This window comes from Caballeronia sp. SBC1 (assembly GCF_011493005.1).
Classification (GTDB): Bacteria; Pseudomonadota; Gammaproteobacteria; order Burkholderiales; family Burkholderiaceae; genus Caballeronia.
Genome location: NZ_CP049157.1, coordinates 1,201,812 through 1,317,154, shown reverse-complemented (window position 1 = coordinate 1,317,154; position 115,343 = coordinate 1,201,812). Strand labels below are relative to the sequence as shown.

General features: G+C 59.2%; 89 protein-coding genes, 6 pseudogenes and 1 riboswitch (2 of these 96 cut by a window edge). Of the genes and pseudogenes, 36 read left to right on the top strand and 59 right to left on the bottom strand.

Annotation, left to right across the window (positions count from 1 at the left end):
• The 4 genes from SBC1_RS23910 to metE (SBC1_RS23895) form a co-directional block, all read right to left on the bottom strand.
• On the bottom strand, positions 1–2,584 hold the 5' portion of the coding sequence (locus SBC1_RS23910; RefSeq protein ID WP_165094943.1) for an EAL domain-containing protein. 533 nt of this gene lie to the left of the window's left edge; 2,584 of the gene's 3,117 nt are visible here — the first part of the coding sequence; it begins with the start codon at positions 2,582–2,584; the stop codon falls past the left edge of the window.
• Positions 2,581–3,351: an ABC transporter substrate-binding protein gene (locus SBC1_RS23905; protein WP_241202210.1), complete on the bottom strand. Its 771-nt coding sequence runs from the start codon at positions 3,349–3,351 to the stop codon at positions 2,581–2,583. The genes SBC1_RS23910 and SBC1_RS23905 overlap by 4 nt, the downstream gene beginning before the upstream one ends.
• Before the next feature lie 749 nt (positions 3,352–4,100).
• On the bottom strand, positions 4,101–4,505 hold the full coding sequence (locus tag SBC1_RS23900) for an FKBP-type peptidyl-prolyl cis-trans isomerase (RefSeq protein WP_165094946.1): 405 nt from the start codon (positions 4,503–4,505) through the stop codon (positions 4,101–4,103).
• Between the two features lie 380 nt (positions 4,506–4,885).
• Positions 4,886–7,180, bottom strand: a complete 2,295-nt coding sequence (metE, locus tag SBC1_RS23895) for a 5-methyltetrahydropteroyltriglutamate--homocysteine S-methyltransferase (protein ID WP_165094950.1) — start codon at positions 7,178–7,180, stop codon at positions 4,886–4,888.
• A 154-nt stretch (positions 7,181–7,334) separates the two neighbouring features.
• Here metE (SBC1_RS23895) and SBC1_RS23890 point away from each other — a divergent pair, with 154 nt between their 5' ends.
• Complete coding sequence (locus SBC1_RS23890) at positions 7,335–7,559, top strand: DUF3717 domain-containing protein (protein ID WP_165094953.1); 225 nt, start codon at positions 7,335–7,337, stop codon at positions 7,557–7,559.
• Here SBC1_RS23890 and SBC1_RS23885 read toward each other — a convergent pair.
• From SBC1_RS23885 to metE (SBC1_RS23850), 8 genes are all read right to left on the bottom strand, one after another.
• Entirely contained in the window at positions 7,549–8,604 is a 1,056-nt protein-coding gene (locus tag SBC1_RS23885; protein WP_165094956.1) for a HoxN/HupN/NixA family nickel/cobalt transporter, read from the bottom strand. The genes SBC1_RS23890 and SBC1_RS23885 overlap by 11 nt on opposite strands.
• Before the next feature lie 35 nt (positions 8,605–8,639).
• Positions 8,640–8,789: riboswitch (cobalamin riboswitch) on the bottom strand.
• A gap of 59 nt (positions 8,790–8,848) precedes the next feature.
• Positions 8,849–9,541 carry an urea ABC transporter ATP-binding subunit UrtE gene (gene urtE / locus SBC1_RS23880; protein WP_097264650.1) on the bottom strand — a complete coding sequence of 231 codons (693 nt, stop codon included), beginning with the start codon at positions 9,539–9,541 and terminating at the stop codon, positions 8,849–8,851.
• Between the two features lie 24 nt (positions 9,542–9,565).
• Complete coding sequence (gene urtD, locus SBC1_RS23875; RefSeq protein ID WP_241202250.1) at positions 9,566–10,393, bottom strand: urea ABC transporter ATP-binding protein UrtD; 828 nt, start codon at positions 10,391–10,393, stop codon at positions 9,566–9,568.
• 59 nt (positions 10,394–10,452) lie between these two features.
• Positions 10,453–11,643, bottom strand: a complete 1,191-nt coding sequence (gene urtC, locus SBC1_RS23870; RefSeq protein WP_165989027.1) for an urea ABC transporter permease subunit UrtC — start codon at positions 11,641–11,643, stop codon at positions 10,453–10,455.
• Position 11,644: 1 nt separating this feature from the next.
• Positions 11,645–13,264: an urea ABC transporter permease subunit UrtB gene (gene urtB / locus SBC1_RS23865; RefSeq protein ID WP_165094962.1), complete on the bottom strand. Its 1,620-nt coding sequence runs from the start codon at positions 13,262–13,264 to the stop codon at positions 11,645–11,647.
• A 155-nt stretch (positions 13,265–13,419) separates the two neighbouring features.
• Positions 13,420–14,718 carry an urea ABC transporter substrate-binding protein gene (gene urtA / locus SBC1_RS23860; protein ID WP_165094967.1) on the bottom strand — a complete coding sequence of 433 codons (1,299 nt, stop codon included), beginning with the start codon at positions 14,716–14,718 and terminating at the stop codon, positions 13,420–13,422.
• 204 nt (positions 14,719–14,922) lie between these two features.
• Entirely contained in the window at positions 14,923–15,639 is a 717-nt protein-coding gene (locus SBC1_RS23855) for a GntR family transcriptional regulator (RefSeq protein WP_165101265.1), read from the bottom strand.
• A 409-nt stretch (positions 15,640–16,048) separates the two neighbouring features.
• Positions 16,049–18,328, bottom strand: coding sequence for a 5-methyltetrahydropteroyltriglutamate--homocysteine S-methyltransferase (gene metE / locus SBC1_RS23850; RefSeq protein WP_165094970.1), 2,280 nt, complete (start codon positions 18,326–18,328; stop codon positions 16,049–16,051).
• 104 nt (positions 18,329–18,432) lie between these two features.
• Here metE (SBC1_RS23850) and SBC1_RS23845 point away from each other — a divergent pair, with 104 nt between their 5' ends.
• Positions 18,433–19,350, top strand: coding sequence for a LysR family transcriptional regulator (locus SBC1_RS23845; protein WP_165094973.1), 918 nt, complete (start codon positions 18,433–18,435; stop codon positions 19,348–19,350).
• Positions 19,351–19,427: 77 nt separating this feature from the next.
• On the opposite strand, the gene SBC1_RS23840 is transcribed toward SBC1_RS23845, so the two are convergent.
• The 3 genes from SBC1_RS23840 to SBC1_RS23830 form a co-directional block, all read right to left on the bottom strand.
• Positions 19,428–20,837 (bottom strand): heavy metal sensor histidine kinase, encoded by a 1,410-nt coding sequence (locus SBC1_RS23840; RefSeq protein WP_165094976.1) that lies wholly within the window; start codon positions 20,835–20,837, stop codon positions 19,428–19,430.
• Positions 20,837–21,514, bottom strand: coding sequence for a heavy metal response regulator transcription factor (locus SBC1_RS23835; protein WP_165094979.1), 678 nt, complete (start codon positions 21,512–21,514; stop codon positions 20,837–20,839). Before SBC1_RS23835 ends, SBC1_RS23840 begins: the two co-directional genes overlap by 1 nt.
• A gap of 320 nt (positions 21,515–21,834) precedes the next feature.
• Entirely contained in the window at positions 21,835–22,188 is a 354-nt protein-coding gene (locus SBC1_RS23830; RefSeq protein WP_165094982.1) for a DUF4148 domain-containing protein, read from the bottom strand.
• A 418-nt stretch (positions 22,189–22,606) separates the two neighbouring features.
• Between SBC1_RS23830 and SBC1_RS23825 the strand changes: the two are divergent.
• Positions 22,607–23,197: pseudogene (locus tag SBC1_RS23825) on the top strand (zinc-binding dehydrogenase); the annotation flags it as partial.
• Positions 23,198–23,333: 136 nt separating this feature from the next.
• Here SBC1_RS23825 and argH read toward each other — a convergent pair.
• On the bottom strand, positions 23,334–24,842 hold the full coding sequence (gene argH / locus SBC1_RS23820) for an argininosuccinate lyase (RefSeq protein WP_165989064.1): 1,509 nt from the start codon (positions 24,840–24,842) through the stop codon (positions 23,334–23,336).
• Positions 24,843–25,072: 230 nt separating this feature from the next.
• Positions 25,073–26,488, bottom strand: a complete 1,416-nt coding sequence (locus SBC1_RS23815; protein WP_241202211.1) for a YfcC family protein — start codon at positions 26,486–26,488, stop codon at positions 25,073–25,075.
• Positions 26,489–27,051: 563 nt separating this feature from the next.
• Here SBC1_RS23815 and SBC1_RS23810 point away from each other — a divergent pair.
• The gene (locus SBC1_RS23810) at positions 27,052–27,960 is read left to right on the top strand and encodes a LysR substrate-binding domain-containing protein (RefSeq protein ID WP_165094994.1); all 909 of its coding nucleotides are present in this window, start codon (positions 27,052–27,054) and stop codon (positions 27,958–27,960) included.
• A gap of 43 nt (positions 27,961–28,003) precedes the next feature.
• On the opposite strand, the gene SBC1_RS23805 is transcribed toward SBC1_RS23810, so the two are convergent.
• Entirely contained in the window at positions 28,004–28,921 is a 918-nt protein-coding gene (locus SBC1_RS23805) for a DUF72 domain-containing protein (protein WP_165094997.1), read from the bottom strand.
• Positions 28,922–29,071: 150 nt separating this feature from the next.
• Here SBC1_RS23805 and imuA point away from each other — a divergent pair, with 150 nt between their 5' ends.
• From imuA to SBC1_RS23770, 7 genes are all read left to right on the top strand, one after another.
• Entirely contained in the window at positions 29,072–29,785 is a 714-nt protein-coding gene (imuA, locus tag SBC1_RS23800) for a translesion DNA synthesis-associated protein ImuA (protein WP_165095001.1), read from the top strand.
• A complete protein-coding gene (locus SBC1_RS23795) occupies positions 29,709–31,202 on the top strand; it encodes a DNA polymerase Y family protein (protein WP_165095004.1) in 1,494 nt (497 codons plus the stop codon). The genes imuA and SBC1_RS23795 overlap by 77 nt, the downstream gene beginning before the upstream one ends.
• Positions 31,203–31,208: 6 nt before the next feature.
• Positions 31,209–34,370, top strand: a complete 3,162-nt coding sequence (locus tag SBC1_RS23790) for an error-prone DNA polymerase (RefSeq protein ID WP_165095009.1) — start codon at positions 31,209–31,211, stop codon at positions 34,368–34,370.
• Between the two features lie 132 nt (positions 34,371–34,502).
• Complete coding sequence (locus SBC1_RS23785; protein ID WP_165095012.1) at positions 34,503–34,979, top strand: DUF2501 domain-containing protein; 477 nt, start codon at positions 34,503–34,505, stop codon at positions 34,977–34,979.
• A 171-nt stretch (positions 34,980–35,150) separates the two neighbouring features.
• Positions 35,151–35,531 (top strand): DUF1090 domain-containing protein, encoded by a 381-nt coding sequence (locus SBC1_RS23780; protein WP_165095017.1) that lies wholly within the window; start codon positions 35,151–35,153, stop codon positions 35,529–35,531.
• Between the two features lie 332 nt (positions 35,532–35,863).
• Positions 35,864–36,010, top strand: a complete 147-nt coding sequence (locus tag SBC1_RS23775; protein ID WP_165095021.1) for a hypothetical protein — start codon at positions 35,864–35,866, stop codon at positions 36,008–36,010.
• 245 nt (positions 36,011–36,255) lie between these two features.
• On the top strand, positions 36,256–37,827 hold the full coding sequence (locus SBC1_RS23770) for an RNA-directed DNA polymerase (RefSeq protein ID WP_165095025.1): 1,572 nt from the start codon (positions 36,256–36,258) through the stop codon (positions 37,825–37,827).
• A gap of 148 nt (positions 37,828–37,975) precedes the next feature.
• On the opposite strand, the gene SBC1_RS23765 is transcribed toward SBC1_RS23770, so the two are convergent.
• The 7 genes and pseudogenes from SBC1_RS23765 to SBC1_RS23735 form a co-directional block, all read right to left on the bottom strand.
• A complete protein-coding gene (locus tag SBC1_RS23765) occupies positions 37,976–38,968 on the bottom strand; it encodes a hypothetical protein (RefSeq protein WP_165095029.1) in 993 nt (330 codons plus the stop codon).
• Positions 38,969–39,513: 545 nt separating this feature from the next.
• A pseudogene (locus SBC1_RS23760) lies at positions 39,514–40,503 on the bottom strand (IS91 family transposase); the annotation flags it as partial.
• 104 nt (positions 40,504–40,607) lie between these two features.
• The gene (locus SBC1_RS23755) at positions 40,608–41,597 is read right to left on the bottom strand and encodes a tyrosine-type recombinase/integrase (RefSeq protein WP_165095034.1); all 990 of its coding nucleotides are present in this window, start codon (positions 41,595–41,597) and stop codon (positions 40,608–40,610) included.
• On the bottom strand, positions 41,594–42,502 hold the full coding sequence (locus tag SBC1_RS23750; protein ID WP_165095039.1) for a tyrosine-type recombinase/integrase: 909 nt from the start codon (positions 42,500–42,502) through the stop codon (positions 41,594–41,596). The genes SBC1_RS23755 and SBC1_RS23750 overlap by 4 nt, the downstream gene beginning before the upstream one ends.
• Positions 42,499–43,746: a site-specific integrase gene (locus SBC1_RS23745; RefSeq protein WP_241202212.1), complete on the bottom strand. Its 1,248-nt coding sequence runs from the start codon at positions 43,744–43,746 to the stop codon at positions 42,499–42,501. Before SBC1_RS23745 ends, SBC1_RS23750 begins: the two co-directional genes overlap by 4 nt.
• Before the next feature lie 171 nt (positions 43,747–43,917).
• Positions 43,918–44,109: pseudogene (locus SBC1_RS23740) on the bottom strand (transposase zinc-binding domain-containing protein); the annotation flags it as partial.
• Positions 44,110–44,118: 9 nt separating this feature from the next.
• Complete coding sequence (locus SBC1_RS23735) at positions 44,119–44,994, bottom strand: tyrosine-type recombinase/integrase (RefSeq protein WP_165095055.1); 876 nt, start codon at positions 44,992–44,994, stop codon at positions 44,119–44,121.
• A gap of 320 nt (positions 44,995–45,314) precedes the next feature.
• On the opposite strand from SBC1_RS23735, the pseudogene SBC1_RS40045 reads away from it, so the two are divergent.
• Positions 45,315–45,881, top strand: a pseudogene (locus SBC1_RS40045) (tyrosine-type recombinase/integrase).
• Between the two features lie 218 nt (positions 45,882–46,099).
• Here SBC1_RS40045 and SBC1_RS23725 read toward each other — a convergent pair.
• Both SBC1_RS23725 and SBC1_RS23720 read right to left on the bottom strand, forming a co-directional pair.
• On the bottom strand, positions 46,100–46,648 hold the full coding sequence (locus SBC1_RS23725) for a hypothetical protein (RefSeq protein ID WP_241202213.1): 549 nt from the start codon (positions 46,646–46,648) through the stop codon (positions 46,100–46,102).
• A gap of 612 nt (positions 46,649–47,260) precedes the next feature.
• Positions 47,261–48,175 (bottom strand): LysR family transcriptional regulator, encoded by a 915-nt coding sequence (locus tag SBC1_RS23720; RefSeq protein ID WP_165095058.1) that lies wholly within the window; start codon positions 48,173–48,175, stop codon positions 47,261–47,263.
• A 135-nt stretch (positions 48,176–48,310) separates the two neighbouring features.
• Here SBC1_RS23720 and SBC1_RS23715 point away from each other — a divergent pair, with 135 nt between their 5' ends.
• Together SBC1_RS23715 and SBC1_RS23710 are read left to right on the top strand one after the other, a co-directional pair.
• Complete coding sequence (locus SBC1_RS23715) at positions 48,311–49,474, top strand: M20 aminoacylase family protein (protein WP_165095061.1); 1,164 nt, start codon at positions 48,311–48,313, stop codon at positions 49,472–49,474.
• Positions 49,475–49,525: 51 nt separating this feature from the next.
• Positions 49,526–50,299: an ABC transporter substrate-binding protein gene (locus SBC1_RS23710; protein ID WP_165095065.1), complete on the top strand. Its 774-nt coding sequence runs from the start codon at positions 49,526–49,528 to the stop codon at positions 50,297–50,299.
• A 120-nt stretch (positions 50,300–50,419) separates the two neighbouring features.
• On the opposite strand, the gene SBC1_RS23705 is transcribed toward SBC1_RS23710, so the two are convergent.
• Genes SBC1_RS23705 through SBC1_RS23690 form a run of 4 tightly spaced genes read right to left on the bottom strand, consistent with a single transcriptional unit; the run spans position 50,420 to position 55,324 of the window.
• Positions 50,420–51,976 (bottom strand): TolC family protein, encoded by a 1,557-nt coding sequence (locus SBC1_RS23705; RefSeq protein WP_165095068.1) that lies wholly within the window; start codon positions 51,974–51,976, stop codon positions 50,420–50,422.
• Complete coding sequence (locus SBC1_RS23700) at positions 51,963–54,002, bottom strand: FUSC family protein (RefSeq protein ID WP_165095072.1); 2,040 nt, start codon at positions 54,000–54,002, stop codon at positions 51,963–51,965. The genes SBC1_RS23705 and SBC1_RS23700 overlap by 14 nt, the downstream gene beginning before the upstream one ends.
• The gene (gene mdtN / locus SBC1_RS23695; protein ID WP_165095076.1) at positions 53,983–55,035 is read right to left on the bottom strand and encodes a multidrug transporter subunit MdtN; all 1,053 of its coding nucleotides are present in this window, start codon (positions 55,033–55,035) and stop codon (positions 53,983–53,985) included. The genes SBC1_RS23700 and mdtN overlap by 20 nt, the downstream gene beginning before the upstream one ends.
• A gap of 1 nt (position 55,036) precedes the next feature.
• Entirely contained in the window at positions 55,037–55,324 is a 288-nt protein-coding gene (locus tag SBC1_RS23690; protein ID WP_165095079.1) for a hypothetical protein, read from the bottom strand.
• Positions 55,325–55,990: 666 nt separating this feature from the next.
• Between SBC1_RS23690 and SBC1_RS23685 the strand changes: the two genes are divergently transcribed.
• Positions 55,991–57,715, top strand: coding sequence for an alpha-keto acid decarboxylase family protein (locus SBC1_RS23685; RefSeq protein WP_165095082.1), 1,725 nt, complete (start codon positions 55,991–55,993; stop codon positions 57,713–57,715).
• Between the two features lie 311 nt (positions 57,716–58,026).
• Here the strand turns inward: SBC1_RS23685 and SBC1_RS23680 are convergent, their stop codons facing one another.
• Positions 58,027–58,377, bottom strand: a complete 351-nt coding sequence (locus SBC1_RS23680) for a DUF4148 domain-containing protein (RefSeq protein ID WP_165101284.1) — start codon at positions 58,375–58,377, stop codon at positions 58,027–58,029.
• 477 nt (positions 58,378–58,854) lie between these two features.
• Here SBC1_RS23680 and SBC1_RS23675 point away from each other — a divergent pair, with 477 nt between their 5' ends.
• From SBC1_RS23675 to mdcH, 8 genes are read left to right on the top strand one after another with little or no spacing between them, the layout of a single operon-like run.
• Positions 58,855–59,634 carry an alpha/beta hydrolase gene (locus SBC1_RS23675; protein WP_165095085.1) on the top strand — a complete coding sequence of 260 codons (780 nt, stop codon included), beginning with the start codon at positions 58,855–58,857 and terminating at the stop codon, positions 59,632–59,634.
• A gap of 40 nt (positions 59,635–59,674) precedes the next feature.
• Positions 59,675–61,321: a malonate decarboxylase subunit alpha gene (mdcA, locus tag SBC1_RS23670; RefSeq protein ID WP_165095088.1), complete on the top strand. Its 1,647-nt coding sequence runs from the start codon at positions 59,675–59,677 to the stop codon at positions 61,319–61,321.
• 13 nt (positions 61,322–61,334) lie between these two features.
• On the top strand, positions 61,335–61,649 hold the full coding sequence (gene mdcC, locus SBC1_RS23665; RefSeq protein WP_165095093.1) for a malonate decarboxylase acyl carrier protein: 315 nt from the start codon (positions 61,335–61,337) through the stop codon (positions 61,647–61,649).
• Positions 61,649–62,578, top strand: a complete 930-nt coding sequence (locus SBC1_RS23660) for a biotin-independent malonate decarboxylase subunit beta (RefSeq protein ID WP_165095096.1) — start codon at positions 61,649–61,651, stop codon at positions 62,576–62,578. Before mdcC ends, SBC1_RS23660 begins: the two co-directional genes overlap by 1 nt.
• On the top strand, positions 62,565–63,272 hold the full coding sequence (locus tag SBC1_RS23655) for a biotin-independent malonate decarboxylase subunit gamma (protein WP_165095099.1): 708 nt from the start codon (positions 62,565–62,567) through the stop codon (positions 63,270–63,272). The genes SBC1_RS23660 and SBC1_RS23655 overlap by 14 nt, the downstream gene beginning before the upstream one ends.
• The gene (mdcG, locus tag SBC1_RS23650; protein ID WP_165095102.1) at positions 63,256–63,942 is read left to right on the top strand and encodes a malonate decarboxylase holo-[acyl-carrier-protein] synthase; all 687 of its coding nucleotides are present in this window, start codon (positions 63,256–63,258) and stop codon (positions 63,940–63,942) included. The genes SBC1_RS23655 and mdcG overlap by 17 nt, the downstream gene beginning before the upstream one ends.
• A 1-nt stretch (position 63,943) precedes the next feature.
• On the top strand, positions 63,944–64,813 hold the full coding sequence (mdcB, locus tag SBC1_RS23645) for a triphosphoribosyl-dephospho-CoA synthase MdcB (RefSeq protein ID WP_165095106.1): 870 nt from the start codon (positions 63,944–63,946) through the stop codon (positions 64,811–64,813).
• 2 nt (positions 64,814–64,815) lie between these two features.
• Positions 64,816–65,748 (top strand): malonate decarboxylase subunit epsilon, encoded by a 933-nt coding sequence (gene mdcH / locus SBC1_RS23640; protein WP_165095110.1) that lies wholly within the window; start codon positions 64,816–64,818, stop codon positions 65,746–65,748.
• Positions 65,749–65,922: 174 nt separating this feature from the next.
• Here the strand turns inward: mdcH and SBC1_RS23635 are convergent, their stop codons facing one another.
• The 8 genes from SBC1_RS23635 to SBC1_RS23600 all read right to left on the bottom strand — a co-directional run bounded on the left by SBC1_RS23635 (position 65,923) and on the right by SBC1_RS23600 (position 73,397).
• Complete coding sequence (locus SBC1_RS23635) at positions 65,923–67,416, bottom strand: heavy metal sensor histidine kinase (RefSeq protein WP_165095114.1); 1,494 nt, start codon at positions 67,414–67,416, stop codon at positions 65,923–65,925.
• Complete coding sequence (locus SBC1_RS23630; RefSeq protein WP_165095119.1) at positions 67,413–68,090, bottom strand: heavy metal response regulator transcription factor; 678 nt, start codon at positions 68,088–68,090, stop codon at positions 67,413–67,415. The genes SBC1_RS23635 and SBC1_RS23630 overlap by 4 nt, the downstream gene beginning before the upstream one ends.
• Positions 68,091–68,609: 519 nt before the next feature.
• Positions 68,610–70,091, bottom strand: coding sequence for a CHASE2 domain-containing protein (locus SBC1_RS23625; protein WP_165095125.1), 1,482 nt, complete (start codon positions 70,089–70,091; stop codon positions 68,610–68,612).
• 38 nt (positions 70,092–70,129) lie between these two features.
• Positions 70,130–70,747 carry an OmpA family protein gene (locus tag SBC1_RS23620; protein WP_165095130.1) on the bottom strand — a complete coding sequence of 206 codons (618 nt, stop codon included), beginning with the start codon at positions 70,745–70,747 and terminating at the stop codon, positions 70,130–70,132.
• On the bottom strand, positions 70,744–71,226 hold the full coding sequence (locus SBC1_RS23615; RefSeq protein WP_165095133.1) for a FecR domain-containing protein: 483 nt from the start codon (positions 71,224–71,226) through the stop codon (positions 70,744–70,746). Before SBC1_RS23615 ends, SBC1_RS23620 begins: the two co-directional genes overlap by 4 nt.
• A gap of 299 nt (positions 71,227–71,525) precedes the next feature.
• Positions 71,526–72,362 (bottom strand): phytanoyl-CoA dioxygenase family protein, encoded by an 837-nt coding sequence (locus SBC1_RS23610; protein WP_165095136.1) that lies wholly within the window; start codon positions 72,360–72,362, stop codon positions 71,526–71,528.
• A 42-nt stretch (positions 72,363–72,404) separates the two neighbouring features.
• On the bottom strand, positions 72,405–73,181 hold the full coding sequence (locus SBC1_RS23605) for an ABC transporter substrate-binding protein (protein ID WP_165095139.1): 777 nt from the start codon (positions 73,179–73,181) through the stop codon (positions 72,405–72,407).
• Between the two features lie 54 nt (positions 73,182–73,235).
• Positions 73,236–73,397, bottom strand: coding sequence for a hypothetical protein (locus SBC1_RS23600; protein ID WP_165095142.1), 162 nt, complete (start codon positions 73,395–73,397; stop codon positions 73,236–73,238).
• 146 nt (positions 73,398–73,543) lie between these two features.
• Here SBC1_RS23600 and SBC1_RS23595 point away from each other — a divergent pair, with 146 nt between their 5' ends.
• On the top strand, positions 73,544–74,494 hold the full coding sequence (locus SBC1_RS23595; protein ID WP_165095145.1) for a LysR substrate-binding domain-containing protein: 951 nt from the start codon (positions 73,544–73,546) through the stop codon (positions 74,492–74,494).
• Between the two features lie 97 nt (positions 74,495–74,591).
• On the opposite strand, the gene SBC1_RS23590 is transcribed toward SBC1_RS23595, so the two are convergent.
• The 5 genes from SBC1_RS23590 to SBC1_RS40040 form a co-directional block, all read right to left on the bottom strand.
• Entirely contained in the window at positions 74,592–75,692 is a 1,101-nt protein-coding gene (locus tag SBC1_RS23590) for a porin (RefSeq protein WP_165095150.1), read from the bottom strand.
• A gap of 312 nt (positions 75,693–76,004) precedes the next feature.
• Positions 76,005–78,794: an Hsp70 family protein gene (locus SBC1_RS23585; RefSeq protein ID WP_165095155.1), complete on the bottom strand. Its 2,790-nt coding sequence runs from the start codon at positions 78,792–78,794 to the stop codon at positions 76,005–76,007.
• Positions 78,795–78,799: 5 nt separating this feature from the next.
• Positions 78,800–80,647, bottom strand: a complete 1,848-nt coding sequence (locus tag SBC1_RS23580; protein WP_165095159.1) for an Hsp70 family protein — start codon at positions 80,645–80,647, stop codon at positions 78,800–78,802.
• A 5-nt stretch (positions 80,648–80,652) separates the two neighbouring features.
• Positions 80,653–81,225, bottom strand: coding sequence for a DUF2760 domain-containing protein (locus SBC1_RS23575; protein ID WP_165095163.1), 573 nt, complete (start codon positions 81,223–81,225; stop codon positions 80,653–80,655).
• Between the two features lie 409 nt (positions 81,226–81,634).
• Entirely contained in the window at positions 81,635–81,895 is a 261-nt protein-coding gene (locus SBC1_RS40040; protein ID WP_165095166.1) for a hypothetical protein, read from the bottom strand.
• A 558-nt stretch (positions 81,896–82,453) separates the two neighbouring features.
• Between SBC1_RS40040 and SBC1_RS23565 the strand changes: the two genes are divergently transcribed.
• Together SBC1_RS23565 and SBC1_RS23560 are read left to right on the top strand one after the other, a co-directional pair.
• Complete coding sequence (locus tag SBC1_RS23565) at positions 82,454–83,695, top strand: ABC transporter substrate-binding protein (RefSeq protein WP_206366111.1); 1,242 nt, start codon at positions 82,454–82,456, stop codon at positions 83,693–83,695.
• The gene (locus SBC1_RS23560) at positions 83,692–86,658 is read left to right on the top strand and encodes an EAL domain-containing protein (protein ID WP_165095174.1); all 2,967 of its coding nucleotides are present in this window, start codon (positions 83,692–83,694) and stop codon (positions 86,656–86,658) included. Before SBC1_RS23565 ends, SBC1_RS23560 begins: the two co-directional genes overlap by 4 nt.
• 1,185 nt (positions 86,659–87,843) lie before the next feature.
• Here the strand turns inward: SBC1_RS23560 and SBC1_RS23555 are convergent.
• The 6 genes from SBC1_RS23555 to adh all read right to left on the bottom strand — a co-directional run bounded on the left by SBC1_RS23555 (position 87,844) and on the right by adh (position 97,722).
• Entirely contained in the window at positions 87,844–89,988 is a 2,145-nt protein-coding gene (locus SBC1_RS23555; RefSeq protein WP_165101287.1) for a bifunctional diguanylate cyclase/phosphodiesterase, read from the bottom strand.
• Positions 89,989–90,424: 436 nt separating this feature from the next.
• Entirely contained in the window at positions 90,425–92,227 is a 1,803-nt protein-coding gene (locus SBC1_RS23550; protein ID WP_165095177.1) for an NAD(P)/FAD-dependent oxidoreductase, read from the bottom strand.
• Positions 92,228–92,314: 87 nt separating this feature from the next.
• Positions 92,315–93,460 carry a sigma-54-dependent Fis family transcriptional regulator gene (locus tag SBC1_RS23545; protein WP_165095180.1) on the bottom strand — a complete coding sequence of 382 codons (1,146 nt, stop codon included), beginning with the start codon at positions 93,458–93,460 and terminating at the stop codon, positions 92,315–92,317.
• A gap of 183 nt (positions 93,461–93,643) precedes the next feature.
• Positions 93,644–95,551 (bottom strand): sigma-54-dependent Fis family transcriptional regulator, encoded by a 1,908-nt coding sequence (locus tag SBC1_RS23540; protein WP_165989063.1) that lies wholly within the window; start codon positions 95,549–95,551, stop codon positions 93,644–93,646.
• A gap of 183 nt (positions 95,552–95,734) precedes the next feature.
• The gene (locus tag SBC1_RS23535) at positions 95,735–96,127 is read right to left on the bottom strand and encodes a DUF779 domain-containing protein (protein WP_165095184.1); all 393 of its coding nucleotides are present in this window, start codon (positions 96,125–96,127) and stop codon (positions 95,735–95,737) included.
• 74 nt (positions 96,128–96,201) lie between these two features.
• A complete protein-coding gene (gene adh / locus SBC1_RS23530) occupies positions 96,202–97,722 on the bottom strand; it encodes an aldehyde dehydrogenase (RefSeq protein WP_165989025.1) in 1,521 nt (506 codons plus the stop codon).
• Between the two features lie 285 nt (positions 97,723–98,007).
• On the opposite strand from adh, the gene SBC1_RS23525 reads away from it, so the two are divergent.
• Positions 98,008–98,730 carry a haloacid dehalogenase type II gene (locus SBC1_RS23525; protein WP_165095188.1) on the top strand — a complete coding sequence of 241 codons (723 nt, stop codon included), beginning with the start codon at positions 98,008–98,010 and terminating at the stop codon, positions 98,728–98,730.
• 16 nt (positions 98,731–98,746) lie between these two features.
• Here SBC1_RS23525 and SBC1_RS23520 read toward each other — a convergent pair whose 3' ends face one another.
• The 5 genes from SBC1_RS23520 to SBC1_RS23500 all read right to left on the bottom strand — a co-directional run bounded on the left by SBC1_RS23520 (position 98,747) and on the right by SBC1_RS23500 (position 104,790).
• Complete coding sequence (locus SBC1_RS23520; protein ID WP_165095192.1) at positions 98,747–99,826, bottom strand: LacI family DNA-binding transcriptional regulator; 1,080 nt, start codon at positions 99,824–99,826, stop codon at positions 98,747–98,749.
• Between the two features lie 85 nt (positions 99,827–99,911).
• The gene (locus SBC1_RS23515; protein ID WP_370469657.1) at positions 99,912–101,183 is read right to left on the bottom strand and encodes an MFS transporter; all 1,272 of its coding nucleotides are present in this window, start codon (positions 101,181–101,183) and stop codon (positions 99,912–99,914) included.
• Positions 101,184–101,301: 118 nt separating this feature from the next.
• Positions 101,302–102,036, bottom strand: coding sequence for a ribonuclease activity regulator RraA (locus SBC1_RS23510; protein WP_165095199.1), 735 nt, complete (start codon positions 102,034–102,036; stop codon positions 101,302–101,304).
• A gap of 20 nt (positions 102,037–102,056) precedes the next feature.
• Entirely contained in the window at positions 102,057–103,850 is a 1,794-nt protein-coding gene (gene araD / locus SBC1_RS23505; protein ID WP_241202214.1) for an L-arabinonate dehydratase, read from the bottom strand.
• Positions 103,851–104,088: 238 nt separating this feature from the next.
• Positions 104,089–104,790, bottom strand: a complete 702-nt coding sequence (locus SBC1_RS23500) for a hypothetical protein (protein WP_165095205.1) — start codon at positions 104,788–104,790, stop codon at positions 104,089–104,091.
• Between the two features lie 206 nt (positions 104,791–104,996).
• Between SBC1_RS23500 and SBC1_RS23495 the strand changes: the two genes are divergently transcribed.
• On the top strand, positions 104,997–105,347 hold the full coding sequence (locus SBC1_RS23495) for a response regulator (RefSeq protein WP_165095208.1): 351 nt from the start codon (positions 104,997–104,999) through the stop codon (positions 105,345–105,347).
• A 1-nt stretch (position 105,348) separates the two neighbouring features.
• Here the strand turns inward: SBC1_RS23495 and SBC1_RS40035 are convergent, their stop codons facing one another.
• Positions 105,349–105,504: a hypothetical protein gene (locus SBC1_RS40035; RefSeq protein ID WP_243830301.1), complete on the bottom strand. Its 156-nt coding sequence runs from the start codon at positions 105,502–105,504 to the stop codon at positions 105,349–105,351.
• Positions 105,505–106,010: 506 nt separating this feature from the next.
• Here SBC1_RS40035 and SBC1_RS23485 point away from each other — a divergent pair.
• The 4 genes from SBC1_RS23485 to SBC1_RS23470 are packed head-to-tail and all read left to right on the top strand — an operon-like array spanning position 106,011 to position 109,577.
• Positions 106,011–107,084: a fatty acid desaturase family protein gene (locus SBC1_RS23485; RefSeq protein WP_165095211.1), complete on the top strand. Its 1,074-nt coding sequence runs from the start codon at positions 106,011–106,013 to the stop codon at positions 107,082–107,084.
• A 26-nt stretch (positions 107,085–107,110) separates the two neighbouring features.
• Positions 107,111–107,461 carry a non-heme iron oxygenase ferredoxin subunit gene (locus tag SBC1_RS23480; RefSeq protein WP_165095214.1) on the top strand — a complete coding sequence of 117 codons (351 nt, stop codon included), beginning with the start codon at positions 107,111–107,113 and terminating at the stop codon, positions 107,459–107,461.
• Positions 107,458–108,711 (top strand): NAD(P)/FAD-dependent oxidoreductase, encoded by a 1,254-nt coding sequence (locus SBC1_RS23475; RefSeq protein ID WP_165095217.1) that lies wholly within the window; start codon positions 107,458–107,460, stop codon positions 108,709–108,711. Before SBC1_RS23480 ends, SBC1_RS23475 begins: the two co-directional genes overlap by 4 nt.
• Positions 108,708–109,577: a sugar phosphate isomerase/epimerase gene (locus SBC1_RS23470; RefSeq protein ID WP_165095220.1), complete on the top strand. Its 870-nt coding sequence runs from the start codon at positions 108,708–108,710 to the stop codon at positions 109,575–109,577. The genes SBC1_RS23475 and SBC1_RS23470 overlap by 4 nt, the downstream gene beginning before the upstream one ends.
• Here SBC1_RS23470 and SBC1_RS23465 read toward each other — a convergent pair.
• Positions 109,567–110,607, bottom strand: a complete 1,041-nt coding sequence (locus tag SBC1_RS23465) for a LacI family DNA-binding transcriptional regulator (RefSeq protein ID WP_165095224.1) — start codon at positions 110,605–110,607, stop codon at positions 109,567–109,569. The genes SBC1_RS23470 and SBC1_RS23465 overlap by 11 nt on opposite strands.
• A gap of 197 nt (positions 110,608–110,804) precedes the next feature.
• Between SBC1_RS23465 and SBC1_RS23460 the strand changes: the two genes are divergently transcribed.
• From SBC1_RS23460 to SBC1_RS40030, 4 genes and pseudogenes are all read left to right on the top strand, one after another.
• On the top strand, positions 110,805–111,815 hold the full coding sequence (locus SBC1_RS23460; protein ID WP_165095227.1) for a sugar ABC transporter substrate-binding protein: 1,011 nt from the start codon (positions 110,805–110,807) through the stop codon (positions 111,813–111,815).
• A 9-nt stretch (positions 111,816–111,824) separates the two neighbouring features.
• Complete coding sequence (locus SBC1_RS23455) at positions 111,825–112,805, top strand: ABC transporter permease (RefSeq protein WP_165095230.1); 981 nt, start codon at positions 111,825–111,827, stop codon at positions 112,803–112,805.
• Between the two features lie 89 nt (positions 112,806–112,894).
• On the top strand, positions 112,895–113,611 hold the full coding sequence (locus SBC1_RS23450; protein ID WP_241202252.1) for an ATP-binding cassette domain-containing protein: 717 nt from the start codon (positions 112,895–112,897) through the stop codon (positions 113,609–113,611).
• A 27-nt stretch (positions 113,612–113,638) separates the two neighbouring features.
• Positions 113,639–113,746 (top strand): annotated as a pseudogene (locus SBC1_RS40030) (short-chain dehydrogenase); the annotation flags it as partial.
• A gap of 812 nt (positions 113,747–114,558) precedes the next feature.
• Here SBC1_RS40030 and SBC1_RS23440 read toward each other — a convergent pair.
• Positions 114,559–115,343, bottom strand: a pseudogene (locus SBC1_RS23440) (fibronectin type III domain-containing protein) (it continues 900 nt past the right edge of the window).

The following is a 115,343-nucleotide window of genomic DNA, read 5'->3' as shown; positions in this document are numbered from 1 at the left end:
TGTCCGGCCGCACGGCCCACAACGCAAGCTGAGTACACGCGTTTTCCAACACCCAGTTGCCCAACGCCAGGATCATCCCGGTCTCTTCAGCGAGGTGGATGAAATCGGCTGGCGGAACCATCCCGCGCTGAGGATGCTGCCAACGCACGAGTGCTTCGGCTCCGATGACCCGGTCGCCGTCGAGCACCTGCGCCTGGTAATGCAGCACGAATTGATCGCCTTCTATAGCCTTGCGCAAGCCCCCCTCGAGCGCTGCCCGTTCCACAACAACGGTCTGCATGGCCGGGTCGAAGAAACACATCGCGTTGCGCCCCAGTTCCTTGGACTTGTACATGGCGAGGTCGGCCTGTTTCAGCAACTCGTCGATAGGGGTCTCGTAGCCACTGAACACCGTCGCGCCAATGCTGGCCGTACTGCGGTAATCGATGTCGTCAAGCTGGTACGACTTGCCGAGAACATCAAGGATGATTTCGCCCATGCCTTCCGTTTGGCTGGCCGCTTCCTGCCAGGTTTCGTGGAGGCTTCCGAGCACCACGACGAACTCGTCGCCGCCTACCCGCGCCACGGTATCGCCGTCACGTACGCTGGCAGCCAGGCGCTGCGCCACTTGCTGCAGCAGCAGGTCGCCCTTGTCGTGGCCCAGGGTGTCGTTGAGCGTCTTGAAGTGATCCAGGTCGATGAACAGCAGCGCGCCGCACGCACCGCTTCGCGCGCTGACCGTGATGGCCTGCGTCAGGCGATCCAGTAGCAACGTGCGGTTGGGCAGACGCGTCAGGGCATCGAAGAAGGCGAGCTCCTTGATGCGTTCTTCCGCGATCTTCCGCTCGGTAATGTCGTGATGCGTGCCTACATAGTGGCTGACGATTCCACCTTCGCCGGTCACCGCCGAGATCGTCAGCCATTTCGGATAGACCTCGCCATTCTTGCGACGCCCCCAGATCTCGCCCTGCCAGCCGCCCACGCGGTGGATCGTTTCCCACATCTCGCTGAAAAAAGCGGCGTCGTGATGGTGTGAGCGCAGCATTCGCGGTGTCTGGCCCACTGCTTCTTCAGCGGTGTAACCCGTGCACTCGGTGAACGCCGAATTGACCCGCAGGATGGTGTTGTTCGCGTCGGTGACCATCATGGCTTCGAGCGAATCGAAGGCGACCGCCGCAATCCGCAGCTCGGCCTCAACCTGCTTGCGGTCCGTGATGTCGCGCCCGCTGGTCCGAAAACCCGCGAAAGCGCCTTTGGCGTCGGTGATCGGAACCCAGGAAACGGATAGCCAGACTAGCGTTCCGTCCTTGCGGACGCAGCGGAATTCGAGGTCGTCGCCGCGAGATCCCTGGAGCCCCCTCAGGAACTCGGGTGCAACGCGGGCCATATCATCGGGGTGGATCAGCGTGCCGGCGAAGTCAGTCATCGCCATGCATTCGTCGACGGTGTATCCGGTGTATTCCTCGACCGAGGGATTGATCCAGCGCGGTTTGCCATCCGGTCCCCACCAGACTTCCCAGTTGACCGTGCAGTCCGCGATGGCACGGAACTTCTCTTCGCTCTCGCGTAACTCGCGGGTCATATTGGAAGCCAGCCGCATCGCGCGGCCGCGGCCGGTGACCATCAGCCAGGCGAGTAGCGCCAGCAGCAGGCTTAAGCCCGTACCGGTGACAGCGATCAATGCTCCGGCGTTACGCCCGAAGCGGCCCTTGAAGTCGTCAAGGGTGCTCATCGAAAGCGTCCAGTTGTGCCCGGCGACCACCAGGTACTCATTGGCTGAAATGAGCGGAGGCCGGTGCTGCTCGCCGATGGCACGCGAGCGATACAGCAAGGCCGCGGCGGACGGCTCCACGCCGTCGTAGATGGCTAACGCGAGGCCGGGCAGCGGGTCGCCGTACAGGCTGGCGATGACATCGTGCATGCGAAACGACGCATACACCCAGCCGGCAAGATGCGCCCGGCGCTCGGCGACGCTGTCGTGCGGCTGGCCCCGGTCGTAGATCGGCAGGTACATGACGAAAGCGGGTTTTGCATCCGGCCCGGAGTCCACGCCCAGGCGAACTTTGCCGGAGACCGCCACCATGCCGGAATCGCGCGCCTTCTCCATTGCCTGCCGCCGCACAGGGTCGACCCAGGGATCCAGTCCGAGCGGGGCGCGGTTGCTGTTCGCAGACGGTTCGCGCTGGATGATTGGCGCGTAGTTTTCGCGCGAGCCCTGCGGCTGGATGGTATAGCCAGGAAAACCCAGCTGATGCATCGCAGCGATATGCGCGTCCCTGCGCGCCGCCGGCACCCACTCGATGACCCCGATGGTCTGGATGCCGGAAAAATTGGCGTCGAGATTGAGCGCGCCAACGTAGTCGCGGAAGTGGTCGCGATCCATCTGGCCGGTGGCGGCGAACAAGCCCTGCACGCCGCGCAGCATCTGCTCGTAAGTCGACATGCGCTGTTCGACGCGGCTGACCACGTCGCCCAGTGAAAATTCGAACTGGGAAAGCAATTCGTTGTGGGAAGCTTGCCGCTCGTGATCCCAGACTATCCACGTGACGCCAAGTGCGGCGGACAAGATCAGCAGGGGCAGCAATACCAGCCGAGCCCAGGTCACGGGGGTGCCTGGAAATCGACCATGGATCTGGCCAGGTCGGGTTTGAAGTACTTCTCGAAAATACGCAGCACGGTTCCGTCCGCGCGCATCTCGTTCACCAGCGCGCGCCACTTGTCCTGCTCGGCGGGCGAGAGCGCCTTCTTCGACATGATCAGGCCATGAGGTATGGCGGGATCGTTAAACTCGATGATGGTGGTGACATCGCGGATCTTCTTTTCGTCCAGCGCGGGGTAGTCGAAGGGCTCCATGATCATGCCCTGGATGCGCTGGTGGATCAGCGCCTCGTACAACGGCGCCAGGCCGCCCGCCTGGCTGACGCGGTTCTCAGCCGCGAGCGTATCGACCAGCTTGTTGGCGGAGTCGCTGTAGCGGAAGCTGCGGATCACGCCCAGTTGAAACTTGTCGCTACGCTCGAAATCGGCCAACTGGTGCATGCCCGCGTCTTTGCGCACCAGCAAATAGTATTTGTTGCTGAAGTACCAGGCGAATGAAGCGAAGTGGTTGCGCTCGGTGTTGGCAATACCGGACAAGCTGAAATCGAGCGCGCCGGATTCGATCAATTGCCAGATGCGCGCACGCGACATGAGGCTGACGGTGATCTGGCAGCCGCTGCGGCGGATCAGTTCATCGGCGAAATCCCGGTCGATGCCGGTGTCGGTATCGGCGGAATAAAGCAGGCCGTGGTCGTGCAGTGCAAGCGTGAAGGGACGGGAGCAATCGGGGCCTGCCGCGACCGCACGGCCGAGGCATGACATCACCAGTAGCATGCCGCCCAGAGTGTGTCGGATCACAGCGTCGCCATGGTGGTGGAAGTGACTAGAATACAGCCCTCTTTTTATTAACACCGGTCGCGAGGGCGTGTTTAGTGATTTTGACCCCTCGACAACGGGTTATGCAGCGAGACTCTTGCGAAACGCCTTTGCATGCCCTATCTGCCGCTCGGAAAAACGACAGGAAATTGCTTATTCCGGCAGTCCCGGCAGGTGACCAGTTTAGTAAAAAATGATAACGCCCATGAATTAATGTTACCGGACGCTTATTAAAACTGCAACTGAGGCGGCAATCGTTACGTGCTGCCGTACACCCCCCATTTCGTACTTTTCGTACTCCCCCACTACATGACATTGCGTGGCATTGAAGTCCGGCTCTGTAGAGCCGACTCTGACCTCTGGTTGCCGCTGGCATGCGCGCCGGCGCATATTCTAGTTCGTGCAAGTGACAGGTTCGCGTGTCCTGTTCACGCCGATAGTTTTTATTTCGCGCCCATCAATCATCTGATTAAAGATTGGCTGTCTGACCGGAAACACGCGGCAAAGCACAGCAAAACGTATAGGCGAGCAGGGTTTTCCATTGCAATGCAATTAAACGTTCACTGCATCTATAAATCTATTGGATGGCGTTACACAACAGTGCTATTGCGATAACAAAAGATATCGAACATCGCAATAGCACAGGACGCGCGATTCGCATGAATGCGTGTGAGCGAGTGCGCGTTGTATAGCCTCGAGTTGCGGCTTTAGTTGCCGATTTTCAGCAGCTCGACTTCAAAGGTCAGCGTGCTGTTCGGAGGAATCGGGCCTACGCCGCGATCGCCGTATGCGGTTGCCGGCGGGCACACGAGCTTGGCCTTGCCGCCAACCTTCATCTTCTGAAGGCCTTGCGTCCAGCACGGGACTACCTGTCCGAGCGGGAACGATGCCGGCTGCCCGCGCTTGTACGAGGAGTCGAATTCGGTGCCATTGGCGAGCGTGCCGCGATAGTTGACGGTCACGGTGTCGGCGGCGGTAGGCTGCGCGCCGGTGCCTTCCTTGATCTGCGTCACGGTGACGCCGGAAGGAAGCGTTTCAGTTGCGCCCGTAGCAGCATAAGCCGACGACGAAGCGATAAAAGCAAGAGTAAGCAGCAACGATACTTTTTTCATAAAGCGTCCAGAGCGTCCCGAAAGTGGGTGTGGTGAGTAAAGTACAAAATAGAGTACGAAGTCAACGAAGCCAAACCGAATACAGTAGCACGGACCGGCTACGGCATGGCAGAACCTCACTTCGAGACGATTCTTTACGGGTAAGCTCGGGTGGACTTCAGTGCCTGCCGCTTGCGGGCTTGTGTGCGCCAAGCGTGCCTTCTTCGCGTTTCGCCGCACGGGATTGGGAGCAGGATAGGGTCATGGTGGCAAGCGTCGCAGGCTGCCCCCTCAGGGGCCGCGGAACACTTTTTGGTAGCCACGGCAAGTCGATTAAAGTCACGAGCGGCAATGATGGTGGCCAAAGCCGCCGGCTAAGATACTCGCTCGATGACGAAAGCTCAGACCTCCGCTATTTCCTTATTTTTTGCGGTGATCGTCTCTCGCACGGCACGGGCCGCAAGAATCATGTTTGTCAGTGCCGCTTCTGTCTCGGGCCACGCGCGCGTTTTCAAACCGCAATCAGGGTTGGCCCATAGATGCTCCGCAGGAATGACTTCGCATGCTCGCTCAAGCAAGCGCTGCATTGTCTCCACGCTCGGCACCCTCGCGGAGTGTGAGTCATAGACGCCGGGCCCGATTCCGTTCGGGTAGGCGAACGCGCCGAAGCCGTCGAGCAGTTCGATTGAAGAGCGCGACGTCTCGATCGTGATCACGTCCGCATCCAGCGCCGCGATGGAGGGGAGAATGTCATTGAACTCCGAATAACACATATGGGTGTGAATCTGCGTAGCATCGGAGACACCGCTAGCAGAGATCTTGAAAGCCCGGGTTGCCCAGTCGAGGTAAGCCGGCCACTCGGCCTGGCGCAATGGCAAGCATTCACGGAACGCCGGCTCATCGATCTGGATGATGCGGATGCCGGCCTTTTCGAGGTCCGTTACTTCGTCGCGAATGGCCAACGCAAGCTGCAGCGCCGTTGTTTCGCGGGGTTGATCGTCACGGACAAAAGACCATTGGAGCATGGTCACCGGTCCCGTAAGAACGCCCTTCATCACGCGGTTGGTCAGGGATTGCGCGTAGCACGTGTTATCCACCGTCATGGGTTCAGGACGATAGATATCGCCGTAAATGATAGGCGGCTTGACGCAGCGCGAGCCGTAGTTCTGAACCCAGCCGTTCTCCGTCAGCGCATATCCCCACAGCTTCTCCGCGAAAAATTCGACCATGTCGTTACGTTCCGCTTCGCCATGCACGAGGACGTCGAGGCCGAGCTCCTCTTGTTTGCGCACTGCTGTTGCGATCTCCGCGCGCATGCGTTCCAGGTAATCGAGCGCGCCCAGTGCCCCGCGCCGATACGCCGCGCGCGCCTGACGAATCGCTATTGTCTGGGGAAACGAACCAATAGTCGTGGTCGGCAGGAGCGGCAGCCTGAGCGTATGCCGCTGCACTCGCTTGCGCTCGGCGAAAGGACTTTTTCGGCTTGCCATCGCGTGGGTGATGGCAGCGGTCCTTCGCTGAACGAGGGTGTTGATGATCGTGTCCGAATTGCGTCGCGTATCGAGCGCTGCGTTCGAGGCGGCGAGCGCAGATCCGGCTTCTGCCGAATCGCTTAGCGCGAGCGCAATGGCGGCAACCTCATCAAGCTTCTCGGTCGCGAACGCAAGCCACGACGTCAAGCGGTTATCGAGCCTTTGCTCCGAGGCAAGCGTGACCGGGACATGAAGCAGCGAACAGGACGGCGCAATCCATAAGTTATCCGAACATTCTTCGCTCAGGCTACGAAGTGAGTCGACGATTTCGCTGAGGTCTGCCCGCCAGATATTCCGGCCGTCGATCACCCCCACCGACAGCACTTTGTCCGCCGGTAGGGCCGCGCGCCACGCGTCCAGCTGTTCGGGCGCCCTGATCAGGTCGATATGGATACCCTGCACAGGCAGTTTCGCGACAAGCGGTGCGTGATGAGCGGCTGTGTCGAAATATGTGCCCAGCATGATCTTGCTGCCTGACTCGCCAAGCACATCGTAGGCCGCGTAAAAGGCCTCGAGCCATTCGTCATCCAGGTCAAGGCACAGTGCCGGTTCGTCCAGTTGAATCCATTCAATCCCGCGTTGCTTCAACTTGTCGAGAATGCGCATATAGCGAATCACGAGCTTCGGCAGAAGCGAAAGCCGGTCAAAGCCGGGAATGTGGCTCTTGGATAGCCACAGGTACGTGATCGGGCCAATGAGAACCGGCTTGACAGAATGATCCAGTGCTAACGCTTCGTCGATTTCGTCGAAGAACCAGTCGACGCCACCGTTGAATGTTGTGCCCGGCCCCAACTCCGGCACAAGGTAGTGGTAGTTGGTGTCGAACCACTTGGTCATCTCCATGGCGGGTTGCGTCTTGTTGCCCCGCGCCAGCTCGTAATATTGCGCAAGCGAAAGCGCCGACGGTTCGAATTCGAACCGCTCCGGCAACGCGCCCAACAGCGCGGTAAGGTTCAGCATCTGGTCGTAATAGGCGAAGTCGCCGACCGCTACGAAATCCAGCTTCGCCGATCGTTGCAACTCCCAATGGCGCGCACGCAACGCCTCTGCGACGCTACGCAAATGAGCATCGTCGCACTCCCCGCGCCAGAACGCCTCTTGCGCGAACTTGAGTTCCCGATGAGCGCCGATGCGCGGAAAACCATGAAGATGAGTGCGAGCCATAATGCGTCCTTAACCGAGTGGCCCACAGTCTGAATGCCGGCGTGTCATTCGACAAGCGACATGTTTTCATCTTTCTATTAGTTTTGTTCATGTGGGTGCAACGTGCGCGTACCGGCGTTACCCGTCCATTCACCCGAAGCTGCAGGGCAGACCTATGAGCGTATTCACTATTCTCGACGTCGAGCGCGCAATCAACTATTGGCGAGAACTGAAGCCGGCCGGTCAGGATGCGGCACTCTGCCGGGAAGCGCGCGTGCTCGCCGATGCTTATGGACAGATGATTTTTTCCCACGCTGACGCGATCGATACATCGTCGCTTAGCAGCGAGCAAATTCAGGCACTGACGAGTGCCCTGGATCAACGCGGTCCTAGCGGCTGACTTCCAGCTCGTCGAAGCGTTTTGCACGATAGATCAGGACCGACACGATCCAGCTAACGGCGAAAATGCCAATAATCACAAAGCCCAGCGTGCCGAAATTATCGTTCAAGGTACCTATGGCATCCCACACTGGACCTTGCAGTTTCAACTGATCTGCGAGCAGCCCAAGCGCTTCTATGCCGCCAATCACGACGGCCACGATGACGGACACCAGTGTGATGGTCATGTTGTAGTAGATTTTCCGGATCGGCTTCAGGTAAGCCCATCCGTAAGCGCCGAGCATCAGGTGACCGTCCAGCGTATCTATCAGGGACATGCCGGCACTGAACAGGACCGGGAACACCATGATCGCCCAGGGAGAAAGCCCTTGCGACGCCTGGGTTGCCGCTATGCCAAGCAAACCAATTTCAGTCGCCGTATCGAATCCCAGACCGAACAGGAAACCTAGCGGGTACATTTGCCAGCTTCGCGTGATCATGCGAAACAACGGGCGAAAGATGCGAGCCAGAAATCCGCGATCGGCCAGAAGCAGATCGAAATCGTCATCGACATAAGCACCGCCGCTCCTGACGTTGCGCCACGCCTTATAGATCGACCTCAGGATAATCAGGTTCATCAGGGCAATCGCGAACAGGAATAACGCCGACACCAACGTGCCGACAATTCCGCCGATTTCCTTGTAACGGTCGAACCGTCCCTGCATGGCCGACGTTGCAAGAGCCACCCCGGCAGAGGCGAGCACGACCACGGTCGAGTGCCCGAGAGAAAAGAAGAAGCCCACTGCAACGGGGCGTTTCTTCTCCTGCATGAGCTTGCGCGTGACATTGTCGATAGCGGCAATGTGGTCGGCATCCACCGCATGACGCAGCCCGAATCCGTAGGCCAGCATTGCAGTTCCGAGAAGTACCGGATGGTGGCGGAATGCCACCAGAGCCCAAACCCACGCAAGGACATTGATCGCAATCAATACCCCATAAATGCCGAAAAGCTTGCCCCGCACCTTAGTGCCTGAGTCGTTAAAAATTTGTACGAGTTGAGAAATCATCTGAGCAGCCCTCGGGAAGTCGCGTCCCGCTTGGAGTTGAAAAAGTCGAGGAAGGAGGTCTGACTCTTGGTTCGAAACGTTCGACAATCTAAACGCTTACAAACCAAATACAGTGGCGCGACCGTGCCGGGTTCTCACCGGCTTCTCACTTTCCCTTAACGAGGTAGTACGCTGCACGTTATATACCGCGCCTGTTGCAATGTCGATCAGTTCACGCGCGCTATTTACTACTCGCTCGTCAGACTTAAACCGCGATCAACTCCCGCACGCCATGCGCCTCCATGTCCGCGCCCTCACCGCCCGCGACAATCTCACCGCGGCTCATCACCCAGTAGCGGTCGGCAAGCTCGCGAGCGAAGTCGTAGTACTGTTCGACGAGCAGCACTGTCATGCCCATTTCATCAACGAGTTGCCGCAACGTGCGCCCGATATCCTGAATGATGGAGGGCTGGATGCCTTCAGTCGGTTCATCGAGGATCAGCAGTTGTGGTTCGCTCATCAGCGCCCGGCCGATCGCGAGCTGCTGTTGCTGGCCGCCCGACAGATCGCCGCCGCGTCTGCTTTTCATCTCCTTGAGCACCGGGAACAGTTCATAGATCCGGTCTGGTACCTTCGATGGCGCTTTACGGCTCGCCGCGCCCACCAGCAAGTTTTCTTCAACCGTGAGCCGGCCGAAGATATCCCGTCCTTGCGGTACGTAAGCCAGGCCGCTCGATACGCGCTTATAGGTGGGCATCGAAGAAATCTTCGCACCACGCCAGGAGATCGTGCCGCTTTTTGTGGGCACCACGCCCATCAGGCAGCGTAGCAACGTGGTCTTGCCCACGCCATTGCGGCCAAGCAATACCGTGAGTTTTCCATCGGGCACGGTCATCTTCACATCGCGCAGGATGTGGCTGCCGCCGTAGAACTGGTTGAGTGAATCGACTTCGAGCATTTCTAATTTCCCGTGGTGGCCCAATCAACGGCCGAGGTACGACTCGATCACTTTCTCGTTGCGCTTCACTTCGTCGAGCGTGCCGTGTGCAAGCACGCTGCCTTCGGCCATCACCGTCACGCGTCCCGTATCACCCGAGAGCGCTGCGACGAATTCCATGTCGTGCTCGACGACCATCATCGAACAGGTGCCGCGCAGCTTGTTGAGCAATTCCGCGAGCTGCATGGTTTCATGGTCCGTCATGCCGGCGGCGGGTTCATCGAGTAACAGAAGCGCTGGTTGCTGCATCAGCAACATGCCAATCTCCAGCCGCTGCTTCTGCCCGTGCGACAGCTCACCGGCAGAACGCGTGGCATCGGCTTCAAGATGGATCAGTTCCAGCGTCTCTTCAATCCTCGCTTGTGCTTCCCGATCCAGCTTTGACCTGAGCGACGCCAGCCACCCCTTGTCGGTTTTCATCGCGAGTTCGAGGTTTTCCCACACCGGATGGTTCTCGAACACGGTCGGCTTCTGGAACTTGCGTCCAATGCCCGTGCGCGCAATCACCGGCTCCGACATGCGCGTCAGGTCAAAGGTCTGGCCCAGAAAAACCTTGCCGGAATCGGGTCGTGTCTTGCCGGTAATCACGTCCATCATGGTGGTCTTACCCGCGCCGTTGGGTCCGATCACGCAGCGCAGTTCGCCCACCTCAATGGACAGCGTCAGCTTGTTCAGCGCGCGGAAACCATCGAAGCTGACGGTCACGTCTTCGAGATACAGGATAGTGCCGTGCGAGACATCGATCTCGCCCGGTTCCAGCACGTGGCCCAGACCCGTGATGCCGTTTTGATTACGTTCGTTGATTTCAGGCAGTGGCGGCAGGTCCACGATCAATGCGTTGTACGCGTTAGCTAATGGGATCGATAAGGCAGTCAATGTGAATGTCCTCCTGCTTTCTTCTTGCGCAGCGCGATATCGATAAGGCCCATGATTCCGTTCGGCAGCAGCAAGGGCACGAGCGTAAAGATCAGGCCCAGGAAGAACAGCCAGTATTCAGGGAAGTTCGCCGTAAAAAAACTCTTCGCACCATTCACCGCAAACGCGCCGATGATCGGCCCGATCAAGGTTCCCCGTCCGCCCACGGCCACCCAGATCGCCATCTCGATGGAGTTGCCCGGAGACATCTCGTTCGGGTTGATGATGCCCACTTGCGGCACGTATAACGCGCCTGCAATGCCACACAGAATGGCTGACACGGTCCAGATAAAAAGCTTGTATGCGAGCGGGCTATAGCCGAGGAACATCAACCGCGCTTCGCCATCGCGCACGCCTGTCACCACCCGCCCAAGCTTCGAAGTCACAATGGCACGCGCCGCGATAAACGCCAGGATCAGCACGCCGAGCGTCATGAGAAACAACACGGTCCGCGTACTTGCCGCTGTGATCGGATAGCCCGCGATACGCTTGAAATCGGTAAAGCCGTTGTTGCCGCCAAAGCCCGTTTCGTTGCGATAGAAGAGCAGCATCGCGGCGAAGGTCATCGCTTGGGTAATGATCGACAGATACACGCCTTTTACACGCGAGCGGAACGTGAAGAAGCCGAACACCCAGGCAAGCACGCCGGGCACAACAATCACCAGCAACAGCGCATACCAGAGGTGTTCGGTGCCTTGCCAGTACCAAGGCAGCTTGTGCCAGTCGAGGAACACCATGAAGTCGGGCAAGTCGCTTTGATAGTTGCCCTCACGGCCAATCGAACGCATCAGGTACATGCCCATCGCGTAGCCTCCAAGCGCAAAGAACAGCGCATGGCCGAGGCTCAGGATGCCGCAATAGCCCCACACAAGATCGAGCGCCAGCGCGCCGATCGCGTAGCACATGAGCTTGCCGACGAGCGTCATCGAATAGGCGCTCAGGTGGAACGTGCTCGACTCCGGCAGCACGAGCGCTGCGACCGGCACGCATATACCCATGGCGATGATGAACGCGATCAACGCAATCCAGCCGTTGCGGGGAAGGAGCGCCGCACGCGGCGGCAGGCCCAGCGCAAACCCTTCGCGTCTGGCTTGCTCATCGGGTTTTGGCACGACGTCGAGATTCGCGGAGACGTTTGGTGTATTCATCTCAAACCTCTGCGCTGCGGCCCTTCAGGGCAAACATGCCCTGAGGACGTTTCTGGATGAACAATACAATCAGCACGAGCACCGCGATCTTCGCGAGTACCGCCCCCCAGAAGGGTTCGATCGTCTTGCTGACAAGCCCAAGCCCAAAGCCGCCGATCACCGTTCCCGCCAGTTGCCCGACGCCGCCGAGCACGACCGTCATGAATGAATCGATGATGTAGCTCTGCCCCAGGTCCGGCCCAATATTGCCGATCTGCGAAAGCGCACAACCGCCCAGTCCTGCGATACCCGCACCGAACGCAAACGCATACGAATCCACGCGCGCGGTCTTCACGCCGACACACGCAGCCATCCGGCGGTTCTGCGTGACGGCACGCACGAACAGGCCGAGGCGCGTCTTGGTGAGCACGACCCACGCGAGCAACACGACGACCAGCGAGAAGCCAAGAATGGTCAAACGGTTGTAGGGGAGAATCAGGTTCTGCATGACGGAGACGCCACCGCTCATCCACGATGGATTCGTCACCTGCACGTTCTGCGCGCCGAAGATCGTGCGCGTCGCTTGAATCAGGATCAGGCTGATGCCGAACGTGGTCAGCAGCGTTTCGAGTGGACGGCCGTAGAGATGTTTCAACACGAGCCGTTCGAGCACGATACCCACCAAAGCCGCGGCGGCAAACGACACAGGCACGGCGAACAGCGGATACCAGTTGAATGCACCCGGTGCGTAGTGCTGGACGAGGTTCTGGACCACATACGTAGCATATGCGCCAATCATCAGAAACTCGCCGTGCGCCATGTTGATCACACCGATCAAGCCATACGTGATCGCGAGGCCCAACGCGGCGAGCAACAGCACGCTGCCCAGCGACAGACCCGCGAAGATCGTGCCAACAATCTCACCGCGCCGCTGAATGGAATCCAGTTCTTCGATACCTGCTTGTGCTGCTGCGCGCACGCGGGCATCAGGTTCGGCGAAGGTACCGTCAGCGTTCTTCACGACGATCGGGCGCAGCAGTTCGTTCATATCCAGGTCGTGACGCGCGGCGACGAGTTGCACGGCTTCAAGGCGTTTGTTGGCGTCGGTATCGTGTAAAGCGGTGGTGGCCCAGAGCGTGTCGAGGCGCTTTTTCAGCGTCGGATCGGTCTCCTTGGCGCGGGCTTTATCGACTAATGGCTTGATCGACGGATCCGAGTTCTTCAGCAATTCATCAACGGCCGCGCGGCGCGTAGCAATATCGGGCGATGCCAGCTGCAAGCCCGATAACGCACCCGATACCTTCGAGCGCAACAGATTGTTCAGCGTGACCGGTTGCGCATCCGGCGCTTCCACGACCTTGTTGGTGAGCGGGTCCTTGTTGCCGTCGTCGGTCTGGATCAGAACCTTGCCGGCGTCGGTGGCGACCAACGAGCCATCGGAGAGCGCGTTCAACACGGCGATTGAAGGAGCATCCGCGTTGGCGATCAGCTTATCGATGGCGGCGGATTTGGCGTCGAAGTCGTCGGCCGCAAGCGGCGCGAGATCGTCAGCCGTAAGAGCCGCAAATGCGGCCAGCGGCATGCACGCAATCAGCATCGCGCAGAGGCCACGGCGAGCGAAGCGAAGAATCGAATCAGTCATGAATGGCCTGTCAGGTAGAGCGGAGTGCGGGGCGGCGTGTTGCGCGATATGCTGCATGCCGCCCGGACTCATACGAACCGCCGCTCTTGTTCTTGTGCTTCGAGCGCGGCAGTTCGGACTTCAACGTTGTTACTTACCCAAGCTCAAACGCAGGCTTAAGCCACGCGGCGGCGGCGCAGAAAATCCGGAATCGAACTCACCACATCCGGCTTGCCTTCGTTGCCCGAAATGTACGGGCTCCACGGTTGCGCGCGGATCGCGGTCTTCGTGCGCCACACGACATTGAATTGGCCGTCGCCGCGTACCTCACCAATCATCACCGGCTTGTGCAGATGGTGGTTCCCATCCATCTCAAGCGTAAAGCCCGAAGGCGCCGCAAACTTCTGGCCGACCATGGCCACGCGAATCTTGTCGACATCGACGCTCTTTGCTTTCTCCGCCGCCTGCTTCCACATATGGATGCCGACAAAGGTCGCTTCCATCGGGTCGTTCGTCACGCGCTTGTCGCCGCCCGGCAGGTTGTTCTTCTTGACCCAGTCGGCAAACATGGCCTTGAACTTCGTGTTCTCCGGGTTCTTCAGCGACATGAAGTAGTTCCATGCGGCAAGATTGCCGACCAGCGGTTTTGTATCGATACCGCGCAGTTCCTCTTCGCCCACCGAGAACGCGACCACCGGCACGTCGGTGGCCTTGAGCCCTTGATTGCCGAGTTCTTTGTAGAACGGCACGTTCGAGTCCCCGTTCACCGTCGAGATCACGCAGGTCTTGCCCCCTTGCGAGAACGTCTTGATGTTAGCCACGATGGTCTGATAGTCCGCGTGGCCGAACGGTGTGTAGACCTCCTGAATGTCGTCGTCCTTCACGCCCTTCGAGTGCAGGAACGCGCGCAGGATCTTGTTGGTCGTGCGCGGATACACGTAGTCGGTGCCCAGCAGGAAGAAGCGCTTGGCGCCGCCGCCTTCCTTGCTCATCAGGTATTCGGTGGCGGGGATGGCTTGCTGGTTAGGTGCTGCGCCCGTGTAGAACACGTTGCGCGACATTTCTTCGCCTTCGTACTGCACCGGGTAGAACAGCAGGCCGTTGAGTTCCTCGAACACCGGCAACACCGATTTACGCGACACCGATGTCCAGCAGCCAAAGGTCACCGCGACCTTGTCTTGCGAGATCAGTTGACGCGCCTTCTCGGCGAAGAGCGGCCAGTTGGAGGCGGGGTCGACCACGACCGGTTCAAGTTGACGACCAAGCACGCCACCGCTCGCATTGATCTGCGCAATGGTCATCAGCGCCGTGTCCTTGAGCGATGTTTCCGAGATCGCCATCGTGCCGGACAGGGAGTGCAATACGCCCACTTTGATGGGGCCTTTGTCGCTTTGAGCGAAAGCCGAAGGGATCTTGCCAACTACGCCTGCAACCCCCGCTGCCGATGCGACCTTCAGGAACTCGCGCTTTTTCATTGCCCGTCCTTAACCAGAATGTAAGTTGGATTTAGTCTTGGATACAAGACGAAATTCCTTTTGCAAATTCTGGGCCAAGGACTTTAAAGCCTTTGTAGTAAAGGCTTCCCGGGTGTTCCACAGTCAATCACAGGCATGTCGATTGATTAGCCGCGGTGCGTACGCGCTCAAAACTGGTGCGGTCTGCACGCTTTCGGAGGCGGGCTACGAATCATCCTGACTGGCGTAACGCTCGCGCGCGGAATGGAGCATGTGATGCGTGATGCGCTTCACTTCGGCCTGCCTTTCCGCGATGTGCCCACGGATCATCTCCTGTGCACCGGAGACGTCCTTTGCGAAGATCGCCGAAAGGATTGCAGCATGCTCCCGGTATGTGGCGTCAATACGGGGTGCCTTCGTAAAATCCAGGCGCCGGATGATCCGTATGCGCTCCGTCACGTCCTGGTGAATGCGCGCCATCTCCTCGTTGCCTACCGCCGCGACAATGCGGATGTGAAAGGCTTCATCGAGCGCTGCCACGACTGTCGAGTCAGTGAGGTAGCGCTCGGCCGATATGCACCATGTCTCGCGTAACGTATCGAGCCTGTCCATTGCATCGAGAGCGACGATCCGGGCAATGGCAGAGGTCTCCATCATGACCCGCACTTCATACAGGTCCTCGAAGTATTTGAAATCGAAAGCGCGGACCTGCCAGCCGCTTTTAAAGTACACGTCAACGTATCCTTCATGCTGCAGCCAAAACAGCGCCTGGCGAACCGGTGTCCGGCTCACCTGCATGCGTGTGGCAATGTCGCCTTCGCTGAATTTGTCGCCCGGCAGCAGCCGGAAATCGAAAATATCTGCCTTCAGTCGCGTATAGATTTGTGCCGCGAGATTGCTGGCACTTTTCGCCGGACCCGCGGGCGTCTTCGTATCCACCATGTGCTTTTTCAACCGCACTCCTGCCATGCGTCGCCGATAAACGCAGTGCCGAAGGGCAAACCGCCTTCGCGAATACTCGCAGGTGCTGGCACCTCGCTCCAATCGAGCATCTGGTATTTCCTCTTGTGTACAAGCTCCTAAATTCATACACAAGAGTTGTGCCAGTGGCAGGGAGGTCTTTGTCGATTAGCTTCCGAGAGGCTTGCAAGGAAAATTGGCAGCGTGCCCTGCAGCTTTATAACGCCCTATAGTGGCGCTGAACGATCAGAGATTGGGCAGGCTCGCACCAGTCGCGAGCCGAGCTGGCCGTCGGCGTAGCACGCAAGACGGCCGCCCGAAGGCGGCCGTCTTTCACGTTCATGTTTCTACGTGGTGCTATCGCTTGGACACGATCAAAACTCGCTTGAGATCACACGCTCGCGCGCAACGTCTTTGCCGCGGCGACCATGTTCTTGAGCGCGGGGATCACCTCATCCCACGCACGCGTCTTCAAGCCGCAATCCGGATTGACCCACAACCGGTCTGCCGGAATACGCTCAGCCGCTTTGCGCATCAAACGCACAATGTGCTCCTGGCTCGGGATATTCGGCGAGTGAATGTCGTACACGCCCGGTCCAATCTCGTTCGGGTAGTTGAAGTTGTCGAAGGCATCCAGCAACTCCATGTCCGAACGCGATGTCTCGATCGTGATCACGTCGGCGTCCATGTCAGCGATCGACGCAATGATGTCGTTGAACTCCGAATAGCACATATGCGTGTGAATCTGCGTTTCGTCCTGCACGCCGTTCGCCGTGATGCGGAACGATTCAACCGCCCACTGCAGGTATTCGTTCCACTGCGAATTGCGCAACGGCAACCCTTCACGCAGCGCTGCCTCGTCGATCTGAATCACACGCACACCGGCTTTTTCCAGATCCAGCACTTCTTCGCGAATAGCCAGCGCCAACTGATGGCACGACACCGAACGCGGCTGGTCGTCGCGAACGAACGACCAGTTCAGGATGGTGACCGGGCCGGTCAGCATGCCTTTCATAGGCTTGGCGGTCTGCGATTGAGCGTACTTGATCCACTCCACAGTCATCGCCTTCGGGCGGCTGATATCGCCGAAGAGGATAGGCGGCTTCACGCAGCGCGAACCGTAGGACTGCACCCAGCCAAACTGGCTGAACGCGTAGCCGTCGAGCTGTTCACCGAAGTACTCGACCATGTCGTTGCGCTCGGCTTCGCCGTGTACGAGTACGTCCAGCCCCAACGCTTCCTGTTCACGCACGCTACGCGTGATCTCGCGGTGCATGACGGCCCTGTAGCCGGCGTCGTCCAGTTCGCCGGTTTTGAACTGGCTGCGAGCCTGACGAATCTCGGCGGTCTGCGGGAACGAGCCGATAGTCGTTGTAGGGTACGCCGGCAGCCTCAACAAGGCCGACTGCTTCGTGGCACGTTGCAGGTAAGCGCTTGAGCGACGGCCAAGCGCTGCATCGATTTTCGCAACCGCCGCCTTGACCGCCGGGTTGTGAACGCGCGGGGACGAACGGCGGCTCTGGATTGCAGCTTCATTGTCAGCGAGCGCGGCTTGCACCGACTGACGTCCGTCGTTTAGCGCATATGCCAGCACCTTCAATTCGTCGAGCTTCTGAAATGCGAAAGCGAGCCAGGATTGAATTTCGTTATCGAGCTTCTGCTCGCTGGCCAGATCAACCGGCACGTGCAACAACGAGCACGACGGCGCAATCCACAAGCGATTCTGTAATGTCTGGTGAATGGGTTCCAGCCACTCCAACACGGCGCTCAGGTCGCTCTTCCAGATGTTCCGGCCATTGATGACACCAAGCGACAGCACCTTGTCCGCAGGCAACTGCGCGAGCACTTGCTCAACTTCGGCACGTGCGTTGATCGCATCGATATGCAAACCCTGAACCTGCAACTTGCACGCGATTTTCAGGTTGTCCCGCAACTGTCCAAAGTAAGTGGTCAGCAGCAGCTTGGCCTTCGAACCCTTCAACGCCTCATAGGCCGTGACGAACGCTTGCTGCCACGTGGCGTCGAGCTCCGTGACCAGCGCAGGCTCGTCGATCTGCACCCACTCCACACCTTGCGCCGCCAGTTGTTCAAGCAACGCTGCATAGACCGGCAACAAGCGCGGCAACAACGCGAGCTTGTCAGAGTCGTCCTTGGCCTTACCAAGCCACAGATACGTCACGGGGCCAATGATGACCGGCTTGGCTTTCACGCCGAGCTTGCGAGCCTGTGCCAGCTGATCGAGCACGCGCGACGCATCGAGTGCAAATTCAGTCGAAGCGCTGAATTCAGGCACGATGTAGTGATAGTTCGTATCGAACCACTTGGTCATCTCACCCGCTTGCACACCGCAACTGCAAGCCGAATCATGCGCGGAGCGGCCACGCGCGACGCGGAAATAATTGTCCAGCGGGTCGCCGTCAAAACCGCGGACGCGTTCCGGGATGTTGCCCAGCATGAAGCTCGTGTCGAGCACCTGGTCGTAGAACGAGAAATCGCCGACGGGCACATGGTCGAGGCCGGCCTGGTTTTCCCAATGCCGCTGGCGCAGTTGAGCGCCCAAGCCGGTCAGTTCGTCGCGTGACGACTGGCCCTTCCAATAACTTTCCTGCGCGAATTTCAGTTCGCGTTTTGCGCCGATGCGGGGGAAACCCAGATTGTGCGTCGTGACCATTGATGTGCCGCTCCTGAAATGAACGGCTCGATCATAGGTTGCGTGGCCTATGAAATATAATGGTCTTTTTTCATTGATCGATTAGTTCCTTTCATGGACGTCGCATGCTCGAAAGAACTCATCTGGCCATTATTCGGGAAGTCGACCGTCACGGCTCGCTGACTGCGGCCGCGAACGTGCTGTGCCTGACGCAGTCGGCGCTTAGCCATACCGTCAAGAAGATGGAGCAGCAGCTCGGGACCGCCGTGTGGAGCCGCGACGGGCGCAATCTGCGCCTGACCCAGGCGGGGCAGTACTTGCTGGCGTTGGCGAATCGCGTGCTGCCGCAGATGGAACATGCGGAAGAACGCATGAGGCAATTCGCGCTGGGGCAGCGTGGGACGCTGCGTATTGGCATGGAATGCCACCCTTGCTATCAATGGCTGCTCAAGGTGGTGTCGCCCTACCTCGCCCGCTGGCCCGACGTGGATGTCGATGTTAAACAGAAATTCCAGTTTGGCGGCATTGGCGCGTTGTTCGGCTATGACATCGACATACTGGTTACGCCGGACCCATTGAGAAAACCCGGCTTGCGTTTTGAACCGGTGTTCGACTATGAGCAGGTACTGGTGGTGGGACGGCAGCATCGGCTTGCAAAAGCGCCTTTCATCCTTCCCGGTGAACTCGCCGAAGAGGTCCTGATCACGTATCCGGTCGAGATCGATCGGCTGGATATCTACAACCAGTTCCTCATGCCGGCGAACGTCATGCCGAAGCGGCACAAGGTCATAGAAACCACCGACATCATGTTGCAGATGGTCGCTAGCGGACGCGGCGTTGCCGCCTTGCCTCGCTGGCTCGTTGAAGAGTACGCGGATAAGGTCGCGGTGAGTGCGGTTCGGCTGGGCAAACGAGGCATTGCCAAGCAGATCTTTCTGGGCGTCCGTGAAACGGATACAACGATCGATTATCTGAGCGCCTTTGTTGAGCTTGCGCGCGGGTCCGACTGGAATGCGGCGGTGGAAACAGAGCAATCGCAATAGCCCAATGATTCGCTTAGTGTCTCGTTCTCTCCTCACGTCACCAATGCAACACCGCTATTCCGGGCAAAGCCAGGATCTCATTTGACCAGCGGAAAAGTCAGGACGAATCGGGTTCCTTGCGGCTCACTTTCCGCATGCACCGTGCCGCCGTGCAGCTCCATGATCGTCCGCACTATCGCCAGTCCCAGCCCGGTCGATCCGCTCGCCGACGCACCGCTGGTCCTCGATGGATCCGCGCGATAAAACCTGTCGAAAACACGTTCTACCAGGTTCGCATCCAATGGAACACCTTCGTTCGCCACTTCAACGCGCACTGCGCCGTCGCGTTCTGCAACGGACAACATGATCTCGGCGTTACGCGGCGTAAAGCGCACCGCATTCGCGAGCAGATTGCTGACCGCACGGCGGAAAAGTTCGATATCCGCCTTCAATTGTGCATGTCCCGTCACGCGAATTCGAATGCCGGCGTCTTCCGCTATTCCCTCGAAATAGTCGGCTATCTTGAGGAGCTCTTCGTCGACATCAAACTCGATCAAGTGCCGCGAAAAATGAGGATGTTCGGCGCGCGCGAGAAACAGGACATTTTCGATCATCCTTGAAAGGCGATCGCACTCTTCAAGATTCGATGCCAACAGTGCCTGATATTCCTCGCCGGAACGTGGCCGTGCGAGCGCAACCTCGGTCGAGCCGCGCAAGTTGGCCAAGGGCGTGCGCATGTCATGGGCGAGGTCTGCCGTAAATCGGGAGAGCCGGTTGAAACCATGCTCGAACCCAGAAAACATTCCGTTGAGCGAAGCAATCAGCGTCTCGAGTTCTTGCGGCACTTTGCGCACCGCAATGCGGGCACTGAGATTTTCGATCGTAAAGTCTGCGGCGCTACGGGCGATGTCACGCAGGGGCTTGAGTGACTCGCGAACCAGCAAGTAGCTCATCAAAAACGCCAGCAACGCGCCTGCGACGCTTGCCAGGAAAAGCCGATCGCGATACCTCTTCAGAAGCAGCCATCGATCGGCCACATTGCGCATTACGACGATCTTCACGCTCGCACCATCGGTCAGTTGCGCCTCGGTGGCAACTTGCCGGAACGGCGTGCCGTCGCGGGCGGTCAAGGCTGCGATTGATGCCGCGGTGATTTGCTCAGAGGCATCAAGCGGGGCCGCAGGCCAGGCAATGCCGAGCGCAGCGTTGGACAAGTTATGTTGCAGGAGAACACGACCGGACGAATCGACCACTTCCGCCGACAATGCCCCGTTGCCCAGCACCTGACTTTCCAACCGCTCCCGATGCTGCGCCAGATCGCTCACGTTGGCCAACTCCTGCGTCAGGCGGCGCATATGCCGCGCCGCCAGCACGATGTCCTGGTCGTCCTGCGTACTGACCTCATGCGCCAGCGCTACATACACGTAGCTTCCGACCAGGGCGAACACCGCCAATGTGGTTCCCGCGAAGGCCAGTGCCAATGTCGCCGTCAACGACCGCGAGCGCATCAGTCGTCCTCTTTGGTGTCTATCACGTAGCCCACGCCACGTACTGTCTTGATGAGTTTGACTTCGAAGTCATCGTCTATTTTTGCGCGCAGCCGGCGAATCGCGACCTCGACCACATTGGTATCGCTGTCGAAATTCATGTCCCAGACATAGGATGCAATCTGGGTGCGGCTCATCACCTCGCCCTGCTTGCGCGCGAGCAGTTGCAGCAGAGCAAACTCGCGGGGGGTCAACTCGATCCGCTTGCCTGCGCGGCGGACCTTGCGGCGCGTCACATCGATTTCCAGATCCCCAAGCGAGAGCAAATCGTGCTCCCGTGGCGGTCCTCTGCGCGCCAATGTACGGACCCGCGCGAGCAGCTCGACAAACGCAAACGGCTTGACCAGATAATCATCTGCGCCCAGTTCGAGTCCATGCACGCGATCGCTTACGTCATCACGGGCGGTCAGAAACAGGACAGGGGTCGTCTTCAAGGTTCGAAGATTCTTCAGGACACTCCAGCCGTCCATGGTCGGCAACATCACGTCCAGCACGATGACGTCATACGTATCCTCTCTTGCCAGGATCAGTCCTTCCGCGCCGTCAGCCGCCACGTCGACAAGAAAGCCGGCCTCTTCCAAACCCTTCTTGATGTAGGCGAGCGCCTTTTGCTCATCCTCAATGACCAGAACCCGCATGTTGACGCCTCGCTGCAACGTTTTATTTACCTGACAGAATAGTACGCCACCCCGTTTGACTCTGACCCGCGATTAAACATTGTGCTGTTTCGCTGAACGCGCATGAGAGGGTTTTTCATTTTGGACCCGAATCGAGTGAAGCCAGGCTCCATGTTGCAGCAGCGAACATGACGAGACCCCCAGTATTTGATTACAAAATTGAGAGGTAACACTGCTCTCGTCAGGAGAGAGCGAGTTGCGCGACAGGCTGCGCGACGAAATCAGGTCCTGTGCAAGTCAATGGAAATGACAGAGACAGCGCAGGCCTTGAACTGCGCCACTTATCGACCGGCGTAGATGTTGCAGAAGCTGACCGGACCGACGCAGGTCGAGCGCATAGCCGTACGCATCGGGGGGGCGCCCGACGACGAAGTGCCGTTCTCCGCCACGCCGCCGTAGGCTTGCGTTGCCTGTTGCTGACTGCTCTGGGCCGAGATCTTCGCTTCAGCAGCCTGGATGTCGGCCGGGTAGTTGTTGTCGTTACCGCGCGCCGGGTTGTAGCCAGCCCGTTCAACACGCACCAGATCCGCACGGACCTCAGCGCGCGTCACGGGAGCATTCGACTGTGCAAAGCTGAGAACCGGAGCGGCCAGCGCGCCAGCGGCGAGAGCGAGGCAAATAAGAGCTTTTTTCATGATGGCTATTCCTTCAATGAATGTGATTGAGGTGGTTGATTAGGGGGCAAGCTTGCCCAGAAACGGATGACGCTATAGCTGCCGGAGTTCGATGACGAGCTTGGAAATTTCAACTAAGCGGCTCATCTTCGTTTCGGTATCCTTACTTAGATAAATCTAAATTTCTGCGTTCATGCAGTGGCGAACACATCGGTACTGCTGTTATTCCGCGATCGACCAGATATTTTTTTCGGGGCTTGCGGCTTTGGATCTTGCTTACATGAAACGTAAGCATGGCCGCCAACTTCTATCCGGCTGCGGTCGCTATCCCGGTGACTCGCAATCAGTATCGGCCTTCAGGCTTTGCGTAACACCGACATCGGCATTACAAAATTGTCATCTTTGGGCGCCGGCGGCCTGATTGAGAGCAGTAGCGTGAGCCATGGCCGAGCCACTAGCGGTTGCGCTTCACGCGGTACGCAGGGGCGGTCCGTTGCTCGGCAAGCGTGTGCTGGTCACAGGATGCGGTCCGATTGGCGCATTGATTGTCGCGGCAGCGCGACGCGCCGGTGCCGCGCATATTGTGGCAACCGATGCGAATGAGTTGCCTTTAAAAAGCGCGCGTGAGGTCGGTGCGGACCAGACGTTCAACATCTTGCATGCGCCCGACGCACTCCTGCCTTTCGCGGCAGGCAAGGGTACGTTCGACGGGCTGTTTGAAGCCAGCGGCAATGCGTCGACATTGCGTGGCGCATTCGACTCGATCCGGCCGCGCGGCATCGTCGTTCAGGTGGGTCTTGGCGGCGACGTGCCGCTGCCGATGAATGTGATCGTGGCCAAGGAATTCAACTTGCGCGGCGCATTCCGGTTTCGTGAGGAATTTGCCATAGCCGTTGAACTGCTGAACAAGCGGCTAATCGATACCAAGCCGCTGATCTCCGATATCTTCTCTTACCGCGATTCGCTTAAGGCTTTCGAAACCGCGAACGACCGGTCGAAAGCGATGAAAGTCATCGCGGATTTTGGCTGATCTGCGAGAGGGGACATTTGCGATTGCTTCCCAGTGATCCGTCTTGACGGCGACGAAACGAAAACCAGGTCGGTTCGTCGCCGTCACGGATCGCTTCGGTGTCTGGCCTTGCCGAAAGACACAGCCAGACAAACGCTCAGCCTCGATTGGAGACTAGCGCCTCGACGCGGGTTTTCAACAGGTTCTCAGCGTCGCTCAGACGTTTCGATGTTGTCTCAAGTACTTGCCTTTGTTTCAACAGCCTCGCTTTTTGTACTTCGATACTTGCAAGTACCGAGGTGGGTGCCGGGCCTCCGTAAGACCGTCGCGCAGCGACGTTTCGAACCGGATCCATGCACTCTCGCACTTCATCCTCCTTGAGCGAAATGGCCCGTCCGAGCTGCTGGCTTGCCGACGCATTTATCATCGAGCACGTGATATGTCCGGCGGAAAGCTGCTGATCGAGCATGTCTCGAACAATACCGCCGATGATATGGTGCGCGTCTCGGAACGAGGCGCCAGCCCTGCGAACCAATAGATCCGCCAAGTCTGTCACAGTTGAAAAATCTTCGGCCGCTCTTGACATCATGCGGTCCCGATTCGGCTCAACTTCCAGTACAAGCAACTTCATCAGGTCGAGCGCCTTCAGTGCCTCTTCGCAACCCTCCCAGCAAGTTCGCGTGCTCTCGCGGCTGCTGTCCCCTGAGTGGCTGAAGTGCGTTGACTTGACCGTTGTAAAGGTAGCCGAAGTCAGGCCGATCAAGTGGCTGGTCTTTCCTCGCAGATATTCGAGTACGACCGGATTCTTTTTCTGCGGCATGATGCTTGACGTGCTCGCCACGCTATCGGAAAACGAGAGGTAGCCAAATTCCGGGGTCGACCAGATGTAGAAATCCTGGACCATGCGGCTGCAAGTGATCATCATGATCGAGAGCGTAGCGCTCAGTTCCAGCGCGAAGTCTCGAGACGCAACGCTATCGAGTGAGTTCGCCAACGGGTAACTGAATCCCAGCATCTGGCTTGTAGAAACACGGTCTATGGGGAACGAGGTTCCCGCTAACGCGCACGCGCCCAACGGAGAGCCATCCGCGGTATCGAGTACATGCAGCAGCCGCTCAATATCCCGCGACCATGCATCCACCAGCGCCGACAAATAGTATCCGTAGGTGATCGGCTGAGCCGCCTGCATATGGGTATATCCAGGCATGACGTAGCCGGCGAATTCTTCAGCTCGCGCCAAGGCGGCTTCGGCAACATCAGCTAATGCAGCGGTGAGCCGCAGGCAGAAAGTCCGTGCACGGATTCGATCTATTGTCGCGCCCATGTCGTTGCGGCTGCGAGCCGTATGCAATCTACCGCCCAGATCGTGCCCGACCAGCTTCATAAGATGCGCTTCATAATTGAAGTATGCTTCCTCTCGGGCAGGATCAAGTTCGACTGCGTCCGGGCCATCCTGCTGCATCTTCAACAATGCTTCCGCGATCCATAATGAGGTATCCTTATCAAGTATTCTTTGTTCCGCGAGCATGACCAAATGAGCTAGGTTGATCTGGTTCAGCAGCTCGAAATTCGCAAAGAATTCACGGTTCAAGCGCGGCAGAAAAATGTATTGAATAACTTCGTTCGCAAGCGGTTGTTTAAGCCGACGACTAATCTTTGATTCCATATTCCAGATCCAATAATGTTCGACGTTATTCTCATCGACGGCAAGCCGCAGCCGAGCATCGGCATTCATGAGAAGGTGAAGAAGTGGTGCGACCTTGCTCGAGGTCGGTGGGCTATTTCAAGGTGAGCGATTGAGGTGCGTGACAGTTAGCCTCCATTCATTAGCAAGAGGGATTTACCAACTTCCGTAAAAACCCAAGGTGCCATTTGATTCAATACGACCGTCTCATCTCAGCCGCCCAAAGACGTCATCAGGAAGAGCGCTGTAAAGCCAACAGCACATAAAACGATGAACAGTGGTGCGACGAACCTGAGCCACGCGATGTAATCCACTTTGGAGACAGCGAGAAAAGCCAATAGCAGGCCATTGGTCGGCGATATCATGTTGATCAAGCCGGATCCGAGCAGCAAGGCCGTTACAGTAAGTTGCCCGCTGACGCCCGAGAGATGGGCTATGGGAGCCAGAATTGGAATGCTGACAGCTGCTTTTGCAGAGACGGAGTGAATAAGAATCCCAAACATCATTTCTGCGACCATCAAGCAAGCCGTCACTGCGGCGTGAGGTTGACCCTGTATGAGGCTAGCCAATCCCTGGACAATGCTGTCCTGAATCTGGCTCGACTCCAGGATGACGCCTACGGCGCCCCCAAGGCCGATCATGGTGATTGGAAGCACCATATTTTTCATGCCATCAAGCAGAGCGTCGGCCGCTTGGTTCATGCGCATCCCGCCCGCCAGGGAAATGAGAAGGCTCAAGGCAAGGAAAGCAGCCGCTTGTTCGGAGTGTCTCCAGGACCACACGCTTGTACCCGCCACCAACGCGGCCCCGCCAAGCACGAGCGCTATTAGCACCCTGATCTGATGCGCCGTAAGCCGCTTTGCACCAGGAACGTAATCAGCCTTTGGAAGACGATGCAGATAGAGCATGACGTAGCCCAAACCCAGTCCCAACATGACGACGAAAATTGCCAGTCGTGGAAGGATTCCGCTGAAGATCGGCACACCAGCCAGCGGTTGTGCAACGGCGAGCGCATTGGGATTGGTGACCGAAGCGATATACCCGATGTCGGCCCCTAGAACTACGATGGCTGCTGCAACGAGGTTCGGGCATTTAAGGCGCCTTGTCAGCGACAGGACAAGGGGCATGATTGCCACATATTCAGAACTGAACCCCATGAAGGTCGCCCCGCATGCGATCAACAGGAGGGCTCCAGTCACCAGAACGTACGCATTCCCGGAAGAAACATGCAGTAGGTCATCTATCGCAGCGTCGATTGCGCCTGTCGCACGCAACACGCCAAACGTGCCGCCTGCGAACATCAACATGAAAATCAAGGGCGCCTGCGCAACAAAGCCTGACGGAATTGCCGCGAACAGGCTGACCACGCCAGCGGCATGGGCAGGAGATTCGTTCGCCTTCGGAACACTCGGCGACAGCAGCGCCGGCAGGCCATTCTCCTTCGCTATTACCTGATATGTACCGGGAATCACGTGCCTTCCATCACGTTGAAATTTCCCAGCTGGGATGAAGTGGGTCAGCAAGGCGGCAGCCAGCATCACGGTTAATGCGATCAACACCGGGTGCAACCGACCGTGCGACTTCGATCCGGGCGTATCCGTCGTGTTCGTCATGTCGGTCGTACTCATTGTGTCTCCACGTTGTGAAGTGAACACAGTTCGCCAAATGCACTTGTGTTGGCTGTTCGCGTGGAGATTTCCGGGTGCGGCTTGATGAGCGCGTCGAGGACAGAACGTAGAGGTACAGACCAGCCAGATTTTTTCGGACGCGCATGAGTGCGCGGGCTTGTCAGGTCTTTGCTGGATTTGATGAAACAATCATTAGGTATCCGATATGGACACGCCATGTTCTTAAGCATACATACACCGCCGTTTGAATGAAGCCCTTTTACTTGAAAGTCGCTTGTCTCCCAGCGACGCAATACTGAACAGATGAAGAGCTGAAACGTTGCGACTGACGAGCAATGTAGCCATGCACGAACAAGCGCCCGCCTCCTCCCACCCTGTCCAAATAACGCTTTCAGCGCGGGGCATTTTGGGTAAACCCCAAGATCACGACATGAAATACTATAGCTGTGCCCCTCGCCCCAACACCTTGATAGCATTGGATTAACTGTAGATTATTAAATCGAAAGTGCGCTGTACAATACTTTCTGTTTCACGGTCGATAGCATTGTGTTATAGGTTCAGATATGAAGATTCGTCAGCTAGAAGCTTTCAGGGCTGTGATGCTCTATCAGACGGTTACGCTCGCAAGCGAGATGCTCCATATCTCGCAGCCAGCGACCACACGGCTCCTGTCCGATCTCGAACGTTCGGTTGGGTTCCAACTGTTTGATCGTGTTAAAGGGCGCCTGCATCCCACAGTGGAGGGACAAGCGCTTTTTGAAGAAGTGCAGCGATCGCTGGCAGGTGTTGACCGAATCTCTCGCGCGGCCGACGATATACGAAACCTTCGTCGAGGTACGCTGCAGGTAGCAGCAGCGCCATCAATTGCGCTGTCTTTGCTACCGCATGCCATTGCGGACTATTTAAAGTCCAAGCCGGACTCCCATGTGTCTCTCGCGGCTCATTCGTCCCGGACCGTGGTGGACATGGTGATGGGACAGCGCTGCGACGTCGGTTTCGCAGTGCTTTCGATGAACCACACCAGCGCGCATGGCGAGCGCCTGATGTCTACGCGTATGGTCTGCGCACTACCCGCAGGACACCGGCTATGCGCACTAGAAACGGTCACGGCAACTGATCTTTCTGGAGAGCGTTTCGTGGCGCATCCACGCAGCGTGACCTCACGTTTGCAAATTGACGCATTGTTTGCGGCGCATGGCGTCGAAGTCAACGTTCAGATGGAAAGTCAGGTTGGACACGTGATTTGTTCTTTTGTGGAAGGGGGTGCAGGGGTCGCCATCGTAGATGCAATCAGTGCTTGGGGCTACCGCGGTACTGGCGTGGTCTTTAAACGCTTTGAGCCGGCGCTCGTCACTGACTTTGCCGTGCTTACGCCTGCTCAACGGCCTGCTCCGCTGTTATCGAAATCCTTCGTATCGCACGTACGCGAGTTCGCTTTAGCGCAACTCGGCCCGAGTGTCGTGTGGCCATGACGTTGGAGTACAACTTGGTGCGAAAAGTAGTCAGGAATACAGATTATAGCGGGATCGCGTTCGTCCCAAGAATGCCCATCAGCTTCAGCGCATTCCTCTGCCCCTGGTCCTCGTAGTTGGTATTAAAAACCACATGCGTCAGCTCAACCGCTTTTGAAATTTTAATAATCTGGCTAGCTAGCGAATCGAGTTCATCGTCGTTGTACTCGTAGTTGAATCTCGACGACGATGCAACCGCGCCTTTGATATTCCACGTGTCCTGATTGCGTCCATGCATACGAATCAACGCCAGCTGCGGATGCGTTGTTTCCCAAACGGCGGGGATGCTGTTACTCGACCCCTGCGGCTCATCCACCACCACATTCACCAGCCCGCGCTCACGTTCCATGGCCAACGTGGAATCGCGGCGCTTTTCGTCGAACCAGGTCTGGTTGCGAAACTCGACCGCCATGGTGTAGCCGTCCATTGCGCTCATGACGTCCGCGCAGTGTTCGACATGCCGGATGCCGTGGGGATTGCAGATCACCCACGGCGCGAACTGGAAATGCACCGCGCCGAGTTTGGCCGCGGCACGAAGCGGCTCAACGGCTTCGAAGTAGCGGCACCATAATTCCTGCTGCAACTCGCCGGGCAAATCCTTGTAATACAGGCTCGTCTTGCCGTTCTGCGGCAAGTGCGGCTGCATGTCCGGCGGAAACATGTCCCGTGCGGTCTGATGTCCCGTGAACAATCGGAACGCCTTGATGTTGAACACAAACCCAGGCGGTGTCCGATCAGCCCACAACACCGAATTTGCGGCGTTAGGCATGGCGTAATAGCTGGAATCGACCTCCACCAAAGGGAACACGGACGCGTAATACCGCAACCGCGCCTCCGCGCTCGAACACCCGGGCGGATAAAAACGCTTGCACTTGATGAGCGTGGGGTCTGTCCACGAAGCCGTGCCAACCAGGATGGTCACCGCGCATTCTCCCTACCGTTTCCGAACCATTCATTCGACATATTTTTCTCCCCGCTTATCTCCACCTATCTCCCCGCGTTTTAAAAGGGGCAGTTCAGGCGCGATCAAATTCAAGGTAAAGTACTGTACATCCATACAGTGAAATTTACCATGTCTGCCCTGCTCAATAACGTCGAAGACATCCACCCCGCCTTGTGGCGCGGGTCGCAGCTCGCGCGCTCGCATGGGCAAACGGTCGACACGGGCTATGCCGTGCTGTCGGCCGAACTGCCGGGCGGCGGCTGGCCCCTGGGAACGCTGATCGAGTTGCTGGTGCAGCAGCCGGGCGTGGGCGAAGTCAGGCTGTTACGCCCGGCGCTTGCCGCGGTGAGCCGTCGCCCTATCGCCTTTGTGCAACCGCCTCATAGTCCAAATTCTCTCGCTTTTGCGTATCTGGGTATGCCGCTCGACAAGCTGCTTCAGGTGCGTGCATCGAAACTGGCTGACGCATTGTGGTCAGCCGAGCAAATTCTCAAGACCGGCAGTTGCGGCGCGCTCGTCTTCTGGCAGCAATACGCGCGCACGGAATCTCTGCGGCGCCTGCACATGGCCGCGCAATCCTCTGAAACGCTGTTCCTGATGGTGCGTCCGCTCGCGAGCGCGGCGGACTCGTCACCGGCCACGTTGAGGCTCTGCGTGCGGCCCGCCGGCGACGGTATTGCTGTCGACATCATCAAGCGCAAAGGCCCGATCCGTGCCGAAAGACTGTCCATCACCCTGCAACCCTCTCCCGTCCTGCTGAGTCCCCATGCCCGTGTACGTCGGCATACATCTACCCCGGTTGTCGCTGGAAGTGTTCCGTCCACGCTGGTCGCGCCGGTCTGAACACGGCTGCGTCGTCCTCGACCGCGACACGGTTTTTATCGCAGACCCGGGCGCTCGCGAGGCCGGCGTGTGCGTAGGCATGAAACGCGGTGGCGTCCTCACACTCTCGCCCGACACCCTCATGTTCGAGCGCGAGCTGAGCCGAGAAAACGACTTGATGCGCGAGGTAGCTTTTTCGCTGATGAAATTCTCACCCATGGTCGCGCTCTGCGATGAGGAAACCATTGTTATCGACGTCACGGCGAGCTTGCGGCTCTTCGGCGGCATCGTGCGGCTGTGCCATCAGATGCGGGACATTATTGATGCGATTGGCGTGACGGCGCGTTTAAGTACGGCGCCGACCGGCCAGGGCGCATGGCTGCTGGCCAAAAGCATCCGAAGCGCTCACCTCGGCAAGCGGCGCGTGTTGAAAATGGCGTCGCTCGAACGCAAGCTCGGGACGCTGCCGTTTCAGACCGCGCCGGAAGTGCGGGCTTTCACCGACTGGTTCAACGGGCTAGGTTGCAAGACGCTGAACGACATTCGCCGCCTGCCGCGCGCGGGGCTTAAAAAACGCTGCGGCGTCGCACTGCTGGATTCGCTTGATCGCGCTTATGGGCTCGCGCCCGAGCTCTATGAATGGCTGGCCGTGCCGCCCGCTTTCAGCGCGCGCATCGAGTTGCCCGATCGCATCGAGCATGCGGAAGCCATGTTGTTTTCCGCGCGCCGGCTGATCGTGCAACTGTGCGGCTGGCTGAGCACGCAGCAACTGGCGCTCACGCACGCCACGCTCACGCTGGAACACGAGCGCGGCCGCGATGCCATCGACCCCACCGTTATCCAGATCGCCCTCGCCGAACCCACCTGGCACGAAGAACATTTGCTGCGCTTGTTCAAGGAGCGGCTTGGCCGCACGGAACTCGTGGCCCCGGTGATCGCCATGCGCCTGAGCGCCGCAAAAATACAGCCTGCCGAACCGCCTACCGAAACGCTTTTTCCCGAACCCGGCGGTTCACCTGAAGACCACAACCGCTTGCTTGAATTGCTGGTTGCGCGGCTGGGCGCCGAGAACGTGCTGCGTGCGGCGCCTTCATCGGATTACCGGCCTGAGCAGGCGAACCGATGGATCTCCGTCACCGACACCACCCATCCGCAAAAGCTTGAAGCCGTGCCGTCCGATCTGCCGCGTCCGGCGTGGCTGCTTGAAACGCCGTTGCAACTGATGATGAAAAACCATCGGCCGTTCTATGGGTCGTCGCTGAAACTGGTGTCGCCGGCTGAGCGCATTGAGGCGGGATGGTTCGATGGCGGTCTGACAAGCCGCGATTATTTCGTCGCACAAGCCAGCGATCAAAGTTGCTACTGGATTTATCGCGAGCGGCCCGGTAGTGCGGAGGCCGAAGATCCGCGCTGGTTTCTCCACGGTCTGTTTGGATGATGCGCCGTGGATACCACCTTCTCCATGCTGCCCGCGTATGCGGAGCTTTTCGCGTTCTCCAACTTCACGTTCCTTCACGGGGCATCGCGTGGAGAGGAGCTGGTCGCGCGGGCGGCGCAACTCGGTTATGCCGGTCTGGCGATCACTGACGAATGCTCGCTCGCGGGTGTTGTACGCGCGCATGTGGAGGCGAAGAAACTGAACTTTCCGCTGGTGATTGGCTCGTATTTCAAGCTCGTCAATGCAGATCTTTCGCCGGCCTTCGGACTCATTTTGCTGGCGACAAACCGCAATGGATACGGCAATTTGTCGGAGCTCATCACCATTGCTCGCATGCGGTCGAAAAAAGGCGCGTACCTGCTCACGCCAAACGATCTCGCACGGCCCGATAAAGAGTTCGCGCATCTGCGCGGCATGCCGGATTGCCTCGCGATCCTGGTGCCCGATTTCCCTGCAAAGCAGGCCGCGCTCGATGCCCAGATCGAATGGCTCGACACCACGTTTCCTCAACGCGCGTGGGTTGGGTTGACGCTGCACCAGCGCGCGCTCGATGACATGCATCGGGGGACCGTTGAGCACGTGGCGGCGTTTCATAAGGTGCGCGTGGTAGCGACCGGCAACGTGGTGATGCACGTGCGGTCGCGCAAGCCGCTGCAGGACACCATGACGGCAATTCGTATCGGCAAGCCGGTGTCAGAATGCGGTTATGACCTCACGCCGAACGCCGAGCAACATTTGCGTTCTCGGCTTCGGCTCGCGAATCTCTATCCGGAATACACGCTGGGTGAAACGCTCAACGTGCTCAAGCGCTGCACGTTTTCACTCGATGAATTGCACTACGAGTATCCGAATGAAATCGTGCCAGCCGGATTTACACATGCTGCTTATTTGCGGCAGGAAACCTATGTCGGCGCGCATCGGCGTTTTCCGCTCGGCATTCCGCACAAGGTGCAGGCTCAGATAGAACATGAACTCGAGTTGATCGAGTATATGAAATACGAGGCGTACTTTCTCACGGTCTATGACCTCGTTCGTTTTGCCCGCAGCGAACACATTCTTTGTCAGGGGCGTGGCTCCGCCGCGAACTCCGCCGTGTGTTATTGCCTCGGCGTTACCGAAGTGGACCCGGCGAGCAGCAACATGCTGTTCGAGCGGTTTATCAGCAAAGAGCGCGGTGAACCGCCGGATATTGATGTCGACTTCGAGCATCAGCGGCGCGAGGAAGTGATCCAGTACATCTATCGTAAATACGGGCGTGATCGTACGGCGATTGCTGCGGCTGTATCGACGTATCGGCCGCGTGGCGCATTGCGTGAAACGGGCAAGGCGCTGGGTGTCGATCCGCAGATTGTGGATCGCGTTGCGAAGTCGCATCAGTGGTTCGATACCAGTCATGACCTGCTGCAGCGCTTCATTGAATCCGGGCTCGATCCAGAGAATGTGTTGATTCAATCGTGGGCGGCGCTGGCGGCGCAATTGCTGAATTTTCCGCGGCATTTGTCGCAGCATTCAGGCGGTTTTGTGATCAGCCGGGAAAAACTCACGCGGCTGGTTCCTGTCGAAAATGCAGCTATGCCGGATCGCAGCGTGATCCAGTGGGACAAGGACGATCTGGAAGCGCTGGGGCTTTTAAAAGTCGATGTGCTTGCGCTCGGCATGCTGTCGGCCATTCGACGCACACTCGATATGGTTTCGGAGAAACGCGGCGAGCGCTTCGAGATGCAGGACATTCCTCGTGAAGATCCGGCGACCTACGAGATGATCTCGCAGGCGGACACGATCGGCGTATTCCAGATTGAGTCGCGCGCGCAGATGTCGATGTTGCCGCGACTGCGGCCGCAGACGTTTTACGATCTGGTGATCGAGGTTGCGATCGTACGGCCCGGTCCGATTCAGGGTGGCGCGGTGCATCCGTATTTGCGGCGGCGTCAGGGTTTGGAGCCGGTGAGTTTTCCAAACGACGATCTGAAAGTCGCGCTCGACAGAACCTTGGGCGTGCCAATTTTTCAGGAACAGGTCATGCAGATCGCGATGATCGCTGCCGGCTTCACTGCCGGTGAAGCCGACGAATTGCGCCGCGCGATGGCCGCCTGGAAACGCAAAGGCGGCCTGGAGAAGTACTACGATCGCATTGTGAATGGCATGACCAAGAACGGTTATAAAAAAGCCTTCGCAGACGCCATCTTCGAGCAGATCAAGGGCTTCGGTGAATATGGTTTTCCTGAAAGCCATGCGGCGAGTTTTGCGCTGCTTGTGTATGTCAGCAGTTGGTTGAAGCGACATGAACCAGCAGCGTTTCTCGCGGCCATGCTCAACTCGCAACCGATGGGTTTCTACTCCCCTTCGCAACTCGTGCAGGATGCGAAGCGCCATGGTGTTGTTGTGTTTCCCGCTGACGTTACGGTAAGCGGCTGGGATTCGGTGCTTGAGTATCCGGATGAACAGCGAGGCGATGACAGCAGGCCTGCTGTGCGACTGGGACTATCACTGCTTCGCGGAATGCGCGACGGTGCAGCCGAGCGTATTGAAACGGCGCGTAGCGTACGTCCGTTCGAGAATGTGGGTGATCTTGCGCAACGGGCGCAACTTGACCGGCATGACCTGCAGGCGCTGGCGGCGGCCAATGCGTTGACTTCGCTCGCCGGTAATCGACGGGAAGCGTTATGGCAATCCGTGGCCGCAGTGCCCGACAAGGATCTGCTCAACAATGCACGCGTGGAAGATGTCACGCCGCTGCTCGGCGCGCCTTCTGAGGCCGACGATATTGTCAGCGACTACAAGGCTACGGGTCTGTCTCTCGGACGTCATCCGCTTGAACTGTTGCGGCCGGCGTTGCTTGAGCAGCGGTTGATGCCGGCTGCCACGTTGCATGGTTACAGGAACGGGCGGTTAGCGCGCGGGTGCGGACTTGTAACGGTGCGTCAACGGCCTGGAACGGCGAAGGGTGTGATGTTCGTCACGATTGAAGATGAGACCGGTAACGTCAACGTGATCGTATGGCCTAGTCTGCTGGAGAAGCAGCGCCGTGAAGCGCTCGGATCGACGTTGCTCGCCGTGTACGGTACGTGGCAATGCGAGGGCGAGGTTCGACATCTCGTTGCGCAGCGGTTGGTGGATATGTCGTATCTGCTGGGTGGGTTGACGAGCGTGAGCCGGGACTTTCATTGATGTTTTTGTCATTTTTTATCATCAGCACTCCGTCTAAATTGGTTTATCGCAAGCCGAGGACGTTCTTATTCAACGCCTTGCGTGAAACGCACTATATTAGAGGCTGGTTTTAGCCACCGAAGGAGTCCGAGTATGAAAGTCCTCACGTATCGCAGCACCGTTGCAGGTATCGCAATTGCGATGTTGTTACCCTTTTCAGCCGCTCACGCGCAGCTTGGCAATTTGTTGAAGGGAGGCGGAAGCTCTGATGGGTCATCGTCCAGCGGGCTCAGCAGCCTGGGGAGCATGAGCGGGATGACTAGCGGGTTGACCGGGTCATCCTTGACATCGGGTAGTACGAGTAATGTCGCGGGTGTGCTGCAGTTCTGTATCAAGAACAACTATCTCAGTGGGAATGGGGCGTCGTCGGTTAAGGATTCGCTGATGAGCAAGCTGGGCGGGACATCGGCTGCGTCGTCGGATAGTGGGTATACCGCTGGGGCGGCTGGTCTCTTGAAAAGTGGCGATGGGAAGCAGGTTGATCTGAGTGGCGGTGGGTTGAAGCAGCAAGTTACAAAGCAGGTTTGTGACAAGATTCTTTCGCAAGGGAAGTCGCTGGTGGGTGGGTGATGGGTAGTTCGTTTTTAAATGCTTCGCGAGCAACTTGACGAGTTGTCTTTTATTTTTTTACCCCGATGGGTCCTTCGTTCGTGTTGGACTTGTCGGGGACTCATATGATGCGCCATCGATGCTCGATCAGCTCTATTCGAGCGCATCAACCAACATCTATCAAGGTAGTAAATGAAGACCACCCTCAAAGTTCTGTTGTTGTCCTCAGTAATGTGTCCGATGCTTGCCTGGGCACAAGCGGGTGGCTGTGACGCAAAGCGTTCTGCGTTGGAGAGGGAGATTACATACGCTAAGGCGTATGGCAATGCAAGGCGCGTCGACGGCCTGGAGACCGCGCTTGGGCGGATGAATGCCAACTGCACAGATGATGTATTGCGCAGCGCGAGCCAGCGCAAAGTTGCCGCGGCAGAGAAAAAGCTGGCGGAACGCGAACACGATTTGCAAGAAGCCAGAACTCAGGGAAAAAGCTCAAAGAAAATTGCCGATCGCCAACGCAAGGTGGATGAAGCGCACGCGGACTTGGAGCGGGCACAGACCGAAAGTTATGATTAAGCTGGGGTGGGCGGCGGGTTTTCAGGTTGGTGCTTTTTCTATATTGGCCAAGGCAACAAATGGAAAAAACGTTGGGGAAAAATCGTGGTGGCAGCTTGTTTGAGTATTTTCTGAAAACGTCGCCCGCGAATGCACCCGTTGAGTGAGTTCGATGACCGTTTTGGGTCGGCAGGACTCTTTCGAATTTCTTGTCGCTCCGACATTCGTAATGGTACAGATTCGGGGCGCGTGAGCATCTGTAATGGCCGATTTTAAGCATCTCAGAACGCTGCGTTGACGGACGGGTCTTCGGCCATCGTCGACATTGGGGCGGGTCGGGTTCTACGTCAGCAATGTGGCGGATTGCTGACAGTGGCGGCATCGAACAGCCGGGCGGCAGCTTCCTGCATCAGCGAACTCACGCTCCCGACCCGAAACTGACGTCCGGCGGCGTGATCTCCGTTTCGAAGATACTCGACTTGTTCATGTCGAGCGATTGATCTGCCTTCAATTGGCCGCTGCAGAATTTCGACTCAGTTCCGACCAGCCAACTGCTCGCATACTTCCAGCTCTGGGCGAGGTTTCCTTTGGTGTAGTAACGGTCACTTGTTGGAGCCCTGCAACTAGGATGCCCGTCACTTGCGATTGTGTTGTTGTGCCGGTTTCCGTATGCTGAAAGCCGATGAGTAGCTAACAGTCATTTGGAATCCACCAAAGATAAATCATCGTTTCCTGAGCTTAAAAAATGAACCTGGACGAGGCATGCAATCTTAGCATCGAGCATTTAGCGGCCCACGGTCCCAGCGACATCACGAAGGAAACCCTAGAGACAACGTTGATAAGGGCGCATAAGGCTGATCTAATAGCCGAGGTCCATGCCAAGGTTCGTAAGGGAAATATACTTGACATGGGTTTTAAGCCGATCCAGTATATTTTGACGCCCAAAAATCGATATGTATTTGACTATCGGAAGGCCGCCATAATCGATCCTCTGTGCTTGGCGAAATATACTGCCATTGTTCTACAAGCCGCTGAACAGATAGAAATTGCCAGAGTGCCTGTATCGGAGAATATCGTATATTCTTCGAGGTTTGCTCCGAAGGAGGGGGCTCTTTTTGATAAAAACATCGGCTATGGAGACTGGCGTGAACGTGTCAAAGAACTAGCAAACGAAGACAGCTGTACATACGTCGTGCAATGTGATATCGCTTCCTTCTACGATAGGATCAATATCCATCGTGTTCACTCTACTCTTTTAGATATCGGCGTTGACGAGCAGATTGTGACCGCTATAAATAGCCTTCTATTGCTTTGGTCAAAAAAAGATAGCTATGGAATTCCCATTGGAAACACCGCAAGTCGAATAATCTCAGAAGCGGCTTTAATCGATGTCGACAGATATCTGATAGACGAAGGTGTCCGTTTTGTACGTTATGTTGACGATTTTCGAATATTTGCGCCGAACCTTGTTACGGCCCAGCGATGGATGAATTTGCTGACGACACGTCTGTTCAGGGACGGTTTGATGTTGAATACTGGAAAGACCAAGCTTTACTTGTCCGAAAAAAATGAGGACACACCACCACCATTGGCCGAAGATAGTGCAGATGCGATTATTAAGAAAGTCACAAAGCTTACCGGTGGCTACAATCGTATTGCACGGACCTTCGTCATGCCGGCTAGTGAAAAATATGATGCTTTTATAAAGATTGATATACCTCATGAGATCGAGTCGTTGCAAACACAAGGAATTCCTGAATTTTCTGGAATCCAGAAATTGATAATTGCATGTCTCGTGCAGCAAAAATTCAAATTGCTCGAGCAGATAGCAATAATATGCGGAGAATATTTATATTCACTAGATTACTTTATTGATATGTTGTTAAAAAATAGCGATGTTATTCCGCAAGAAAATAAGACTGTGATTACAGAATATTATGCGAAAATGGTCCTGTCGGACGGTTTTGGATCGCTAGAATGGCATCAGGCAACTTTGGCAAAGCTTTTATCTAGCGACGGGTTTTTCAAAAAGGCAGCACTTATTCACATAGTAAAAATTCCGAATAAGGATAGTGTGACATATCCGTCAATGATTGCCCTTGAGGGATTGAAGGGACATTTGACGCGGGAAGAATTTAGAACAATACGAGAATGGTTCGATAGATGTGATGAGTGGGAAAAAAGAAGAATAATTAGCGCTTCGGTGGCGCTTCCGGCAGAAGAGCGCAAAGCGTGGGGACGTGCAATTAAGCCTATGCTGACGGCGGATTTTTTGGCGACAAAAATGTCCGACGACCTGATCCGCGGCCGAGAGTAATGCGATAACAAAAGGCTATTTATGAATAGTATCGTATCTCAGGAGAGCCGGACAACTCTCGCACACAACGCAAGCAAAAATGCGTTGAGTCTTAGCGAACAGTGGTGATCGGTAAAAACCGGGCAGCAGCATCCGCTCGACATCTGGTTTACGACACATTCAGTTTACGGCGCCTCGGACGTATCTGTCTCGTGTTCATCTCGCTTCTGCGACCATGGATCACGTAATGCACTTCACATAGGACACGGTAATCAGAAAAGAATTCAGCGATAGCGGTATGTAGCTCGCCGGCCCATTGAAGACGTTCCGCGTCTTTGGCAAAAAATTGCAGTATCGCCTCGACATCCTTCCGGAGATGGAAGACGTTGTTTCGAAACTCCCTTAACGAATCGGAATGCCGCTTCAACATACTGCCTATCGCATCGGATTTCGAAATTAGTTCGCGGAATCTCTCCGGACGGTTTTCCTGAATCAAAAGACGCATTCTAAGCTTATTAAAGCCTTCGCAAGTCACGCCAAGAAAACCTAGCCAAGAGGACAGATAAATTCCCAGCTTGACATTATCGTTTTGACTCAGACGGCCACGTTTTTCCCACTTATTGTCGAGATTCTTATAGTTCTCCCGCATTAGATCAGCCGCTAAAAAATAATGCGCATAGAGCACTAGGACGGGATCTTGATGTTTGCGTGGAAGGTCATCGTCTGGTAGTCTGCTGTCTACTTCAACTGCAAGTGAACGCGGAACATTAGCCACGTAGTAGTGGATACGCCCCGAGTAGACTAACAACCCTGCAGTCACTGCCGCATTGAAACACTCTTTGAGTGCGTCTTCGGTATCAAAGCCGTATTCCGCCAACCTGCCCCCTGCAAAACGAATCAATCGCCACACGTCGAATCCGTCGATCTCACCCTGTTCCCCGAAATCAAAGTCTACTTCGCCTGTGGAGAGACTTACTGCACATCCAAAGCCATGCTTAAAGTAATGAATACCACCTTCAAGCTCACCACGCGCGGGAATGTCAGTTTCGACCCAATGAGCAGATGAGAAAGGCATCCGGATGCCCGATCGTTGCATGAGTACCGCAGCGATACGGACGCTTGCTTGGTAGTCGAAAATCAACCTGGCGAGTTGCTTATTCACGAAGCCTCAGATTTGTAGTTAGTATGGCGCTCATGCGGTCGTCGCGGCTGAATAGAGCAGTATCGAGGATAATTTCCCTGGTGCGGCGCGCGATCATGATGAGACTGGCTTAACGTTATTATCGGGGAACTAATCGACTGAAGCGCCCATTTTCGCAGATGCCACACGGGCCATTATTGTTTAGGGTTGTAGGACGCCTGCCCTGATCCGTCGACGTGTCAACTCGCCCAGACGCCAGCGGGCAGGCGTCCTACAAGCCCCAAGGGAGGAAACCGCGGAGTGCTCCGACATGGTCTGAACATTTCACCGCTATGGCGATTTGTTCGATTCCACTGAGGGTACGGTGGATATAAACGCGGGTAAATCTGAGCCTGGGCAACCACGATCGCAGCAGCGACGCTGCTGAGCGTTGCTATCACGCCAACGCGGCCAGCACCAAACCACCCGTTTGGAGTCGTAGGCGCAGGCGTCTCCTATTGGCTCTCGTTGCCGAAGAGCCGACAGTCGATGTGTGCATCCTGACACGATGGCGTTCATGCGTTGGCTCACTCAGCAGGCGGTGCCCGGATAGGTCTGCTGCGCTGGAGTATGTCGATGATGATCATCGGCGAACCGCAGTGCCGGCAAACGAAGGTTGGCGGCACTGGGACTGTGGCTACGTCGTTAGCACTGCGGCCGATACTGGCAGGCACGACACCCAGCAACTCGCGTATCTTCGCGAGATTCTCGCGCCGCGATGGGTTCGCGAGCAAACCGTAGTGGCGGATGCGGTGGAAGCCGCCAGGCAGCACGTGCAATAGGAACCGGCGCACGAACTCATCTGCTTGAAGCGTCATGGTCTTGTTGCGTGTGCGTCCATCCACACGGTAGTCCTTCCAGCGGAAGGTGACGCCGTGTTCGTTGAGGGCGACCAGGCGTTGGTTAGAGATCGCGACCCGGTGCGTGTAACGCGACAGATAGGCGAGCACCGCTTTGGGTCCCGCAAACGGGCGTTTGGCATACACCACCCACTCGCATGCGCGCATTGGCGCAAGCCACTGGGCAAAGGCTGTCACATCGTTGAGCTCGACGTATTCGCCGAAGAAGCGCAACTGGCTCCGGCGATAGGTGGCCTCCAGTTCTTCGAGGAAGCGTCGGCGAAACAGCCGTGAGAGTACGCGCACTGGAAGGAAGAACCCTGGCTTGCACGCGACCCACCGGCTTCGATCCGGCGACAGTCCACCACCGGGAACGATGCCATGCACATGGGGATGATGCGTGAGCGCGGAGCCCCAGGTATGCAGGACGAGCGTGGTACCGATCTGCGCTCCGAGATGCTTCGGATCGGCGGCGATGGTGCGCAACGTTTCGGCCGCGATATCGAACAGCAGCCCGTAGATGACGGCCTTGTTGTAATACGCAATCGCGCTGATGGCCGCCGGCAGTGTGAAGACCACGTGGTAGTACTCGACGGGCAGGAGATCGGCCTCACGCGCTTCGAGCCACCGGCGCGCAGCGCTAGCCTGGCACCTCGGACAATGTCTATTGCGACATGTAATGGAGTGCACTCCGTTACGTGCCTTATGGGAAGTTTTTTCCTATGGGGAGAAGACGCCCCGGAGCGAGCACGGAGCGGACTCCGCGCCCGTTTAACTCTCCATTAAAGCTTGGCCCTAAGCATGGCGATTACCTTATCGGACGGCCGAAACGAACCCCTGCGCAAATGCGGTGGGACGATCGCGTTGAGGGCTTCGAGCTTCTCAGTTGGATCAGCGCGAGTGTAGATTTCAGTGGTCGCTAGATCGCTGTGCCCGAGCCAAAGGGACACCTTTCGGATATCCTGAGTACTTCGTAGTACTATCATTGCGCAGGTGTGCCTCAACACGTGCGGTGATACCTGCTTCTTCGACAGCGAGGGGCACCTATGACTAGCTGTCGCAGTGTGGCATTTAAGGACATATGCGAAACCCCAGCGACTCATCGCTTCGCCCCGTGCATTGACGAACAGTTCCGGTACTGCGACAGTTCCCCGTACCACCATCCAGGCACGCAACGCATTGGCGGTAGTTTTCCACAGGGGCAACGCGCGCTCCCGCCGACCCTTGCCGTGAACAAGGATGCTCAACGACGGGAGCACGACATCGGCGGTATGCAACCCCGTCAGCTCCGATACACGCAGGCCACCGCAGATGGCCAAATGCAGCATCGCCCGGTCCCGAATACCCTCGCGCGTTGACGGATCGGGCGCATCGAGCAGGGCCCGAACCTCATCCTCGAGCAGATACGGCACTAAACGGGAATCAGTTTTCTTGTAGGGAATCCCCAGAATTCGTCGCGCTTGTTCGAGGATCGCGGGTTCGCGATACTCAAGGAAGTGGAAGAATGACCTGATTGCAGCCAGTCGGACATTACGCGTCTCAGGCGAGTTGTGGCGCGTGTCTTCCAGGTATTCCAGGAAGTCGCTGATCAGTCTCGCATCGAGTTGCTCCAGCGCTAGCGACGAGGGCGTCAACTTGAGTCGCTTGGCGGCAAACTCGAACAGGAGCTGAAAGGTGCAAGCATAGGAGTCGCAGGTATGTTGGCTGGCGCCTCTCTCATGGGCAAGGTTTTGACGAAGGAATGCAACAATGTGCGGTGCAAGTGGGATCATTTCTGTTCTCCAGTGAGAAACCCTTCTGCGGCGACAGCAATGTCGCGCAGAAGCTCGGGCGTGGCCTCCAGATACCAATAAGTGGCGTTGATGTTGGCGTGACCCATGTAGGTCGCAAGGGCCAGCATGTGCCGCCCGACGCGGTCTCGGCCTTCCGGGCTTGCTTCCAGTGCCCTGACGGCGAACGTGTGCCTGAGCTCATGTAAGCGGGGACGGTGGCCGTTATGGGTGGTGCCCATGCCGGAGATCTTCAACAGCTTCTGGAATATCCAGTAAGTGACCGTGTACCTGAGCGCGCGACCGTCGTCATCAACGAACACATGGTCGTCAGCCGGGCAGGCTTGCCGCCGCAGTGCTAAGTACCTCTGCAAACCCTCCGCCGCTGTCTCGTGCAGTGGAATCAGACGGGTCTTCTGGAATTTGCTCTTTCGAATGAGTAGTCCTTCGGGTGTCATGTCGACAAGGCGCAGGTTCAGGGCCTCCGAGATCCGCATGCCCGTGGCTAACAGCAGGGCAATTAATGTCGCATACGTTTGTGGTTGCAACGTACCGCGAGGGCCCGATTGCAAGGCAGTGTTGATCAAGCGCTCGATGTCGGCGCACGTGTAGATGAACGGAACGCGACGCGTCTTTCGGTAACCAAAGTGCCGGGCGGGTGGTAGTTCATGGTTTTGATCTTCCATTCGCACATACCGGGCGAACCGACACACGGTCTTTAGCCTCGCGTCACGCTGGGCCACCGTCGCCGCCTCGCCGGCCCAGTCGATTGCTGTCTGCGCGCAAACGTGCATTTCACCGCGCTTGACAGCAAAGCACGCGAAACTGCGCAACAGGTAGTCAGCGTTCAGCAGTTTGAATCCGGCGGCACGCCGCGCGGCAAGATAGGACTCCACGGCCGGCATCATTTCGCCACCTCCGGCCATGGCTGAGCGATTTGTCTGAGCAGCGCGACGTCGACCTTGGCGTAATAGGCGGTGGTGTCGATGCCGCGATGCCTCAGGATCAGGCCAATCTGCTCGAGGGCAAGCCCGTGGCGCAACATCTCAGTCGCCGCCGTGTGGCGCAGCAGATGTGCGCCTTTGGCGGGCGAGCTCACCCCGGCCCGTTTTAGTGCGCGCTTCACTACCGAAGATATGCCACCGCCTGAGATAAGCGGCTTGAAGGGTGCGATGTTTCGAACAAAGACATGGTCGCTGCCGGCAACTCGAGGTCTCGATTCGAGATACCGCAGAAGTGCCTCGCCAGCATCCTGCGGCAGCGGAAGGCGAACTTCATAGCGCCCCTTTCCTAAGACACGTAGTGTCCCGAAGTCCCACTCGATATCGCTCACGCGAAGGTTCGCCAAGTCACCAGCGCGAACCCCAAGTCGCACAAGCAAGAGGACAATCGCACGATCGCGAAGACGCCCGCGTGAATCGCCGTCGCATGCGGCGATCAGGCGGTCAACTTCGTCAGCGCTCAGACACCGCGGCAGTGTCGCAAGGCGCCAATGCGCCAACGACGGAACCGCCTGATCGAGACCGGGCCGACACAGATCCTGAACACCGAGGTAGCGTAAGAAGGCGCGTGCGCTGGTGACCCGCTTTTCAGCGGTACCAGCGCCGCAACTGCAAGCACTGTTCAGCAGGAACGTGCGTATTTGCTTCGGATCCCACTGGTTGACGTCATTGCCAAGCACCTTCAGCATCACTGTGGCATCACGACAGTAGAGCCGAATGGTCGGCTCTTTCGCACCCCGGTGCTTTTGCAACCATCGCCGGAAACCGCCCACGATTGCCGGCTCCTGAATCTCGGCAATCGAAGGCTTGTTGTCCGGGCAGACGCCGATCTCGATCAAGTATTCGCGAAAGCGCTTGGCGCCGAAATAGACATGGTGGTTGGTCTTACCGCCCTTTGCTTCGGGACAAGTGCAGGTTGGCAGATGACGCATGAAGATTTCCGGGGTCTGTGGACCCGCATCGGCCAGGGTACCGCCGCGTGCCAGCATGAAGCGACCAAGATGGTCGGCAGCTCGCAGGTAGCGTATGGCACTGGCCGCAGAGTATCCGTCTCGTTCGAGCGCGTCAGCAAAGTCATCGATGAAGACTCCGCTGGGTCCCGAGCGCAGGCGCTTCAAGGTTTTGGGTGCTACCAGATAGGTGTCCAGCATCACATCCTCCTATGAGGGTTGCCAGGGAAGGCCAAGCCACCATAGCAAAGGAGGACCGCGATTTTTATGGGGAGTTGAATGGCGACTAGCCAGATATCAAACCAGACACGGTCAGTCGGTTCAGCGCCGAACCTGATCTGCAACTCTCCGTTAGACAGGAGTCCCCATAAGACATGAGTTGTAGGCGACTTCGATCGCCGCGCACCCTTCGCAGCGCAACACGTGCCCTCCCAGCGCCGCGCTGCGGCTCTGTTCGATCGCGGACATGACCTTCAGTTGCCCGAGGCTCAGGTGGGCGGATTGATGCCACGTTGGGCCAAGAGAGCGAAAGACGTCCGCCACCTCGAGCGCGCAATGCGCCACGACGGCGACCTACTCAGGATACAAACTCTCAAGAGGGCTAACCACCTCGCGCAGAATATCGGTGGCGACCTGGGCGTAAAGCGCTGTGGTCTCAAGCTTTTTGTGGCCTAGCATGACCTGAATCACGCGGATATCGACCTTCTGTTCCAGTAGATGAGTGGCAAAGCTATGGCGCAAGGTGTGCATGGACACGCGCTTGTCGATTCCAGCAGCCTCGGCGGCCGCATGGATCGCCCGGTTGAGTTGGCGGGTGCTGAGCGATTCAATCGGATCGAGCCCTGGAAAGAGCCAACCGCCGTCGAGCATCTTGCCCTGGGCGCGAGCGACTCTCCACCAAACCCGCAGTCGCTCAAGCAGAATGGGCGAAAGCATCGCATATCGATCCTTCTGACCTTTACCCTGCTCAACGCGCAGCGTCATGCGCTGGCTATCGATGTCACCGACCTTTAACGCCACCACTTCGCTGGCGCGTAATCCTGTGCCGTAGGCTAGCGCGAGCGCTGTCTGATGCTTGAGATGACCGGCCGCCGCGATCAGTCGGCCCACTTCGTCGCGGCTGAGTATGACGGGCAAGGTGCGCGGAAGATAAATCGGACGCATCTTCGCCATCAACGCCTCTTGAGCGAGCGTCGTGCCGAAGAAGAACTTCAGCCCGGTGATCGCCGCGTTCAAAGAAACTGGCGACACGCCGTGGTCAACCAGATGCAGTTGATAGCGTCGCAAGTCCTCAACGGTGGCCGTGTCGGGCGAGCGTCCGAGAAACACAGCGAACTGTCGCACCACGCGAAGATAGTTGGCTTGCGTGGTGGGTGCGAGGCGGCGCATGCGCATGTCGTCCATCATGCGCTGGCGTAACGGACTGATGTCTTGGCTGGGGGTGGTCATGGCTCGGCTCCTGTCGAGTAACGAGGCGGATTGCCTCATTGCTCAACATAGGAAACCGAGTGGGTTTCCTCTGAAGAACCACCACGTTCAAACGCAGTGCATACCGCGCGAGCGGTTTAGTCCTGTGGCGTAAATCGGCCGCTCAAATGTTGCGATGATGTAGATTGCCAGCGGCAACTCGTGGTCGACTGCACGCGTTCGCCCTGCATACTAGCGGAAAGCGGCCCTCCGCGATGAGAACAAAATCAGACACCGATCAACCAATTGGAGTCTGACATGAAACCAAGCAAACGCGGGAGTCGTGGAACGGAGGTAACCCAATTGGGCAAAAGCCGCCGCTAGAGCTGAAGGAGATCTGGGCGATACGAAAATATCTCCAGAATGCGTACGCGGTTCGCGATCTTGCTTTATTCAATGTCGCCATCGATAGGAAACTTCGCGGCTGCGACTTGATCAACCTTCGTGTCCGCGACGTGATGCACGGTGATCAGGTGTTGCCCCGGGCGATGATTGTGCAACCTAAAACACAGGGCCCGGTGCAATTCGAGTTGACCGAACCCACGCGATCAGCGGTGATTGCCTAGGTTGAGAAGGCTCATTTGAAACCGGAAGGGTATCTTTTCCTAGCCGCGTTCTCAACTCCCTCATGTCACTACGCGGCAATATGCTCGGATCGTACATCGTCGGGTCGCAGCCGTTGGTCTCGACTCAGCGATTTACGGTATCCATACGATGCGGCGAACAAAGGCAACGTTGATGCACAAGCGTATGAAGAACCTCCGAGCCGTTCAACTGCTGCTTGGCATTCCAAGCTGGAGAGCACAGTCAGGTACCTCGGCATCGAAGTTGACAATGCGCTGGAGATCGCCAAGCAAACCGAGATCTAGCAGGGCCCGCATCGGCCGCACGCCGACGCAGTTCGATCGGGACCGTACGGCCGATAATTCACCAGATACCGAGCGAGTACTTCCGGCCAGTAGGCGTCACTCGCCCGTCCCTTCGAGGGGACATTTAGGCGTCAGTTCCGCTCAAAAGCCGGCCGTTCAATTCGCAATGTCATCAATTGTTTGAACAAACGCCCGTCTGGAGAGCGGGCCCTTCCGCGTCACTTGGTCACCAGCGCAGGGAATGCAGGATTCGTGACCGCCTTGCCGATCAGATCCTGCACTGCGGGCATCAATGCTTGTGCAGTCTGGTTGCAAGCGGTTTCACCATAGAAGCTCGAAGTGTAGGGGTAGGCTTCCGTGACAGACAGGCTGCGTCCGTTAGACGATTTGACGGATAGATCCAGGTTCCACCGGCCAGAGTTGGAAGAAAAATCCGCGCTATTCAGTGCACCTGTGACCTGTAACGGCGCATCGTCTGCATAGGTGCCAGCGATCTTCAGCTCTGAGATGAGCGCCAGGCGAATGTACTCGGCGAAAGTTTCTCCATCAGGTGTCTTAATCGGGCCCACGCCACGACACATGATTTGGGTATCGTTGTTTGCTGATGTAAATGAGCCGACACTGACGCTGTTCGCCGGCAATTTTCGCAGTGCGACCACATCGTCGGCCGATATGGAGTACCGCGAAACGGAATAGGTGGAGCAGGCGGCGAGGGACGCAACAGCAATGCCCCCGGCGATCGTACGCACCATGGACGAAATATTCATATTTTCCTTATTCTTCTTTTGCGACGTTCTTGGGCGACTTTTCCCATAGCGCAATTTTGTTTCGGTGGTCAATAAGGACCGTCGGGACCGTCGTTAAAGACGCTGTGCAAACGGCGAATTCTTGCTCGAAGCACAAACGTTCATATTGAATATCGGCGCTGCGCAACATTTCTTTAGTCGCTCACTCAAACTGTGCCGATACGGGGCCCTATTGGAAATTTTCGTGGCAATATCGCACTAAGCCCAAGAGCTACAGCTCATCAGCCCTCGATGAAACGAGCGACGGCTGGACCTCGCAAGCGGTCATCCTCGGGCCCTGAGAGTGGAGGACCGCCCGGGGTCGTCAAGACTCGTTCGCCGTTCCTGGAAACCGCCGTTTGCCTGCACCGCATCGCGAATGACAGCAAAGCGGCGCGCTGCAGCCGCACGGCGGCTGAACGACGACCATCGGCATTGGCCGACCTTAATCCGGGAGCGCTGCACTGACGGACAGGTCTTCGGTCGGAGTGCTCCTCTCCCCCAAGTGGGACACCAACCGCTATGGATTTGCATAGCTGCCGTTCCCTTCTCGCTACAACCAAAAGAAATCCGCCCCGCAATCCCCCCACCCCCTCAATCCGGCAGCGCCTTGCTTTTCAAACAATCGATGAAATACTCCGCCGCGCCGCCTAGCACGCGATCCTTGCGTTCAATCAGACTGAGCGCAAGGCGAGGTAACGCGATATCGAGTGCAACGCGCTCCAGCGCGCCGCGCTCGATTTCCTCATTAAGCTGCAAGTCCGGCCAGACGCTCACCACTCCCGGCTCGCTCGCGAGCTCCGTATAAAGCCGTCGCGCGGTGCAGACCGTCATGCGCGACGGCGGCGCAATGACCTCGCCTGTAGCGTCGGCGCCCGAACGCGCGATCAACGCGGCCCAGAATGCGGGCACGCTCTTGCGCGTGTAGTTGTAGAGCCAGTGCGCCTCCCTCAAACGTGCAAGCCGCTTCTCACCCGCAAGTGGATCGCCCCGCTTGACCGCCAGCGATTGCGACACGTTGCCGAGCGGTGTCACGCGGTACTCATTGCTCGGATCGCCTTCTCCGGTAAAGCCGATGCACATGTCGAACGAGCCGTCGCGCAGGCCGTCGATAAGCCTCGTCGTCTGGTACTCGTGCACGTCGAGCTGCACATCGGGAAACCGCATACGGAACGCGTGGATCGCGTCCGGCACGACTATCGACGCGGCGAGTAGCGATACACCAATCTCGAGTGTTCGGCCAACCGAGGACTTCATCTCCTCCAGTTCCTGCTCGGCCCGCGCAATCTCAGCCACGACGGTGCGCGCATGCCTGAGCAGCACTTCGCCATATGGCGTCAAGCGGATACCCGAGCCGCTGCGCAGCAGCAGCTGGACGCCGACGCGCGCTTCCAGCTCCTTGATGCTCTTCGACACGGCAGGCTGCGACAGGCACAGCGCTTCGGCAGCGGCCATCAGCGTGCCGTGCTCGGCAACGGCCACGAGGGTACGCAATTGGGTGGTTTTCATAGTTTCCGCGGCCCATAAGCTTTGGCTATGTACATAAAAAACTGGAAATTGACCAGTCGCGGCGCTGGCTAGTATAGCCACTCTGCCGCCGCCTATGAGGCGCGCGGCCGGAAGCACCCAAGACAAGGAGGTAAAGTGGGACTGAACATCATCGATGCGGACATCGACGAACTGGTTGCATTGCGGCGAGACATTCACGCCAATCCGGAAACGGCATTCGACGAGACGCGCACGAGCGAACTCGTTGCCGCGAAACTGCGCGCGTGGGATATCGAAACCCATACGGGCGTGGGCAAAACGGGCGTGGTCGGCATCATTCGGGGCACACGCACGACGTCGGGTATGGGGCGCGCAATCGCGTTGCGAGCCGACATGGACGCGCTGCCCATGGAAGAAGAAGGACGCCCGTTGCATCGCTCCTTGCGGCAAGGGGTATTTCACGGTTGCGGGCACGACGGCCATACGGCGATGCTGCTCGGCACAGCGCGCCATTTCAGCCGTCATCGCGATTTCGCGGGGACGATCGTGCTGATCTTTCAGCCCGCCGAGGAAACCGGCGGCGGTGCGCTGGCTATGCTGGCCGATGGGCTCGAAACCCGCTTTCCATTCGACGAGATCTACGCCATACACAATGCGCCGCATTTCGCGCCCGGCACGTTCGGCGTGCGCGACGGCGCCATGCTGGCGTCGTGCGATGAGTTGCGAATCGATGTGAACGGCGTCGGCGGTCATGGTTCGTCGCCTGAAAGGACAAAGGATCCTATCGCGGCTTCGGCGCAGCTCGTCTGCGCGCTGCAGACTGTCGTGAGTCGCGCGATCGACCCTGCTTCGGTCGCCGTGCTCAGCATTGGCAGCATTCATGCAGGTAGCACGTCGAACGTGATTCCTTCGCATGCGCAGATGACGGGCACCATGCGTACCTTCGACGAAAGCGTGCGCGAACGGATGAAGGCACGTATCGAGTCCATCTGCGCGGGCGTCGCGCTCGCGACCGAATGCGAGATCGCGGTGACGTTCTACGGCAGCTCGCCCGCGACGATCAACCATCGCGAGCAGGCCGCAGCCGCCGCCACCGCAGCCGAAGAGGTGTTCGGCGCGGCGAACGTCCTGCGTGATTTTCCGCCGCTCAACGGCTCCGAGGACTTCTCCGAATTTCTACTGCGCCGCCCCGGTGCTTACGTGCTGCTCGGCCAGGGCGGGGTCTATTGCCATCATCCCGAGTTCGACTTCAACGACGAGGTGCTGCCGCTCGGTGTGCGCTTCTTCGTGACGCTGGCGCTCGCACGCCTTGAGGCGTAGCCCGTCTTTTTGCATTATGAACGCATCCACTTAATCCAGTCAGGAGTACCTATGAACCAGTACCTGCTGCCGGCGCTCGCCGCCGTGGCCCTCGTCGTCGCACAGTCCGCGCAGGCCGAAACATTGCGCTTCGGTACCGATCCGACTTATCCGCCGTACGAATACAAATTGCCGAGCGGCCAGCTCGTGGGGCTCGACATCGACATTGGCAATGCCCTGTGCGCTGCCGCCCATGTGAAATGCGAATGGGTGGAGGGGAGTTTCGACGGTTTGATTGCCGGGCTGCAATCGCGCAAGTTCGATGCTATCAATGCGTCGCTCGCCGCCACAGCCGCGCGACAGGCGGTGATGGATTTCACAACACCGCTGTACCCAGCGGACATTCGCCTCGTCGCCGCGAAGGCCGCTCACTTGCAGCCCACAGCGGCATCGCTCGCCGGTAAGCGTATCGGCGTGCTGCAAGGTTCGACGCAGGCGGCATTCGCGAAGCAGAACTGGGCCGCGCATGGTGTGGTGATCGTCGAGTATCAGGACCAGGACAGCGTCTACGCCGACCTCGAGAACGGACGGCTCGACGGTACGCTGGTCGTCGGCGCCGCCGCCCAACTGGGCTTCCTCGCAAAACCGGAAGGCAAGAACTTCGAACTGGCCGGCGCACAGATCGTCGATCCGGCGCTGCTCTCCGCAAGCAGCGTGATCGGCGTGCGCAAGACCGACGCGCACACGCTACAAATGCTCGACGCCGGGATCGCTCAACTCAGGCAAAACGGCACCATCGACCGGTTAACGCACAAGTACCTGGGCACTGCGACAACCACGAAGTAACCACTGCACCTGCAGCAACCAATACGCTCTCGCCTGCCTCAGGTGACGTTCAGTCGGTGGTAGGAATCGGCTTGCGACACTTCTTCTAAAACGGCGGGTCTGAAGCAGTGAGCGGAAATATCACCAGGCTGGGTCTCCGTCGGGCGCGATCGCCCCGATCTCCCCCGTCGCCAGAGCGAGCGAGGCGGCGGCAGACAGCGCGGCGCTGTAACTGTCCGCATACGCGTTCTGCGCGGCGATCAGCTGGTTCTGCGAAAGCAGCGCGTCGGTTATCGGACCGACGCCGTGCCGGTACGCAGCAAACGCCGCGTTGTAGGTCGTCTGCGCGGCGGCGACCAGCGCCTTCGCGGCATCGTTTGATGCGAGGCTTGTGGAGAGCGCGTTCTGCGCCACGACAATCTGCCGGACGGCCTCCTCCCTGGTCCGCGTGAACTGCGCGGACGCACTATCCGCGTCGTTGCGCGCCTGCATCAGCACGGCGGACCGTAAGCCCCCGTCGTACAGCGGGATCGTCACGCCGACAAACACATTGCCACTACGGTGGCTGCCGCTCAGGTTCACGGTCGCCGCCTGATCGCCGACCGGTGGAACCGCCGTGATCGCCGTACTGCCGGTGCCGTACGCGGCCGTCGCGGACACGAACACCTTCGGCATGAACGCTGCCTCGGCCGCGCGGATCCTCGCCTGGTTCGCCTGCTCGAGCGCATACGCGCCCTGCACGTCCGGCCGTCGCGCAATCGCATCGGCGACGATCTCGTCGACCGACTGGTGCAGCGCCGGCGACAGCGCGCGCGGCGGCAGGGGGGCAATTGTCGGCTTCGACAAAGGCGAGATTCCGAGTGCGGACACCAGGTTCAGATAGCTGTCGCTCTCCGCACCATCCGACTGGACCTTCGCAAGATTCGCCTGCGCCTGGTTCTGCGTTGCCTGTGCAACCTCGACGACCGTGCCCACGCCCTGCTTCAGCCGTGCGCGCGCGGCGGTGAGGATGCCGCCCGCGTTGTCGAGCGCCTGCTGTGCGGTATGCGCCCGTGCAGAGGCGGCTTCGTACCCATAGTAAGCAATGCTTACGTCGTGGATCACGCGCTGGTGCACAGCCGTGAACGCGACGTTCGCGGCGACCGATAGCTGCGTGGCCGCATCGACGCGCGCGCGGCGGCCGCCGAAGTCGAACAGCAGCCATTGCAGTGCGAGCAGGGACACCGTCCCGTGAATGTCCGAACTGGTCGAGTTGTTGCCAAGCGGCGTGGACGCGGAGCCGCTCGACGCCTGATAACCGCCCATCGCCGTCGCACTGAGCTGCGGCAGATACGCGGCCTTCGCGATGCCCGCCGCGAGCGCCGCATTGCGTGCGTCGTTCCAGGCGATCCGCGTCAGCGGATTGGTAGATTCGGCGAGATCGACCAGTTCTGGCAGCGTGTACGCATGGTTCGCATCAAGCTGCGCAGCGGGCTCAACGAAGGCCAGCCCGGTGCTGTTCGGTAACGAGTAGCCGGCACGCGCGGCATCGGCACCGGTACGCGGCGGTCCGGGTACGATGTCACCAAAGGCGTTCGTCTGCGGCTGCCACGGACGGTCGGGCGCGGGCGGCGCAAGATCGAGCGAAGACGTCGCGCATCCCGCGAGCCCGGCCGCGGTCAATGCGATCAGCCAGGGCGTCGGTTCAAGGGCGCGCATCGGTCGTCGCCTCCTTCGGTTCGGATGAGCGCGCGGCATCGGCAATCTGACCGAACCGCGTATCGATCACGTTCAACAATGCGTTGACGCCGGGGTCCGATGCGCCACCAACGGCGAGATCAGCGCGCAGCGCTTGCGTATCGGTGGCGCGCTGGCCGGCACTTCCATCCGCGTACTCGCCGGGCGCAATCCGCCGCGCGAGTTCGCGCAGTCGCGTATCGGCCACTGCGCCTGCGCGGCCGGCCGCGAGGGAGAGCGGTGCCTCCAGCGCCCCGAGCTCCGCGAGCACACGCCGCCGGCTCGCGATCCAGGCGGGCACGGGACGCACCCACGACGGCTCGTAGTGGATCAGGCCTAGATTCTGGCGCAGGCCGCCGTACTGAGCGAGCGCCCCCGCGACAAGCGCACTGCGGGTGCCGGCGTCCGCCGTGTGCGCGATCCGCGTCCACTGCGCGACCAGCGAGCCGAGCGTCGCGTCGATCCGGCCGGCAATGCTGACTGGCCAGACGCGCGTGAACATCAGGTAGGTCACCACGTTACCGATCAGCACGCCGATCACGCGGTCGCGCGCGAGCGTCAGATCGAATGCAGGCGCCGCGCCCTGGATCACGCACAGGAAGAACGCGAATGCGATCTGCATGCCGGCGTAGCCGATGCGCGGCGACCCCATCGCGACCCACGCGGCCAGCCACGCTCCCACGAAAACCAGCGCCATCAGCTCGCCGGCCGACGTCAGGGCAGGCGTCACGAACACGATCGCCGCCGTGCCAATCAAAGCACCGATGAGACAGCCGGTGATCCGCAATGTCAGCTTCTCGACAGTCTCGGCCGTCGTGCCAAGCGACACCATATAGCAGGTGATGAAGCACGTATGGATTCCCTGCCAATCGAGCTGCTGATACAGCAGGTAGCAAAACATAGCTGCTGCCGTGGTCTTCAGCGCGTAGCGGATGTGATCGGGATTGGTGAGCGCGTCCGCGTCGAAGAAGCCCCTGCGTTCAGGCGCGTGCTCGGCCGGCGCCGGGTCCGGTGACGCCTCGGCTGCCAGGGGCGGCACGGTGAAACCCTCCAGCGCCGCGCGCAGGTTGGCGAACACGAGCGCGGCCAGCGGCATTAGTGCGGCTGCCTCGGGCATGTCCACTACAACGTCCACGGGATAGCCGCCGGCTTCGAGCATCGTGGCCATCTGGTCCATCGTTTCGGCAAGCCGCGCCGTGCATGGGGCGGGCAGCCGCGCGCCGGGTTCGCTTGAGGCGAGATCCGTCGCGACCAGGATCGCTGTAGTGGACGCAGCCGCCTGACGCAGTGCCGCGCTGTCGGCATCTGTCGACGTGCCTTCGAGCTTCGAGACCTTGAGCCACGCCATGATCTGATGGTCACCCTCGCGCACGCACACGTCGAATGCAGCGCGCTCGGCGTCGGTCGCCGTGTCCGTCAGGCGACGCGAGGCGAGCCTCAGGCGCCTCGCGAGCTGCACGCTGGCGAGCCGGCGCGGCGAGGGCGCGAAAAGCAGATTCACGACCATCGCAACACCAATTGGAATCGCGACCAACAACCATGCGTACAGCAGGCCCCGCGTCGCCGCTTCGCCGATCGGCGCCAGGCCAAGTTCGTCGAGTCCGTAGCCGATAATCATGGCAACTATCGCCCCGACGGGCCGCAACTTGCTCGCTGACGTCATGAACAGAAACACGGCCGACAGCACCGCCATGCTGGCAACACGCAGCGCCGGCTCATTAATGCAGAAGATCGCGACCACCATCACGATCCCGACGATCACGGTCACGAGCAGTAGCAATGCAATTGACGTTACGACGCTCGTCACCCGATCGGGCCGGTTCAGGAAAAGCACGATATACACCGAACTCGCGGCCTCGGGCGTTCCGTATGCGCTCGTGACGAGCACCGTCAGCGCGCAAATCAGCGCAATACGTGTGACGATTGACGCGCGCCCTGGAAACGGCGCGAGCAGCCTCGCGATTTCGCGCAGACCGGGCGCGGTGACGTCACCGGCAAGACTGGCCATGCCGGACCTCGACGATCGCGCTCGCGCCCACCCGCACTAGCCGCTCCGCCGGTGCTTCGATCCGTACGCGAACCGGGAAGCGCTGCGCGACGCGCACCCAGTTCACCGACTGCTGCACATACGGCAGGCCGTGCGGCACGTTCACACGATCGGTGTCCGTGATTCCGGCGCCAATGCCGATCACCTTGCCGCGCATCGCCTGTTTGCGGTCAATCAACGAGTACACGGTCGCACAGTCGCCGACTTCGATCGCACCGAGCGCCGTCTCGCGAAAATTCGCGACCGCGAACCATTCGCCCGCGTGGATCAGCGTGAAGATGGACTGGTTCGGCGCGACTGTCTCGCCGGCAAGAATCGAGAGACCCGTCACGTAGCCGTCGAACGGAGCGCGCACGATGGTATCGTCGAGCGCACGCCGCGATATGGCCAGCGCGGCCTCGCGCGCATGCAGCGTGGCGATGGCGTCGGCATCGTCGCCGATCGTCTGCGCAGACGATCGCTGCTGCTCCTTCGCCTGCGCCAGCGACACGTTCGCGTCCCGCTGCGCGACGACCGCCTGATCGAACTGCTGCGCGGACACGTAGCCCTGCGCCGCGAGCGGCCGCAGCCGCTCGACGCTGCGCGTCGCGAGGTCGTAATTGTGCGCCGCACGGCGGGTCTGGTCGGCGGCGATCGCGGCGTTCGACGTCTCGCCGATCACCGAGCGGTGGCGCGTCGCCAGCGCTGCGCGGGCCAGTTCGACATCGGCCTGTCCCTGCTCGACCGCAAGCCGGTACGGCAAGGGATCGATTTCGAACAGCACGTCGCCCTTCGCAACCCGCTGATTCTCCTCGACCGCAACCCGCGCGATCCGGCCGCCGACGGGCGACGCGACATGTACGACGTCGGCGTCAATGCTTGCGTCATCGGTCGAAGGAAAGCGCGACGACCTATCGTATGCATACCATAATGCCGCCGCGCCAAGCAGGACGATTGCCGCTGCGATGACGCGCCCCTTCCATGCGGGTTTGGGATTCACGCCGGCCATTTTCATATCAGAGCTGCCCCGTTCCCCACAGCCAGACAAGCACCCCGACAACGATACCGATCGCTGTGCACACAGAAAGCTGGTACGGCACCTCGCGGACCCAGCCGGTTGCGACGAACGCGCGATGCGCGACGAGCGCACCCGCAATGCCAGTCACGGCGCTCAGAAGCCAGAACGGGAAGTACGCGCCGAATAGCGTGTAGGACGGCGCGCCACGGGCAACGCAACCCGCAAGCGGCGTAAATGCCAAGAGTAACCATACGGCGGCGAATCTGGACCATGTACGTTCTTTCATCGCTTTAGTGAAGTGAACAAATACTGGTATCCCACTCGTAAAAACAGCCTTGGGCGCAGCGATGGTTGCCCTTCCACTTTCGCTGTGCCGCACCCTGCTGATGCACCGCCACACAAACTACCCGCGCGACCCGCGCTTGCAGATCATCTGCCGGGTCGATGGCATACGTTAAGTCGAGGCCGTATGACTGCCCTCCTCAAGCCACACCATCATAGCGCTGTTTACCACGCAACCAGCTAGCTAAAAGTACCTGGGAAGAAGCCCGCTTGCCGTCGAATTCAAGCATGCTGTCAGCCCGCTCTTTAGTAAGCCTTGCCATATGACCAAGACATTAACGATACCCGTCGATCTCCGTTTCTTTCATCCAACGACTTCAAAATGTTGTACTAAATTTAAGATTGGATCGCCACGTCCGGTTGTTCGTTGAGACCGTCGATGACGTTGCACGGAAAGTACGCAGAATGGATGAGTAACAAGGCGTACGCTACTTGCGGAGAATTTATTCCCCGCGCGAAACCGCTGTATTGAAAGTGTATTCGGGGTGTAAGCGATCAACAAACCAATAACCACTAGGGTGTATCTGACGAGAGGCGATACGCAGGTCGGCGGCGTTCTATCGAATTCTGCAACGCGTATTCCTCTGATTATTACGATTAGGAGTCCTCCATGGAAATCAAGCATGCGGGCAGCCTCACCCAACGAATGACGATCGGCGACTTCCTGCTTCGCCGTCTTGAGGAAGCCGGCATCCGGCATCTGTTCGGCGTTCCGGGAGACTACAACCTCACGCTGCTGCAGCAACTCCACGATAGCGGCGCGCTGGAATGGGTCGGCAATACCGGTGAACTGGTCTCCTCCTACGCGGCGGACGGCTATGCCCGGCTCAAGGGCCTGGGCGCGCTGCTCGTCACGAACGGCGTAGGTTCCCTGAGCGCGCTCAACGGGGTCGCCGGCTCTTACGCCGAACATGTCCCGACCATCTGCATCTGCGGTTCGATACCGCTCAGGTCCATCGATCGCGGCCTGGGAATGCACCACACCATGGCCGACGGAAACTTCGACCACTTCCTTCGCGCCTACGCGCCGGTGACAGCGGCGCAGGCCAGGATCACCCCGCGCAACGCGGTTCTCGAGATCGACCGTCTGATCCTCACCGCCTGGCGGGAAAAGCTTCCGGTGTACATGGAGTTCCCATCCGATATTTCCTATCTCGAGATCGAGGTGCCTGCGGCTCCGCTCGTCCTTGCCGACGAGGCCAGTGATCCGGAACGGCTGCGCTCGTGCATCTCCGCGGTCACGCAACGGCTGTCCGCCGCCACTTCGCCTGCGATCCTGGTGGATGCGGACGCGGACCGGTTCCGCGTCGCGCCCGAACTCATGGAACTGGCCCGGAAGCTGCAGGCTCCGATAGCTGTGATCAACGCAGCCAAGAGCGTGATCGACGAGTCTTTTCCGCATTACGTGGGGATCTACGCCGGCAGGGGCAGCGAGCCGGGGGTGCGTGAGACGATCGAGAGCAGTGACTGCCTGCTCGCCATTGGCTACCGGCCGATCGAGGTGACGACGGGCGATTTCACGGCAACGCTGCCCGCCGGTACGATCCACGCCCGGGGGCACGCAGTGGACGTCGGCGACGACAACTATCAGGCAGTGACGCTCAAGGAAGTGCTCCGCGGCGTCATCGAAGCGGTCCCGCAGGTCACGAACCGAGCTCCGCGGGCTGTTGCCGCAACCGCGCCTGGCGCGCAGGCCGACGGCTCCGCTACGTTGACTCAGGCTGCCTACTGGCAGGCCATTCAGGCCTACCTGCGCTCCGGTGACGTCGTGTATGTCGACAATGGCACGTCATTTTCCATTCTCGGCCTGAAGCTTCCGCCGAACTGCACGTTCATTGGCTCGATCAACTGGGGATCCATCGGCTATTCGGTTGGAGCCCTCCTTGGTGCACTGACCGCCGCGCCAGATCGTCGTCACGTGCTGCTCGTGGGCGATGGGTCCTTCCAGGTCACGGCGCAGGAGCTCTCGACCATCCTGCGGCACGATCACAAGCCGGTGATCCTGCTGATCAACAATGGCGGATATACCATCGAGCGCGGCTACATTGGCAAGACCGAGCCATACAACGACATCGCCAACTGGGCCTATGCTGAGCTGCCGAAAGTGCTCCATCCCGGCGCCTCCGCACGATCGTTTGTGGTCAGGACCTGCGGGGATCTGCAAAACGCGCTCGGTGCGCCGAACGACAGGCTACTTTTCGTCGAGTCGATCATGGACCCGTGCGACGCGCCCGCCGCAATCACCCGAAGCAGCAACCTTGGGGCCGAACTCGATTACGGGCCTCGCGGGCCGCAGCGCCGGGACAATCTGCAGCTCCGGTCCCACGCTGTGTAGATAAAGATGGGGCGGTCGCGCGCCGTGCAAGCCTTGCACGCCGACACGCACTCGACTATCACCGCGCAGCTTCCGCACGGATGGATCGCGGCATTCGGGAATCTGCGCGGGTTCAATCTGCCGATAAAACGGCGTCCGTTATCGGAGTCGACACCCGATAACGGACGCAGAACGCTCACCCAACTGGCTCTTGGTGTTCCCAACCGAATGACCACAGTTGGCCGGTTGTACTCCTCCTGCGTCTGTACGTCAGTCATGAGCACAACTCCTGTTCGACAGAGTCTGTGAGCTACTGTGCGGCGGCAATGACTTCAGCTGCCAAAGTACAACGTGCAGAAGCTGACCGGGCCCACGCAACTGGACTGTTCTTGCACATGCGGGCGCGAACCGGCCGACGAACTGCCCTCCAGCGGTGCACCACCGACATCCTGGTATGTCGTATTTTTTGGGTCTTCTACCGTGACCCTGGCTTCGGCAGCCTGGATGTCCGCCGGGTAGTTTGCATCGCTCGTCAAGCCCGGATTGATTTCGGCCCGTTCGACGCGCACGAGATCAGCACGGACATCGGCACGAGTCACCGGCTGGCTGGATTGAGCAAAGCTGAATACCGGGGCAGAAATGGCAGCGGCAGCAACGATGGCGCTGAGAATTGATTTCAACATGATATGTATTCCTATGTAAATAAAAAGGGAGCGCAGAAGCAACTTTTCCAAACCACCGAAGGAGCGCATCCCGAAGAACGCAGGACTGACGGATTGGTTTGCGGCCAAATGCCTATCGATCGACGTTCGGAGCGTCGCAGGCAATCTGACACTGCGTAATGGAAGTCTGAATTGCGGACTCCCACTGGGTCGTGACCTGGCTATTACAAAAAAATGACGTGCTCTGCCATGCCGCCCGACAAGAGATGGATGCCGCGGCGCAATCTCCAGACAGGAGAACCCGCTTCAGTTCCTGGCCGCTGCGCGTGCTCGCTACAAGCGACGTGCGGACGCATTCGGGGAATGATCCTGGCGCACGGAGCGCTGGGTGGGTACGTCATTTTTTTGTAATGCCCGAGCAATCGCCCCGTTCGAGGCAGCTTTTTAGACTGGCCGTGTTGTACCTCAATTCACTTAACACTATTCCAAGGAGTTGCCATGTCCCTCTTTTCTTTTCGTTCGGCCGCCGCGCATGCAGCAGCGGCGCTTTGTCTGGTTGCCGGCGCCGTCACAACCGCGCAGGCCGCTCCCGTCAAGAACGTCGTCCTCGTGCACGGCGCCTTTGTGGGTGGCGCCGGATGGCGTCCCGTGTATGACATCCTCACCAAGGACGGCTACAAGGTGACGCTCGTGCAGGAACCGCTCACGTCCTTCAAGGACGATGTGACGGCTACCAAGCGCGTCATTGATAGCCTCGACGGTCCGTGCGTGCTTGTCGGCCATAGCTACGGTGGCGCGATCATCACGGAAGCGGGAAACGACGAGCACGTGAAGTCGCTCGTCTACATTGCCGCGCACGCACTCGATGTCGGCGAAACCGAAGTCTCGAACGGGAAGCTCTATCCGAACGCGACGCCTCACCAGGACATCGTGAAAACGGCGGACAACTTCCTCTATCTGAATCCCGCCGACTATCCGCGTGATTTTGCGGCCGACATGCCGATCGCGCAGGCTGAATTCGAAGCACATGCGCAAATGCCGACCGCTGCAGCCGTGTTCACGGCACAAATTCCGGATCCGGCCTGGAAAACAAAGCCGACGTCGTACATGGTCGCGAAGGACGACAAAATTATCAATCCGGACCTCGAGCGCATGTACGCGAAGCGCGCACACGCCCACACGGTGGAGATAGCTGGCGCGAGCCATTCGGTGTACGAAACTCATCCGCAGGAAGTTGCAGCGTTGATCGAGCAGGCGGCTCAGCAGGCGGGGAAGTGACGGGTCGTTTCAACTCTTCACGTATCGCAGGAGATACGCAATGGCTCAATGGAATCAGGCGCGACATGCGCGCGACGCCCGCCTTGCTGCTGGCGCGCGCGTGTCGCGGGGCAAACGGGTAGCGGGCGAAGACGCAACAAAGCTGCTTGAAGCTGTGCTGCGCCCTGGGGATCGTGTGTGCCTCGAGGGCGATAACCAGAAACAGGCGGATCTGCTCGCCACGGCGCTGGCAGAAGTCGACAGCACGAAGATCCACGATCTGCATATGGTGCAGTCTGGAGTCGTGTTGCCCGAACACCTGGACGTATTCGAGCGCGGTATCGCGAAGCGGCTTGACTTCGCGTATTCGGGGCCGCAGTCGCAGCGAATCGCGAAGTTGCTCTTTGGCGGGCGCATCGAACTTGGTGCGGTGCATACGTACCTCGAACTGTTTGCCCGCTACTTCATCGACCTGACACCGCATGTAGCGTTAATCGCGGCCGTCAGCGCGGATGCCGACGGCAATCTGTATACCGGACCGAACACTGAAGACACGCCAACCGTCGTGGAGGCCACCGCCTTCAAGGACGGTATCGTCATCGCGCAGGTTGACCGGATCGTCGATCGCGTGCCGCGCGTCGACATTCCAGGTGATCAGGTGCATTTTGTCGTCGAGGCGGGACGACCGTTCTTCGTCGAGCCGCTGTTCACGCGTGACCCGGCGGCGATCACGGAAACGCAGATTCTGACTGCGATGCTGGCCATCAAGGGTATCTACGAGCCGTATGGGATCAAGCGCCTCAATCACGGCATCGGCTTCAATACCGCGGCGATCGAGTTGCTGCTGCCGACCTATGGAGAGCGCCTTGGGCTCAAGGGAATAATCTGCACACACTGGGCGTTGAACCCGCACCCGACGCTGATTCCCGCTATTGAATCCGGCTGGGTCGAGCAGATTCACTCGTTTGGCTCGGAAGTCGGGATGGACGACTATATCCGCGCGCGCCCCGATGTGTTCTTTACCGGGGCCGACGGTTCGCTACGTTCTAACCGCGCTTTCTGCCAGACGGCGGGTCTGTACGCGTGCGACATGTTCATTGGTTCGACGTTGCAGATTGATCTCTCCGGTCATTCATCGACAGTGACAGCCGAGAGAATTGCTGGCTTTGGCGGCGCGCCAAACATGGGCAGCGACGCGCGGGGACGGCGCCACCCGAACGAGCCGTGGCTGAAGGCGGGAGAGGAAGCTGATCCGCACACGCCCGCCGCTTTGCGACGTGGCCGCAAGCTTGTCGTTCAGATCGGCGAGACGTTTGGTGACAAGAACGTGCCGCTGTTCGTAGAGAAGCTCGATGCGCTGCGTCTGGCGGACAAGCTGTCGCTCGATCTTGCGCCAGTGATGGTCTATGGCGACGACGTCACGCATATCGTCACCGAGGAAGGCGTCGCGAATCTGCTGCTGTGCCGGAATTCCGAGGAACGCGAACACGCGATTCGTGGCGTTGCCGGATATACAGAAATCGGGCGTGGCCGCGATCGCCGGCTAGTCGAGCGGCTACGCGAACGAGGTGTCATTCGTCGGCCGGAGGATCTCGGCATCAATCCGCTGGATGCCGACCGGCGGCTGCTAGCTGCACGCTCAGTCAAGGACCTCGTGCGCTGGTCGGCTGGCCTGTACGCGCCACCATCGCGGTTTCGCAATTGGTAACGGGAGGCATCAAATGGAACGGCTAAGTTATCGTCATACCGCGCGCGAACGCGCGCAAGGGAACGCAGTCTCGGCTATCGTCGGCGTCGTCGCGTCCGGCAATCTTGAGGTGCTGGTCGAGCGTGTGCTGCCTGGTAATGCTTGCGAAATTGACGTCCAGACTGCCGCGGCCGGTTTCGGCGACGTGTGGCGGGCGGTTGTCGCGGATTTCGTCGAACGTCGCTCACCGGGCGGGCTGCGGCTATCGATCAACGACGGTGGAGCGCGCCCCGATATGGTGTCGCTGCGTCTCGCCCAGGCTGTTCGTGTAATCGAGGAGTGCGAATAATGAGCATAACATTTGATCCCTCCATGACGAGTGCGAGCTGGTACGAAGCTTCCGCCCGTCAGCGAATTGACGGACTCGTCGACGTCGGTACCTTTGTCGAGTTCGTGGGTCCGGCTGAGCGGGAAATGAGTCCGCATCTGTCTTTGTTCGATCTGCCACGTCAGTTTGACGACGGAATGATCGTCGGACGAGCGATGCTTGATGGCAGCCCGGTATTCGTCGCTGCGCAGGAAGGACGCTTCATGGGCGGCGCATTCGGCGAGGTGCACGGCGCGAAGTTGACTGGACTGCTGCGCGCCGCACGTGACGCGCGGTCGGTGCCCGTGCTGATTTTGTTCGATACGGGCGGTGTGCGATTGCAGGAAGCCAATGCGGGTGAGCTCGCGATTGCAGAGATCATGCGCGCGCTGGTCGATGCACGGGCAGTCGGTGTGCCTGTGATCGGCCTCATCGGTGGCCGGGCCGGATGCTACGGCGGCGGTGGCCTGTTGGCGGCGTGCTGCACGGCGCTCGCGGTTTCCGAGCAAGGGCGCATCAGCGTCTCTGGTCCGGAAGTCATCGAGACAAACCGCGGCGTCGATGAGTTCGACTCAAAGGATCGCGGGCTCGTCTGGCGGACTATGGGGGGCAAACATCGGCGGTTGACGGGCGGTGCTGAGCGTTTCATCGACGACACGCTATCCGGGTTCCGTCGCGTGACCCTCGAATTGCTCGCGAGCCACCATGCATTCGATCTGGACGTACTCGAAGCCGAGCAGGCGCGGCTGGACAATCGCATTGCTGCGTTTGGTGCCTGCGACGATGCGCGAGACATCTGGCGCGCGCTCGGAGCAACAGAAGCCGAGGCGGATGCCATTCCCGAGATCTCCGGCGACGCGTTCACAAAACTCGCCGACCGGCTGCAGGAGATGCGAAATGACGTTCGATGAAATTCTCGGTTCACTGGAACACGACGTTGTAGTACGCGACGACGGCCTCTTTGCTGGACCCGCGATCATCAACGGCCGGCGCGTCGACGTGATCGGCGTTTCTCACGGCGCGTTCGTCGGCGTGGATGAAGCGCTGTGGTTGTCCGCTCGCGTGATTGAAACAATTGGCGGTGGCGCCAATACGCCGATTCTCGTATTGATCGACAGCGGCAGCCAGCGCATGAGTAAGCGCGACGAATTGCTCGGCCTGAACGAGTGCCTTGCGCATCTCGCGAAGAGCCTGATGCTCGCGAGCCAGCGCGGTCACCAGACGGTCGGTTTGCTCTATGGACACACTGCGGCCGGAGCCTTTATTGCAACCGCGCTCGCGACGCGCGTGCTCATCTCGCTGCCGGGTGCGGAACCCGAAGTGATGGACCTGCCTTCCATGTCGCGCGTGACGAAGCTGTCGATCGACATGCTGGAAGACATGGCGAAATCGACCGCTGTGTTTGCGCCGGGCCTGGAAAATCTTGTGAAGATGGGCGCTGTCGATGCAGTACTGGACCCAACACAACCCCTCGCTTTGCAGCTTGCCCGTTGGTTCGACTTGCCGCCCGACCGCCTGGACGCGCGTGATCGTCTCGGCGAGTCACATGGCGGCCGTCCCGCGGCTGCCCAGATTGCGCGGCGGGTCTATGAACTCGCGCGATAGGCTGGCTGACGCCGCGCTCGTCCGGCACAGCGTCGTGCGGATCTCGCGCGACGCGTGGAACGCATGCATCGCGTCGCAACCAACGCTGGCTAACGATCCGCTCGTTCGAAACTGGGCGGCGCACGGCTGGCCGCTGGTCGTCCGTCGACGGGGGCCATGCGAGGCACAGGAGATCGACGTCCCCTTGGGATTGCCACTGCCGCCGATAGCGGGCAAGCGCCGGATCAGTATGGTCGTGCCGGCTGACGCGATCATCTCGGTCGAGCCGCCCCCAAAGCTCTCCATGCTTCGCGATGTTGCGCCCTGCACGTGGCGCGCGACGATCGACGAGCTGGTCTCGATCGCGCGCCGGCATCAGGTTGATTGTCGGGCGTTCGGTAGTCTGGCATGGCAGGGGCTCACCGGGCTGTCTTATTTGAGCGAGTGCTCGGATCTCGATCTGTTGTTTGATTTGCCCCGGGCAATGGATGTACTGGATGCGCTTGAAGCGCTGCTCGCGGACGTCGCCATGTGTGACGCGTTAGCGCCGATGAGGATCGACGGCGAGGTCATCCGAACCGATGGCGCGGGCGCGAACTGGCGGGAACTGCACGCCGCGGAGAGTGATGTGATCGTGAAGACAGCGGCGGATGTTGTGCTCGCGACGGTGCGCGTATTTGTGGAAGGATGAGATGTCGACATTGTGCAGTCCCGTTGACAACGGATCGGTTGCCATTGCTGAGGCAGTGGCCTCTTACGCGGAGCATTGCCTGCGGCTCGAGCTCGAGACATGGCCAAAGCCGGGGCTCGTCAGCCTGGTCGACTCGGGCAGCCATGACGATATGGACGCCTGCACATTTGCGCGTAGCGCGGCCGCGATCAGGCCGTATTTCGCGGAACTCGCGCGAGCGGGCGCGGCGCGGGCGGACATGGCCGTGTTGCGCCGGATCGGTGTGCGTGCGGAGCATGCGATGTTCGCGGCGACGGGCGGCGTCAACACGCATCGCGGTGCGATCTTCGGCCTCGGTCTGCTGTGCGCGGCGGCGGGCCGCCGTTCTGCCGACAGCACGCTTGCGGAATCCGCCCGAATGCCAACGCTCGGCGAAATCATCTCTCGGCATTGGGGTGACGACATACTCGTCGGCCCACGGCCATTGAGCAGTCACGGTGAGGTTGTCGGACGCCGTTATGGCGTCGGCGGCGCGCGCTACGAAGCCGCGAACGGTTTCGCGAGCGTCTACCGGTTCGGCGTGCCGTCACTGCGCGAGGCTGAAGTGCTGCGCCCTGGTGACGCGGCGGCTGCGCGCGTGCATGCGTGCTTCGCCCTGATTGCGGCTCTCGACGATACGAACCTGCTGCATCGAGGTGGTGAAACGGGTCTCGCATTCGCGCAACAGACCGCGCGGGATTTCATTGCGTGCGGTGGCGTCGGCTCAGCAGACTGGCTCGCACGCGCGGAGGCTGCGCATCGTGAGTTTGTCTCACGGCGGCTGAGCCCCGGCGGCGCCGCAGACCTGCTTGCGATGAGCCTGTTCGTTGCCGCTTTCGATCGGGATACCTAATCATGACAATCGCAATCCTCTGCTCAGGGCAGGGCCACCAGGGGCTTGGCATGTTCGATCTCGTAGGCGATGGTCCAGATGTTGCCCAGCTGTTTTCGTATGCAGCACGTTGGTTCGAGAGTGATCCGCGCGACTGGGTTCGCAGCGCTAGCGATGACGCACTACACCAGAACCACGTCGCGCAAGTGCTCTGCACGCTGCACGTACTCGCGGCATTCAAACGACTGGCCCCCTTACTGCCACGTCGGCGCTGCGTCGCTGGCTACAGCGTGGGTGAGGTTGCCGCATGGCACGTTGCGGGGAGAATCGGCGCGTTTGATGCGCTCGACCTGATTGTCGCTCGCGCGGCCGCGATGGACGCCGCAAGCGTCAATCGGGAAGCGATGCTGTTTGTGAGAGGACTTAACCGGAGAACGCTTGATGCGCTTTGCTCAGGACGTGACGCGGCGGTTGCGATCATCAATCCTGGCGAAGCCTGCGTGCTGGCCGGTACGGAGGACGCCTTGAATGCCGTTGCCCAGGACGCCCGAAAGCACGGAGCGACCCGAATCGTGCCCATACGGGTACGCGTGGCGTCGCATACACCCCGGCTTGCTGCGGCTGTACCTGTGTTCCGGCGCGAACTTGGTAGCGTGAACCTCTCTAGCGGAATGACGGGTACGCGGCTCCTCAGTGGAATTGACGGGGCAGTCGTGCTTGATCAGAGCGAGGGACTTGACAAGCTCGCGCGACAAATCGCCGAGCCAGTGGACTGGGCGGCATGCATGGAGGCGTGCGTTGAGGCTGGCGCCACGGCCTTCCTTGAACTCGGTCCTGGACGTGCACTGTCCCAGATGACGGCTGACGCGTACCCTTCGATTCCATCTCGCAGCATTGCGGATTTCCGGTCGTGGGAAGGCGTCTACGCGTGGCTTGCCAGAGTCAAGCGGGTCTGAGAGATGCAACGTTCTTCGCTTTGGTGACGGGGAGGTCAACCCGGAGCGCGCTTTATGAAAGGAGTGTGCTGCTTGTCATGGAGAAACGACTCGTTTTGCCGCTCACGTGGAAAGCGATTGCCATCGATAACGAAGTCCCGAGAGTTGATCAAGGCTTCGACGGGTCTTTCTACGTCAGGATTGCGAGTTACTCTGAGCGGAGTGCGACGGGTGTGAGTCGGACTCCATCGTCGCAGCGGACGCGCTGACGCTCGATGAGCGCGAACCGGTACGAGCCGGCTCGTGACGCGGAAACACGAGTGTAAAGCGTGTCACGCCGTTGCTGCTTGACGCGTGCCACGTTCCGCCGTGAAGCGACATGATGCTACGCACGATCGATAGCCCGAGCCCACTCGACTCCGATGATCGATGCCGTGAGGCATCCGCCCGATAGAAGCGATCGAAGATTCGCTCGAGATGATGCGGTTCGATCGTCGGCCCACGGTTTTCGACATGAATCGTCGTTCGATCCGCGTCCTGTTCGGCCACGGTTGAAATCGGCGTTCCCGGCTCTGCATATCGCACGGCGTTCGCCAGCAAATTTCCCAGCGCGCGGCGCAGCAGCAGCGGATCCGCCGACACGTAGCCTTCGCCTCGCCACTGAAGGCTGACGTTGCGCTCATCGGCGAGGCCTTCGAAATACTCCTGTATGCGTTCGAATTCGTCGGCGAGCAGCAAGTCCTGGCGCTCGATGACATTGTCAGCCTGCTCAGCGCGCGCCAGAAAAAGCATGTTGTCGATCATTTTCGACAGTCGCTGCAGTTCCTCGTAATTCGAGCCGAGAAGCCGCTGATAATAGGCGATGTCGCGCGTCTGGCTCAATCCGACTTCGGTTTGCCCGAGCAGGTTGCCGATTGGCGTGCGCAGGTCATGCGCCATGTCCGCTGACACCTGTTTCAGCTGTGTGAAGCCGCGCTCGAGACGATCGAGCATGCCGTTAAACGCCCCGATCAGCGCATCGAGTTCGGGCGGCGTAGCGCGCTGCTCGATGCGGGTCGAGAGGGTGCTGATGCCGATTGCCCCGGTTCGCGCAGCAAGAAGGCGCAATGGTTGCATGTTGCGACGCGCGAGACAGAAAGCGAGCAACGCGACAATAACCGCTGCAGCCGAGGCCAATAACAGTATCCGGTTCCTGTATTCCTGCAACAACCGCGTGCGCTCCGTCAGCAGCCGGCCAGAGATAATCTGCAGGTCGTGCGGTCCGGCTATGTCGTGCGCGGCAGCGGCGACGTAGACGAACGGCGTCCCGTCCGCCGCACGCGTATGGTGGACTGCGCCGAGCGTGAGCGGGGTATCCGCCGGCACGGGTGTCGTATCGGGGACTGCCGTGTGGCCGGGATTTACCGTAATGAGCGGGGGTTCACCCGGGAAACGCACGATCAGCAGCGATTCTGTATTGCCGAGCATGTTGGCGAAGAGATGAGGCCTATCATGAATCAGTTCGCGCACGTCGGCATCTTTCAGCAGCGTGCGGAGTTGGTCGACCCTGGTCACGAGCGCGGCGTCGTCGCGCACGATCAATTGCTGCTCCATTCCTCGATACAGGAAAGCGCCGACCATCGCCATCGCAGCAAAAACGATGATGGCGTATAGCAATGCAAGGCGCGTGGTGAGCGAAAGGCGCTTCATGCTTCGTGCTCGAAACGGTACCCCACGCCGTGAACCGTGTGGATCAGGCGGACGGGGAAGGGGTCGTCAATCTTCTGCCGCAATCGGCGCACCGCGACATCGACGACGTTACTGTCGCTGTCGAAATTCATGTCCCAAACGCGAGACGCGATCAGGGCACGGGACAGCACCTGCCCCTGATGCTGAATGAAGAACTGCAACAGGTTGAATTCCTTATTGGTCAGCGTAAGGCGCACGCCGCCCCGTTCAACTCGCCGCTTCGGCACGTCGACACGAAGATCCCCAACTTCGAAAACCTGTTCCTCCTGCCTCTGAGGCTGACCGCGACGCAATATGATGCGCACGCGCGCCAGCAGTTCGGCGAATGAGAAAGGCTTGACGAGGTAATCGTCAGCGCCGAGATCGAGACCCTTCAGTCTGTCCTCCAGCGTGCCACGCGCGCTCAGAAACAGCACCGGCGTATTGGTGCGCGTACCGAGCTTCTTCATGACGGTCCAGCCATCCATCTCCGGCATCATCACGTCGAGCAGGATAAGGTCGTAGTGCATCTCCTGCGCGAGGTGCAGTCCGTCGATGCCGTTGGCGGCCACGTCCACGACGTAGCCGGCTTCCGTCAATCCGTTCTGCAGGTACTCACCCGTCTTGGTTTCGTCTTCGATGACCAGGATTCTCATATCGCTTAATTCCTGCACTCTTATCCGCAATGGTAGCTAAATTCGCCCCCAAAATTCACTACCCCCGCTCGCTGATGCATCCAGTGGGATGCAGTACCCGGCTAATGATGCTGTTTCAATGCGATCCAGCTCTGGGTTAATGATGTCCTCGTCCGCGACCATATACCAGACCAACTTCTCTCGTCCTGGCTGCGACGGTGACCAAACGAGCGTGGGGTACGTCGTGACAGCAGTCTAAAAAGCGCGCCCGAACAGGTCCGTTACCCGCTCATTACAAGTAAATGACAAACGGACGAGAGGGGCTCGTCTCGTCACCATTGCAGTTTCATTGATCTGCTGAATGCTCGGCTCATACAGAAGCCATCTGCGGAGAATTCGCGAACACGTGTCGTGCCTCGCTGACGAAGCCTTCGACGGCTGCATCAACGGATCCCGTCGTAGCAGCACGAATGGTCGCAAACCGGTCTCGCCAGCTAATCTAAAGCAGCTTTCAAGTTGCAGGCCATTCGCCCCCCTACCTCAAGGTCCTGGCGCGTTGCCGGTGCGCTCGTCGTCTTCACGCCCCGTAGCCTGCCCCGCTTCCGCCCTGCCTCTTTCCCCAACATGAAGCAACGCGGGTGCAAAGAAACATCCCATGACCGCAGACAGAATAATAAAAATCGAGGCCGCATCGACCAGTAATCCGAAACGGATGAAAATCAGGAAGCAGCATAAAAGATTCAGCAGATGTAGCGAAACGCCCAGAAAAGTGGAACCCTTCGGGACGGCCCTTAGAAACATCGCAAACCGCGATTGCGTCCGCGGCACATACCAAATGATCAGTAATCCAAATATTATGATAAAGCCACTCTCCGCCCATTTAAGCCACGTAGGTCGCCTCAAGAACCGTCCCTCGAAAATCGTCTCGATCACCTGCGCTTGAATCTCGATACCCGGCACAAGTTCCCCCAACGCGGTCGTGCGCATGTCAGTCACGCCGGTGCCGGTCAGTCCGACCAGCACCAGTTTGTTTCGGAACCGTTCCGGATCGACTGTTCCCTGCAAGATGTCGCGTGCCGACACATAGCGGCTCAGCGTCGACCGAATAGACGCGAAATGCAACCAGACGTCACCGCCGGGTTGCGTAGGCACCAGCGCGTCCGCTACGCCCACCGCCTGCACGCCCGACCCGTCGGCAAAGACTTCAATCGCCGGTGAATCCGTGGCAACGCGGAGCATTTCCATCGGCAGACTGGGGACCAGTTTCTCCCCCAAACCCATGATGAGGGGAATACGCCGGACCACGCCCTGTTCGAGCGCCACGCTCAGCATCGCCTCCCCGTGGGCCGCCTCCTGCAATTCTGGCAAGCTGGCGAGCACATAGTCAAACCGTTGCACGCTGCGCAGCGGGTCCGTGCCATGCACGAGGATCGGAGCGCTTCGCAGATCGGTGCTGGCGGCGAAGGTGGGATGATCCAGTGCCGCAGCACCCAGTATGGTCGGCGCTGCGCGCAACGAACTCGCAAGAATGGCTTCGTGACTGGGAAGCGCCCGCAAGCCGGCCGCGAGAGCCGCAGCCGTTGCCGGCAGATTTCCAGCCACCTTGTCAGGAGAGGTCTGATCCGGCTCCGGCATGTAGATGTCGAGACCAATAGCCAGCGGTTTCAGCGCCGCAATGGCATCGATCAGCGTCGCAAGTCGATTTCGCGGCCACGGCCATTGACCGACAGTTGCCAGCGTCGCGTCATCAATTTCGACAATGGTCACGGGCTGAGCAGTCGGAACGCGCGGGAAGCGACGCTGATACTGATCGAACAAAAGTTGCCGGGCTGTTTTAAAGGAGTCAGGAAGCTTCTCGTCAAGCGCGGCCACGAAAGCCGGGCGAGCTATGTCGCTAGGCCATTCGCTGGACAGGTTGACCAGGCTCAGGCCGAACAACACCGCCAGTGCTACAGGACGCCCCTGGGCCGCCTTAACCAGACTCTTGATCCGGGCATGCCATAGGTCGTAGTAGTGTTTCATCGAAGGAAGGGCCGCTCACCGTCGATGACTGGCGCGAATCATTGGATGGTGATGACTACGCGTCGGTTCATGTGGTTGGGCACACCATCTGCCGTGTGGACCAGTGGCTCGCGTTTGCCCCGCGCAGCGGTCTCTATCTGTCGAGCAGGAATGCCTTGCTTGATCAAAAACGCTGCAACAGTCTCTGCCCGCCGCATGGCCAGTTTGTCATCCCATTCCTGCGAGCCCGCCAGATCGGTGTGACCGACAACCACAAGCTGTGGCGCAGGCCAGGTAGCCAGGACCGCTTTTAGCTGCTTAACCGTGGCTAGCGACTCCGGGGCCAAATCGGTGGCAGAGTCGAAGAGAAAGAAAATTGTGAACGTCCGGGGGCGCGGCGGCCGAGCCGCCAGGAGCTCGGCATATCGTGTCTCCACGCTGGATTGACTATCCATCGTTTTTTCGATGGCGCCGCCCTTGGTGACGTCGACCCCGGCGTAAGCCTTGTTGATTGTTTGCTCGCCGGTCGCACTGTGGACAATGACCGCTCCGACCTTGCCTTCTGGATCCGGCAATAGAATAATTTTGTCCGGGGGCGTGCTACACGCGCACAAGAAAACCAGCGTGACGAATGCCGCTGCAGATGCTCGCCCGTGACGTCGGATGAAGGGCTTCAACGTGCACTCTCCCCGTCACCGCCGACTTCGATGATAAATGCAGTGCCGCGCACGCCCAGCGTGGTCGTCGGCGTGCTGAAACGGACGGCATCCGGATTCGCCTTCGCCAGCTTTCCGGAAATCACTGCCAGGGAACCGCGTTTGATCGTGGCGTCGAGCACCCCGCCATGGGTCGTGGTATTGAACGCGAATTTGTTGAGCTCGAGAATGGAACTGGCGCCGGCCGAGAGTTGGGTATCGTCACGCAGCGTGATACCCACCGACGATTCCGGGCCGGTCACTATGCGATCACTGCCGTAAACCTCGCTGCCAATGGCCGCGCCCGAACTTGTTCCAGCCCGCTCGACCTGCACCGTGCCCTTGAGCGTCTTGACGACGCCCGCAGCATCGGCGGCTACTGCATCAGCTGCAAGCGCATCGGCGACAGCCATGCACCCGCAGGCAAGAATCAAGGCGTATGTGATGGCTTGGAGACGCATCGGCGGCACCTGATTGCTAAGCGTGTGTCAACGCTGCTTTCGGCCAAGCAGCGTGGTTCCCCCATGTCGAGCCGATGTCTTGAGGGATCATTCCCCGATTGCCCGTAGAACTGGGACTTGTGAAGGACCTGCAGAAATCTTGTTCGTGGAACTCAGGTGAAGATGTTTGTGCGGCATCGCACAGAGTATGACCGCCACTCAAATGACTCTGTGCGCTTCCGCGCATATCGCCGCCGGACGTTTTGTTGGCAACAGGTTTGCTGCGGCCACTTCATTGGGTATCGCGGGCTATCACCCCGCTAAGCCCCATTCCAGACAACAGGAAAAAGCGAATGCTCCATTGGTGCGCCTTCAGGCAGCGTCTCCGCGAGACCCGGAAACTCGGGTGAAGTATGCCAAGGTCGCGGCGCATGTCGCACGTCATCGCCAATGAACCGAATCGAGAACGCGCGCCGCCGTGTCTGCCCGCTAACACCACCAGACGCATGCAGAGTCAGCATGTTGAAGCACACCATATCGCCCGGTTCCAGCGCCCACCCAATAATCGGATACGCGCCCCGATCAGCCTCAATATCCGGCAGATCCGCGAGACTACCCTCAGGAAACCACTTCGCCTGATTGTCCATGAACGTACGCGGCATCAACCACGGGCCAAGATGCGAGCCCGCAACAAACTCCAGCCTCGACTCCTGAGAAACAGGATCGACAGGAATCCACATGCTGACGTTGTCGCGACCGGTGATGTTGTAGTAAGGCTGGTCCTGATGCCAAGGCGTGCGTTGCCGGGTATTCGGCTCCTTCACTAGCAAATGATCGTGGTAAAGCCGTATAGTCTCGCTCCCCAACAGCGCCGCGGCAACCGCTGGCGCTGCCGAGTGAAAGATGAACTCGCGATACGCTTCGTTATCCTGCCAATTGCAGAAGTCCTCGAAGAACCAGCCAGGATCGTCGGGACGACTCGCTACCTTCGCACGGGGACTGGGCGCTTGCAGGTTACGATCGATACCCGCACGCAGCAAAGCAACCTCTTCCTGTGTGAATACCTGGCGGATACAAACCGCGCCATCACGGCGAAAATCTTCCAGCAATTGCGGCGTCACAGCCCGCTCAAGACGGGCGGTTACGGTCTCCAACATACCTGACTCCCTACAAGAAAGAATGGGACGGGTCTAGAAGACTCAATCGCCGTAAATATTGAAATTGAAGTACTTCGCAGCGACCTGTTGATACACACCGTCCTGTCGTATCGCGGCAATGGCCTGGTTGATCTGCGTTTCCATCGGCGTGTCGCCTTTTCGTATGCCAATCGCGACATCGCCCGCCACGCGGCTGTCTCCCACCGGCTTGCCGACCAACGCAAAGCCCTTACCTTGCGGCGTCTTCAGAAAGCCGAAGTCGGCCTGCACGGCGGCCTGAAAAGCGGCGTCAAGACGATTCGTCACGAGGTCCTGATAAATCTGGTCCTGCGTCTGATACGACACCACCGTCACATTCTTCGGGGCCCACTCCGCATTCGCATAGCTCTCCTGCGTCGAGCCCTGCACAACGCCCACGCGTTTGCCCTGCAACGCCTGCGCGGTAGGCTGAAGGCTCGAGCCCGAGCGCGCAATCAATGCCGAGCTGCTGTTGTAAAGGCGATGGCTGAAGTCAATCTGCTGACGCCGCGCCGGCGTAGCCGACATTGCGGAAAGTATGGCGTCGAACTTGCGCGCCTTGAGCGCCGGGATCATGCCGTCGAAGTTCTGCTCGACCCACACGCACTTCTGATGGAGCTGCGCACAGATCGCGTTGCCCAGGTCGATATCGAAACCCGTGAACGATCCATCGGGCGCCTTCGACTCGAACGGCGGATAGCTGGGATCGACGCCGAAGCGAATGGCCTCTTTGTCCTGCGCAAGAACCGCAAGGGGCAACATCGCCAGTGCGCAAAGGGCTGAAAGCGTTACGTGTTTCATGGAGTTCCCCGTCGGTGTTGAATCAATGTGAGCGGTGGGTGAGCCGGACTGCGTTCATGCCATGTAGAACGGTGCAACGTTGCGCGATACGATCCTCTGCAGCGCGGACACCATCGCGTCAGACGGACGCTTCGGCAGCATCCGATACGCATGGACGCGATTCTGCGACCGGATCATTTCGTCGTGGCTGGCGAGCATGTCGATGGAAGCAGTCATTCGCGTGGGTCCGTGATTAGGATTGGAACTTGATCGGGTGACGCTACCGTAGCGCGACAGAAAACGAGGCGGGAGAGCTAGAATCGTGAACATGGCAACCAGAAGTGAACACCCTGTGCCAACTCGTCTTTATTCCTTAAGAGCGTATGAAACTTCATCAACTCCGTACGCTTATCGCCATTGCCGAAGCAGGCGGCGTGCGCGGTGCGGCGCGCGTTTTGAAATCGTCCCCGGCAGCTATCACCAAGAGCCTGCGCCAGCTTGAGGAAAGCGTGCAGATGTCGCTGGTGGTGCGCACCTCTTCAGGCGTCACGCTCACCGAAAGCGGCCAGGCGCTACTGGTTCATGCCCGGTTGATGTCTGGACAGATGACCCGTGCACACGACGCCATGAACGCCCTGCGGGGCGCCACGCAGGGCAAGCTGACAGTTGCTGTCACCCCGTGGATTGCCATGACGTTCCTCGCGGACACGGTCACGCGTTTTTGCGAGCGCATGCCCGATGTCCGCCTGGAATTCTTCGAAGGCTTGTTGTCGATCGCGAATCCGCGCCTGCGCGACGGGAGCCTCGACTTCTTTATCGGCCGGCCTGAGCCTGGGGCATTCGGCGTTGAATTTCAGTATCGGCCATTGTTTTCGTCGACTTGCGCGCTCGTCGCTCGCGAGGGACATCCGCGAGCGAATTGCCATTCACTAGCGGATCTCAGCGATCTGGACTGGGTGTTGACATGGGATCCGTTGAGCGAGAATGCCCTCGTCGACAACATGTTCACTCGATACAACGTGCCCGTGCCGCGAAAGATTCATCTGACGCATTCTCTTTCGATCGCCATTGCATTGCTCAAGAAGACCGACATGGTCAGCGTATTTCCGTGGCCGCTCGTCGAGGTCAGTGCGGCCAAAGAAGGACTGTGCGCCATTCCGTTGCGCGAGCAACTGGATGACGCAATGGTCAGCGTCATCTCGCGCAGTGGTCATCCAGCGAGTGCCGCGTCGGAGTGCTTCATAGAATGCATGATCGAAACGATTCGCGAAGGATGCGATTCGAGTTTGCCGGAAACACGCCACGTGTTGCAGTCAGTCGAACTGTTGATTTAACAGCGTCCAGCATGCCTTACGAAAAACGGCGCGCACCCTTGAGTGCGCGCCGTTGGTCCGAAAGTGTCATGCCCGGCAGCAAACCGGGCAGCTCACATCAGAATATGTTGCGAAGACCCACCGCTACACCAGTCTGATTGTTGCGTCCCGGAAAGTCTGCTTGCGCCGCGCCGGTGCCACGGATGAAATCGACCGTGCTATACACTTCTGTCCGCTTGGACAGCGAGTATTCGGCAAGCAGCACGCCCGAGTAACGGACGCCGCGGCCAAGCGTCGTTCCGTTGGCTTCCAGCGCATTGCGGGAGTGATCGTAGTAAGCCGCCGCGGTCAGCAGCAACGGCGTAGTGACCTGCCACGTGGATCCAACGTAGAAGCCGTCGTCGATACGATTGGTGTTCGTCACAGGTGCCGCGAAGTTGGCAGCCGGTGAGTTGGCGGCCGACATGAAGATGTCGACCATGCCGGTATTGTCCTGCGAATGCAGCCAGCCCGCGAAGGCCTTGACCGTGCTGAATGAATAGACCGCGCTTACGTTGACAACATTGAACTTGTTGTTGTGCACGTCGCTATTCTGCTGGAAGCCCGCATCAAGAGCCAAGCCGGCGAAGGTGTACGACGCCGTCAAGCCGTACATGTTGCTTGCGCCAACGCTGCCGGCCACGTTGCCGAAGCCGTACATGGCTTCCACGTTCAGGCCGCCAAAAAACGTGCCGTTGTACTTGACGGAGTTGTTCTCGCGCAGGCCGTAGCCGAGTGCGCCAGGCAACCAGCCGTCCTGGTCGTAGTTACCCACGGTCAACGGGTCGTAGACGTTCCCTAACTGATCGAATAACGGCGTGTTCTGGCGACCCAAGGTGACCGTGCCGTACTGGTTGCTCGACAGCCCAACATAAGCCATCCGGTTGAAGAGCGTATTCGCGCTCGCAAACTGGCCGTTCCAGAGGTTGAAGCCGTCCTCGAGCCGGAACACCGCAGACAGGCCGCCGCCCAAATCCTCCGATCCCTTCAAACCCCATCGGCTGCCGGTGATCGGGCCGACGCCCATCGATACCTGGCTGTCGTTATTTGCATTGGCGTTGGTGAGATAGCGGACGCTCGTGTCGACGATGCCGTACAGCGTGACCGAGCTTTGCGCGAAAGCAGACTGGGCAGCAACGGCAATCAGTGCGCCGCCGATGGCGCCGGTAATTTTCTTCACAGAGTGTCTCCCCCTATTGATTTGTTGGGCAACTACTGCGTATGTGACGCTGGTAGTTAGTGCGCGATTTTTGATCGCAAGGGCGATAATATTTCCATCAAATTGAATCGGGATCTGTTTTCAATTGGTGTGTCTCCCGCTTACAACATCGGATTGACTTCCGTATCGCGGGATTGTCTATAAAACCTCCGGCGATTAACGTTTACTGAAACAGTCTTGAATACCGTTTCGTCTGCGGGCAGAGAATCACCAATAATCGTCTGATGCTTTGCACCACTTAACTGACATTGGTTCCGAAGTTCGAAAAACGCGTCAGCCGGCAATCAGTTTTAATCCGGCTGGCAGTGACTCTCCGAATACGCGCCCCGTATCTGCATTATCGAGTGTCACGACCTCGCGAATCATATCGACCCACGCTGGCGGCGCATTGACTGCTTCGAGCCGTCGCACGACAGTTTCGCGGACCGGCATCGGGAGATCCCTTGAACGGTCGCCCGTCATGCGAGCGATTTGCGCGGCGGCAAACACGGCCGGCTCAACCTTTTTCCAGTCCAGCGCCAAGATTGCGTCCAGCCATCGGGTCGCCACGTCTGCGGGAACCACACCATGCGCGCTGCCATAGAACGGCCGACGTGCACCAATGCGTCCAATTGCCCACCAGCCCTGGTGATTTTCCGAGGGCCGCTGAAGCCGGACCAGAAGCTGTTCCGCAATATCGATCTTGCGATCGACGGGGATACGTTCAAGCGACGCGTACAGGCGCAGCATGTCCGCGGGGCCCACCTTCGCGGGATCGAAGGGCAGCTTGTGCCGCTTCGTGCCCGCAGCAGCCTGAAGCCAGGCCATTGCATCGAACACCTGTTGCTGTGCATCCTCATGCAGGCCACCCGCCGCCCGACGCCATAACGTCCACCATTCCGACCACACTTGGCCTTCGTTGACATACTGAATGCCGTCATCGAATAGCGACCAAAGCTGTTCAATGCGCCATTCATCGAGCGGATAACCAAACCCCGGCCGCACACAATAGCCCGCAAGATTTAACCATAGGCGTTCATGATCCGCGGAACGCCGCCGCCGCCCCGCGCGTTCCCACAGTGCTCCGAATAGTTCGCGAAGCAGTGCGCTATCCCAACTCTGACGCGGCCCCAACAGCTGTTCAAGTCCTGCACGAAGGCGCTTCACTTCTTTGGGATCGACATTCGCCGAGCGGGCGCCGAACGTACGATCGATGAGTTCAATGGCTTTATCGAGCGACGGATTTCGTATAGCCGCAGAGACGTCGTGTTCAGCATCGTCACGTCGCAACTGGAACTCGAGCAGCCATCGTTTTGAAGCATCGTCGGTTGCGATGCAGTGCATCTCCAGCCGGCCGAGTTCTGTCAGCGATGTCGTGAGCCTGACCGGCCGCTCGCGAGGCCCGCTTGCATCCTGCTGCACCACCGTTGCGACCGGTGGCAAGCGAACGAAGTCGCCCGTCGTGAGGTCGACAAGCTCGCCTGGCTTCCAGGCTGTATCGGCGACGGTAGAGACCAAGTGGAAGCGCACCGGTGCCCCAAGTCGAAGCGCAAACACGCGATCCTCAAGATGTACCTCGTGTCCTTCTTCGGTTCCGCGTGGCAACAAGCACACGCCTCGCGATGCCTGTGCATCGTCCTGCGCGTCGTTATCAAGGACTAGGAAATAGCTGCGTGGCGAGCCGCCGCCAATGCGCGGCGCGTGTCCCGCGCGGGCCAGTCCGTAAGCGACCGCACCACGCGCGACAGCAACGTCGGGATGATCATTTTGCAGCACGTGCAGAGGCTGTTGGCGCCATCTACCAAGCGCACTCGCCAGACGGCCGGAGAGCGCTTTGGCCCGGAACACGCCGCCGTTGAGCAGCAAGGTATCGGGCATCGATGTTTGCACAGCATCCGATACACCCAGCGCCTCACGCGACTGCGCGTCGAGTCGCTTCAGAAACGCTGCGATGTGCCGCGTGACGGCCGGATCGGCTGCGTAAGGCAAACCGAACTCGACAATCGCGGCGCGCGACCGGCGCGGCAATTCGTCCGGGCGCCCCGTCGGAAAGAACCCTTCAACAATGATCTGCTCGACTTCTTCCCGGCTCAACTCGGTCGTGCGCGCACCGCCGACAAGCCGGGCTCCCGCACCCAGCAACGTGATCGCGACGGACTCGGGTGCGTGCTCGCCAAGCAATCGCTCCTTCGCGGCGCGGCACCTTTCAACGAGCTGGGACAGGCTCGCCGCCGACAGCCGCGTTTGCTCCTTGGCAAGACGCGTCTCGACCAGATGCGCCAGCGCAAGGTCCATGTTGTCGCCGCCAAGCATCAAATGGTTGCCTACGCCGATGCGGGTCAGTTGCGGCTCGCCATCCTCGAAATGCACCTTGATGAGTGTGAGGTCCGTCGTGCCGCCACCCACATCGCAGACCAGCACGAGCCGCGTCTGCGCGAGCTCCGCGCCAAGCGTCGCGCGATGATGAAACAACCAGTCGTAGAAAGCGGCCTGAGGCTCTTCGAGCAGACGCAGGGCGGGCAGCTTCGCAACGCGCGCGGCTTCAAGCGTGAGCGCACGCGCGCCGTCATCGAACGATGCAGGCACGGTGAGCACCACGTCCTGATCTTCAAGCAGCGCGTGCGGAAAACGGCGGTTCCACGCGGCACGCACGTGAGCCAGATAGCTGGCGCTCGCGGTTACCGGCGAGACCTTGCCGACTTCATCGTCCGCGCCCCACGGCAGAATTGGCGCGAGACGGTCGACCGACGCATGCGAGAGCCAGCTTTTCGCGCTGGTCACGAGCCGTCCCGGCACTTGCGCGCCCAGCGTGCGAGCGAGATGTCCAATCACAGCCGGCTGCGTCTCGCCGGATTGCATCCCGTGCTTGTCAGCCCCGCTCCACGGTAATTGCAGGTCGCCCGGCGCAAGCTCTCCCGGCGCCGGGTGATAGCGCACGGACGGCAACAGCTCTCGCGCACCGACCTCGCCAAGACCCACGAGCTGATCGATATCAAAGATGCTGATCGCGTCAGTACCCGCCTCGACGTACGCAACGACCGTATTGCTCGTGCCGAGATCGATGCCGACGATGTATTGCTTCATCGAACTCAGGCGTTCGCGCTGCCGCGCACATCGAATTCGACTTTCCAGCGCTCGTTCGTGCCGCGCGGCACGGCTTCGAGTTCCAGTGTGCCGGCTTCAGTGATCCGTGCATGCAGCTTCACCGGCACGACTTCGCCGGGCGTGCGTCCTTCGGGAGGCAGCGTGGCATGGATTTCCTCCAGCTCCTGCAACTCGTCGGGCGACCAGTAGTCGAGCATCGTGCCAACCTGATCTTGTCGCCGCACCGATGAACCGAAGAAACGGAAGTGCACGGGTTCGCCGACCACGAGACCAAATTCCTGAGCCGGCAAGGCCGCGTCCGTGCCTTCTTCCATACCGAAGGGGGCGAGGCACAACGCCTGGATAGGTGGCTCCATGCCGGGCACGGCGGGCATGGCAGACTCGATCGCAATATAGTAAGCGCGTGCAGTACCGCCGCGAATGCGCACGCCCTTGCCGCGTTTCACATAGCCGTAATACGCCGCGCCGCGCGCGACCGCGAGGTCGAGATCGGCGCCGCCCAACAGGCGCGCGGGCGCCGCGCCTTCAGCCGCGAGCCAGCCGTTAAGGCCATCGAGAATTCGCTCGACGAGCAGCATCGACTTGAACACGCCGCCGTTGAACAGAACCGCTGTCGGATGCAGGAAGCTCGCGTTTTCGGCCGGCATGTGCTGCAGTCCGTCGAGCTCGGCAAGCGCCGCGACCTGACGGCCGAGGAATGCGGCGAGGTGCCGCGTGATGCCCGCATCCTGCGCATACGGCAGGCCGAGTTGTGTCAGGCCGGCTCGCGTCCGGCTCATCGGCCGCGCCGAGGCATCGACTTGCGGGAAGAAGCCGTCGAGAATCGTCTGCGTGAGTTCCGCGCGAGTCAGTTCGGTGCGGATCGAGCCGCCAATCAGTTTCGATCCGCGGCTCGGCACGACCAGCGGCACTGTATCCGTACTGCGGTCGGTCAACAGGGTTTCCTTGGCCGAGCGACACGCATAGGTGAGTGCGCGCAACTGCCACGGATCGGCCTGCGTTCCCTGGGCGGCCAGCTTGCGCGCGACCACGTGTGCCAGCGCAAGGTCCATGTTGTCGCCGCCCAGCAGGATGTGTTCGCCAACCGCGACGCGATGCAACTCAAGATTGCCTTCGCGTTCAATGACCGCAATCAGCGACAGGTCGGTCGTGCCGCCGCCCACGTCCACCACCAGGATGATGTCGCCAACCTTCACTTGCTTGCGCCAGGCGCCGTTGCTTTTCTGGATCCAGCTATAGAGCGCCGCTTGCGGTTCTTCCAGAAGCGTCATGCGCGTGTAGCCCGCCGCTTGCGCTGCCTCGGCCGTCAATTCCCTTGCGGCTGGATCGAAGGAAGCAGGAATGGTGACCGTGATTTCCTGTTCGCTGAACGGTGCATCGGGATGCTCGTGATCCCACGCTTCACGCAAATGCGTGAGATAGCGCACCGAGCTTTCAAGCGGCGAGACGCGCGTCACTTCAGGCGGCGCGTCGCTTGGCAGAATCGCCGCACGACGGTCCACACCGGGATGACAGAGCCAGCTCTTGGCGCTCGACACCAGGCGAATCGGCGTCCCGGCGCCTCGGCTGCGCGCCATTTCGCCGACGGCGAAGTCACGCTCGGCGGTCCACGGCAAGGCCAGGTCGCCCGGCGTCAGTTCGCTCGGATGAGGCAGGTAGAGAAACGATGGCAGCAGTTCGGGCGCTTCAATGGCCCCCGGTGCGGTGAGCTGCGTGATGGGCAGCACGCCTTGAATGGTTTTCTCGCCGTCGCTGGCGGAGAGGTCGACATACGAGAGGGCACAGTGGGTGGTGCCCAGGTCGATGCCGATCGAATAGCGCGGCTCAGTCATCCCGGTCATAGCTCCACCTCGGCCTGTGCAATCACCGTCGCGTCGTGGGTCTTTGTCAACATCGGGAGCCTGACGTCCTCCACTCGCCAGCCGCGGTGGCTGATGTTGCCGTTGAAGGGCGGCTTGCCGACCACGTTGCCCGTCAGCCTGATCGCGGTTGCATCGAAGCCATCGGCGAGCGTCACGCGGCTGCCTTCGGCCTCTTCACGTACCGGGCGAATGGTGAAATGCTCACGCAGTGTTGTACGGCAACCTTCATGCACGAGCCTCGCGGCGGCGCCGATGTCGGCATCGGAATAACCTGCAATGTCCTCTTCAACAAAGTCGACGAAGCGCGCGCCACGCTGGAGCAATCCCAGAAGCTGAAGCGCTGCCTCCGGGCTCGACTCCTTGATCGTGGGTGCGGTTGTGGGTGCGGCTGCCGCTGCGGGTTGGGGCGCCGTGACTGGCGCCGCCACGACTGTCCCGTCGCGCAGCCGACGCACTTGCGCGGCGAATTCGCGGTCACCCAGGACCGCGAAAAAGGTTCCAACGGCCAAGGAAAATCTGCCGAAAAAAGATAGGTTCGATTCGGTCATACAAAATTGCTCCTGTAGGCTCGCGTGAACAACGAGCTATCGTGCCGGCCGCGGGACGAGGCTCGTTGAAAGCCTTGAAGGCGAATGCCGGCATTTAATTCGTGAGCCCGGTTGGGGGCTAAAACCCGTATTTTGCCTTGATGTGGCCGAGAGCCGTTCAATATGCGAATGGTGGCAGTCTATTGTTGCGATTTGTCGCGATTACGATGCTGCGTGCGCGTGTGCATGCGGCGTGCCTGACGGCATCGATACACTGATCTTGCCAGCGGTGAAATCGAGGCGCAGGCATTGCGCCGCGCCGCCTGAGGAGCCGTACGGGGTCGGGATTTGGTGCCTACGCAAGAAGGCCGGCACGGCTCAGTTCCGGTCGCTGGAGATGAAGCGCCTGTGGGCGCCCGTGGTTTCGCCGTCAGTCGCCGTCGAAATCGTCCGCTGCTTTGCGATTCCGGCGCTCTTCGTTGGCACGGCGAGCGCGCACGCGCTGGCGCCACAGGACGGTAATAACCTCTCCCGTAGTCGCGCCAGCGGGAATTTCGTTGCGGATGAGATTCGGCACCATCGGCAGGCCAAGGCGCTGCCTTCGCAGGGCCCGGGCTATGGCCGTGCGGCACTCCTGCCCGTGGCAATCCCATTCGTCCCGCATTTTTCTGCAGTAACGGCACTCGTTCATGGCAAATAGTGTAACTGTAATCCCTGATAGCCTGCCGGCTCCGGGGCGAAACTCCCGGTACTTTGTCAGGCTTTGTGTCTGGTCGTGCTCGCCGCGATTGTGATCATCGGCCGTGAAACGCGTTGTTTGTGCGGTTTGCTGCGTGCATCCATGGGAGGCCGGGGCCGGTCAGGAGTTGACGAGGGTCAGGGCCGCCACCATGTCTCAAGAGTTCGCTTGAAAAACGGATCCGCCGACAGGTATCCGCGTCGGCGACCACTCATCACGTCGGGGCAATCCCGGTTCGCGTTGGTTAAAGTATTGACGCCTGTTGCCGATATTCAGTCTAAGCACTGCCCCCGTTCAATTCACCTTGTCTTTGCTATTTACCGCTTCCGAGCCGCCACCATGGTCGAGCCATTGGCTCTTTCGCGATGCATGTTCCAACGGTTAGCTTTCAGGTGCGTCTAAAAGTGCCGACTGAAGCTGGGTCAATCCATCCCGCAACCAAAAAGTAAACCTCAAGTGCGACGAATTGATCTTGCCTCCCTGCTATCCGTCTTGATCAGCGTCATTCTCATGTCGTTGTACGGTTGTCACCAGCAAGACCACGCCTCTTCCAGCGCGACCGTCCCGGCCCGGACCACCATCACTGCGTTGATCTGGGCGCCAGACTGGCCGGAGGAGATGCTTCAGATTGCCGCCGAATTCAGCAAGCTCAATCCCGACATACGCGTGAACGTGCAGTTCATGATCGGCAATTCAGTCGAAGAAAATATCAAGCCCCGGATTGCGTCTGGCAACTTGCCAGATCTGGTCAGTGTCAACCCGAACGCCTATGCGGCTGAATTGGCCGATCAAGGCATCCTGGCGGACGTCGGCGGGACATCAGCATGGAACAACATGCTCGACCCTCTCAAGGGAGACTGGACGAGTCGCCAATCCAGGAGGTTCGGAATCTCCGGCGGAGTGGCTACCACGCTGATTTACTACAACCAGGATATGTTCGCGAAGGCGGGGATCAAGGAACTGCCGACCAATTTCCCCGAGTTTCTCAAGGTTTGCGATAAGCTCAAACGTGCGGGTTTTATACCTATCATGTGGAACGGTGGCTTCCCGAACATGCTCGGCAACGGTCCCTTCAGCTTCGGCTTTGCCAACAATGTGGTAGCACACGAGCCGGATTGGAAGAACAAGATCTCTGACGGCACGCTCGATTTGAACACGCCTCAGGTAGCCGATATTTTTGCCAAGATTCTGCTGATTGCAGACCGTGGATATGTGCAAGAGGCATTCATGGCGACGGACTACGATGAAGGCATACGCTTGTTCAAGGAAGGCAAAGTTGCAATGGCTTTTCACGGCAGTTGGGCGGCCGGCCTTTTGCTGCACGGCAACCCCTTCGAGGTCGGCGTGTTCATTCCGCCCTGGAACGCGCCGGGCAAAAGGGTAGTGCCTGTAATCGGCAGCGAAACCGGGTTCGCGGTGTGTGAAACGCCCAACAAAGTCGCGGCGACGCGCTTTCTCGAATTCATCGCCGGGAAGGGATTCTCCATTCTCCAAAGAAAACGCCAGAACATTTCGCCATTCAAGCAGGTCGATGCAACAATGGTAAGCAATCCGAAGATTGTGGATTACACGAATATGGTCAGTCGCTTTTCCGTAACCGGTAGCCCGTACTATTCGGTTCTACCCTCCAATTCGATCGAGCGGCTGCATCCGTTGATGCAAGATGTGCTGTTCAAGAAAATCACGCCCAGGCAGGCGGCACGACTCCTGGATGAATCTGTCAAGCATGAAGCGAAGATGCATTACAAATGAAACCAATCATCGGTTCGCTGCGAAATGTCTTCGAATACCTCTCCCTGGATCTGCTGCGCCGTGTCGAAATTCGTTACCGGCTGATCACCGCATTCATTCTGCTTTCGCTGCTCCCCATACTTCTTTCGGGATACTTATCGTATGTGGAATCAACCGCAGCCATAAAAGAGAAAGCGGAGATATTTTCGAAAGAGGTGGTCAAGCAGTTATCCAAGAACGTCTTGCTGAGGATGGAGCAGATCGAGACGGAAAGCAGCTTTCTTGTACTCTCTGACCGGGTTCAAGGCGCGCTGATAAGAGTCGCAAACGGCAGCGCCAAGGAGCAGACCGAGGCGCGCCAGGATATGGCCCGGCTGCTCCTGGAGCACTACGGATCGATTGATTTCATCAACCAGAAATATCTGCTCGACAAGAACAACCGGATCATGGACACCCAGGCGTTCGCGCAATTGACCCAGGGTGTGACGCGCTTGGTGAAGCAGGCGCCCGGTCATAGTGGACACCCTTACTGGGGCAGTTACGACAACGGCGTTGGGCAACAAAACCTGGGGATGGTGCGGGCGATCATAAGCAAGAGCAACAATCACCAGATCGGCAATCTGGTTCTGGTTATTCGCCCCGAATATTTCTCGACAATTTTTAACGACGTCGCCTTGGGAAGCGGAACGGAAATCTACGTTCTCGATGCCAGCAGCAACAAGCTGATTGTCCGTGCCGACGACACATCCGCGAATTCGGACCAGACCGCGGGCGAGACCGCCGACCCCGGCTTGATCGATAAAATTACGCATAACGAACCATATGGCAAGGCGAGTGGTTTCGTCGCCTTCGAGGGCAAGCACCGCGCGCGCTACTTTGCCGCGTACTCAAGGATTCCCGGCACGACCTGGTTTGTGGTCGGCACCATTCCGGAAGCGAAGTTGACGGCGCAGGCGCAGTCGGTGCGCAACCAGATCATACTGGTCGGGATCTCGGGCTTCCTGCTTTCGATCTTCCTCGCCTACTTCATTTCCCACAGCATTTCGGCGCCGCTTAAGCAACTGGTGCGAAAGATGCACGATACAGGCAACGATGCGGGAGCCCAGGAGGAAGAAGGTGCACAAGCGCTCACTAATGCTGACAGTGAGGATGAGCTAGGCAGACTGGCGCAGCGCTTTGAGAGAATGCGCGAGGCGATCAAGCAGAAGATCCAGAAGATCAACGAGATCAACGCTTCCCTTGAGCAGACCGTCATTGAGCGAACGGCGGAACTTGTTACCAAGGAGCACGAGTCGCGCACGTTGATCGAGAATTCTCCGGACACGATTACCCGTTACGACCGGGACGTCCGCCGCATTTACGCCAATCCCGCTTTCTGTGCCTCGGTGGGGCGCAGCCTTGGCGAATCGCTCGGCAAGCGACCCTCGGAGATCCCCGGCGGCGCTAATGCCCTCATCTACGAGAAGAAGATAAGCGAAGCCATTTCCAGCGGAAAAAGTGGCCAGTTTGAGTTGAAATGGGTCAGCAACGATGGACAGGAACAATGCGCCCATATCCGCCTGACTCCAGAGATTGACCGGTCGGGCAAGGTGAGCTCGGTGCTCGCTATCGGTCGTGATTTATCGGACCGGATGGCGTTCGAGGCGACGATCTGGAAACAGGCGAATTTCGATGCGCTAACTCATCTTCCGAATCGTCAGATGTTTCATGACCGTCTCGACCATGAAGCCAGAATGTCGGGACGTTCCGGACAGCGTATGGCGTTGATGCTGATTGACCTGGATCGCTTCAAAGAGGTCAATGACTCCCTCGGACACGACACAGGCGACATCCTGCTGATTGAGGCTGCCAAACGCATCACGTCGTGCGTGCGCGAATCGGACACGGTTGCCCGTCTCGGCGGTGACGAGTTCACCGTCATTCTGCCCAACCTGAACGATACCGAAAGCATTGACCGGATCGCAAAGGCCATCATTGAGAAGCTGGCCGAGCCCTTCAAGCTTGGCCCGGACGAGGCTTTCATATCTGCCAGCGTTGGCGTGACGCTTTACCCCGACGACACCAGCGAACTTGATGTCCTTTTCAAGAATGCGGACCAGGCCATGTATGCGGCCAAAAGCGCGGGGCGCAACCGTTTCAGCTACTTCACGCCCGACTTGCAAGTGGCGGCGGAAAAGCGCCGGCGTCTCACGAGTGATCTTCGCGCCGCCCTGCCTGGCGAGCAGTTCCAGATCTATTACCAGCCCATTGTTGACTTGGCGACCGGGGAAATCTACAAAGCCGAGGCGCTGATCCGCTGGCTGCACCCTGAACGCGGCACGATCAGTCCGTTGGATTTCATTCCATTGGCCGAAGACACGGGGCTCATCGTTCCGATCGGCGACTGGATGTTCAAGCAGGCCGTGCAACAAGCCCGGCAATGGCGCAGCCGATTCCATTCGTCGTTCCAGATCAGCGTCAACGTGTCGCCGGTGCAGATTCGCCAAGACAACCTCTTGTGTATCCAATGGCCCGAATATCTGGTTCAGGAAGGGATGCCGGGACAGAGTGTTGCGGTTGAAATAACCGAGGGGCTGTTGCTACAAGCCGAATCGAAGATTGACGAGAAGCTGCTGACCTTCCGTGATGCGGGGATCCGGATTTCGATCGACGACTTTGGGACCGGTTACTCGTCGCTGGCGTATCTCAGGCGCTTCGACATCGATTTCCTCAAGATCGACCGTTCATTCGTGCAGAACCTCGCCTTCGATGGAGACAACCGGGCGCTTTGCGAGGCGATGGTTGTACTGGCTCACAAAATGGGATTAAAAGTCATTGCCGAAGGGGTGGAGACGACCGAGCAACGGGATTTCCTCATCGCGGTGGGTTGTGATTATGCCCAGGGGTTTTTATATTCCGAACCGGTTCCGCCTGATCAATTTGAGGTGTTGTTATGGCCGGCTCTCGAGGAAGGAACTGCTTGTCATTCTTGCGTTACGCCTTAGTGGGGGCGGCGGTTTTGGAGTTTCGAGGTTCGTGGGGGGGTGCTGGCGCTGCGGGGGTGCTTTCGGGGTTGGCGGGCGGAGTCGATGTTGGATTGCACGGGTTCTGGGGTTGGCGGTCGGGGTCTATGCTGGGTTGCCAGGTTCCGGTGTTGGCGGTCGGAGTCAATGCTGGGTCGCCAGATTCCTGCGTTAGCGGTCGGAGTCAATGCCGGGTTGCTGCTTTTAGCGTTAGTGACCTGCTTAGGTTAGCTAATTTCTTTATCACTGTTAGCCACTGTGCGTGGCGGCACGTCATTTCTTTGTCCAAAGCGACAAAGAAACGAAGCAAAGAAAACGCTTTCAAAACGCGGGCTCATAAGTGTCCCCAGCGTGCAGTTCCCATACATGGGTACCCCAAAAGCACGGTGCTCGCCGGAGCCACCGATGTGTGAACCCCTCCTTCTCGCGAATCCTGACACGAACACGCTTCGCCCCCAACGCTCTCGGGCAAGCACGAATTACCAAGGAGCCCGCCCGTCCTCACGCGCATTTACGGCTGCGGTTTTTTGTAGGTTGACTGACTGATCTGCGCGGCCGTATCCGTAGATCACACCTTGATTCGTAGCAGCTTGACGCGTATGTACCGCCTCATATTTTGATGAGTTAGCTGCAAACTTATAGGCCTATTTCCGTCGAGTGCCGCCTTACGTATTTGGGGCTTTGTTACTTCGTGGGTTGGTAACATGGTTTGGCATGCGTACAAATTCGAAAGGAGGTTGTCCGCGGATAGCGCGGGGTGCTCCTTGGGCAGGTTCAGTCACTGGTGGCGAAGCGTGTGGGTATCCGTGTTCGGAGAAGGAGGGGTTCACACATCCGAGGCTCTGGCGAGCACCGTGCTTTTGGGGCACCTATGAATGGAAACTGCACGCTGTGGACACTTAGGGTAGCGTGGTTTAAAAGCGCTTTCTTTGCTTCGTTTCTTTGTCGCTTTGGACAAAGAAATGACGCGCCGCCACGCGCAGTGGCTAATAGTGATAAAGAGAAAATCCGACTCACGCAGACCGCTAAGGCCGAGAGCAGCAACCCGGCATTGACTCCGACCGCTAACCCAGGAACCTGGCAACCCAGCATTGACTCCGACCGCCGACCCCAAAGCAACCCGGCACCGACCCCAACCGCTAACCCAGGAACCCGCGCAACCCGGCATCAACCCACTTCCCCCCCGACGGGCGCCAGCCGCGCATCAACCTCAATGACAGAGCGGCGTCGCGCCGCCTCACACACGAGACCATCTGGCGAAAGAACGTCGATCAAATCATCGGCCGACATCGGATGACCAAGCAAGAAGCCTTGCAAGGAATCACAACCAAGACGGGTCAGGAATTCCTGCTGTGCCCGTGTCTCCACACCCTCGGCAACAATATTCAAATTGAGTGTCTGGCCCAGTGCCACAATCGCCGACACAATCGCCGCATCCTCCGTATCACGGGCAAGGTCCCGGATAAACCCACGGTCGATTTTCAGCTCGCTTGCCGGCAGCCGTTTCAAATACAGAAGACTTGAATAGCCAGTGCCAAAATCATCGATGGAAATACGCACGCCCATCTCGTGCAGTTGCTCCAGGATTCGCAGGCTTGTATCGACATCGTGCATCGCCGTGGACTCGGTGATCTCGAGCGTCAGGCAGCTCGGTTCCAGCAGGTGGCGCGCCAAGGTCTCCCGGACGGTTCGAATCAGACTCGCGTGTCTGAATTGCATTGCCGACAGATTGACCGCCATGGTCAGCTCGTGATGTCCCGCGTTGCGCAACACGGCAATCTGCCGGCAGGCCTCGTCGAATACCCATTCACCAATTGACACGATCAAGCCGGTTTTCTCCGCCAAGGGGATAAACTGGTCTGGCGGAATCAACCCGCGAGTAGGATGCCGCCAACGCACCAGCGCTTCCACGCCGATTACCGGCCCGTGGGGTGCAGTGAACTTCGGTTGATATTGCAAGATCAGCTGGTTTCGATCAACCGCCGCGCGAAGATCCTGCACGAGCTGCAACTGCTCATGCACATTGGCGTTCATGGAGGCTTCGAAGAAGCAGTAGGTATTTCTTCCTAGCGCCTTTGCGTGATACATCGCGGCATCCGCATTGATCAGCAGGTCCTCCTGATGAAAGCCGTTGCCGGGATAGATCGCAATACCAATGCTGGTCGACACGCGCAACTCGCGGCCGGCAAGCTGAAACGCTTCTCTCATAGCGGCCAATATTTTGCCGGCGAGGGTCGCCGCATCCGCCGGTTCCGCAACCTCCGCGAGCAACACGAATTCGTCTCCTCCCACACGGGCGAGCGTGTCCTGTGACCGAACATTCATCCCTATGCGTTGCGCGACATCGACCAGCAACAGGTCACCAACGTGATGGCCGTACGCGTCGTTGACCACCTTGAACCCGTCCAGGTCCATGAACATCAGGGCGAAGCGACCACGCTCGCGATCAGCACTCTGGATCGCCCTGCTAAGCCGGTCTTCCAGCAGCACGCGATTGGGAAGCTTGGTGAGGGCGTCATGCAATGCCAGGTACGTCAATTCCTGGTTGGCCTCAGCGAGCGAGACCGCCAATAGGGCGGTGCGTGACTCCAGCCGCAGGTCAAGGACTGAAATGATCAGTGCAATGGTGAGCACCGCCAGCGTGGCAACAATGATCACAAGCGCCAGCCATCCTGCACTCACGCCCTCGCGCGCGGCACCGCAAACGCTCCCAATCGGAAATTGCGCCGCGGCCATGCCGGTGTAGTGCATCGCGACAATGGCAAGGCCCATCACCACCGCTGCGCCTGCACGCATCGGCCGAACCACGGGTGAATAACGGCGCAAGTGGAATGCAATCCACAGTGCTGCGCCTGACGCAAGAATCGCGATGATGACGGACAGGATAAAAAGGGACGGGATGTAGCGGATTCCGGGCGTCATGCGCAACGCGGCCATGCCCGTATAGTGCATACCCGTGACCCCGGCACCCATTAATACAGCGCCGCCGATCAATCGCGACACAGGCAATTCGTTCTGGCCCACAAGCCACAGCGCGAACGCCGAAGATGCAATGGCGATCAGCAGTGAGAGCACCGTGATCGAGGGGTCGTAGCCAAGCGAAATCGGCAAGCTGAAGGCCAGCATGCCGACAAAGTGCATCGACCAGATGCCCGTGCCCATGGCGCACGCGCCGCCTATCAGCCACCCAAAGGCTGCCCGTCCCTGTGAGGTAGAAATGCGGCCCGCCATGTCCAACCCCGTATACGAGGCCAGAATCGCGACAAGCAGCGAGAACAAGACGAGCAAACTATTGTAGCTACCAGCAAGCATGGGGTATTCCATAAGTGTTGATCCGAACTGCGTGGATCTCTCTCGCCGCGTCCGTGCACAACGGCGTGAGCATAAACTGATTGTCGAGCGTTGGCCTCCCACGTAAACAGGTGCCTGAGGCACGGAGAAGAAGCGGCCATGAGCGTCAGCCCGGTGTGCAAAAGTCGCGATAGCCGAGCTCACGGCAACAGCTCACACAATACTTATAACGACCCGGCGTCCCGAAACTTGAAAAAATTACGCGCCGGTCGCATGCCGCCGCGCACCTCAAAGTGCAATCAGGGTGGTATTCCGGTCGCCACTCATGTCGAGGCGACCCTTATGAGGGGGCCGTGAGGGCGCGCCAAAAACACACGTGCCCGGCAGCGATCGATAAAGAATCGACCACGGCCGGGCACGTCTGCGTCCGCTGCAAAGCGTCAGTTACAACCTGCCATCACGACAAATGATGCACCTCTTGCAAACCGAATACCGGCGTTGGAATTCCCTCCATCCGCGCCTTGAGTTGCAGCGATAAATACTGCGAGTAGTGCCGCGATTGATGCAGGTTCCCGCCATGGAACCACAACGCCTGCTGCTGCGTAGGTTTCCACATGTTGCGCTGCTCGCCTTCCCACGGCCCAGGGTCCTTGGTCGTATTCGATCCCAATCCCCACACCTTGCCCACCTTGTCCGCCACCTCACGCGAGATAAGATCCGCGGCCCAGCCGTTCATCGACCCATAACCGGTCGCGTACACAACCAGATCCGCTTCAAGTTCGCTGCCGTCGCTGAGCACGACAGAATGCTCTTTCAACTCGACCACATCCACGCCGCTCTTCAGCTTGATCTTGCCGTCCGCGACGAGGTCTGATGCGCCCACATCGATGTAATAACCCGATCCGCGCCGCAGGTATTTCATGAAGAGGCCCGAGCCGTCATCGCCGAAATCGAGCATGAAACCTCGCTTCTCCAGCCGGTCGTAAAACTCCGCGTCACGCTCCTTGATCGCGTTATAAACCGGGATCTGGAACTCGTGCAGGATCTTGTAAGGTATCGATGCAAACGTCAGGTCGGCCTTCATCGTAGTCATGCCCGACGCCACCGCGCGCTCGGAGTAAAGGTCGCCCAGCGCCAACTCCATGAGCGAGTTCGACTTGACTATGTGCGTGGACGAGCGCTGCACCATGGTCACATCCACGCCCGCTTCCCACAGCGCGCCGCAAATATCGTGTGCAGAATTATTCGCGCCGATCACAACCACCTTCTTGCCCTTGTAAGCATCCGGTCCCGGATGTTTCGACGAATGATGCTGCTCGCCCTTGAACACATCCATGCCCTTGAACTTCGGCATATTCGGCTTGCCCGACATCCCGGTTGCAAGCACGAGTTGTTTCGGCCGAAGCGTTAGCTTTTCGCCGCCGCGCTCGACTTCCACGGTCCATTCACCCGCAGCCTCGTCGTATTGAGCGGACGTGCATGTGGTCGATCCCCAGTAGTTCAGCTCCATGACCTTTGTGTACATCTCCAGCCAGTCGCCAATCTTGTCCTTCGGCGAAAACACTGGCCAGTTGTCAGGGAACGGCAGGTACGGCATGTGGTCGTACCAGACCGGATCATGCAGGCACAGGCTCTTGTAACGCGCGCGCCATTGGTCACCGGGCCGCTCGTTCTTATCGATAATAATTGCCGGCACGCCCAGTTGCCGCAGCCGTGCGCCCAAAGCAATCCCGCCCTGCCCGCCGCCAACAATCAGGCAATACGGCTGCTTGTCATAACCCAGTGTCTCCAGCTCGGCCTCGCGATTCTCCTTCCAGCTGGTCCTGTCCTTACGTGCGCCATGCTCGGCGCCCATCGGCCGCTTGATGCCTTTCGGTTCTTCGTGGCCCTTAAGTTCGGTCATGGTCGTGAGCAGCGTCCAGATCTGCCCATCCTTCACGCGGATAAAGCCCGTACCTCGAGCAACGCCGGTCTCGAACGTGATCCACGCTTGCGTCACGCCGTCCGCTTCGGTCGCCGTTTCGTTATCGGCAATCTTCAGGTTCGATGGCTTGACTGTGTCCAGCTGCGATTCCAGCATCGCCGCAATCTGCTCGCGGCCTTCCATCGTCTTGATGTTCCAGGTGAACGCGACCAGGTCGCGCCAAAAACCATCGGGCTGGAATTGCGCGGCCGCCGCTGCTGTGTCGCCGCTCTTTAGCGCGGCTTCGAATGTCTCCAGGACGTTGGAGATGGTTTGATTCGGATTCTGTTCAGACATGGTGGCTCCTCCATTAGTTACGGATCACTAAGTATCGATTAAAAAAGACGGGTTCTTTGCCCGCTAAAATAAAACGCAAGTCTGCTGCTAGCGCCTGTGCGGCGCCACTATTCCAAACTTCGCTATACGCCGGTACAACGTCGCCCGCGATATGCCCAGCGCTTGTGCCGCTATGACTGGCCGCCATTTAGCATGGGTCATCGCAGCGAGTATGCGAGTGCGTTCAAGTGTTTCGCTTTCGGACAACGCGCGTTCCGTTACCGGCTTGGCGGCTTCGCGTGGTGGCGGCGTCGGGCTTCGGGAAACGTGTACAACAGGCGGCCTGACACGCGCATGCAGCGGCGAACCCGAGCCGACCAGCCTGAACGAGATGAGATCGCGTCCGGGGCGTGCATCGAGCAGACGTTCGGCGCGGATATCGAAGAGTTCGGAGACGTGGCGCGGCAACTGATTCAGCCCCGGCACGCATTCCTTCGCGCGCCGGTTAGCCGCAATCGCGTAACCGCGTGCGTCGAACGCGATCAATATTTCCGGCTGCGCCTCAACGTAATGCCGGCTGCGGTGCGCAAGCAAGACCCAGCAATGCGTGGTCGCGTTGAGGAAGAAACCGTCCTCTATCAGCAACGCGCTTTGCCGAACAATATGGTTGACCAGCCGCTGGCTCTCGCGCTCTTCGGGCGAGCGCACCGCCGACGCATCCAGCACGCCGATCAGCTCGCCTCGCACGCCGAAGATAGGCGATGCGCTACAGGTCAGCGTGGTGAACGCCGCGCGGAAATGGTCGGTCTTGTGGACGGTGATCGCCTCGGCGTCGAGCAGCACCGACGCAACACCGCATGTCCCCTCTTCACGCTCGGACCAGCACGAGCCGGGATACAAACCCGCGCGCTTGAATTCGTGCCGGCGATCACGATCCACCCGGTAGTCGATGGTCACGCCCTCTGCATCGGTCAACATCACGCAGTAGTCGGCTTCGCGTACGGTTTCATGCAGTCGCGAAAGACATTGGCCGGATGCACGCAGCACGGTTTCTTCGCGCTGCTGGACATCGCGTAGTTCGGGAACGGTCAGGATGCGCGGCCCGATAGTCGCGCCCGGATCGAGATGATATTGCTCCAGCGAGCGCCTATACGACGACGCCAGCCGCGACGCATCGGCACCCGGGCTGCTCATGCGGCCTTCTATCACGTTGCGCACGCGATCGATGTGTCTGGTCTGCGAAACATACGGCATGAAGAGCCTCCGGCCGATTCGGTGCGCTCGCGCCATTCACGACACGCGGCAACCCGAAAACTTAAACGCATGATGACGTTTTAGCATGCGTATTCCGGGAGATCACACCGCAGTGCACCATCGAGGTTGATGAGACATCTGTCTCAATCAACGGCGAGGCTGTGGACTCGCGGTTATGGACTGTTACCGACGCCGCGTTTCGTCGAGCGCCGCCATCTTCCGGTAGAGCGTGTTACGCGATACGCCAAGCATTCGCGCTGCCGCCGAGACGTTGCCGGCGTGCGTCTCAAGCGCTGCCGCGACGGCCGACAACGCGAGATCGTCCAGGCGCGCGCTGTCCGTCGCAGACGGCGACAAGGCCACTTTCGCATTCTCCGCGTCGCGTTCGTCATCGAAGAAATCTTGCGGCAGATGGTCCAGGCCGATGCACGTCTCATGGTCGTCAAGCATCGCACACGCGGTCCTCAGCACGTTCGCCAGTTGCCGGAAATTTCCCGGCCACGGGTGACGGGTGAACGCCGCCAGCACCTCAGGTGAAACCCTGATGGGTGCACCACTTGGACGCTCGGCACGAAGGATCTTTTCGACGGTCACAGCCAGATCGGTCCGCTGGCGCAGCGGCGGCAGCGTCACGAGCAACCCGTTGATCCGGTAATAGAGATCCTCACGAAATTCGCCAGCAGTGACGCGCTCGCGCAGATTGCGATTGGTCGCGCAAATCAGGGCGAAATCCACAGGCACGGCGCGCGTGCTGCCCAGCGGCGTCACCATGCGCTCTTGCAGCACACGCAGCAAACGGCTTTGCAACGAGTACGGCATATCGCCGATTTCATCGAGGAACAGGGTACCGCCATCGGCTTGCAGGATCTTGCCGCAAGCGCCGCGTTTGGACGCGCCCGTAAACGCCCCTTCCTCATAACCGAACAACTCCGCTTCTATCAGCGTGTCCGGGATCGACGCACAATTCACCGCAACGAACGGCCCGTCGCAACGAGGCGAGTCACGATGCACGGCGCTCGCCAGGACATCCTTGCCGGTACCCGTCTCACCGCCAATCAGGATCGGAATATTTTTACCGATCACCCTGCGCACCCGTTCAACGAGTGCCGCAACCTGGGCGTCGCCAGTCATCAGGTAACGCAGGCCGGAGAGTTTCGGCTGCGGTTCCGAGACGCGTTTGCGCGCGATGACATCGGTGACATCGTGACTGTCCGTCGAGAGTGCAACGGCCGTCGAGCGCCTCAGATCGGCGCTGGCAAAAACATTAACGCCGCTGTGCAGGCACAGCGAAATCGTGCGTTCGACGGGCGCGCCCGCGCCGCTGCGCATCCGGTCGAACAGTTCGCTGCATGAGACGTTGAACAACGATGACAAGGTATGCGCGCGCAACGAGGCAAGCGGCAAGCCAAACTGAAATTGCGCGCTGCGATTAGCCGATAGAAAGCGTCCATCAGCCCTGAACGCAGCAATGCCTTCCATCAACGTGCCGATAAACTCCGGACGCCCGTGAAAATGGATTCGCAATGCTTCAGGAAAGGCGCTGGTGAACAAATGGTTCTCGATCATCTGCGCGGACATCTTGGCAAGCGCCATGGTGTGACGGCTGTGGCCGCGACAATCGCCGGTGACGTCAAAAACGCCTAGCAACTCTCCGAACGGATCGAGAATCGGCACGCTGGAGCACGCAAGGAACCGGTTCGCGCGCAAGTAATGCTGGTCGCCGAGCACCATGGCGGCGTCGCGTGCGGCAATGGCCGTGCCTATCGCGTTGGTGCCCTGCTGCTGTTCGCTCCATAACGCGCCCGGACGCAACGCGACACGGTCGGCACGGGCGAGGAAATCGTCGTCGCCAAGCGAATGCAGGATGAGCCCTTCAGAGTCGGTCAGTACGACCATGCTATGCGTATTGGCGATCTGCCCGTAGAGCGTTTCTATGACGGGCAGCGCATGCGTGGAGAGCGCGCGATTCTGTTCGCGCTTGAGTCGGAGATCCGCTTCGCTGAGCACGCCGTAGTCGGGCCGCATGGTGTCCGACAGGCCGAAGCTCCGGGAACGTTCGTGCGATTGCTTGATGATATCCAGGCCTTCCATACGGTCAGCATGATCGCTGACCAGCAGCGCGGATCCACTTGATCCGCTTGAACGGTCGATAGAAACCGGGTTCATAAGCATTGTCTCCTTCGCCAGCATTCGCGGAAGGAGTCGGTCGTCAGCTCCGCCCATCGCGTGGTCGATCGAGACAATGTACCACTGCTACCGTGTTCAACCCCGGGTTCAACCCGTGACGTGCTCGACCGGATGACGCTCGAGCCACGCAGATTCGGTGTCGTCGAAAAGGCGCGATCGCGTGAGAAAACGCAACCCGCTCGGCCGTTCCAGCGAAAACATGCCGCCATTTCCCGGCACGCAATCGATGATCAACTGCGTGTGCTGCCAGTATTCGAATTGAGATTCGCTCATGTAGAACGGCACGCCGGCTAGCTCGCCGAGCTTGACGTCCGACGAACCGACCATGAATTCGGCGACCGGGAAACACATGGGCGCGCTACCGTCGCAGCAACCGCCCGACTGATGGAACAACACCTGTCCGTGTTCGGCCTTCAGCTTATCGATTAATTGGATCGCCGCCGGCGTGGCGACCACGCGCGAAACTTCTTCTTCGGTCATAAGGGTTTCCACTGAATACGCAATATGACGAGCCGCAAAAGCGGCCCGCCATTTCAATCAGACAACTGCTTCAATCAGAAGAAACCGAGCGGCTTCTGGCTATAACTCACCAGCAGGTTTTTTGTCTGCTGATAGTGGTCGAGCATCATCTTGTGATTTTCCCGGCCAATGCCCGATTGCTTGTAACCACCAAACGCCGCATGCGCCGGATACGCGTGATAGCAGTTGGTCCATACACGCCCAGCCTGGATGTCGCGGCCGAAACGATAGGCTCGCGTACCGTCGCGCGTCCATACGCCCGCACCGAGGCCATAAAGCGTGTCATTGGCGATTTCCAGTGCCTGCGCTTCGTCCTTGAAAGTAGTCACCGACACCACCGGCCCAAAGATTTCTTCCTGGAAGATGCGCATCTTGTTGTGACCGCGGAAGACGGTCGGCTTCACGTAGTAGCCGTTCTTCAACTCGCCGTCGAGCGCGTTGCGTTCGCCGCCGATCAGGCATTCAGCGCCTTCCTGCTTGCCAAGATCGATATACGACAGGATCTTTTCAAGCTGCTCCTGCGAGGCTTGCGCGCCAATCATTGTCTTCGAGTCGAGCGGGTGCCCCTGGCTGATGGCCGCCACGCGCTTGAGCGCGCGTTCCATGAAGCGATCGTAGATTGACTCTTCAATCAGCACGCGCGACGGGCACGTACAGACCTCGCCCTGATTCAGCGCGAACATGGCGAAACCTTCAAGCGCCTTGTCGAAATAGCTGTCGTCCGCGTTCATGACATCGGCGAAGAAAATGTTCGGGCTCTTGCCGCCGAGTTCGAGCGTCACCGGAATCAGGTTCTGGCTGGCGTACTGCATGATCAGGCGGCCAGTCGTGGTCTCGCCGGTGAACGCGATCTTGGCAATTCGCTTATTCGATGCCAGCGGTTTGCCAGCCTCCAGCCCAAAGCCGTTGACCACGTTGAGCACGCCGGCCGGCAATAGATCCTCGATCAATTCGATCAGCACCAGCAGCGAAGCGGGGGTTTGTTCAGCGGGCTTGAGGACGACGCAATTGCCCGCGGCGAGCGCAGGTGCTAGCTTCCACACCGCCATCAGAATCGGGAAATTCCACGGGATAATCTGCCCTACCACGCCTAGCGGCTCATGGAAGTGGTACGCGACCGTGTCCCCATCGATCTGCGAAATCGAGCCTTCCTGAGCCCGCACGCAACCGGCGAAATAGCGGAAATGATCGATCGCCAACGGGATATCGGCGGCCATGGTTTCGCGTAGCGGCTTGCCGTTATCGATTGTTTCCGCCACCGCAATGCGCGTCAGATTCGCTTCCATCCGGTCGGCAATCTTGTTCAGGATGTTGGCTCGCTCAGCGGGCGACGTCTTGCCCCAAGCGGTCTTCGCTTTGTGCGCTGCGTCGAGCGCGAGTTCAATATCAGCTTCGCGCGAGCGCGGAATCGATGTGAACGGTTCGCCCGTGATTGGCGAAATGTTATCGAAATACTCACCACCTACCGGCTTGACCCATTGACCACCGATGAAATTGCCATACTGCTTTTTATACGGGAAGTCTGTGTTCAAAAATTGCATCTCGGCGTGATTCATGTGCGTGCTCCTCGCATGTCGGTGAGAATGACCGCCGCGACTATGATTGCCGCGACCGGTGGAAACATACTTGCGAGATGCGTGCCAATGGACGTCTTGTATGTGGGCACGGGCGGTGCGGGATTTCGGCTTGTGTAAGAGGGAGACCCAAGCGTTCCGTTTCGGAACAGGTGCGCCGAAAAACGCGTTGAAACGGAACAGTGACGCGTGGTGGATTTGTTGTGCAATATAGTGCGTCGGACCGGTGGCGTTCGTCATGGGCGTAACTTGAAAGAGAGGCACGCGATGGCATTGATCGGCGTTAAAGCATTGGTATTTGATGTATTTGGCACTGTTGTGGATTGGCGCAGCGGCGTGGCGCGTGACGCCGCGCTGTTTCTGGCGCGGCGTCAAATTAACGGCATCGACCCGTCCGAATTCGCCGATGCCTGGCGTCGACGGTATGGCCCTGCCATGGAGGAAGTGCGCAGCGGCCGGAGAGCATTCGTTCGGCTAGACGTGTTACACCGCGAGAACTTGCTGGCGGTATTGGCGGACTATGGAATTGATGCCGCAAGCATTCCGGACGAGGAAGTAGATGAGCTGAATCTGGCGTGGCATCGGCTCGATCCGTGGCCCGACTCCCTCACCGGCCTCACTCGACTCAAGGCCACTCGCATCATTGCGCCACTTTCGAATGGCAACATTGTGCTGATGCTGAACATGGCGAAACGCGCCGGCATTCCGTGGGACGCAATTCTGGGTGCGGAAGTCGTGCAGGCGTACAAGCCGATGCCCGAAGCGTATTTGCGAACCGCCGATGTACTGGGTCTGCGCCCGGAGCAAATGTGCCTGGTCGCCGCGCACAACAGTGATCTCGCAGCGGCGAGGCAATGCGGGTACAAGACGGCGTTTGTTGCTCGGCCAACGGAACATGGGCCGGGGCAGACCACGGACTTGAAGGCCGAAGCGGACTGGGACGTGGTCGCGCGTGACTTCAACGATCTGGCGGATAAGGTGGGAGCTTAGGGTGACTTAGCTCAACTTAAACCGTCTGCCGTTCGACAATATGAAACCCGACATCAACCACGTTCGCTTCCTTCGCGCCTTTCAAGCGCTCTAACAAACAGCGCGCTGCGCTCACGCCAATACGCGTGCCGTCCACGCCCACGGTCGTCAATTGCGGACTGGTTTCCGAAGCGAACTCCAGATCGCCGAAACCGCAGATGGCCAATTGCGACGGCACGTCGATACCCCGCCGTTTTGCCTCGCCAAGCACGCCGATAGCAAGCAAGTCCGAGCCGCAGAAAACCGCATCGAGTGATGGCATCTGCTCCAGCAGCTTAGGCAACGCGACTTTGCCAATGGACACCGAGCTGGGCGGCGCGACAATCACGTCCGCTATATCGTGGATCCCTGCGCGCGCCAGCCGCTCCCGAAAGCCGGTGATACGCGCAATCGCACGATCATCATTGGCCGACACCAGACCCGGATGCGAGACCCCACGCGCCAAGAAGCGCTCCGCAACCGCAACGCCCACTTCGTAATGCGAGAAACCGACGAGCATATCGATCGGCGTCTCAGTCATGTCCCACGTTTCAACAATCGGAATGCCGACATTGCGCAGCCTTTCGCGCAACGAATCCGTGTGCGCGACGCCCGTGAGCAGCACCCCTTCAGGACGCCGGCTCAAGACGGCATCAAGCAGCGTTTCCTCACTGGAATCGCTGTAGCCGCTCAACGCGAGCAGCACCTGATAACCGGCCTTCGACATGGTCTCGCTGAACACCTGAATAGTCTCGGAAAACAACGAGTGCGCGATGGTCGGGACAATCGCCGCGATCAGCCGCGACTTCGCCGAGGACAACCCGCCCGCGAGCCGGTTAGGTACGTAACCAAGCTTCTGGACCACCTGACGCACGCGCTCGAGCGTTTCCGGCGCGACCGATTCCGGATTGTTAAAGACACGCGAAACCGTGATGGGAGAGACGCCCGCAACAGCCGCGACGTCGGTAATGCGCAGTCCTTTCGGACCGCCGCGCGAGCGCTTGACGGGCGCGGGCGGAGCTTCTTCCCGGGCGTCGATGGCGTCGATGGAATGGGCGGTCGGCTTGTCGTTCGGCATGGTTCGCTTGGTTGCAGGAGGACTTGACGCCGATATTGTAGTCAACGCCGACCGGGCCTTGTCATAAGAACGATACCGCTGCTCCCTACGCCGCTTCCACCCTCCGCTCACTGGCCGCCTCGTGCGTTCCGTCGTGACGACTGCGGCGAATCAAAATCAGCGTGATGACGCCGAACGTAAAGAGACACGCCGCAGGAATCAGCATGGGCGCCTTCGTGCTGCCGCTCACCTGCCGGACCCATGGCACCAGATTCTGCGCGATAAAACCGCCCACATTACCCAGCGAATTGATCGCCGCAATTCCGGCTGCCGCGCGCGCACCGGTCAGGAACTTCGGCGGCAATGTCCAGAAACACGGCAACAACAAATACATGCAAGGCGCGCCAAGGCTCAACGCAATGAAACGCAACGTGTTGGTCGGCAGGAACACGCTGCCAAGAAAGAACATCACGCCGAGTACCGACGCACAGAGCATCGCGGTCATCGTGCGGTCAGCGGCGCGCAACTTCGACGGCAACCATGCGAGCACGATAGTCGCGAGCAGCCACGGCACAATGTTGATGAGACCGTTGACGGTATTGCTGACCCCGAAGCCCTTGACCAGCGTCGGCAGCCAGTAGCTCACGCCATACACCGACATGGACAGCATCATGTAATACATCGCCATGCCGATCACGCGTGGTTCCGTCAACACGCTCAGGAAGTTTGTCTTGCCCGCTTCGGTTTGCGCTGCGAGGGCGCGTTCGTTATCGAGCGTATCGGCTAGCCATTTCTTTTCCGCCTCCGACATGAATTTTGCTTTGAGCGGAGACGCAGGCAAATACAACAGCACGACGGCGGTCAGAAGAATGGACGGTATGCCCGTGACAATGAACACAAGCTGCCAGCCTTGCAGACCAAAGAGCCCACCTTTGTCCAGCAGCCAACCGCAAATAGGCGCGCCCACCATATTGCCCAGACTGCTGCCCACCGTGAAATACCCCAGCATCCGCACCCGATGCCGCGATGGAAACCACAAGGTCAGGTAATAAATTACGCCAGGATAAAGCCCGGCTTCGGAAGCACCGAGCAGAAAGCGCAACACGTAGAACGTAGTGGCGTTTTTCGTGAACGCGAGCAGCACGGTGACAATGCCCCACGTCAGCATGATCCGCGCGATCCAGCGCGGCGCGCCGTACTTGTGCAGCAGCACGTTGCTCGGCACTTCGAAGATCAGATAGCCAATGAAAAACAACGACGCGCCCAACCCATACGCCACTTCGCTCAAACCGAGACTGCCCAGCATCTGCAGCTTCGCGAAGCTGATATTCGAACGGTCGATATACGCGATCAGGTAGAGCAAGCCAAGCAGCGGCATCAGCCTGAATGCCAGCCGGTTGATCAACGGCACTTCATCTACCGCATGCGGAACAGTATTCACCTTGTCTCCTGCGCCCGCTGCGTGCCAGCGAGCCGTAATTGGTCCAACGTTATTGTTATTGTTTTTTCGCGCGCCATTGCGCATAGGCCGCCAGCGTTTCTTCATTCGGCGGATAGGTGCCGCGCAATGGCCTGCCTTCATCAATGCGCTGCGAGATGAAGATTTCCAGCTGCTCCTGCTCGGTCGCATCGCGCGCCACGTCTTCCGCCATTTCATGCGGCACGATCACGACGCCGTCCACATCGGCGACAACAATATCGCCCGGGTACACCGCCACGCCGCCGCACGCTATTGGCACGTTCATATCCACTGCGTGATGTTTGGCGAGGTTCAGCGGCGCGCTCGCGCCCGCGCACCATAGCGGCAGGCCGAGCTCGGAGATCGTGCCGCTGTCGCGGACCGCGCCGTCGGAGACCATGCCTGCCACGCCGCGCTTCGCCAACCGGAGCGCGAGAATCGATCCCACCGATGCCACCGAGCGGTCCCCGCGACAGTCCTGAACCAGCACGCTGCCCGGCGGTGCGCTCTCCACCGCCTTGCGCTGCGGATGATCGGGGTCCTGGAAGACGCCCACGTGATCGATGTCTTCACGCGCGGGAATGTTGCGCAGCGTGAACGCCGGTCCAACCAGGTTCGGTGCGCCCGGCGCGGGTTTGACGAGCGGCGCGACACCTTGCAAAAACACGTTTCGCAAGCCGCGCTTGAACAACTGCGTGGTGAGCGTAGCCGTGCTGACGTGGCGCAACAGTTCCAGCGCGGCGTCGCTTATGGGAGTATCGGATGGGTTCATAAGGAGTGCTCTGAATAAGGTTAGTGAATCTCGGGTTCGTCGCGATGCGCACCCGTCGTCGCTGCCACGGTCTCCGACGACGCGGCCACCGGTTCCTCCAGGAAATCGAAGTCGCAGCCCTTGTTGGCCTGCGTGACATGAAGCTGATGCATCACGCCAAAGCCGCGCTCGAACGGGCGTTTCGGCGCCTTCCACGCTTGCCTGCGAGCGCCGAGCTCTTCGTCACTGACATCGAGATGGAGACGTCGGCCGGGCACATCGAGCTCGATCATGTCGCCGTCTTTCACCAGCGCGAGCGGACCGCCGACAAACGATTCCGGCGCCACATGCAGCACACACGCGCCGTAGCTCGTGCCGCTCATGCGGGCGTCCGAGATCCGCACCATGTCGCGTACTCCTTGCTTCAGCAGCTTTTGCGGGATCGGCAACTGGCCCCACTCGGGCATGCCGGGCGCGCCCACCGGACCCGCGTGCTGCAGCACGATCACGGACTCCGCGGTGACATCGAGTTCTTCGCTGTCGATGCGCGCGGCCATATCGGCGTAATCCTTGAATACGACGGCCGGGCCGCGCGCCTTCAGCAGATGCTGTTCCATTGCGGCCGGCTTGATGACGGCGCCATCCGGCGCAAGGTTACCGGTCAGCACCGCGAGGCCATCGCGTTCCACCAGCGGGTTGCCGAGTTTGCGGATCACGTCTTCGTCGAAGATCTCCGCGCCCGCGATGTTTTCTCCTAGCGTCGATCCGCTCACCGTCATCTGCGTGCCGTCGATCAGGCCGCCCAATTCAACGAGCAACGCGCGCAAACCGCCTGCATAGAAGAAGTCTTCCATCAAATACTTGCCGGCCGGTCGCAGGTTCGCGAGCACCGGCGTGATGCGCGCGAGTTCATCGAAGCGCGCAGTTGTCAGGTCGATACCCGCCCGGCGCGCGACCGCGACCAGATGCACGATCGCATTCGTGGAACCGGACATGGAAAGCACGGTCGTGACGGCGTTATCGAAGGATTTCGCGGTCAGGATGTCCGACGGTTTCTGGTCGGTCCAGACCATCTCCACAATCCGCTGGCCCGTTAGCGAGGCGAATTGCGCGTGCCGCGAATCGACTGCGGGTATCGACGAAAAGCCGGGCAACGTCAAGCCGAGCGATTCCGTGGCAGTGGTCATGGTCGACGCCGTGCCCATGGTCATGCAGTGGCCCGGCGAGCGCGCAATGCCACTTTCAATGCCCTTCCATTCCTCTTCCGTGATCTTCCCCGCGCGCAGTTCGGCCCAATATTTCCATGTGTCCGAGCCGCTGCCGAGCGTGCGGCCGTTCCAGTTGCCGCGCAGCATCGGGCCAGCCGGCAGGAAGATTGTCGGCAGGTTCATGCTGATCGCGCCCATCAGAAGGCCGGGCGTGGTCTTGTCGCAGCCGCCCATCAGAACGCAGCCGTCGAACTGGTATGACTTCAGCAATTCCTCGGTTTCCATCGCGAGGAAGTTTCGATACAGCATGGTGGTCGGTTTCTGGAACGGCTCGGCGAGCGTCATCACGGGCATTTCAACCGGGAAACCGCCGGCCTGCCAGACGCCGCGCTTGACCTCCTCCACGCGTTGCTTGAAGTGCGTGTGGCACGAGTTGATCTCGCTCCACGTATTAACGACGGCAATGACAGGCTTGCCCATGTAATCGGATGGGTGATAGCCCATTTGCGCCGTGCGCGAACGGTGTCCGAACGAGCGCAAGTCGTTCACGCCATACCAGCGGTAGCTGCGTAATTGTTCAGGGGTCTTGCGGGGGGCCGTGGAAGTCGGGGGCAGATTCGAGGACAAGCTCATTCTCCTTGGTAGCGCTACCAACGCACTCTTGAATGAGCGAATGGTAACGCTATCATTGACGAACGTCCGTAGGGGATTTCACGAATAAGGAAGACCGTAGGGCTATTCCGAACCTGCCCTCAATCGCTCACGGCAAGGAATTAGCGCCGGTTGATTGTTGCAGCCCGGTTGGCATTCGATGGCTGGAACAGGCCGGCCGAACCCAACGGCCTGCATTTCGCGGAGGTTTACCTCACGAAACCCTGCGCCGTCCCATCGTGTCATTCACAACAGCGTCATCGCGCGCCGAACCGCCGCCTTCTTCAAACGGCGGTTGATGGCGAAAACCCGCGCTGCCGGACACGACCGCAATGATGGCGCCGACCACCAGCGCAGCAAACGAATACCACGTCGCGCGGGCAATGCCACGCGCTGCCGTTTGCGCCGTTTGCATCGCGTTCTGCTGCGCATCGGCACTGGCCGCAGCCGACGTTGCCCCGTCCAGCGCTGCCTGCGCCTGCTGCCTCGCGGAATCGCCGAGCGAGCCAGCCGCTTGATTACCTGCCGCCGCACCGACGTTCGCCGTCGTCGCCGCGACGTTGCCTGCCACGCTGACTGCCCCACCGATAATCGATGTCATGCCATAAAGAAGCAGCAAGGTCATCACAGCCCACGCAAGCAAACCGTGCAGCCATCCGAGCACTGGCGCACAACGCCCGGCGAAGTACGAACCGACAAATACAGCCAGTACGGTTGTAACAATCACCCACACGCCCGAGCCAAATCCGAAAACACGCCCTGGATTCGGCTGAGCCATGGGTGCCAGAAGCGACGCGCCAATCGCCGTCCCCAGCACGCTCATGATCAGGTAAACAATCAGCGACAGAATGACGCCGGCTATGACCGCGCCCCACGAGATACGGGGTAAGCCATCTTGAGTAGTTAGGAGTCGCATAGGTGTCCCCTCTGAACGGGAAAGCGATTGTCGAATAATTGCCGACGACGCCGCGCCGGGCAACCGTTCTCTGCAATCGCTGTTCCCACATTTTTAGGGCAATTAAAAGCTGGCATCTTCGTTGCAAGGTGTTCTAAACGAACGCGCGATCTCGTTCGGTTCATCTGCTTGCAAAGCAGCAACATGCGCTTAATACCGAGGGAATCGTGCACATCCTGTTTATTGACGACCATAAAGATTCAGCCGACGCGTTTGGCGAAATAGCGTCTGGCCTGGGGCACAAAGTGCAAGTCGCGTACGACGGTCGAACCGCGATGGAATTGACCCAGGCGCAGAGCTTCGACGTCGTTTTCTTCGACATCGAGTTACCCGACGCCGATGGCCGGGAGCTTTGCCGGCGGGTTCGAAACGAAGGCGCGTCCCGCGACGCGTGTGTGATTGCGGTGACCGGCAGAACCGATCTGCGGGACAAGGACCTGGAACCGTTCGACGGTTATCTGCACAAGCCGATCAGCGCGGGCGCTTTGGAGCACGCGCTGAAATTCTCGGAAGGCTGAGTCAGCGCATGGCGGTTTTTCGACCCTCGGCGTTCGTCGCAACGGCGATCGCATCGAGATTTTGCGGACAAGGGAAGTTCAAGCGGAGCAATTGTCGCATCGTCGGGCTGGCGTTCCTGACGAACGTTTCGCCGACCATCGCGCGCAGTTCTTCCATCGGTTTGACGAATTTCGGCAGGTATTGGATCCGCACCGCGCTGCGATCCTGCGTACTCTCGTTGGGCATTGCGCAGTGCCATGTCGCGCCGAAGAAACAGTCGCGTCGCCGGGCTCCGCTTCCATGCGCTCGCAGCATTCGAAGAAGGCGTCACCCTCGCCGGGATAACGCAATTCATGCTGCGTGTGCGGCACAAAAGCCGTCCCCCGGACGAGGCCACGGAGCACTCCGGCTGCTAGTGCACACAAGCATAGAAGACCATCCGTGCCACTGCAAAGTAAATTTCACACGCTGATTCGGTGGAATTTAATTTCTATTTTGAAAAGCCATAGCCAATGCGGCCCGCAGCCATGCTTGATGGAAATCCATCATTTTTTTGAGTGAGCAGCTAGCGGCGGTCATCTATCGTTGTCTCAACAAGAAGGCCGCCCGGCGGTTGGTACTGACGGGAAGCGCTCAAACATGGCTAAAACATCGCTTGAACATAATTAAGCAGGAGACAACCTATGTCCTCGACTCCCGACGCCAGCGCCAGCGATGCGGCCAAGCCCAGCCTCACCGGCCCAAAGCTCGACGAACGTATCGGCCAGCAGTGGTATCAGCCGCGCATCCCGCGCGCCGTGCTTAAAGATCTGATGAAACGCAGCGACGCCGAAGGCCTCCGCAACTTCGTGCCATGGTTGTTGCTGTTGGTCGCGTCGGGCCTGGTGGCGGCTTCCTGCTGGGGCACATGGTGGACAGTGCCTGCCTTCCTGGTCTACGGCACGATCTATTCGTCCAGCGACGCCCGTTGGCACGAACTCGCCCATGGCACACCTTTCAAGACCCGCTGGCTCAATGACGCCTTCTACCACCTGTCTTCGTTCATGACGATCCGCGAAGGCTACTGGTGGCGCTGGAGTCATGCACGGCATCACACGCACACGTACTTTCAAGAGCGTGATCCGGAAATCCAGGTCGCGCGACCAACCCAGGTCTTGCCAATCATCGTCGATTTTTTCGGACTGCTTGGCAGTTCGCTCGAAATCCGCAAAGTCGTCCGGCATGCGTTCGGCCACGTAGATGCCGCCACCGACGCGTTCCTCCCCGCCACCGAAAAGCCGAAGATGATCTGGTCATGCCGAATCTATCTGATGGTGGTCATTGGCACGATCGGCCTTGCTATCGCGCTCCATAGTTTCCTGCCGCTGATGTTCGTGTGGACACCGCGTTTTTATGGCGGCTGGCTGCATCAGTTGCTCGGCCTGACGCAGCATGCGGGCCTCGCGGTCAACGTGAAGGACCATCGGCTGAACACACGCACGGTGTACATCAATCCGGTCTTCCGCTTTCTGTACCTGAACATGAACTACCACCTTGAACACCATCTCCTGCCAATGGTGCCGTTCCACGCGCTGCCGCGTTTGCATGAAGTCATCAAGGATCAGCTTCCGCCCGCTTATCCGAGCCTTTCCTCGGTGTATCGCGAGATGGTGCCCGCGTTATGGAAACAACGCTCCGATCCGGCTCATGTGATCGAACGCAAGGTGCCGGTTGAAAGTGCCCCGCACGGAACATTTGCGGCCCAGTCGGGCATCTGAACAATTGCAACAACCCGGAGGCTCTTGTGGCCGTTGAAACGAATGACATTGAGTGGGTCGTCGCCTGCGCTGCCAGCGAGATCGCCGAAGAAGACGTAATCCGCTTCGATCACGCGGGTGCGAGTTACGCGGTGTATCGGATCGCTGAAGGTTTCTTCGCATCGGATGGCTGGTGCACACACGAACGCGCACATCTCGCCGATGGCTTCGTGCTCAATCGTGAAATCGAATGCCCTCTGCATCAGGGACGTTTCGATATCCCCACAGGCAAGCCCAAAAGCCCGCCCGTCTGCTTGCATTTGAAAACTTACCCCGTGCGCATTGAAGGCGGCGAAGTGCTGCTCGGCGTACCGGCGCAAGCGAAGACCGCGTCATGAAAAGCCGACCCGCGATGGTGATCATAGGCGCCGGGCAAAGCGGAGCACGCGCCGCCCATGCGTTGCGCGACAACGGCTGGGACGGCGAGATCACGCTGCTTGGCAATGAAGGGGTTGCGCCTTATGACAGGCCACCGCTCTCAAAGGCCGTGCTGCTCGGTCAGAAAACGACCGCGCAATGCGCGCTGTATGACGAGACGTTTTATTGCGAGCAACGCATCGACCTGCGTGTCGATGCAAGCGTTCAACAGATCGATCGCGCAGCGCGCAAGGTGGTTCTGAAGGACGGCCATACCATTGCCTATCAGCGTCTGCTGATCGCCACCGGCGCGGCGCCAAGGCGCCTGAGCGTGCCCGGCGCAACGCTTGACGGCGTGCATGTCTTGCGCACGGCAGCAGACGCGTCAAGCGTAGTCGGCGAGTTGTTGCCGGGACGGAAGATCGCGATCGTGGGTGCGGGTTTTATCGGGCTGGAGATCGCGGCAACGGCTATTGCAAGAGGCTGTGAAGTGATCGTGATCGAAGCGGCCGCGCGTGCGCTGATGCGTGCCGTGCCGGAGATTGTCGCGGCGTATCTGGTGGAACGGCACAGGCAGATGGGCGTGGACGTGCGCTTCGCCCTACAGGTCGACCGGATAGTAGGATCGACTATGAAGCGGGTCACCTGCGTGAAGCTCTCCGACGGCACGAGCATCGCGTGCGATTGCGTGATCGCCGGCATTGGCGTGAAGCCGCGCACGGAGCTGGCGGAAGCGGCGGGTATTGACGTAGCGGACGGCATTGCCGTGGACGACACGCTGCGCACCAACGATCCGCACATTTTCGCAGCCGGCGACGTCTGCTCGTTCCCACACCGGTTGTTCCGCCGGCGCATGCGGCTCGAATGCTGGAAGAACGCGGAGGACCATGCACGTATTGTCGCGCGCAACATGCTCGACCGCGGCGAAACCTATTCCGAAGTCCCATGGTTCTGGTCTGATCAATACGACATGACCATCCAGATTGCCGGCATGCCAGCGTTCGGCGTGACGACCGTTGTGCGTGAGACGGGCGCCACCTCGCGGATCTTCTTCGCGCTGGATCGCGACGGCGTGCTGGTCGGCGCGAGCGGCGTGGGCCAGGCAATCGAGATCGCACGCGACGTGCGAGTGGCGCAGGAGTTGATTGCGCGGAGGGCATGCGTTGACCCTTCCTTGCTCTCGGATCGCAGCGTCAAGCTCAAGCCGCTGCTCGCCGTGGAGGCGCTATGACGCAGCGGCTCGACATCTATCAGTCGCTATGGGCAATGGAGCGCCGTCACACTGACGGCCATGAGCGCTCGCTTGAAGACAACATAGCGATGATCGCGCAAGCGGGTTTCAATGGCGTCAGCGCTTCTTATGCATCGCGCGACGACGTGCGTCAGCTTAGCGGTTTGCTAAGACCACTTGGCCTGCAAGCAGAGGGACAATGTTTTCCGCGTACGGTAGATGACCTGCAGCCGATCCTTGAAATAGCCACTGAGTTCGGCGTGCATCACATCGACTTGCAGCCAGATGTGCGGCCGCGTCGGCTCAATGACGCGCTCAAGTTGATCGATGGATGGACGAGGCTCGCCGAGCAGGTCGACTTTCCGGTGTATATCGAAACGCATCGGGACCGCATGACAACGGACCTGCATTTCACGCTCGATCTGCTTGAAGCCCGGCCGGATCTGAAACTGCTTGGCGACATCTCGCACTATCTCGTGGGACGTGAATTCGCGCTACCCGTGTCCGATGAAAACCATGCGGATATGCACCGGATTCTCGACAATTCGTGGGCCTTCCACGGCCGCGTTGCGAGCCGTGAACAGGTGCAGATAGAGATCTCGTTCGAGCCGCACCGGATCTGGGTGGACCTGTTTCTCGACTGGTGGCGTTACGGCTTTGCGTCGTGGCAACGGCGCGCGGGTCCAGATGACACGCTGGTCTTCACGTGCGAACTGGGACCCAAGCCTTACGCAATCATCGGCCGCGATGGCAACGACACGACCGACCGCTGGGCCGAATCCCTGCTGATGCGCGATCGGATTCGCGAACTCTGGAGCGGCCTGTGCCGCCAAGAAAAGCCAGCACCGTTAGCGCTTAATCGCTGAACGGAAGGTTTTCACGCAACAACACCGTGACCGGAATCTGCTGCGGCAATGCCACGCCGGGGTCGCGATGATAGTGCCGCAAGATGATTTCGATGGAACGCATTGCTTCGGCGGCCGGGTTCTGGTCGAGCACGGCGTCGAGCGTTCCTTCAATGAGCAAGCGCCGCGAAATGTCGTTGAGTTCGTGGCCGACGAACACCGTCGAACGAACCCGGCCGAGCGCCTGAAGTGCCGCGCCGACGCCTTCGTCGCCGACTGAAATGTTATAGATCCCGCGCAGGTCGGGATAACGCCGGAAGGCGTCGCGAGTGAGGCTTTCGGTGACCGCCGATTGCTCACGGCTCTCGACGGTTTCCACGATGTCGCAGTTAGGGAAACGCCGCCGCAGTACCGAACGAAAACCGCTTTCGCGTTCTTCATGGCCGAGGAAATCATGCATGCCCGTCATCACGAGCACCTTGCCTCCCGCATCGCCGAGAAAGCGGCCCATCAGCTCGCCCGCGACGCGTCCCGCCCCACGATTGTCGATCCCCACGTAAGCCAGCCGCCCCGTTCCAGGCAGGTCGCTGGCAAGCGTGACGACCGGCATCGCGCGGCTGACCTGACGCAAGGCCGCCGTGATGTCGGGATGCTCGTACGCGACGATGATCAGCGCATCGGCCTTCTGCGTCGCACGGCTGATGGTCTCGACCACGCGCGCCGGCTCGAGGTTATCGAAGTAAGTCACCGCACAGATCACGCGCTGCGCTTCGAACGCCTTCTGCGCGATTTCGAAACCCTGCTTGAGATAGACGTAATACGGCGCAACGGGTTGCTGCAAGAGGATCGCGATGCGCAACCAGCGCACCGATACCGCGTCGAGCGCCCGATCGATCTTGAGCTTGCGCGCCCATTCAAGCACGCGCCGCTCCTTCTCGCGCGAGACGCCGCCGCGGCCGTTAAGCACGCGGTCGACGGTGGCTTCGCTGACGTCGGCGGCCTTGGCGATATCGGCCATGCTCGTTTTACGGCGGTTGGTCAGGTCGGGCATGAGCCTTACACGTTTTAGAAGAGATCACGGAGTGCACTGATCATCGCATCAACCGTACTTGCCTATCAAGTTGGTGCGTAAGTTAAGCCTTACCTAACAAGTCACCGGCTACGAACGGCGACAGCAGTACCCCGCACGATGGCCTGACATTCGCACCGCGGATGCGGCCGCGCACGGAACATAACAGGAGACAGGAGATGACCCGGAGACTCAGCAAATTTCAAACGCGTTCGAAGTTCGCGATAGCTGCATGCGTAACGTCCACGCTTTTCGCCGCGAGTGCTGCACACAGCGCGGAGCCGCTGAACATTGTGATGCTGACGCACGGCGCGGCGACCAACGCGTTCTGGCAGGCCGTGAAGAAAGGTTTCGACGATGCCTGCACGCGCGTTCAGGCACATTGCCAGATGGTCTTTACTCAAACCGACGGCTCGATCGAGCAGCAGAGCGCGAACTTCCAGGCCGCCGTCGCGCGCAAGCCCGATGCAATCTTGACGACCATCGTAGACGACAACGCGCTCACGCCAATGATCAACGACGCCCGCGCGAAGCACATCATCGTGATTGCTTATAACGTCGATCAAAGCAGCGGCGCGGCGGGTGCGGCGAAACGGCAGGCGTTTATTGGCCAGAACTTTGTCCCAGCCGGGCGCAGTCTCGCGCATCAACTTACCAGCCAGTTTCCGAAGGACGGGCCGATCCGCGTGCTGATTGGTGTCAGCGCGCCGGGCCAGAACTGGGCCGAGCAACGCGCGAAAGGCGTGATGGAAGGTCTCGATGAATGGAAGCGCGCCAATCCGACTCGCACGGTCGTGATCGACCGGATCGACTCCGGCACGGATCTCTCGGTGACAGGCGAGCGCGTTGGCGCGTATCTCACCGCCCACCCCGATACAACGGCATACTTCGACATGGGCTTCTTCCATGCAGCAGTAGCACGCACATTGAAGGACCGCAACGTGCCGCCGGGCAAGGTGCTGCTTGCGGGCTTCGATATCGTCCCGCAAGTCCTGCAGATGATGAAGGCGGGCTACATCCAGGCCGAGGTCGATCAGCAACCGTATGCGCAGGGTTTCATGCCTGTGATGCAGGTGTATCTGGCGAAGTCCTTCGGCCTTGCGCCCACCGATATCAACACCGGCAATTCGCTCGTCATGCCCGCTCAGGCGGACTCGGTCATCGCGCTCTCGCAACAAGGCTTGCGCTAGGAGATTCGCATGAAAAAGCTGCTCAAGATCTACCTGCAGAAGCCGGAGTTGGCGGGCATTGTATTACTCGCGGTGTTGATCGGTTTGTTCCAGGTGCGCTCGCAGATGATATTTCTCAGCGCCGAAAATATTCGTGGCGTGCTCGGCGTGTTGCCTGAAGTGGGACTGGTGGCTATAGGCGTGACGTTGCTGATGATCTGCGGTGAATTCGATTTATCCGTAGGATCGGTGTTTGCGCTCACGCCCATGGCGATCACGCTGCTAATGAATGCAGGCGTGCCGTTCTGGCCGGCATTTTTTATCGGGCTGGTGGTAGCCGCGTGCGTGGGACTCGCGAACGGATTGATCACGTTAGTCTTCAACATACCGAGTTTCATCACCACGCTTGGCATGTTGTTCATCGTGCGATCGCTGACGGTCGTGCTGTCCGGTGGCTTCCCGCCGAACCTGCCGATCGAACGAATGCCTTCTCAACTGTTCGTCAGTTTCATAGGACCGGAGGGGCTGTTTCGGGCGTCGTTTCTTTGGTTCATCGCCATCGGCGCGGCGGCGGCATTCCTGCTTTCGGCAACCAATCTCGGCAACTGGATGAAAGCAACCGGGGGGTTCCTTGAGGCATCCATATCGAGTGGTGTGCCGGCGCGGCGCGTGAAGCTGTTCTCCTTCGTGCTGTGCTCGGTGCTCGCCGGTTTCGCCGGCCTGATCCAGGTGTTGCGGCTAGGTGCGGCGCTTCCGTCAATAGGCGATGGTCTCGAGCTGCAGGCGGTGGCCGCTGCCGTGATCGGCGGGACCGCTCTGTCTGGCGGGATCGGCAATGTGCTCGGTGCAGTGGTGGGCGCCCTGCTGATTCGCGTGATCGATAACGGCCTGGTGCTGACGCAAGTCGATGCCAACTGGTTCAAGTTCGCCGTCGGCAGCCTGACCATTTTCGCGGTTGTCGCCAACGCGTGGATGCGCCGCACGGCACGACATCTGAAGGTGGCGCTATGAACACACTCTCTTCCGCGGCTCGCCATGCCGGTCTACGTTCGCATGAAGACAGCGCCGTCGCCGATGCGCTAAGCACATCGACCTCACTGATGGCTGTGCGTAACCTGCACAAGTGGTACTCCGGCGTGCATGCGCTCAAAGGCGTGAGCCTGGAGTTCAAACGCGGTGAAGTCGTGGGCCTGCTCGGCGACAACGGCGCGGGCAAATCGACGCTTATCAAGATTCTCTCGGGCGTGCATCGGCCGGATGAAGGCGAGATTTTGTTCCAGGGTCGGCCTGTGCGTATCCCCACGCCAAAAGCAGCGATGCAGTTGGGTATCGAAACTATTCATCAGCACAATTCGCTTGTGCCGAATCTTTCGATTGCGCGCAATCTGTTTATCGGGCGCGAACCGCTGCTGTTCTCGCTGTTCGGCATTGGTCCCATGGACCATGCACGCATGCGCACGGACGCGGTTAAAGCGATTGCCGATGTCGACCTGCATCTGCGTTCGGCTGAAGCGCTGCTGGGCGAACTGTCGGGCGGCCAGCGCCAGGGCGTGGCAATAGCGCGCGCGATGCACTTCAAGTCGAAGGTGCTGATCCTCGATGAACCGACGAACCATTTATCGGTGAAGGAGACGGATAAGGTGATCGGGTTTGTGCGGGGCTTATCGGCGCAGGGGATTACCGGCGTGTTTATCAGCCACAATCTGCAGCACGTGTTTCACTCGTGCGACCGGATTGTCGCGATGGCGCGCGGTGAAGTCGTACTCGATAAGCCGGTGGCGCAGACGTCTATTGAAGAAGTGACGGAGATGCTTTGATCGACTACATGGTGGAGAGATAAATCAATGGGACAGTTCGACGGCAAGGTGGCTGTAGTCACCGGTGGTACACAGGGGCTTGGAGCGGCGATCACGGCGCTGTTCGTTGAGCGCGGAGCGAGGGGCGTGGTTATTTATGCCGGGTTGCTAGGTTCCAGGGTTGGCGGTCGGGGTCTATGCCGGGGTGCTGCTTTCGGCCTTAGTGGTCTGCTTAGGTTAGCTAATTTCTTTATCACTATTAGCCACTGCGCGTGGCAGCGCGTCATTTCTTTGTCCAAAGCGACAAAGAAACGAAGCAAAGAAAGCGCTTTCAAACCACGCTACCCTAAGTGTCCACAGCGTGCAGTTTCTATTCATAGGTGCCCCAAAAGCACGGTGCTCGCCAGAGCCACGGATGTGTGAAACCCTCTTTCTCCGAACACGGATACCCACACGCTTCGCCACCAGTGACTGAACCTGCCCAAGGAGCACCCCGCGCTATCCGCGAACAACCACTCACCAAATTAGTATGCTTAACGAACCACGTCGCCAACCCGCCGCGAAGATGGATGAGGCTGTAACCCACGAAGAACCGCGGCAACAGATACGCGTAATGCCGTGCTGGTCCGTAGGCAAATCGTGCTTGCCCGAGAGCGTTGGGGGCGAAGCGTGTTCGTGTCAGGATTCGCGAGAAGGAGGGGTTCACACATCCGTGGCTCTGGCGAGCACCGTGCTTTTGGGGCACCCATGAATGGGAACTGCACGCTGTGGACACTTACGAGCCCGCGTTCTGAAAGCGTTTTCTTTGCTTCGTTTCTTTGTCGCTTTGGACAAAGAAATGACGCGCCGCCACGCGCAGTGGCTAATAGCGATAAAGAAATTAGCTAACCTAAGCAGGCCACTAACGCTAAAAGCAGCAACCCGGCAATGGCTCCGACCTCCAACCCTAACGACCAAGTGCGAACGAATCACCCCGTCCGTATCTTCGAAAACGTGATGGTCTCGAACAGCTCGTAAGTCGCGGTTGGCGTCTGGTCGGCACCGGGCGCGTGATAATAATTCATCGTAATGGTGGTCTTGCCCCCGGCTCCCCCGGATCATGATCGAACACGGCAATGCCATAACCGGTACCGGTATCGCGCTGCGCCGACCAAATGGCATCTTCCAGCGCATCGGCGGGCTGACGCACGAACGTGTTCGCCGCGCTCCCGGCTACCGGCCGGTTGGGCTTGGTGAACACCTTTGCCTGCACCTTGCCGGTCCCGGCGTCCAAGCCGTAGACGTCCAACGGCGCACTCGTGCCGCCGCCGCCCAGGATCAGGTGAATCGTGCCCTGGCTCGTATCGAAGGCACCGTCAACAGGAGTCGACGTAATGACCGGCCGAGGCTGTAGCGTATCCACCGGCGAACCCGTCACGGCATCAATACCCGCATGGTGATTGCAGCCACGCACGGGGTAGCTGCGCTCGTAATCATGGTCGTGGCCGCAGAGTACGAGATCGACCCCATAGCGATCGAACAAGGGCAGCCACGCCTCCCGGATGCCCTTGTCGGAGCCATTGCCAGTCTTCGAGGAAGTCAGCGCGTCCTGGTGCATCTGGACGACGATCCAGTCGATATTCTTATCCTCGGCGGCCTTGCGCAGCGTCTCGCCTAGCCAGCGCGTCTGCTCGCCACCGCTATAGCCACGAACGTAAAGCGACGTCCCCGGGGCGATCGGCGGATTGCCTGTGCTTGCCGCCGGCACCAGCGG

Bases quoted from the DNA above. Each gene is read 5' to 3' on its own strand.
- SBC1_RS23905 (WP_241202210.1), bottom strand. From the start codon at position 3,351: ATGCTACTGGTGATGTCATGCCTCGGCCGTGCGGTCGCGGCAGGCCCC.
- SBC1_RS23900 (WP_165094946.1), bottom strand. From the start codon at position 4,505: ATGAAAAAAGTATCGTTGCTGCTTACTCTTGCTTTTATCGCTTCGTCG.
- metE (WP_165094950.1), bottom strand. From the start codon at position 7,180: ATGGCTCGCACTCATCTTCATGGTTTTCCGCGCATCGGCGCTCATCGG.
- SBC1_RS23890 (WP_165094953.1), top strand. From the start codon at position 7,335: ATGAGCGTATTCACTATTCTCGACGTCGAGCGCGCAATCAACTATTGG.
- SBC1_RS23885 (WP_165094956.1), bottom strand. From the start codon at position 8,604: ATGATTTCTCAACTCGTACAAATTTTTAACGACTCAGGCACTAAGGTG.
- urtE (WP_097264650.1), bottom strand. From the start codon at position 9,541: ATGCTCGAAGTCGATTCACTCAACCAGTTCTACGGCGGCAGCCACATC.
- urtC (WP_165989027.1), bottom strand. From the start codon at position 11,643: ATGAATACACCAAACGTCTCCGCGAATCTCGACGTCGTGCCAAAACCC.
- urtB (WP_165094962.1), bottom strand. From the start codon at position 13,264: ATGACTGATTCGATTCTTCGCTTCGCTCGCCGTGGCCTCTGCGCGATG.
- urtA (WP_165094967.1), bottom strand. From the start codon at position 14,718: ATGAAAAAGCGCGAGTTCCTGAAGGTCGCATCGGCAGCGGGGGTTGCA.
- SBC1_RS23855 (WP_165101265.1), bottom strand. From the start codon at position 15,639: ATGGTGGATACGAAGACGCCCGCGGGTCCGGCGAAAAGTGCCAGCAAT.
- metE (WP_165094970.1), bottom strand. From the start codon at position 18,328: ATGGTCACGACGCACAATCTGGGTTTCCCCCGCATCGGCGCAAAACGC.
- SBC1_RS23845 (WP_165094973.1), top strand. From the start codon at position 18,433: ATGCTCGAAAGAACTCATCTGGCCATTATTCGGGAAGTCGACCGTCAC.
- SBC1_RS23840 (WP_165094976.1), bottom strand. From the start codon at position 20,837: ATGCGCTCGCGGTCGTTGACGGCGACATTGGCACTGGCCTTCGCGGGA.
- SBC1_RS23835 (WP_165094979.1), bottom strand. From the start codon at position 21,514: ATGCGGGTTCTGGTCATTGAGGATGAGCAAAAGGCGCTCGCCTACATC.
- SBC1_RS23830 (WP_165094982.1), bottom strand. From the start codon at position 22,188: ATGAAAAAAGCTCTTATTTGCCTCGCTCTCGCCGCTGGCGCGCTGGCC.
- argH (WP_165989064.1), bottom strand. From the start codon at position 24,842: ATGGAATCAAAGATTAGTCGTCGGCTTAAACAACCGCTTGCGAACGAA.
- SBC1_RS23815 (WP_241202211.1), bottom strand. From the start codon at position 26,488: ATGAGTACGACCGACATGACGAACACGACGGATACGCCCGGATCGAAG.
- SBC1_RS23810 (WP_165094994.1), top strand. From the start codon at position 27,052: ATGAAGATTCGTCAGCTAGAAGCTTTCAGGGCTGTGATGCTCTATCAG.
- imuA (WP_165095001.1), top strand. From the start codon at position 29,072: ATGTCTGCCCTGCTCAATAACGTCGAAGACATCCACCCCGCCTTGTGG.
- SBC1_RS23795 (WP_165095004.1), top strand. From the start codon at position 29,709: ATGCCCGTGTACGTCGGCATACATCTACCCCGGTTGTCGCTGGAAGTG.
- SBC1_RS23785 (WP_165095012.1), top strand. From the start codon at position 34,503: ATGAAAGTCCTCACGTATCGCAGCACCGTTGCAGGTATCGCAATTGCG.
- SBC1_RS23780 (WP_165095017.1), top strand. From the start codon at position 35,151: ATGAAGACCACCCTCAAAGTTCTGTTGTTGTCCTCAGTAATGTGTCCG.
- SBC1_RS23775 (WP_165095021.1), top strand. From the start codon at position 35,864: ATGTGGCGGATTGCTGACAGTGGCGGCATCGAACAGCCGGGCGGCAGC.
- SBC1_RS23770 (WP_165095025.1), top strand. From the start codon at position 36,256: ATGAACCTGGACGAGGCATGCAATCTTAGCATCGAGCATTTAGCGGCC.
- SBC1_RS23755 (WP_165095034.1), bottom strand. From the start codon at position 41,597: ATGATCCCACTTGCACCGCACATTGTTGCATTCCTTCGTCAAAACCTT.
- SBC1_RS23750 (WP_165095039.1), bottom strand. From the start codon at position 42,502: ATGATGCCGGCCGTGGAGTCCTATCTTGCCGCGCGGCGTGCCGCCGGA.
- SBC1_RS23745 (WP_241202212.1), bottom strand. From the start codon at position 43,746: ATGCTGGACACCTATCTGGTAGCACCCAAAACCTTGAAGCGCCTGCGC.
- SBC1_RS23735 (WP_165095055.1), bottom strand. From the start codon at position 44,994: ATGACCACCCCCAGCCAAGACATCAGTCCGTTACGCCAGCGCATGATG.
- SBC1_RS23725 (WP_241202213.1), bottom strand. From the start codon at position 46,648: ATGAATATTTCGTCCATGGTGCGTACGATCGCCGGGGGCATTGCTGTT.
- SBC1_RS23720 (WP_165095058.1), bottom strand. From the start codon at position 48,175: ATGAAAACCACCCAATTGCGTACCCTCGTGGCCGTTGCCGAGCACGGC.
- SBC1_RS23710 (WP_165095065.1), top strand. From the start codon at position 49,526: ATGAACCAGTACCTGCTGCCGGCGCTCGCCGCCGTGGCCCTCGTCGTC.
- SBC1_RS23705 (WP_165095068.1), bottom strand. From the start codon at position 51,976: ATGCGCGCCCTTGAACCGACGCCCTGGCTGATCGCATTGACCGCGGCC.
- SBC1_RS23700 (WP_165095072.1), bottom strand. From the start codon at position 54,002: ATGGCCAGTCTTGCCGGTGACGTCACCGCGCCCGGTCTGCGCGAAATC.
- mdtN (WP_165095076.1), bottom strand. From the start codon at position 55,035: ATGAAAATGGCCGGCGTGAATCCCAAACCCGCATGGAAGGGGCGCGTC.
- SBC1_RS23690 (WP_165095079.1), bottom strand. From the start codon at position 55,324: ATGAAAGAACGTACATGGTCCAGATTCGCCGCCGTATGGTTACTCTTG.
- SBC1_RS23685 (WP_165095082.1), top strand. From the start codon at position 55,991: ATGGAAATCAAGCATGCGGGCAGCCTCACCCAACGAATGACGATCGGC.
- SBC1_RS23680 (WP_165101284.1), bottom strand. From the start codon at position 58,377: ATGTTGAAATCAATTCTCAGCGCCATCGTTGCTGCCGCTGCCATTTCT.
- SBC1_RS23675 (WP_165095085.1), top strand. From the start codon at position 58,855: ATGTCCCTCTTTTCTTTTCGTTCGGCCGCCGCGCATGCAGCAGCGGCG.
- mdcA (WP_165095088.1), top strand. From the start codon at position 59,675: ATGGCTCAATGGAATCAGGCGCGACATGCGCGCGACGCCCGCCTTGCT.
- mdcC (WP_165095093.1), top strand. From the start codon at position 61,335: ATGGAACGGCTAAGTTATCGTCATACCGCGCGCGAACGCGCGCAAGGG.
- SBC1_RS23660 (WP_165095096.1), top strand. From the start codon at position 61,649: ATGAGCATAACATTTGATCCCTCCATGACGAGTGCGAGCTGGTACGAA.
- SBC1_RS23655 (WP_165095099.1), top strand. From the start codon at position 62,565: ATGACGTTCGATGAAATTCTCGGTTCACTGGAACACGACGTTGTAGTA.
- mdcG (WP_165095102.1), top strand. From the start codon at position 63,256: ATGAACTCGCGCGATAGGCTGGCTGACGCCGCGCTCGTCCGGCACAGC.
- mdcB (WP_165095106.1), top strand. From the start codon at position 63,944: ATGTCGACATTGTGCAGTCCCGTTGACAACGGATCGGTTGCCATTGCT.
- mdcH (WP_165095110.1), top strand. From the start codon at position 64,816: ATGACAATCGCAATCCTCTGCTCAGGGCAGGGCCACCAGGGGCTTGGC.
- SBC1_RS23635 (WP_165095114.1), bottom strand. From the start codon at position 67,416: ATGAAGCGCCTTTCGCTCACCACGCGCCTTGCATTGCTATACGCCATC.
- SBC1_RS23630 (WP_165095119.1), bottom strand. From the start codon at position 68,090: ATGAGAATCCTGGTCATCGAAGACGAAACCAAGACGGGTGAGTACCTG.
- SBC1_RS23625 (WP_165095125.1), bottom strand. From the start codon at position 70,091: ATGAAACACTACTACGACCTATGGCATGCCCGGATCAAGAGTCTGGTT.
- SBC1_RS23615 (WP_165095133.1), bottom strand. From the start codon at position 71,226: ATGCGTCTCCAAGCCATCACATACGCCTTGATTCTTGCCTGCGGGTGC.
- SBC1_RS23610 (WP_165095136.1), bottom strand. From the start codon at position 72,362: ATGTTGGAGACCGTAACCGCCCGTCTTGAGCGGGCTGTGACGCCGCAA.
- SBC1_RS23605 (WP_165095139.1), bottom strand. From the start codon at position 73,181: ATGAAACACGTAACGCTTTCAGCCCTTTGCGCACTGGCGATGTTGCCC.
- SBC1_RS23600 (WP_165095142.1), bottom strand. From the start codon at position 73,397: ATGACTGCTTCCATCGACATGCTCGCCAGCCACGACGAAATGATCCGG.
- SBC1_RS23595 (WP_165095145.1), top strand. From the start codon at position 73,544: ATGAAACTTCATCAACTCCGTACGCTTATCGCCATTGCCGAAGCAGGC.
- SBC1_RS23585 (WP_165095155.1), bottom strand. From the start codon at position 78,794: ATGAAGCAATACATCGTCGGCATCGATCTCGGCACGAGCAATACGGTC.
- SBC1_RS23580 (WP_165095159.1), bottom strand. From the start codon at position 80,647: ATGACTGAGCCGCGCTATTCGATCGGCATCGACCTGGGCACCACCCAC.
- SBC1_RS23575 (WP_165095163.1), bottom strand. From the start codon at position 81,225: ATGACCGAATCGAACCTATCTTTTTTCGGCAGATTTTCCTTGGCCGTT.
- SBC1_RS40040 (WP_165095166.1), bottom strand. From the start codon at position 81,895: ATGAACGAGTGCCGTTACTGCAGAAAAATGCGGGACGAATGGGATTGC.
- SBC1_RS23565 (WP_206366111.1), top strand. From the start codon at position 82,454: ATGTCGTTGTACGGTTGTCACCAGCAAGACCACGCCTCTTCCAGCGCG.
- SBC1_RS23560 (WP_165095174.1), top strand. From the start codon at position 83,692: ATGAAACCAATCATCGGTTCGCTGCGAAATGTCTTCGAATACCTCTCC.
- SBC1_RS23555 (WP_165101287.1), bottom strand. From the start codon at position 89,988: ATGCTTGCTGGTAGCTACAATAGTTTGCTCGTCTTGTTCTCGCTGCTT.
- SBC1_RS23550 (WP_165095177.1), bottom strand. From the start codon at position 92,227: ATGTCTGAACAGAATCCGAATCAAACCATCTCCAACGTCCTGGAGACA.
- SBC1_RS23545 (WP_165095180.1), bottom strand. From the start codon at position 93,460: ATGCCGTATGTTTCGCAGACCAGACACATCGATCGCGTGCGCAACGTG.
- SBC1_RS23540 (WP_165989063.1), bottom strand. From the start codon at position 95,551: ATGGAAGGCCTGGATATCATCAAGCAATCGCACGAACGTTCCCGGAGC.
- SBC1_RS23535 (WP_165095184.1), bottom strand. From the start codon at position 96,127: ATGACCGAAGAAGAAGTTTCGCGCGTGGTCGCCACGCCGGCGGCGATC.
- adh (WP_165989025.1), bottom strand. From the start codon at position 97,722: ATGAATCACGCCGAGATGCAATTTTTGAACACAGACTTCCCGTATAAA.
- SBC1_RS23525 (WP_165095188.1), top strand. From the start codon at position 98,008: ATGGCATTGATCGGCGTTAAAGCATTGGTATTTGATGTATTTGGCACT.
- SBC1_RS23520 (WP_165095192.1), bottom strand. From the start codon at position 99,826: ATGCCGAACGACAAGCCGACCGCCCATTCCATCGACGCCATCGACGCC.
- SBC1_RS23515 (WP_370469657.1), bottom strand. From the start codon at position 101,183: ATGCCGCTGCTTGGCTTGCTCTACCTGATCGCGTATATCGACCGTTCG.
- SBC1_RS23510 (WP_165095199.1), bottom strand. From the start codon at position 102,036: ATGAACCCATCCGATACTCCCATAAGCGACGCCGCGCTGGAACTGTTG.
- SBC1_RS23500 (WP_165095205.1), bottom strand. From the start codon at position 104,790: ATGCGACTCCTAACTACTCAAGATGGCTTACCCCGTATCTCGTGGGGC.
- SBC1_RS40035 (WP_243830301.1), bottom strand. From the start codon at position 105,504: ATGGAAGAACTGCGCGCGATGGTCGGCGAAACGTTCGTCAGGAACGCC.
- SBC1_RS23485 (WP_165095211.1), top strand. From the start codon at position 106,011: ATGTCCTCGACTCCCGACGCCAGCGCCAGCGATGCGGCCAAGCCCAGC.
- SBC1_RS23475 (WP_165095217.1), top strand. From the start codon at position 107,458: ATGAAAAGCCGACCCGCGATGGTGATCATAGGCGCCGGGCAAAGCGGA.
- SBC1_RS23470 (WP_165095220.1), top strand. From the start codon at position 108,708: ATGACGCAGCGGCTCGACATCTATCAGTCGCTATGGGCAATGGAGCGC.
- SBC1_RS23465 (WP_165095224.1), bottom strand. From the start codon at position 110,607: ATGCCCGACCTGACCAACCGCCGTAAAACGAGCATGGCCGATATCGCC.
- SBC1_RS23460 (WP_165095227.1), top strand. From the start codon at position 110,805: ATGACCCGGAGACTCAGCAAATTTCAAACGCGTTCGAAGTTCGCGATA.
- SBC1_RS23455 (WP_165095230.1), top strand. From the start codon at position 111,825: ATGAAAAAGCTGCTCAAGATCTACCTGCAGAAGCCGGAGTTGGCGGGC.
- SBC1_RS23450 (WP_241202252.1), top strand. From the start codon at position 112,895: ATGGCTGTGCGTAACCTGCACAAGTGGTACTCCGGCGTGCATGCGCTC.